113 protein-coding genes, 2 tRNA genes, 2 pseudogenes and 1 riboswitch (2 of these 118 only partly in view) are annotated in these 108,435 nt (G+C 67.7%); of the genes and pseudogenes, 55 read left to right on the forward strand and 62 right to left on the reverse strand.

What is annotated here, in order from left to right; all coding sequences use genetic code 11:
• The 3 genes from ESD82_RS21000 to clpB all read right to left on the reverse strand — a co-directional run.
• A protein-coding gene (locus tag ESD82_RS21000) for a protein-methionine-sulfoxide reductase heme-binding subunit MsrQ (protein ID WP_036747096.1) crosses the window boundary here: on the reverse strand, positions 1 to 594 show its 5' portion. 33 nt of this gene lie to the left of the window's left edge; the window shows 594 of its 627 coding nt (coding positions 1-594); it begins with the start codon at positions 592 to 594; its stop codon lies beyond the left edge, outside the window.
• Positions 594 to 1,490 (reverse strand): protein-methionine-sulfoxide reductase catalytic subunit MsrP, encoded by an 897-nt coding sequence (gene msrP / locus ESD82_RS21005; RefSeq protein WP_024842884.1) that lies wholly within the window; start codon positions 1,488 to 1,490, stop codon positions 594 to 596. The genes ESD82_RS21000 and msrP overlap by 1 nt, the downstream gene beginning before the upstream one ends.
• Positions 1,491 to 1,622: 132 nt before the next feature.
• Positions 1,623 to 4,250, reverse strand: coding sequence for an ATP-dependent chaperone ClpB (clpB, locus tag ESD82_RS21010; protein WP_024842883.1), 2,628 nt, complete (start codon positions 4,248 to 4,250; stop codon positions 1,623 to 1,625).
• Positions 4,251 to 4,403: 153 nt separating this feature from the next.
• Between clpB and pyrF the strand changes: the two genes are divergently transcribed.
• Positions 4,404 to 5,096: an orotidine-5'-phosphate decarboxylase gene (gene pyrF / locus ESD82_RS21015; RefSeq protein ID WP_024842882.1), complete on the forward strand. Its 693-nt coding sequence runs from the start codon at positions 4,404 to 4,406 to the stop codon at positions 5,094 to 5,096.
• Here pyrF and ESD82_RS21020 read toward each other — a convergent pair whose 3' ends face one another.
• The 5 genes from ESD82_RS21020 to ESD82_RS21040 are packed head-to-tail and all read right to left on the reverse strand — an operon-like array spanning position 5,097 to position 8,233.
• Positions 5,097 to 5,726 (reverse strand): glutathione S-transferase family protein, encoded by a 630-nt coding sequence (locus ESD82_RS21020; RefSeq protein ID WP_024842881.1) that lies wholly within the window; start codon positions 5,724 to 5,726, stop codon positions 5,097 to 5,099.
• A gap of 52 nt (positions 5,727 to 5,778) precedes the next feature.
• Positions 5,779 to 6,174, reverse strand: coding sequence for an NUDIX hydrolase (locus ESD82_RS21025; protein WP_024842880.1), 396 nt, complete (start codon positions 6,172 to 6,174; stop codon positions 5,779 to 5,781).
• 20 nt (positions 6,175 to 6,194) lie between these two features.
• A complete protein-coding gene (locus ESD82_RS22380) occupies positions 6,195 to 6,467 on the reverse strand; it encodes an NfeD family protein (RefSeq protein ID WP_024842879.1) in 273 nt (90 codons plus the stop codon).
• Positions 6,464 to 7,351, reverse strand: coding sequence for an SPFH domain-containing protein (locus tag ESD82_RS21035; RefSeq protein ID WP_024842878.1), 888 nt, complete (start codon positions 7,349 to 7,351; stop codon positions 6,464 to 6,466). Before ESD82_RS21035 ends, ESD82_RS22380 begins: the two co-directional genes overlap by 4 nt.
• 18 nt (positions 7,352 to 7,369) lie before the next feature.
• Positions 7,370 to 8,233, reverse strand: coding sequence for an N-formylglutamate amidohydrolase (locus ESD82_RS21040; RefSeq protein WP_024842877.1), 864 nt, complete (start codon positions 8,231 to 8,233; stop codon positions 7,370 to 7,372).
• 183 nt (positions 8,234 to 8,416) lie between these two features.
• On the opposite strand from ESD82_RS21040, the gene ESD82_RS21045 reads away from it, so the two are divergent.
• Positions 8,417 to 8,491 (forward strand) — tRNA-Val (locus ESD82_RS21045).
• Positions 8,492 to 8,575: 84 nt separating this feature from the next.
• On the forward strand, positions 8,576 to 8,701 hold the full coding sequence (gene ykgO, locus ESD82_RS21050; protein ID WP_024842876.1) for a type B 50S ribosomal protein L36: 126 nt from the start codon (positions 8,576 to 8,578) through the stop codon (positions 8,699 to 8,701).
• Between the two features lie 485 nt (positions 8,702 to 9,186).
• On the opposite strand, the gene ESD82_RS21055 is transcribed toward ykgO, so the two are convergent.
• From ESD82_RS21055 to ESD82_RS21090, 8 genes are all read right to left on the reverse strand, one after another.
• Entirely contained in the window at positions 9,187 to 10,908 is a 1,722-nt protein-coding gene (locus ESD82_RS21055; protein WP_024842875.1) for a peptidoglycan-binding protein, read from the reverse strand.
• A gap of 28 nt (positions 10,909 to 10,936) precedes the next feature.
• On the reverse strand, positions 10,937 to 12,154 hold the full coding sequence (locus ESD82_RS21060; protein WP_024842874.1) for a phenylacetate--CoA ligase family protein: 1,218 nt from the start codon (positions 12,152 to 12,154) through the stop codon (positions 10,937 to 10,939).
• Between the two features lie 18 nt (positions 12,155 to 12,172).
• On the reverse strand, positions 12,173 to 12,997 hold the full coding sequence (locus ESD82_RS21065; protein ID WP_024842873.1) for an ABC transporter ATP-binding protein: 825 nt from the start codon (positions 12,995 to 12,997) through the stop codon (positions 12,173 to 12,175).
• A 58-nt stretch (positions 12,998 to 13,055) separates the two neighbouring features.
• Complete coding sequence (locus ESD82_RS21070; protein ID WP_024842872.1) at positions 13,056 to 14,336, reverse strand: ABC transporter substrate-binding protein; 1,281 nt, start codon at positions 14,334 to 14,336, stop codon at positions 13,056 to 13,058.
• Positions 14,337 to 14,383: 47 nt separating this feature from the next.
• Positions 14,384 to 15,460: a branched-chain amino acid ABC transporter permease gene (locus tag ESD82_RS21075; RefSeq protein WP_024842871.1), complete on the reverse strand. Its 1,077-nt coding sequence runs from the start codon at positions 15,458 to 15,460 to the stop codon at positions 14,384 to 14,386.
• Between the two features lie 142 nt (positions 15,461 to 15,602).
• Entirely contained in the window at positions 15,603 to 16,583 is a 981-nt protein-coding gene (locus tag ESD82_RS21080) for a branched-chain amino acid ABC transporter permease (protein ID WP_024842870.1), read from the reverse strand.
• A 10-nt stretch (positions 16,584 to 16,593) separates the two neighbouring features.
• Positions 16,594 to 17,403: an ABC transporter ATP-binding protein gene (locus tag ESD82_RS21085; RefSeq protein WP_177209323.1), complete on the reverse strand. Its 810-nt coding sequence runs from the start codon at positions 17,401 to 17,403 to the stop codon at positions 16,594 to 16,596.
• A 2-nt stretch (positions 17,404 to 17,405) separates the two neighbouring features.
• Complete coding sequence (locus ESD82_RS21090) at positions 17,406 to 19,382, reverse strand: AMP-binding protein (protein WP_024842868.1); 1,977 nt, start codon at positions 19,380 to 19,382, stop codon at positions 17,406 to 17,408.
• 112 nt (positions 19,383 to 19,494) lie between these two features.
• On the opposite strand from ESD82_RS21090, the gene ESD82_RS21095 reads away from it, so the two are divergent.
• Genes ESD82_RS21095 through aroQ form a run of 3 tightly spaced genes read left to right on the forward strand, consistent with a single transcriptional unit; the run spans position 19,495 to position 22,531 of the window.
• Entirely contained in the window at positions 19,495 to 21,375 is a 1,881-nt protein-coding gene (locus tag ESD82_RS21095) for a PAS-domain containing protein (RefSeq protein WP_081750440.1), read from the forward strand.
• Complete coding sequence (locus ESD82_RS21100) at positions 21,368 to 22,069, forward strand: response regulator transcription factor (protein WP_024842866.1); 702 nt, start codon at positions 21,368 to 21,370, stop codon at positions 22,067 to 22,069. Before ESD82_RS21095 ends, ESD82_RS21100 begins: the two co-directional genes overlap by 8 nt.
• Positions 22,070 to 22,096: 27 nt before the next feature.
• A complete protein-coding gene (aroQ, locus tag ESD82_RS21105; protein ID WP_024842865.1) occupies positions 22,097 to 22,531 on the forward strand; it encodes a type II 3-dehydroquinate dehydratase in 435 nt (144 codons plus the stop codon).
• 31 nt (positions 22,532 to 22,562) lie between these two features.
• Here the strand turns inward: aroQ and ESD82_RS21110 are convergent, their stop codons facing one another.
• Positions 22,563 to 23,435, reverse strand: a complete 873-nt coding sequence (locus ESD82_RS21110) for a DMT family transporter (RefSeq protein WP_024842864.1) — start codon at positions 23,433 to 23,435, stop codon at positions 22,563 to 22,565.
• 242 nt (positions 23,436 to 23,677) lie between these two features.
• Positions 23,678 to 24,280: an HAD family hydrolase gene (locus tag ESD82_RS21115; RefSeq protein WP_024842863.1), complete on the reverse strand. Its 603-nt coding sequence runs from the start codon at positions 24,278 to 24,280 to the stop codon at positions 23,678 to 23,680.
• Between the two features lie 186 nt (positions 24,281 to 24,466).
• A riboswitch (TPP riboswitch) is annotated at positions 24,467 to 24,570 on the forward strand.
• A 67-nt stretch (positions 24,571 to 24,637) separates the two neighbouring features.
• On the opposite strand from ESD82_RS21115, the gene thiD reads away from it, so the two are divergent.
• From thiD to ESD82_RS21165, 10 genes and pseudogenes are all read left to right on the forward strand, one after another.
• Positions 24,638 to 25,465, forward strand: a complete 828-nt coding sequence (gene thiD / locus ESD82_RS21120; RefSeq protein ID WP_024842862.1) for a bifunctional hydroxymethylpyrimidine kinase/phosphomethylpyrimidine kinase — start codon at positions 24,638 to 24,640, stop codon at positions 25,463 to 25,465.
• Positions 25,462 to 26,439, forward strand: coding sequence for an FAD-dependent oxidoreductase (locus ESD82_RS21125; protein WP_147427454.1), 978 nt, complete (start codon positions 25,462 to 25,464; stop codon positions 26,437 to 26,439). Before thiD ends, ESD82_RS21125 begins: the two co-directional genes overlap by 4 nt.
• Complete coding sequence (gene thiS, locus ESD82_RS21130) at positions 26,423 to 26,620, forward strand: sulfur carrier protein ThiS (protein ID WP_024842860.1); 198 nt, start codon at positions 26,423 to 26,425, stop codon at positions 26,618 to 26,620. Before ESD82_RS21125 ends, thiS begins: the two co-directional genes overlap by 17 nt.
• A 1-nt stretch (position 26,621) precedes the next feature.
• Positions 26,622 to 27,386: a thiazole synthase gene (locus ESD82_RS21135; protein ID WP_024842859.1), complete on the forward strand. Its 765-nt coding sequence runs from the start codon at positions 26,622 to 26,624 to the stop codon at positions 27,384 to 27,386.
• Positions 27,383 to 27,979: a thiamine phosphate synthase gene (locus ESD82_RS21140; protein ID WP_024842858.1), complete on the forward strand. Its 597-nt coding sequence runs from the start codon at positions 27,383 to 27,385 to the stop codon at positions 27,977 to 27,979. Before ESD82_RS21135 ends, ESD82_RS21140 begins: the two co-directional genes overlap by 4 nt.
• The gene (locus tag ESD82_RS21145) at positions 27,976 to 28,953 is read left to right on the forward strand and encodes a HesA/MoeB/ThiF family protein (RefSeq protein ID WP_024842857.1); all 978 of its coding nucleotides are present in this window, start codon (positions 27,976 to 27,978) and stop codon (positions 28,951 to 28,953) included. Before ESD82_RS21140 ends, ESD82_RS21145 begins: the two co-directional genes overlap by 4 nt.
• Positions 28,950 to 29,906: an ABC transporter substrate-binding protein gene (locus ESD82_RS21150; protein ID WP_024842856.1), complete on the forward strand. Its 957-nt coding sequence runs from the start codon at positions 28,950 to 28,952 to the stop codon at positions 29,904 to 29,906. The genes ESD82_RS21145 and ESD82_RS21150 overlap by 4 nt, the downstream gene beginning before the upstream one ends.
• A complete protein-coding gene (tenA, locus tag ESD82_RS21155; protein WP_024842855.1) occupies positions 29,903 to 30,577 on the forward strand; it encodes a thiaminase II in 675 nt (224 codons plus the stop codon). The genes ESD82_RS21150 and tenA overlap by 4 nt, the downstream gene beginning before the upstream one ends.
• A pseudogene (locus ESD82_RS21160) lies at positions 30,574 to 31,367 on the forward strand (ABC transporter ATP-binding protein). Before tenA ends, ESD82_RS21160 begins: the two are co-directional and overlap by 4 nt.
• Entirely contained in the window at positions 31,364 to 32,095 is a 732-nt protein-coding gene (locus ESD82_RS21165; protein ID WP_147427453.1) for an ABC transporter permease, read from the forward strand. The pseudogene ESD82_RS21160 and the gene ESD82_RS21165 overlap by 4 nt, the downstream one beginning before the upstream one ends.
• Here the strand turns inward: ESD82_RS21165 and mobA are convergent.
• Genes mobA through ESD82_RS21200 form a run of 7 tightly spaced genes read right to left on the reverse strand, consistent with a single transcriptional unit; the run spans position 32,092 to position 37,607 of the window.
• A complete protein-coding gene (gene mobA, locus ESD82_RS21170; protein ID WP_024842852.1) occupies positions 32,092 to 32,694 on the reverse strand; it encodes a molybdenum cofactor guanylyltransferase MobA in 603 nt (200 codons plus the stop codon). The genes ESD82_RS21165 and mobA overlap by 4 nt on opposite strands.
• Entirely contained in the window at positions 32,691 to 33,287 is a 597-nt protein-coding gene (locus ESD82_RS21175; protein WP_024842851.1) for a hypothetical protein, read from the reverse strand. Before ESD82_RS21175 ends, mobA begins: the two co-directional genes overlap by 4 nt.
• A complete protein-coding gene (locus ESD82_RS21180; RefSeq protein WP_147427452.1) occupies positions 33,284 to 34,120 on the reverse strand; it encodes an ABC transporter permease in 837 nt (278 codons plus the stop codon). Before ESD82_RS21180 ends, ESD82_RS21175 begins: the two co-directional genes overlap by 4 nt.
• On the reverse strand, positions 34,117 to 34,836 hold the full coding sequence (locus ESD82_RS21185; RefSeq protein WP_147427451.1) for an ABC transporter ATP-binding protein: 720 nt from the start codon (positions 34,834 to 34,836) through the stop codon (positions 34,117 to 34,119). Before ESD82_RS21185 ends, ESD82_RS21180 begins: the two co-directional genes overlap by 4 nt.
• Positions 34,837 to 34,873: 37 nt before the next feature.
• A complete protein-coding gene (locus ESD82_RS21190; protein WP_147427450.1) occupies positions 34,874 to 35,452 on the reverse strand; it encodes a cupredoxin domain-containing protein in 579 nt (192 codons plus the stop codon).
• A 26-nt stretch (positions 35,453 to 35,478) separates the two neighbouring features.
• Positions 35,479 to 36,450, reverse strand: a complete 972-nt coding sequence (locus tag ESD82_RS21195) for a YVTN family beta-propeller repeat protein (protein ID WP_147427449.1) — start codon at positions 36,448 to 36,450, stop codon at positions 35,479 to 35,481.
• Positions 36,451 to 36,458: 8 nt separating this feature from the next.
• Entirely contained in the window at positions 36,459 to 37,607 is a 1,149-nt protein-coding gene (locus ESD82_RS21200; protein WP_244314562.1) for an ABC transporter substrate-binding protein, read from the reverse strand.
• 190 nt (positions 37,608 to 37,797) lie between these two features.
• On the opposite strand from ESD82_RS21200, the gene ESD82_RS21205 reads away from it, so the two are divergent.
• Positions 37,798 to 38,313: a DUF3280 domain-containing protein gene (locus ESD82_RS21205; protein ID WP_024842845.1), complete on the forward strand. Its 516-nt coding sequence runs from the start codon at positions 37,798 to 37,800 to the stop codon at positions 38,311 to 38,313.
• Positions 38,314 to 38,316: 3 nt separating this feature from the next.
• Complete coding sequence (locus ESD82_RS21210; RefSeq protein ID WP_147427447.1) at positions 38,317 to 38,868, forward strand: SRPBCC family protein; 552 nt, start codon at positions 38,317 to 38,319, stop codon at positions 38,866 to 38,868.
• Positions 38,869 to 38,877: 9 nt separating this feature from the next.
• On the opposite strand, the gene ESD82_RS21215 is transcribed toward ESD82_RS21210, so the two are convergent.
• The 14 genes from ESD82_RS21215 to rph form a co-directional block, all read right to left on the reverse strand.
• The gene (locus ESD82_RS21215) at positions 38,878 to 39,408 is read right to left on the reverse strand and encodes a PQQ-dependent catabolism-associated CXXCW motif protein (protein WP_147427446.1); all 531 of its coding nucleotides are present in this window, start codon (positions 39,406 to 39,408) and stop codon (positions 38,878 to 38,880) included.
• Entirely contained in the window at positions 39,405 to 40,217 is an 813-nt protein-coding gene (locus tag ESD82_RS21220) for a substrate-binding domain-containing protein (protein ID WP_024842842.1), read from the reverse strand. The genes ESD82_RS21215 and ESD82_RS21220 overlap by 4 nt, the downstream gene beginning before the upstream one ends.
• A complete protein-coding gene (locus ESD82_RS21225; protein WP_024842841.1) occupies positions 40,214 to 40,894 on the reverse strand; it encodes a c-type cytochrome, methanol metabolism-related in 681 nt (226 codons plus the stop codon). Before ESD82_RS21225 ends, ESD82_RS21220 begins: the two co-directional genes overlap by 4 nt.
• Before the next feature lie 101 nt (positions 40,895 to 40,995).
• Entirely contained in the window at positions 40,996 to 42,798 is a 1,803-nt protein-coding gene (locus ESD82_RS21230) for a methanol/ethanol family PQQ-dependent dehydrogenase (protein ID WP_024842840.1), read from the reverse strand.
• Between the two features lie 187 nt (positions 42,799 to 42,985).
• Positions 42,986 to 43,825, reverse strand: coding sequence for an S-formylglutathione hydrolase (fghA, locus tag ESD82_RS21235; RefSeq protein WP_147427445.1), 840 nt, complete (start codon positions 43,823 to 43,825; stop codon positions 42,986 to 42,988).
• Complete coding sequence (locus ESD82_RS21240) at positions 43,809 to 44,342, reverse strand: GNAT family N-acetyltransferase (protein WP_028709796.1); 534 nt, start codon at positions 44,340 to 44,342, stop codon at positions 43,809 to 43,811. Before ESD82_RS21240 ends, fghA begins: the two co-directional genes overlap by 17 nt.
• A 10-nt stretch (positions 44,343 to 44,352) precedes the next feature.
• Positions 44,353 to 44,988, reverse strand: coding sequence for an ATP-dependent Clp protease proteolytic subunit (locus ESD82_RS21245; protein WP_024842837.1), 636 nt, complete (start codon positions 44,986 to 44,988; stop codon positions 44,353 to 44,355).
• Between the two features lie 75 nt (positions 44,989 to 45,063).
• Positions 45,064 to 46,191 (reverse strand): S-(hydroxymethyl)glutathione dehydrogenase/class III alcohol dehydrogenase, encoded by a 1,128-nt coding sequence (locus tag ESD82_RS21250; RefSeq protein WP_024842836.1) that lies wholly within the window; start codon positions 46,189 to 46,191, stop codon positions 45,064 to 45,066.
• Positions 46,192 to 46,289: 98 nt separating this feature from the next.
• Positions 46,290 to 46,874, reverse strand: a complete 585-nt coding sequence (gene gfa, locus ESD82_RS21255; protein ID WP_036747088.1) for an S-(hydroxymethyl)glutathione synthase — start codon at positions 46,872 to 46,874, stop codon at positions 46,290 to 46,292.
• Positions 46,875 to 46,964: 90 nt separating this feature from the next.
• On the reverse strand, positions 46,965 to 47,318 hold the full coding sequence (locus ESD82_RS21260) for a YbaN family protein (RefSeq protein ID WP_024842834.1): 354 nt from the start codon (positions 47,316 to 47,318) through the stop codon (positions 46,965 to 46,967).
• A 1-nt stretch (position 47,319) separates the two neighbouring features.
• Positions 47,320 to 48,513 (reverse strand): radical SAM family heme chaperone HemW, encoded by a 1,194-nt coding sequence (gene hemW / locus ESD82_RS21265; RefSeq protein WP_024842833.1) that lies wholly within the window; start codon positions 48,511 to 48,513, stop codon positions 47,320 to 47,322.
• Positions 48,514 to 48,521: 8 nt separating this feature from the next.
• A complete protein-coding gene (locus tag ESD82_RS21270; protein ID WP_024842832.1) occupies positions 48,522 to 48,896 on the reverse strand; it encodes a RidA family protein in 375 nt (124 codons plus the stop codon).
• Positions 48,889 to 49,494, reverse strand: coding sequence for an RdgB/HAM1 family non-canonical purine NTP pyrophosphatase (rdgB, locus tag ESD82_RS21275; protein WP_028709794.1), 606 nt, complete (start codon positions 49,492 to 49,494; stop codon positions 48,889 to 48,891). Before rdgB ends, ESD82_RS21270 begins: the two co-directional genes overlap by 8 nt.
• Positions 49,482 to 50,204: a ribonuclease PH gene (gene rph / locus ESD82_RS21280; protein ID WP_024842830.1), complete on the reverse strand. Its 723-nt coding sequence runs from the start codon at positions 50,202 to 50,204 to the stop codon at positions 49,482 to 49,484. The genes rdgB and rph overlap by 13 nt, the downstream gene beginning before the upstream one ends.
• Positions 50,205 to 50,289: 85 nt before the next feature.
• Here rph and hrcA point away from each other — a divergent pair, with 85 nt between their 5' ends.
• Both hrcA and ESD82_RS21290 read left to right on the forward strand, forming a co-directional pair.
• On the forward strand, positions 50,290 to 51,345 hold the full coding sequence (gene hrcA, locus ESD82_RS21285; RefSeq protein WP_024842829.1) for a heat-inducible transcriptional repressor HrcA: 1,056 nt from the start codon (positions 50,290 to 50,292) through the stop codon (positions 51,343 to 51,345).
• Between the two features lie 7 nt (positions 51,346 to 51,352).
• Positions 51,353 to 51,895 (forward strand): nucleotide exchange factor GrpE, encoded by a 543-nt coding sequence (locus tag ESD82_RS21290; protein ID WP_024842828.1) that lies wholly within the window; start codon positions 51,353 to 51,355, stop codon positions 51,893 to 51,895.
• 111 nt (positions 51,896 to 52,006) lie between these two features.
• On the opposite strand, the gene ESD82_RS21295 is transcribed toward ESD82_RS21290, so the two are convergent.
• The 7 genes from ESD82_RS21295 to ESD82_RS21325 form a co-directional block, all read right to left on the reverse strand.
• Positions 52,007 to 52,885, reverse strand: a complete 879-nt coding sequence (locus ESD82_RS21295; RefSeq protein WP_147427444.1) for a ParB/RepB/Spo0J family partition protein — start codon at positions 52,883 to 52,885, stop codon at positions 52,007 to 52,009.
• A 9-nt stretch (positions 52,886 to 52,894) separates the two neighbouring features.
• Entirely contained in the window at positions 52,895 to 53,671 is a 777-nt protein-coding gene (locus ESD82_RS21300) for a ParA family protein (protein WP_024842826.1), read from the reverse strand.
• Positions 53,664 to 54,245, reverse strand: coding sequence for a 16S rRNA (guanine(527)-N(7))-methyltransferase RsmG (gene rsmG, locus ESD82_RS21305; protein ID WP_024842825.1), 582 nt, complete (start codon positions 54,243 to 54,245; stop codon positions 53,664 to 53,666). Before rsmG ends, ESD82_RS21300 begins: the two co-directional genes overlap by 8 nt.
• Positions 54,245 to 56,104 (reverse strand): tRNA uridine-5-carboxymethylaminomethyl(34) synthesis enzyme MnmG, encoded by a 1,860-nt coding sequence (gene mnmG, locus ESD82_RS21310; RefSeq protein ID WP_024842824.1) that lies wholly within the window; start codon positions 56,102 to 56,104, stop codon positions 54,245 to 54,247. Before mnmG ends, rsmG begins: the two co-directional genes overlap by 1 nt.
• An 8-nt stretch (positions 56,105 to 56,112) precedes the next feature.
• The gene (gene mnmE, locus ESD82_RS21315; protein ID WP_147427443.1) at positions 56,113 to 57,372 is read right to left on the reverse strand and encodes a tRNA uridine-5-carboxymethylaminomethyl(34) synthesis GTPase MnmE; all 1,260 of its coding nucleotides are present in this window, start codon (positions 57,370 to 57,372) and stop codon (positions 56,113 to 56,115) included.
• A 16-nt stretch (positions 57,373 to 57,388) separates the two neighbouring features.
• Positions 57,389 to 58,660, reverse strand: a complete 1,272-nt coding sequence (gene rho / locus ESD82_RS21320; protein ID WP_024842822.1) for a transcription termination factor Rho — start codon at positions 58,658 to 58,660, stop codon at positions 57,389 to 57,391.
• Between the two features lie 125 nt (positions 58,661 to 58,785).
• The gene (locus ESD82_RS21325; protein WP_024842821.1) at positions 58,786 to 59,232 is read right to left on the reverse strand and encodes a CopD family protein; all 447 of its coding nucleotides are present in this window, start codon (positions 59,230 to 59,232) and stop codon (positions 58,786 to 58,788) included.
• Positions 59,233 to 59,819: 587 nt separating this feature from the next.
• On the opposite strand from ESD82_RS21325, the gene ESD82_RS21330 reads away from it, so the two are divergent.
• From ESD82_RS21330 to ESD82_RS21375, 10 genes and pseudogenes are all read left to right on the forward strand, one after another.
• Positions 59,820 to 61,058, forward strand: a complete 1,239-nt coding sequence (locus ESD82_RS21330; protein ID WP_147427442.1) for an aromatic ring-hydroxylating oxygenase subunit alpha — start codon at positions 59,820 to 59,822, stop codon at positions 61,056 to 61,058.
• Positions 61,058 to 62,134, forward strand: a complete 1,077-nt coding sequence (locus ESD82_RS21335; RefSeq protein WP_147427441.1) for a hybrid-cluster NAD(P)-dependent oxidoreductase — start codon at positions 61,058 to 61,060, stop codon at positions 62,132 to 62,134. Before ESD82_RS21330 ends, ESD82_RS21335 begins: the two co-directional genes overlap by 1 nt.
• Before the next feature lie 159 nt (positions 62,135 to 62,293).
• Positions 62,294 to 65,377: a formate dehydrogenase-N subunit alpha gene (gene fdnG / locus ESD82_RS21340; RefSeq protein ID WP_147427440.1), complete on the forward strand. Its 3,084-nt coding sequence runs from the start codon at positions 62,294 to 62,296 to the stop codon at positions 65,375 to 65,377.
• On the forward strand, positions 65,374 to 66,372 hold the full coding sequence (gene fdxH, locus ESD82_RS21345) for a formate dehydrogenase subunit beta (protein WP_024842816.1): 999 nt from the start codon (positions 65,374 to 65,376) through the stop codon (positions 66,370 to 66,372). The genes fdnG and fdxH overlap by 4 nt, the downstream gene beginning before the upstream one ends.
• Complete coding sequence (locus ESD82_RS21350) at positions 66,372 to 67,058, forward strand: formate dehydrogenase subunit gamma (RefSeq protein WP_024842815.1); 687 nt, start codon at positions 66,372 to 66,374, stop codon at positions 67,056 to 67,058. Before fdxH ends, ESD82_RS21350 begins: the two co-directional genes overlap by 1 nt.
• 24 nt (positions 67,059 to 67,082) lie before the next feature.
• Positions 67,083 to 67,991 carry a formate dehydrogenase accessory protein FdhE gene (fdhE, locus tag ESD82_RS21355; protein WP_024842814.1) on the forward strand — a complete coding sequence of 303 codons (909 nt, stop codon included), beginning with the start codon at positions 67,083 to 67,085 and terminating at the stop codon, positions 67,989 to 67,991.
• 19 nt (positions 67,992 to 68,010) lie between these two features.
• A pseudogene (gene selB, locus ESD82_RS21360) lies at positions 68,011 to 69,828 on the forward strand (selenocysteine-specific translation elongation factor); the annotation flags it as partial.
• A gap of 114 nt (positions 69,829 to 69,942) precedes the next feature.
• A tRNA-Sec gene (locus ESD82_RS21365) sits at positions 69,943 to 70,038 on the forward strand.
• A gap of 20 nt (positions 70,039 to 70,058) precedes the next feature.
• Positions 70,059 to 71,114, forward strand: a complete 1,056-nt coding sequence (locus ESD82_RS21370) for an aldo/keto reductase (protein ID WP_024842811.1) — start codon at positions 70,059 to 70,061, stop codon at positions 71,112 to 71,114.
• Between the two features lie 84 nt (positions 71,115 to 71,198).
• Positions 71,199 to 72,164 carry an NAD(P)H-dependent flavin oxidoreductase gene (locus ESD82_RS21375; RefSeq protein WP_147427439.1) on the forward strand — a complete coding sequence of 322 codons (966 nt, stop codon included), beginning with the start codon at positions 71,199 to 71,201 and terminating at the stop codon, positions 72,162 to 72,164.
• Positions 72,165 to 72,285: 121 nt separating this feature from the next.
• On the opposite strand, the gene ESD82_RS21380 is transcribed toward ESD82_RS21375, so the two are convergent.
• Positions 72,286 to 73,089, reverse strand: coding sequence for a response regulator (locus ESD82_RS21380; RefSeq protein WP_024842809.1), 804 nt, complete (start codon positions 73,087 to 73,089; stop codon positions 72,286 to 72,288).
• A gap of 93 nt (positions 73,090 to 73,182) precedes the next feature.
• Between ESD82_RS21380 and ESD82_RS21385 the strand changes: the two genes are divergently transcribed.
• The 3 genes from ESD82_RS21385 to ESD82_RS21395 are packed head-to-tail and all read left to right on the forward strand — an operon-like array spanning position 73,183 to position 75,719.
• Positions 73,183 to 73,329: a NepR family anti-sigma factor gene (locus ESD82_RS21385; protein WP_019352327.1), complete on the forward strand. Its 147-nt coding sequence runs from the start codon at positions 73,183 to 73,185 to the stop codon at positions 73,327 to 73,329.
• 5 nt (positions 73,330 to 73,334) lie between these two features.
• The gene (locus ESD82_RS21390) at positions 73,335 to 73,928 is read left to right on the forward strand and encodes an RNA polymerase sigma factor (protein ID WP_024842808.1); all 594 of its coding nucleotides are present in this window, start codon (positions 73,335 to 73,337) and stop codon (positions 73,926 to 73,928) included.
• 9 nt (positions 73,929 to 73,937) lie between these two features.
• Entirely contained in the window at positions 73,938 to 75,719 is a 1,782-nt protein-coding gene (locus ESD82_RS21395) for a sensor histidine kinase (RefSeq protein ID WP_147427438.1), read from the forward strand.
• Positions 75,720 to 75,876: 157 nt separating this feature from the next.
• Here the strand turns inward: ESD82_RS21395 and ESD82_RS21405 are convergent, their stop codons facing one another.
• From ESD82_RS21405 to ESD82_RS21430, 6 genes are all read right to left on the reverse strand, one after another.
• The gene (locus ESD82_RS21405) at positions 75,877 to 76,269 is read right to left on the reverse strand and encodes a GFA family protein (protein WP_147427437.1); all 393 of its coding nucleotides are present in this window, start codon (positions 76,267 to 76,269) and stop codon (positions 75,877 to 75,879) included.
• A gap of 35 nt (positions 76,270 to 76,304) precedes the next feature.
• A complete protein-coding gene (locus tag ESD82_RS21410; RefSeq protein WP_147427436.1) occupies positions 76,305 to 77,183 on the reverse strand; it encodes a YihY/virulence factor BrkB family protein in 879 nt (292 codons plus the stop codon).
• Between the two features lie 79 nt (positions 77,184 to 77,262).
• A complete protein-coding gene (dnaQ, locus tag ESD82_RS21415; protein ID WP_147427435.1) occupies positions 77,263 to 77,982 on the reverse strand; it encodes a DNA polymerase III subunit epsilon in 720 nt (239 codons plus the stop codon).
• A complete protein-coding gene (coaE, locus tag ESD82_RS21420; protein WP_024842803.1) occupies positions 77,975 to 78,571 on the reverse strand; it encodes a dephospho-CoA kinase in 597 nt (198 codons plus the stop codon). Before coaE ends, dnaQ begins: the two co-directional genes overlap by 8 nt.
• On the reverse strand, positions 78,568 to 79,416 hold the full coding sequence (locus tag ESD82_RS21425) for a shikimate dehydrogenase (RefSeq protein WP_024842802.1): 849 nt from the start codon (positions 79,414 to 79,416) through the stop codon (positions 78,568 to 78,570). Before ESD82_RS21425 ends, coaE begins: the two co-directional genes overlap by 4 nt.
• A gap of 152 nt (positions 79,417 to 79,568) precedes the next feature.
• Positions 79,569 to 80,015, reverse strand: a complete 447-nt coding sequence (locus ESD82_RS21430) for an RrF2 family transcriptional regulator (RefSeq protein ID WP_024842801.1) — start codon at positions 80,013 to 80,015, stop codon at positions 79,569 to 79,571.
• Between the two features lie 154 nt (positions 80,016 to 80,169).
• Between ESD82_RS21430 and ESD82_RS21435 the strand changes: the two genes are divergently transcribed.
• The 9 genes from ESD82_RS21435 to ESD82_RS21475 all read left to right on the forward strand — a co-directional run bounded on the left by ESD82_RS21435 (position 80,170) and on the right by ESD82_RS21475 (position 87,374).
• Positions 80,170 to 81,387 (forward strand): NAD-dependent epimerase/dehydratase family protein, encoded by a 1,218-nt coding sequence (locus ESD82_RS21435; protein ID WP_024842800.1) that lies wholly within the window; start codon positions 80,170 to 80,172, stop codon positions 81,385 to 81,387.
• A complete protein-coding gene (locus ESD82_RS21440; RefSeq protein WP_147427434.1) occupies positions 81,384 to 82,238 on the forward strand; it encodes a glycosyltransferase in 855 nt (284 codons plus the stop codon). The genes ESD82_RS21435 and ESD82_RS21440 overlap by 4 nt, the downstream gene beginning before the upstream one ends.
• Positions 82,235 to 83,056 carry an NAD-dependent epimerase/dehydratase family protein gene (locus ESD82_RS21445; RefSeq protein WP_147427433.1) on the forward strand — a complete coding sequence of 274 codons (822 nt, stop codon included), beginning with the start codon at positions 82,235 to 82,237 and terminating at the stop codon, positions 83,054 to 83,056. Before ESD82_RS21440 ends, ESD82_RS21445 begins: the two co-directional genes overlap by 4 nt.
• A gap of 242 nt (positions 83,057 to 83,298) precedes the next feature.
• The gene (locus ESD82_RS21450) at positions 83,299 to 83,751 is read left to right on the forward strand and encodes a GAF domain-containing protein (RefSeq protein ID WP_024842797.1); all 453 of its coding nucleotides are present in this window, start codon (positions 83,299 to 83,301) and stop codon (positions 83,749 to 83,751) included.
• Entirely contained in the window at positions 83,729 to 84,124 is a 396-nt protein-coding gene (locus tag ESD82_RS21455) for a GFA family protein (RefSeq protein ID WP_024842796.1), read from the forward strand. Before ESD82_RS21450 ends, ESD82_RS21455 begins: the two co-directional genes overlap by 23 nt.
• A 49-nt stretch (positions 84,125 to 84,173) precedes the next feature.
• Positions 84,174 to 84,800, forward strand: coding sequence for a LysE family translocator (locus ESD82_RS21460; RefSeq protein ID WP_024842795.1), 627 nt, complete (start codon positions 84,174 to 84,176; stop codon positions 84,798 to 84,800).
• Positions 84,797 to 85,444, forward strand: a complete 648-nt coding sequence (locus ESD82_RS21465; RefSeq protein ID WP_147427432.1) for an RluA family pseudouridine synthase — start codon at positions 84,797 to 84,799, stop codon at positions 85,442 to 85,444. Before ESD82_RS21460 ends, ESD82_RS21465 begins: the two co-directional genes overlap by 4 nt.
• Positions 85,445 to 85,518: 74 nt before the next feature.
• Positions 85,519 to 86,451, forward strand: a complete 933-nt coding sequence (locus ESD82_RS21470; RefSeq protein WP_147427431.1) for an MBL fold metallo-hydrolase — start codon at positions 85,519 to 85,521, stop codon at positions 86,449 to 86,451.
• Positions 86,452 to 86,537: 86 nt separating this feature from the next.
• Positions 86,538 to 87,374 carry an isocitrate lyase/PEP mutase family protein gene (locus ESD82_RS21475; RefSeq protein WP_024842792.1) on the forward strand — a complete coding sequence of 279 codons (837 nt, stop codon included), beginning with the start codon at positions 86,538 to 86,540 and terminating at the stop codon, positions 87,372 to 87,374.
• Here ESD82_RS21475 and truB read toward each other — a convergent pair.
• The 3 genes from truB to rbfA are packed head-to-tail and all read right to left on the reverse strand — an operon-like array spanning position 87,371 to position 89,430.
• Positions 87,371 to 88,267 carry a tRNA pseudouridine(55) synthase TruB gene (gene truB / locus ESD82_RS21480; RefSeq protein ID WP_147427430.1) on the reverse strand — a complete coding sequence of 299 codons (897 nt, stop codon included), beginning with the start codon at positions 88,265 to 88,267 and terminating at the stop codon, positions 87,371 to 87,373. The genes ESD82_RS21475 and truB overlap by 4 nt on opposite strands.
• A gap of 1 nt (position 88,268) precedes the next feature.
• Complete coding sequence (locus ESD82_RS21485) at positions 88,269 to 89,024, reverse strand: phosphodiester glycosidase family protein (RefSeq protein ID WP_147427429.1); 756 nt, start codon at positions 89,022 to 89,024, stop codon at positions 88,269 to 88,271.
• Positions 89,014 to 89,430, reverse strand: a complete 417-nt coding sequence (gene rbfA / locus ESD82_RS21490) for a 30S ribosome-binding factor RbfA (protein WP_024842789.1) — start codon at positions 89,428 to 89,430, stop codon at positions 89,014 to 89,016. The genes ESD82_RS21485 and rbfA overlap by 11 nt, the downstream gene beginning before the upstream one ends.
• Before the next feature lie 69 nt (positions 89,431 to 89,499).
• Between rbfA and dapB the strand changes: the two genes are divergently transcribed.
• From dapB to trxA, 6 genes are read left to right on the forward strand one after another with little or no spacing between them, the layout of a single operon-like run.
• On the forward strand, positions 89,500 to 90,306 hold the full coding sequence (gene dapB, locus ESD82_RS21495; protein ID WP_147427428.1) for a 4-hydroxy-tetrahydrodipicolinate reductase: 807 nt from the start codon (positions 89,500 to 89,502) through the stop codon (positions 90,304 to 90,306).
• Positions 90,307 to 90,330: 24 nt separating this feature from the next.
• Entirely contained in the window at positions 90,331 to 91,749 is a 1,419-nt protein-coding gene (gene tsaE / locus ESD82_RS21500; protein WP_147427427.1) for a tRNA (adenosine(37)-N6)-threonylcarbamoyltransferase complex ATPase subunit type 1 TsaE, read from the forward strand.
• A complete protein-coding gene (locus tag ESD82_RS21505; RefSeq protein WP_147427426.1) occupies positions 91,746 to 92,417 on the forward strand; it encodes a nucleotidyltransferase family protein in 672 nt (223 codons plus the stop codon). The genes tsaE and ESD82_RS21505 overlap by 4 nt, the downstream gene beginning before the upstream one ends.
• Positions 92,410 to 95,352: a double-strand break repair protein AddB gene (gene addB, locus ESD82_RS21510; RefSeq protein ID WP_147427425.1), complete on the forward strand. Its 2,943-nt coding sequence runs from the start codon at positions 92,410 to 92,412 to the stop codon at positions 95,350 to 95,352. Before ESD82_RS21505 ends, addB begins: the two co-directional genes overlap by 8 nt.
• Positions 95,342 to 98,716 carry a double-strand break repair helicase AddA gene (gene addA / locus ESD82_RS21515; RefSeq protein WP_147427424.1) on the forward strand — a complete coding sequence of 1,125 codons (3,375 nt, stop codon included), beginning with the start codon at positions 95,342 to 95,344 and terminating at the stop codon, positions 98,714 to 98,716. The genes addB and addA overlap by 11 nt, the downstream gene beginning before the upstream one ends.
• A 52-nt stretch (positions 98,717 to 98,768) precedes the next feature.
• Positions 98,769 to 99,092 (forward strand): thioredoxin, encoded by a 324-nt coding sequence (gene trxA, locus ESD82_RS21520; protein ID WP_011749068.1) that lies wholly within the window; start codon positions 98,769 to 98,771, stop codon positions 99,090 to 99,092.
• A gap of 3 nt (positions 99,093 to 99,095) precedes the next feature.
• Here trxA and ESD82_RS21525 read toward each other — a convergent pair whose 3' ends face one another.
• Entirely contained in the window at positions 99,096 to 100,016 is a 921-nt protein-coding gene (locus tag ESD82_RS21525; RefSeq protein WP_147427423.1) for a hypothetical protein, read from the reverse strand.
• A gap of 102 nt (positions 100,017 to 100,118) precedes the next feature.
• Between ESD82_RS21525 and hslV the strand changes: the two genes are divergently transcribed.
• The 4 genes from hslV (at position 100,119) to ESD82_RS21545 (ending at position 103,511) form a co-directional block, all read left to right on the forward strand.
• The gene (hslV, locus tag ESD82_RS21530) at positions 100,119 to 100,673 is read left to right on the forward strand and encodes an ATP-dependent protease subunit HslV (protein ID WP_024842782.1); all 555 of its coding nucleotides are present in this window, start codon (positions 100,119 to 100,121) and stop codon (positions 100,671 to 100,673) included.
• A 168-nt stretch (positions 100,674 to 100,841) separates the two neighbouring features.
• Entirely contained in the window at positions 100,842 to 102,146 is a 1,305-nt protein-coding gene (gene hslU / locus ESD82_RS21535; RefSeq protein ID WP_147427422.1) for an ATP-dependent protease ATPase subunit HslU, read from the forward strand.
• Positions 102,147 to 102,200: 54 nt separating this feature from the next.
• Positions 102,201 to 102,377: a PLD nuclease N-terminal domain-containing protein gene (locus ESD82_RS21540; protein WP_074990552.1), complete on the forward strand. Its 177-nt coding sequence runs from the start codon at positions 102,201 to 102,203 to the stop codon at positions 102,375 to 102,377.
• 60 nt (positions 102,378 to 102,437) lie between these two features.
• On the forward strand, positions 102,438 to 103,511 hold the full coding sequence (locus tag ESD82_RS21545; RefSeq protein WP_147427421.1) for an alpha/beta hydrolase: 1,074 nt from the start codon (positions 102,438 to 102,440) through the stop codon (positions 103,509 to 103,511).
• On the opposite strand, the gene ESD82_RS21550 is transcribed toward ESD82_RS21545, so the two are convergent.
• Together ESD82_RS21550 and ESD82_RS21555 are read right to left on the reverse strand one after the other, a co-directional pair.
• Complete coding sequence (locus tag ESD82_RS21550; protein ID WP_024842779.1) at positions 103,508 to 104,104, reverse strand: Smr/MutS family protein; 597 nt, start codon at positions 104,102 to 104,104, stop codon at positions 103,508 to 103,510. The genes ESD82_RS21545 and ESD82_RS21550 overlap by 4 nt on opposite strands.
• Positions 104,105 to 104,107: 3 nt before the next feature.
• Positions 104,108 to 104,764, reverse strand: a complete 657-nt coding sequence (locus ESD82_RS21555) for a Tim44/TimA family putative adaptor protein (protein ID WP_024842778.1) — start codon at positions 104,762 to 104,764, stop codon at positions 104,108 to 104,110.
• Between the two features lie 112 nt (positions 104,765 to 104,876).
• On the opposite strand from ESD82_RS21555, the gene ESD82_RS21560 reads away from it, so the two are divergent.
• The 3 genes from ESD82_RS21560 to ESD82_RS21570 all read left to right on the forward strand — a co-directional run bounded on the left by ESD82_RS21560 (position 104,877) and on the right by ESD82_RS21570 (position 106,779).
• On the forward strand, positions 104,877 to 105,452 hold the full coding sequence (locus ESD82_RS21560; protein WP_024842777.1) for an FxsA family protein: 576 nt from the start codon (positions 104,877 to 104,879) through the stop codon (positions 105,450 to 105,452).
• Positions 105,453 to 105,501: 49 nt separating this feature from the next.
• The gene (gene secB, locus ESD82_RS21565; protein ID WP_024842776.1) at positions 105,502 to 106,023 is read left to right on the forward strand and encodes a protein-export chaperone SecB; all 522 of its coding nucleotides are present in this window, start codon (positions 105,502 to 105,504) and stop codon (positions 106,021 to 106,023) included.
• A 147-nt stretch (positions 106,024 to 106,170) separates the two neighbouring features.
• A complete protein-coding gene (locus ESD82_RS21570; protein WP_024842775.1) occupies positions 106,171 to 106,779 on the forward strand; it encodes an HD domain-containing protein in 609 nt (202 codons plus the stop codon).
• 44 nt (positions 106,780 to 106,823) lie between these two features.
• On the opposite strand, the gene ESD82_RS21575 is transcribed toward ESD82_RS21570, so the two are convergent.
• From ESD82_RS21575 to ESD82_RS21585, 3 genes are all read right to left on the reverse strand, one after another.
• Entirely contained in the window at positions 106,824 to 107,132 is a 309-nt protein-coding gene (locus tag ESD82_RS21575) for an H-NS histone family protein (protein ID WP_024842774.1), read from the reverse strand.
• 83 nt (positions 107,133 to 107,215) lie between these two features.
• Positions 107,216 to 107,764 carry an ActR/PrrA/RegA family redox response regulator transcription factor gene (locus ESD82_RS21580; protein WP_024842773.1) on the reverse strand — a complete coding sequence of 183 codons (549 nt, stop codon included), beginning with the start codon at positions 107,762 to 107,764 and terminating at the stop codon, positions 107,216 to 107,218.
• Positions 107,765 to 107,816: 52 nt separating this feature from the next.
• Positions 107,817 to 108,435, reverse strand: partial view of an SCO family protein gene (locus ESD82_RS21585; protein WP_147427420.1) — the 3' portion only. Its footprint extends 23 nt past the window's final position; the window shows 619 of its 642 coding nt (coding positions 24-642); its start codon lies off the right edge, out of view; its stop codon occupies positions 107,817 to 107,819.

Consider the following 108,435-nt stretch of genomic DNA (forward strand, 5'->3'; position numbering starts at 1 on the left):
CCGCCGCCGCGCTTTTCCCAGCAAACGCAGGCCAAGAAGCAAAAGAATCGCCCCAAAAATCGCCAGCGGCCACGATCCCCAAACCTTCAGCGCCCACAGCCAGTGAAAAGCAGCCAGAAGCGCCGCCGGATAGACCAGCCGATGCAGTTGCCGCCAGCGCACGCCCAGGCGGCGGATCGAGAACCGGTTCGAGGTCAGCGCCAGCGCCAGCAGCATGACGAAGGCCAGCATGCCGAAAACCAGATAGGGCCGCTTCACCACGTCCCCGAGCATCTGCGCCCAGAGAAAAGCCATGTCGAAGACCACCCAGGCCGCAAGATGGCAGGCGACATAGGCAAAGCAGATCAGCCCAAGCGCCTGGCGAAAGCGCATCAGGTTCAGCCGCGTCAGCCGCAGCAGCGGCGTCACCGCCAGGGTCGCCAGCAGGAAATAGATCGCGGTGCGGCCCAGGCGATGTTCGATGTCGCGCACCGGATCGACGCCCAGGTTGCCCTGCAGCGTGTCCCAGACCAGCAGCCCCAGCGGGATCAGCCCCGCCAGCCAGACCGCCCAGACCGGAACGTGCCGCAGCCAGCGATTGAGGTGCTGCGGCATCAGTAATGCTTCGCCAGGTCCATGCCCGCATAGAGCCCGGCCACCTGATCGCCATAGCCGTTGAACATCAGCGTCTCCTGCCGGCCACCGAAAAGGCCGCGGCCGATCCGCCTTTCGGTCGCCTGCGACCAGCGCGGATGGTCCACCTGCGGGTTCACATTGGCATAGAAGCCGTATTCGCCGGGCTGCATCATCTGCCAGCTGCAGGGCGGCTGCCTGTCGGTCAGGGTGATCGACACCACCGACTTGATCGACTTGAAGCCGTATTTCCACGGCACCACCAGCCGGATCGGCGCGCCGTTCTGGTTGGGCAGAATGCGCCCGTAAAGCCCGGTCGCCAGGATGGTCAGCGGATGCATGGCCTCGTCCAGCCGCAGCCCCTCGCGATAGGGCCAGTCGAGGATGCGGGTGCGCTGGCCCGGCATCTGCTCGGGGTCGTGCAGCGTGCGGAAGGCGACGAATTTCGCGCCGGGCTGCACGCCGACCCTGTCCAGCACCGCCGCCAGCGGCACGCCCAGCCAAGGGATGACCATCGACCAGGCCTCGACGCAGCGCAGGCGATAGATGCGCTCCTCCAGCGCCGATTCAGGGGCCAGATCCTCGACGCCGTAGCTGCCGGGCCGGTCCACCATGCCGTCGATCGTCACCGACCAGGGCGAGGTCTTCAGGCTGCCGGAATATTGCGCCGGATCGCTCTTGCCGGTGCCGAACTCGTAGAAATTGTTGTAGTGCGTGATGTCCTCAAGGCTGTTCGGCGTCTCGTCGGTCGAAAAGGCCGAGGGCCTGCCCTGCAGCCCCAGGGCAGGCGTCGCCAGCGCCGCCATGCCCGCCGCCAGGAAGGCGCGGCGGTTCAGGTAATCCGCCTCGGGCGTCACATCGGACCATTTCAGCTTCATGGCGCTTCCCCCCCTGTCGCCCGCATATCATGCCACCCGGCGCGCAGAATGCCGATGAAACTCGGCGTGACTTCCGCGCGAGCGCCGGGCCGGAAAAAGGGGCGGATACCGTGCATCCGCCCCTCTCGCGTCTCAGTGCAGCGGCACCCGCGGCCCGCTGTCATCCGCCGAACCCAGATGGGCCGAGGAGACGCGGTTGCCGACGATCAGCCCCTCGGGCCCGGCGCTGACATGCACGGTCTGCCCGTCCAGCACCTCGCCGGCCAGGATCATCTCGGCCAGGGGGTTCTGCAGGCTGCGCTGCATCACCCGCTTCAGCGGCCGGGCGCCGAAAACCGGGTCATAGCCCTCGTCCGCCAGCCATTTCAGCGCCGCCTCGTCCAGCTCCAGCCCGATCTTGTGCTGCGCCAGCCGGCTTTCCAGCTGCCAGAGCTGGATCCTGACGATGCCGTCCATGTTCTCGCGCGTGAGGCGATGGAAGATGATGATCTCGTCCAGCCGGTTCAGGAACTCGGGCCGGAAATGCGCCCGGACCGCATCCATCACCTGCGCGCGCGCCTGGCCGGAATCGGCACCCTCCGGCAGCGCCGACAGCGCCTGCGCACCGAGGTTCGAGGTCAGCACGATCAGCGTCTGCTTGAAGTCCACCGTCCGGCCCTGGCCGTCGGTCAGCTGGCCGTCGTCCAGAACCTGCAGCAGCACGTTGAACACGTCCGGATGCGCCTTTTCGACCTCGTCGAACAGGATCACCTGATAGGGACGCCGCCGCACCGCCTCGGTCAGCACGCCGCCCTCGTCATAGCCGACATAGCCCGGAGGCGCGCCGATCAGCCGCGCGACCGAATGCTTCTCCATGAACTCGGACATGTCGATGCGGACCATGGCGCTGTCGTCGTCGAACAGGTATTCGGCGATCGCCTTGGTCAGCTCGGTCTTGCCGACGCCGGTCGGGCCCAGGAACAGGAAGCTGCCCAGCGGCCGCTTGGGATCGTTCAGCCCGGCCCGCGCCCGGCGCACGGCGTTCGACACCGCCGTCACCGCCTCGGACTGGCCGATGACGCGCTTGCTCAGCACGTCCTCCATCTTCAACAACTTCTCGCGCTCGCCCTCCAGCATCTTGCTGGTGGGAATGCCGGTCCAGCGTTCCACCACCTCGGCGACCTGCTCGGGGCGGACGGTCTCCTCGACCAGCAGGCCGTCGTTATGGCCCTCGGCCTCGGCCAGCTGCCGCTCGAGTCCGGGGATGATGCCATAGCTCAACTCACCCGCACGGGCCAGGTTGCCCTCGCGCTTGGCCTGGTCCAGTTCGGCGCGGGCGCGGTCGAGCTGCTCCTTCAGCGTGCGCGAGCCTTCCAGCTTGTCGCGCTCGGCCTGCCAGCGGGCGGTCAGCGAGGCGGATTTCTCCTGCAGTTCCGACAGCTGCTTCTCCAGCTTCTCCAGCCGGTCCTTGGAGGCGGCGTCGTCCTCTTTCTTCAGCGCCTCGGCCTCGATCTGCATCTGCAGGATCTGCCGATCGAGCTGGTCCAGCTCCTCGGGCTTGCTGTCCACCTCCATGCGCAGCCGGCTCGCGGCCTCGTCCACCAGGTCGATGGCCTTGTCGGGCAGGAAGCGGTCGGTGATGTAGCGATGCGACAGGGTCGCCGCCGCCACCAGCGCAGCGTCGCTGATGCGCACGCCGTGATGCAGCTCATACTTCTCCTTGATGCCGCGCAGGATGCTGATCGTGTCCTCGACCGTCGGCTCCTCGACCATGACCGGCTGGAAGCGCCGGGCCAGCGCCGCGTCCTTTTCGATATACTTGCGGTATTCGTCCAGCGTGGTGGCGCCGACGCAATGCAACTCGCCCCGCGCCAGCGCCGGCTTGATCAGGTTCGCGGCATCCATGGCGCCGTCGGTCTTGCCGGCGCCGACCAGCACATGCAGCTCGTCGATGAACAGCACGATCTCGCCGGCGGCATCCTCGATCTCCTTCAGCACCGCCTTCAGCCGCTCCTCGAACTCGCCGCGATATTTCGCGCCGGCGATCAGCGCCCCCATGTCCAGCGCCCAGAGCTGCTTGTTGCGCAGGCTTTCCGGCACGTCGCCGTCGATGATGCGCAACGCCAGCCCTTCGGCGATGGCGGTCTTGCCGACGCCGGGCTCGCCGATCAGCACCGGGTTGTTCTTGGTGCGGCGCGACAGCACCTGCATGGCGCGGCGGATTTCCTCGTCCCGGCCGATGATCGGGTCGATCTTGCCCTCGGCCGCGGCCTCGGTCAGGTTTCGGGCGTATTTCGACAGCGCCTCATAGCTGTCCTCGGCGCTGGCGGTGTCGGCCGTGCGCCCCTTGCGGATGTCGTTGATGGCGCCGTTCAGCGCCTGCGCCGTCACCTTGCCGGCCGCCAGCGCATCGCGGGCATTGGTGTTGACGATGGCCAGCGCGGTCAGCACCCGCTCGGCGGGCACGAAACTGTCGCCGGCCTTCTTGGCCAGCTTCTCGGCCTCGTCCAGCACCCGCACCATCGAGGGATCGACATAGACCTGCCCCTGCCCGCCGCTGACCTTGGGCTGCTTCGCCACCGCCTGGTCGACGGCCTGGCGCACGGCCTGGGCATCGCCGCCGGCCCGCGCGATCAGGTTGCTGGCAAAGCCCTGGTCGTCATCCATCAGCGCCTTGAGCAGATGCTCGGGCATCACGCGCTGGTTTTCCTCGCGGATGGCGATGGTCTGCGCCGCCTGCAAAAAGCCCCGCGACCGTTCCGTGAACTTTTCCATATCCATATGAAAATCCTTTCCTCAGCCCCCGCTTTGGATCGCCCGCATTGGCACGATCCGGCTCGGGTCTTGCCAGTCACATGGGCAGGAACAAACGGGGTTTCAAGACAGAGGGTTCCCGCCTATAAGCGGCCCGTTTGTCGCAGGCTGAGGTGGAACATGGACGACCGTCTGATCGTGGCGCTGGACGTGCCGAACGCGCTGGCCGGGCTGGAACTGGCCGAAAGGATCGGCGACGCCGCCAGCTTCTACAAGATCGGCCTGGGCATGCTGACCGGCGGCGGCCTGGCGCTGGCCAACGAGCTGAAACAGGAACATGGCAAGCGCATCTTCCTGGACATGAAGTTCTTCGACATCGGCGCCACGGTCGAGGCGGCGGTGAAAGGCATCGCGCAATACGACCTGGATTTCCTGACCGTGCATGGCGACCCGCATGTGGTCCGGGCGGCGAAACAGGGGGCAAGCGGCTCGGGGCTGAAGATCCTGGCGGTGACCATCCTGACCTCGCTGGACCGCGCCGACCTGGATGCCGGGCTGATCGTGCCGGGCGACGTGGCCGAGATCGTGGCGACCCGCGCCGCCCGCGCCTTCGAGGCCGGGGCGGACGGCGTCATCGCCAGCCCGCGCGAAGCAGCCCTGATCCGCGCCCTGCCCGAGGCGGCGGGCCGGCTGATCGTGACCCCCGGCGTGCGCCCGGCGGGCAGCGATGCCGGCGACCAGAAGCGGATCGAGACCCCGGCCACGGCCATCGCCAGCGGCGCCGACCATATCGTCGTCGGACGGCCGATCTGGCAGGCCGCGGACCCGCGCGCCGCGGCTCAGGCGATCCAGGCCGAACTGGCCGGGGCATAATCAGCCGAAATTGCGCTGCATGACCGGCGCCAGATCCTCCCGCGCCGCCGTAGCGCGGGCGATGGACCAGACCTTGGGCGCATGGCCCTCGAACCATTCCGGGCCGGGCTTCCAGTTGGTCATCGCCGCCAGGTAGATATCCAGCGCCGAGAACCGCTCGCCCAGGAACCAGGGCGCGCCCACCACGCCTTCAACGGCGGCCCAAAGCTGCTGCAACCGCGCCGTGGTGGCCTCGCCCAACTCCTTTTGCGCCGCCGGGTCGCTCAGGAACCGCGCCGGATCGTCGCCAAAGGTAAAGCAGGGATAGACCTGCGCCACCAGGAAGATCAGCCAGCGCAGGAAACGCGGCCGCTCGGCGGCCCCGGCCTCGGGCACCAGGTCGTCCCTGCCCGTCATGTCGGCCAGGTACAGCGTGATCGCCGCGCTTTCCGACATGACCCGGCCATCGGGCAGGATCAGCACCGGGATTTGCCCGGCCGGGCTGATCCGCATCAATTCGCGTCTGGCGGCCGGGTCCAGGAACAGATCCGCGACCTCGACCCCCTCGGCATCGAGCCCGTAATGCGCCAGTTGCGCCTCGACGATGGCCGAGCCCCAGCCGTTGCGACGATAAAGCTGCATGCGGGACATGGCTGCCCTCCTTGCTGCGGGTGGCCCGATCATGCACGCCGCGGGGCGATTCTCAAATCCCGCAGCCGGCACCGGCAAGGACAAGCCGCACTCGGTCGCGGAAATGCGGCACGGCGCGCGGATGGGCGACGAATTCCGCAACCGGCATCATCCGCCATTCCTGCCCCTCGCCGCCAAAGCGGATCACCGCGATCTCGGTCGCGGTGATCGTGCCGGAAAACAGCCAGGACAGCCGACCGGGCTCCGAGACCGAGGGAAAGGCCCGCCCCGCCAGCCGCCCGGCCGCAAGGCGCAGCCCGAATTCCTCGTCCAGTTCGCGCAGGGCGCATTCGACCGGCGACTCGTCCGGCTCGGCCCCGCCGCCGGGCAGATCCCAATGCGCCGGAAAGGGGATCCAGCCGTAATCGTCGCGCAGGCAGGTCAGCAGGCACGCGCCATGGGTCAGCACCAGCTTGGCGCCGGCAAAGCCTAGTTGTCGTTGATGTCGCGGGTCCAGCGCCGCACCTCGCCGCGGTTCTTGCCGAAGATGCGCCGCAACGCCAGCCAGATCACCCCGGTCAGGACCGCCGTGACCACCAGCGCCATCGGCAGCCCGCCGGGCCACAGGCCCAGAAGCAGCGCCAGCCCCATCAGCAGCACCGCGCCGGCCAGGCCCAGGAAGAACCAGCCCGGCAGCGCCAGTTCCACCGCCGCCAGGATCAGCGCCGCGATGATCCAGATCCAGCCGTTCGCCCAGCTCATTTGCCACCCCGCAGCATGCGGAAGGCGTCGCCCAGCGCCTCGACGGCCGAGGCGGGGACGATCACCGTCTGCTTGCCCTGCCCCTTGCCGACCTCGGCCAGCACATCGACCTGGCGCATGGCGACCTGGTATTGCGCCGCCTCGATCCCGCCCTCGCGGATCGCGGTGGCGATGGCCGCGGTGGCATAGGCCTCGGCATCGGCCAGCAGGCGCTTCGCCTTGGCCTGCTGCTCGGCGGCGTAAAGATCGCCGTCGGCGGCCAGTTCCACGGCGCGGCGGCGGCCCTCGGCCTCGGTCACCTGGGCGCGGCGGGCGCGTTCGGCATTCAGCTGTTGCAGCATGGCGGCCCGCGTCGCCTCGTCCAGGTTGACGTCCAGAATCTCGGCCCGCGTCACCTCGATGCCCCAGTCATCGACGATATTGGCCAGCGCGTCGCGGATGCGCTCGATCAGCTGGGCGCGGTTCGACTGCACCTGGTCCAGCTCCATCGCGCCGATTTCCGAGCGCACGATCCCCGCCACCGTGGTGGTGATCGCCGCATCCACGTCGCGGATGCGATAGACGGTCTTTTCCGGCTCGATGATGCGATAGAAGACGCTGGTTTCCACCTGCACCAGCACGTTGTCGGCGGTGATCGCGTCCTGGCGCGAAGTCGGCAGCTGGCGTTCCAGCACCGAGATCCGATGCGCCACCCGGTCAAGGAAGGGAACGATGAAATTGATCCCCGGCCCCAGCACCGCATGCAGCCGGCCGAAACGCTCGACGACGTATTTTTCCGATTGCGGGACGATGCGGACGGCGCGGCTGACGGCGAACAGGATCACCACCGCCAGCACGATCAGGGCGATGTTCTGGCCGATCATCTCGGCGATTTCGGGCGGCATCGCATTTCCTTTCCTTGGTCACTCGGCGGCGAAGGCCGCGTCGCTGGCATCCGGGCGCAGCCGCGCCAGCCGGGCGACGACGCGGCCAAAACGGGTCCGGAACAGCTCGAAATCCGGGCGCGGCTCGATCCGCCCCTCGTCCATGTAGAGCGAGCGGTCCAGTTCCAGTTGCACGACATGGACATTGTTGCGCGGCCGGCCATAGGTCTGGGTGATATAGGCGCCGGAAAAGGGCGAGTTGCGCCGCAGCCGGAAGCCCTCGGCCGCCACCGCCTCGGCCACGCCGGCGCTGATCCGCGGCGCGGCCGAGACGCCGTTGCGGTCGCCCAGCACCATGTCGGGACGCGGGCGCGGCAGATGGGTCAGCGCATCGCGCGGCATGGAATGCATGTCGATCAGGATGGCGCCGCCGAACTGCGCCACCGCCTCGTCGATCAGCGCCGAAAGCGCCCGGTGATAGGGATGCCACAGCCGGGCGATGCGGCTTTCGGCCTCGGCCCGCGGGATCGGCCGGTCGTGGATGACGCGCCCCTGCGAGACGACGCGGGGAATCACCCCCAGCCCCGCCATGATCCGCGGATTGCTGATCCCCGGCGCGGCGCCCGACACCACCAGGGGGTCGATCTCCTCGGGGCCGCGGTTCAGGTCCACCACGCAGCGCGGCACCCGCGCGGTCAGCATCATGGCGCCATGCTCCAGCGCCGGAGCGATCAGCCGGTCCACGAAGGCATCCTCGGACGAGCGCAGCTGCTGCGCATCCAGCCGCGATTCGGCCAGGAACCAGTCGGGATAGGCCCGGCCGGAATGCGGCGAGGCAAAGATCACCCCGCCCAGCCACGATTGCGGCCGCATCAGATCGAAGGTCGGCTCTTCCCTGGTCATCCTGGCTTTCCCCGGCGGCGCAGACGGCGCCATTCTGGACGGTCGAGACAGGAAGATTTATAAACCATGATCGAGGAAGGCCAATAGCCGTCGATTGAGGGCTTGAAACCCCTGGGCGAGGTGGCTATAGACACGCCGATCCAGGCGATCTGGCGGCGCAGGCTGGCAGAATCACCTGACGGGGGGCGGTTAGCTCAGCGGTAGAGCACTACGTTGACATCGTAGTGGCCACTGGTTCGATCCCAGTACCGCCCACCATTCATTTCGCGCCCCCGAGGCTTTTTCGGGGGTATTTCGTTTTCAAGGCGCGACCTAGCGATGCGCCGCGATAGGAGAAGACCGATGAAGGTTCGCAATTCGCTCCGCTCGCTCAAGAGCCGCCACCGTGACTGCCAAGTCGTGCGCCGCAAGGGCCGCATCTACATCATCAACAAGACCAACCCGCGCTTCAAGGCCCGCCAGGGCTGAGAACGGCCGGTCGGCTGAATCCCGGAACGCCCGCAGGCCCTGTGCCGCGGGCGTTTTCGCATTTCGGCCCTGGTGCGCAGCAAGTGGGGGCTGACTGCCCCCACACCCCCGTGGATATTTCCACAAGGAAGAAGATGGGAAGCGCGACAGGGCCGACCCGCCGTCAACGCGGCAGGGATCCGGGCGAGATCCTTGGGCCACCGCAGCGGTCCGGCAGGATCGCCGCGGCGGCGCGGCAGGGGGCGGCGCGCAAACCGCGGACAGATGCCGGCGAGTGGCTGGCTGGCGGCAAGCGTTCACTCCCCCAGTCGGAGCAAGGCGGCACGGCGCATGCCCTGGCCCAGGGCGGCCATCGGTGCAAGCAGCACGAACCCCGCGAAGGAAATCAGCGCCGCCAGCTCGCCTTGCAGGCGTTGCAGGGCACCTGCGCCGCGATGCAGCCCCTGCCGGCATGACGAAAGCGCGATGCTTCCCGTTGTCAGCGACTAGCGCAGGACATCCGCCAGCAGGCCCGAGATCGTCTGCCGGGTCACATAGCCGGTGACGCGCAGGTTGCGCGCCGCCTGGTAGCGGCGCAGCGCCGCGCGGGTTTCCTCGGTGAACTCGCCCTCGGCCGGACCCGGCTGCATGCCGGCGGCGCGCAGCCGCTCCTCGATCAGGCGGCGGGTCGCGGGGGTGAGGTCAAGCCCCGCCTCTTCACGCCGCGCCGCCTCGACGCCGGCGCGCAGGGTGGCAAGGCGTTCCCGCGCGGCCGGCGCATGGATGCCCGAGGGGAAGCGTTCCAGATAGGTCTCATAGGCCGCGGCCGAGCCCTGGCGGCGGGCCCAGCGCCATGTCGCCTCGTCGCCATGGGGGGCGTCCTGACCGGTGCCGGCCCCGGCCAGCTGGCGTCGCGCCGCCTCGGCATGGATGCCCTGGGGATAGCGGTCGAGATAGGCGCGCAGCCCCCCGGCATCGCCGCTTGCGCCGCTTTGCCGCCAGAAGGCGCGATCCTGGGCGGCGGCCTCGGTGGCGCGGCCTTCGGCCTGCTCGGCGATCATCCGCACCTGCGGCCCGGTCAGGTGGCCGGTGACGGCCAGCCCGTTGGCGCGCTGCCAGCCCGAAATCGCCAGGCGCGTGCGCGGGCCGAAGACGCCGTCGGCCGCGCCCGGCTGCAGGCCAAGCCGGGACAGGTGGCGCTGGACGGCCGCCCGGCCGGCCGGGCCGAGGGAAAGCGCCTGTTCGGCCGCCACCGCCGACGCGGGCTGCGAGGCGGGCCTTGCGGGTGGGACGGGGCGCAATTCGGCCAGCCGCTTGCGGGCGGCGCCGGCATGGGGCCCGGCGGGAAACTGCTTCAGATAGGTCGCATAGGCGGCGGCCGTATCGGTCGCGGCAGCCAGGCTCCAGGCGGCGCGGTCGGCATGGCGCACCCCCGGCGCACGGCCGATCTGCGCCAGCCTGTCGCGCGCATCCGCGGCGTAGATCCCCTGCGGAAAGCGCGCCAGATAATCCCGATAGGCCAGGGCGGTATCTGCCACCGCGGCCTCGGCCCAGGCGTCGCGGTCATCGGCCAGGGCGTCGGCAGCCTTGCGCGGCGGCACCGGGCGCAGGTCGCCTGCAGCCTCGGGCAGCAGGGAAAGCGCCCGGCCGGCGCTGGCCTGGGCCAGCGTCGCCCCGTCCAGCAGCCGGGCCAGGGCGCGGGCGCCGGCCTCGGGCGGGCCGGTGACGACCGAGACCCCGGCCGGCGGCCGAAGCGCGCCGATGCCGTTTTCCAGCCCCGGCCGGTGCGGCATCTGCTGCGCATCGGTGCCCAGGATCAGCACCGCGCCCGGATCGCCCCCCGCCATCAGCCGCATGACCAGCGACAGCGGCACGCCCTGCCCCCCGGCCGCCGCCGGGCCGGGCGTATCGGCATCGGTGCCCATGAACCAGGTTTCCTCGGCATCATGCAGGAAGCGGCCGTTCAGCGCCACGATGCGCGCGCCGGGATCGGCATCGGCGCGGGCCAGCGATTCAAGCAGCCGGCGCAGCGGCCGGGCCTCGAGATCGAGGCCCTGCTGGGTGGTGAAGCCCGCCTCGCGCAGCGCCTTTGCCAGCGCCATGGTATCCGAGCCGGCCAGGTCGGGGGCGCTGCGATAATCGGCATTGCCGATGATGACGGCGCGATTCTCGGCCCAGGCGGGCGCGGCCCCGACCAGGGCGGCAAGCAGGACGGCAGCGATGCGCATCGGGCAACCTCATTCCGGGGGGCCGGAATCAGTCGTAGCTGCGCCGATCCTCGATCACCTTGCCGTCGTTCGGCAGCGAGCCCGGCGCAACCAGTTCCACCCGGCCGCGAAGTTTCAGTGTATCCAACACCGTTCCTTCGTATCTTGCCGCATCATCGGCCCCGGTTTCCAGCAGCACCGTCATCACATCCATGTCCCCGGCGCGGTCTGCGACCACACGAGCGCGTGAGATTTCCGGGTGGCGGGCCACCAGCGCCGCCACCTGCTCGGGGCGCACGAACATGCCCTTGATCTTGGTGGTCTGGTCGGCGCGGCCCATCCAACCCTTGATGCGCATGTTGGTGCGCCCGCAGGGGCTGGCCCCCGGCAGCACCGCCGACAGGTCGCCGGTGGCAAAACGCAGCAGCGGATAATCCGGGTTCAGCGTGGTGACGACGACCTCGCCCACCTCGCCATCCGGGACCGGGGTGCCGGTGCCGGGGCGGACGATCTCGACGATCACCCGCTCATCCACGATCATCCCCTCCATGGCCGGCGATTCATAGGCGATCAGGCCCAAGTCGGCGGTGGCATAGCATTGCGTCGTGGCGATGCCGCGATCCGCGTAACCCTGCCGCAGGCTGGGAAACAACGCCCCGCCCGAGACCACGGCGCGGGTCAGGCGCAGCCGCTCGCCCAGTTCATCGGCCTTGTCGAGCATGATCTTCAGGTAATCCGGCGTTCCGGCATAGACGGTGGTGCCGATGTCCGCCGCGGCGCGGACCTGCAATTCGGTCTGGCCGGTGCCGGCCGGCAGGGTCGCGGCCCCGACGGCGCGGGCGGCGCTTTCGAACATCATCCCCGCCGGCGTCAGGTGATAGCCGAAGCAGTTGTGGACGATATCGCCCCGGCCCACGCCCGCCGCATGCAGGAAACGCCCCAGCCGCCACCAGTCCTCGCCGCGCCGGCCGGGCTCGTAGATCGGGCCAGGGCTCTGGAAGACGTTCTCGAAATCCGGGGCCGGCCGGGTGGTGAAGCCGCCAAAGGGCGGCATGGCCTTTTGCGCGGCCGAGAGTTCGGATTTGCGGATCACCGGCAGCCGGGCCAGCGCCTCGCGCGTGGTGATCCGGCCGGGCTCGACATCGCCCAGAAGGCGCGCCAGCCCCGGCGCCGTGCCGGCGCGGGCGACGGCGGCGGGCAGTTCGGCCGCCAGCCATGATGCCCGCTCGTCGGCGCTGCGGGTTTCAAGCTTGTCATAGAATGCCATGGGGGTGCCTTTCTGCGCTCAGGCCAGCCAGCGCTTGCGCCGGCGATAGGACCGCACGTCGCGAAAGCTCTTGCGGCCCTGGTCGGACATGCCGAGATAGAATTCCTTGACGTCCGGGTTCTCGCGCAGCGCATCCGCCGGCCCGTCCATCACCACCCGGCCGCTTTCCAGGATATAGCCGTAATGGGCATAGCGCAGCGCGACATTGGTGTTCTGCTCGGCCAGAAGGAAGGTCACGCCCTCGCCCTCGTTCACCGCCTTCACGATCTCGAAGATCTGCTCGACCAGCTGCGGCGCCAGGCCCATCGAGGGCTCGTCCAGCAGGATCGTCTCGGGGCGCGACATCAGCGCCCGGCCCATGGCGCACATCTGCTGCTCGCCGCCCGAGGTATAGCCGGCCTGGCTTTTCCGGCGCTCCTTGAGGCGGGGGAAATAGGAATAGACCATCTCGAGATCGCGGGCGATGGCGGCGCGCCCGTCGCCGCGGGTATAGGCACCGGTCAGCAGGTTCTCCTCGATGGTCAGGTGCTCGAAGCAATGGCGCCCCTCCATCACCTGGATCACGCCCTTTCTGACCAGGCTGGCCGGGTCCAGCTCCTGCACCCGTTCGCCGCGATAGCTGATCGTGCCCTTGGTGACCTCGCCGCGCTCGGAATGCAGCAGGTTCGAGATCGCCTTCAGCGTCGTGGTCTTGCCCGCGCCATTGCCGCCCAGAAGCGCGGTGATGCCGCCCTTGGGCACCGACAGGCTGACGCCCTTCAGCACCAGGATGACGTGATTGTAGATCACCTCGATATTGTTGACCTCAAGCAGGGTCTCGCGTTGCGGCGCGGCGTCGAACATGGACTTTCCCTCCAGGCGCGGGTGAAAGGCCCCGGCGGCGGACCGCCGGGGCAAGGGATCAGCAGCGCGGCGAGATGCCGGCTTCCTTGGCATAGGCCTCGCTGTCTTCCAGGATCAGCGGGTCCAGCACCTCCTGGTCCGGCTCGGTGAACTCGGTGATCAGGCTCCACTTGCCGGCCGAGGCGTCCCATTGCTGCAGCCGCGCCATGCCGCTGCCGCCGTGGTTGTCGCAGGTCATCTTGATCTCGGGACCGAAGTCCGGCAGGCCCAGCTCGGCCAGGCGCTCGGGCGTGATGTCCAGCGCCTCGAACCCGTCGCGCAGCTGCGCCGGCGTGATCTGCGGCGTGCCGGCCAGTTCCTGCGCCTTCTTGATCGCCTCGGCAATCACCACCGCCGCATACATGCCGCGCGAATACAGCACCGAGCCGACGAACTGCCCGCCCTGCGAGGCCTTGCCCGGCTCGATGACATGTTTCTTCATGTCCTCATAGATCGGGTAATCCATGCCGACGCCGTGGAACGTCAGCGCCTTGTAGCCATTGGCGCCGGCGCCCACCGGCTTCACGTCCACTTCCGAGCCCGACCAGTAGGTGCCGATGAAATTCTCCATCGGGAAACGGATGTTGGCGGCCTCCTGGATGGCGGTCTGGTTCATCACGCCCCAGCCCCACATCAGCACGTAATCCGGCTTGTCGCGGCGGATTTGCAGCCATTGGCTCTTCTGCTCCTGGCCGGGCGGATCGACCGGCAGCTCGGTCAGGGTGAAGCCGTGCTTCTTGCCAAGCTCCTGCAGGGTGCGGATCGGCTCCTTGCCATAGGCCGAGTTGTGATAGACCAGCGCGATCTTCTTGCCGTTCAGGTCGCCGCCGTTCTGGTCCAGCAGATACTTGATCGCCACGCTGGCACCGTCCCAGTAGTTCGCCGGGGCGTTGAACACCCATTCGAAGACCTTGCCGTTCTTGGCCGAGGTCCGGCCATAGCCCGGCGTGTAAAGCGGGATCTTGTCCGCCGCGACCTTGGGGATCAGCTGATAGGTGATGCCGGTGGACAGCGGGTTATAGACCAGCGCGCCCGAGCCCTTGGTCGCCTCGTAGCACTCGACGCCCTTTTCGGTGTTATAGGCGGTCTCGCATTCCGGGGTCCGGACCCTCTCGCCGCCGATGCCGCCGTCGCGTTCGTTCAGCAGGGTGAAGTAGTCGTTGAACCCATCGGCATATTGCGTGCCGTTCGCGCCATAGGGCCCGGTGCGATAGCTGAGATTGGGCACCACCAGGTCGGCCATGGCCGGGGCCGCCGCCATGACGGCGCCCAATGCGACAGTTGCGAGTTTCAGTTTCATCTTGGTCTCCTCCCCAAGGGTTTTCTGGTCCGCCGGTTGTCCGGTCGTTAATGCGGGAACGGCCAGAGCCGCAGCTTTTCCTTCGTCAGCGCCCAGAGACGCGCCAGCCCGTGCGGCTCGACGATCAGGAAGAACACGATCAGCGCGCCGACGATCATCAGCTCGATATGGGCGGCCAGGTCGGTCGGCCAGCCGAACTGCGCCACCAGCACGTTCTTGAGAAAGACCGGCAGCAGCACCAGGAAGGCGGCGCCGGCAAAGCTGCCGAAGATGCTGCCCAGCCCGCCGATGATGATCATGAACAGCACCAGGAAGCTCTTGTTGATGCCGAAGGCCTCGCTGGCCTCGGCCGCGCCTAGGTAGACCGAGAACAGCAGCGCCCCGGCGATGCCGACGAAGAAGCTGGAGACGGCAAAGGCCGACAGCTTGGCGGTCAGCGGGTTCACCCCGATGATCTCGGCGGCGATGTCCATGTCGCGGATCGCCATCCATTTGCGCCCCACGCTGCCGCGGGTCAGGTTGCGCGCCACCCAGGCCAGCACGACGGCAAAGACAAGGCAGATCAGGTATTTCGCCGAAGCGGTGGTGGCGGGCCCGGTCACCGCCCAGCCCAGGATGGTGCGCTCGGGCGCGTTGATCTGGCCCGAGGCCGAATAGTTGTAAAACCACGGCACCTTGTTGAAGAGCCACACCAGGAAGAACTGCGCGGCCAGCGTCGCCACCGCCAGGTAGAAACCCTTGATCCGCAGGCTGGGCAGGCCGAAGAGCATGCCGACGACCGCCGTGATCGCGCCGGCCAGCACGATATGGATGACGATCGGCACGCCCGGAAAGGCGACCATCAGCTTGTAGACGGCATAGGCCCCCACCGCCATGAAGCCGCCGGTGCCCAGGCTGACCTGCCCGGCATAGCCGGTCAGGATGTTCAGCCCGATGGCGGCGATGGCATAGATCAGGAAGGGCACCAGCACCGCATTGGCCCAGTAGCTGTCGATGACGAAGGGCACGACCAGGAAGGCCACCGCCAGGATCGCGTAATAGCCCCAGCGATCCAGCCGGATCGGAAAGGTCTGGCCATCGTCGCGATAGCTCGTCTTGAAATCACCCGCCTCGCGGTAAAGCATCCGTTCCTCCCAGCGTCACGCCTTGCCCGTGGGGCTTCGCGCCCCCACACCCCCGCGGGATATTTCTCCAAGGAAGAACGCGAGATTCCGCCCTTCTTTCTTGCCCAAATATCCCCGCCGGAGGCATAGAATCTTTTCATCGTCAGACCCGCTCGATGATGCGCTCGCCGAACAGCCCCTGCGGCCGGAAGACGAGGAAGATCAGCGCCAGCACATAGGCGAACCAGTTCTCGGTCGCGCCACCGACCATGGGGCCGACGAAATATTCGAACAGCTTTTCGCCCATGCCGATGATGAGACCGCCGACGATGGCGCCGGGGATCGACGTGAATCCGCCGAGCATCAGCACCGGCAGCGCCTTGAGGGCGATCAACGAGAGGCTGAACTGCACGCCCGATTTCGTGCCCCACATGATGCCCGCGACCAATGCGACGAAACCGGCGATCGACCAGACCATGATCCAGATGAATTGCAGGCTGATGCCCACCGACAGCGCCGCCTGGTGGTCGTCGGCCACCGCGCGCATCGCCCGGCCCTGCTTGGTATATTGCGAGAAGCCGACCAGCGCCGCCACCAGCGCCGCCGCGATGACCGCCGCCCAGATGTCCAGCCGGTCGATGAAGAAGCCGTAGCCCAGCCAGTCATCGGTCATCGCCTCGACCGTCTCGGAAATGCCCTGCGGCAGGCCGACGTCCAGCACCTTCACGTCGGCGCCCCACATCACGTCGCCGAGCCCTTCCAGGAGCCAGGCCAGGCCGATGGTGGCCATGAACAGGATGATCGGCTCCTGCCCGACCAGGTGCTTCAGTACCAGCTTCTCGATGGCGATGGCGAGGCCGACCATGATCAGCGCCGTGAGCAGGATCGCCAGCAATCCCGGCACGGTCCAGCCGAAGCTGGATACATGCACGCCGAAGGCGGCGCCGATCAGATGCGCGAAGGGCACCCGGCCCTCCATGATGCCCACCAGCGTCATGGCGGCGAACAGCGCCATCACCCCCTGGGCGTAGTTGAAGACCCCCGAGGCCTTGTAGATCAGCACGAAACCCAGCGCGACCAGCGAATACATCACCCCGGCCATCAGGCCGTTCAGCAGGACTTCGCTTGCATACAGAAATTCCATCGCCGTCCCCTTATTCGTGCGCCACGCCAAGATAGGCGCTGATGACCTCGGGATTGCTGCGCACCTCGTCGGGGGTGCCGTCGCCGATCTTGCGGCCGTAATCCATCACCACCACCCGGTCGCTGAGGTCCATGACCACGCCCATGTCATGCTCGATCAGGGCGATGGTGGTGCCGAACTCGTCGTTCACGTCCAGGATGAAGCGGCACATGTCCTCCTTCTCCTCGACGTTCATGCCGGCCATCGGCTCGTCGAGCAGCAGGATCTTGGGCTCGGCCGCCAGCGCCCGCGCCAGTTCGACGCGCTTCTTCAACCCGTAAGGCAGCCGGCCGACCGGGGTCTTGCGGATGTTCTGGATCTCCAGGAAGTCGATGATCTTCTCGACCTGCTCGCGGTTTTCCACTTCCTCGCGCTCAGCCCGGCCCCACCACAGCGCCTGGCTCCAGATCGGCGCCTTCATCATGTTCAGGCGGCCGGTCATGATGTTGTCCAGGACCGACATGCCGTCGAACAGCGCGATGTTCTGGAAGGTGCGGGCAATGCCCAGCCGCGCCACCTCATAGGGTTTCATCGGGCCGCGGCGATGGCCCTTGAACCAGATCTCGCCCTCTTGCGGGACATAGAAGCCCGAGATCACGTTCAGCATCGAGGACTTGCCGGCGCCGTTCGGGCCGATGATGGCGCGGATCTCGCCCTCGCGGATGTCGAAGCTGATGTCCTTGATCGCCGTGACGCCGCCGAAGCGCAGGGTGATGTTCTTCAGGTCCATCAGCACGCCGCCGATCTGGCGGCCGTCGGCGGTGGTATAGCCTTCTTGCATGGTCATTCCGCAGCCACCTTCTGCATGGTCCGGGTCGGGAAGGTCCGGGCCTCCTCGATTTTCAGCACCGCGCGGATCTCGCCCTTGCGGCCGTCCTCGTAGGTCACTTCCGTCCGGGTGCTGACCGTATCGCGGCCGTCATAGAGCGCCGCGATCAGGTCGGCATATTTCTCGGCGATGATGTTGCGGCGCACCTTGCGGGTGCGGGTCATCTCGCCGTCGTCGGGGTCCAGCTCCTTGTGCAGCACCAGGAAGCGGCTGATCTGGCAGCCCGACAGCATCGGATCCTGCGCCACGGATTCGTTCACCGCCTCGACATGCTCCTTGATGGTGGCATAGACCTGCGGATGGCCGGCCAGCTCCTGATAGCTGGCATAGGCGATGTTGTTGCGCTCGGCCCAGTTGCCGACCGCGGTCAGGTCGATGTTGATGAAGGCCGTGCACATGTCGCGGCCGGCGCCGAACACCACCGCCTCCAGGATGTTGGGATAGAACTTCAGCTTGTTCTCGACATATTTCGGCGCGAACATCCGGCCATCGGCCATGCGGCCCACGTCCTTGGCGCGGTCGATGATGCGCAGATGCCCGGTCGCCTCCTCGAAGAATCCGGCATCGCCCGTCGCCACCCAGCCCTCGGCATCCTTGGTCGAGGCGGTGCTGTCGGGATTGTTGTAATATTCCACGAAAGTGCCGGGCGAGCGGTAGAACACCTCGCCATTCTCGGCGATCTTCAGCTCGACGCCGGGCGAGGGCACGCCGACCGTGTCCGAACGCACCTGCCCGTCCGGCTGCTGGGTGATAAAGACCGAGGCCTCGGTCTGGCCGTAGAGCTGCTTCAGGTTGATGCCGAGGCTGCGGTAGAAATCGAAGATCTCGGGACCGATCGCCTCGCCCGCCGTATAGCCGACGCGGATGCGCGAATAGCCCAGGGTGTTCTTCAGCGGGCCATAGACCAGCAGGTTGCCCAGGGCATAGCGCAGCCGGTCCAGCGCGCCCACCGGCCTGCCGTCCAGGAGCGCCGGGCCGACGCGGCGGGCGATCTCCATGTAGTGCCGGAACAGCCAGCGCTTGAAGCGGCCGGCATCCTCCATGCGGATCATCACCGAGGTCAGCTGCCCTTCGAAGACGCGGGGCGGGGCGAAGAAATAGGTCGGTCCGATCTCGCGCAGGTCGGTCATCATCGTATGCGCGCCCTCGGGGCAGTTCACGGTGAATCCGGCCCAATAGGCCTGTCCGACCGAAAAGATGAAGTCGCCGACCCAGGCCATCGGCAGATAGGCCAGCACCTCCTCGCGCTCGGTCAGGCGATCGAAGGCGGCACTGTTCCTGGCGGTCTCGATGATGTTGCGGTTCGACAGCACCACGCCCTTGGGCTTGCCGGTGGTGCCCGATGTATACAGCATCACGCAGGTATCGCCGTAGCCCAGCGCGGCGATGCGCGCGTCCAGTTCGTGGCCCAGCCGCTGCTGGGCGGCGCGGCCCTCGGCCTGCACATCCGCCAGCGCGTTCATGTGGGAGTGGTCGTATTTCCGCATGCCGCGCTTGTCGGTATAGACGATATGCTCGACCGAGGGGGCGCGGTCGCCGACTTCAAGCACCTTGTCCACCTGCTCCTGGTCGCCGCAGACCACGAAGCGCGCACCGCAATGGTTCAGCACATAGGCCATCTCGTCGGCCACCGCGTCCTGATACAGCGGCACCGGCACCGCGCCGCACATCTGCGCCGCGACCATGGCCCAGTAATGCGCCGGGCGGTTGCGGCCGATGATGGCGACATGGTCGCCCCGGTTCAGGCCCAGCACCAGAAGGCCCAGCGCCAGATCGCGGATCTCGGCCGCGGCCTCGGCCCAGGTCCAGCTTTGCCAGATCCCGAATTCCTTTTCCCGATAGGCGGGCCGATTGCCGAAGCGTTCGGCATTGCGCGCCAGCAACGCTGGAATCGACTGCAAACCGGCCTGGGCCGCCTCAGCGTTCTGCATGTATCCTCCCCTTGCCGTCAGGGCTCCTCTTCCCTCTGGCAATCGCAGCTTACTGCGGCAATTCTTGCGTCAGTTTTTCCTGAATCCTACAAATTGTTACAGGGACCGCGCAATGCCAGGAATGGGCACGCCTTCGAACGACCGGCACGCCGAACTGACCCGCTCGGGGCTGAACCTGATCCAGCAGGCGATCTCGATCTTCGACGCCGAGCTGCGGCTGGCGGTCTGCAACCGCCCCTATCAGGCCATGTTCGGCCTGCCGGACGAGCTGACCCGCACCGGCGCCACCTTCGAGGATACGATCCGCTACCTGGTGCATCGCGGCGAATACGGCCCCCAGGACGACCCCGAGGCCGCCATCCGCGAGCGCGTGGACCAGGCCCGCACCTTCCAGCCGCATTACATGGAAAGAAAGCGCGCCGACGGCCGCTGGATCTCGGTCGAGGGGGCGCCGCTCAGCCAGGGCGGCTGGATCGCGGTCTATACTGACATCACCCATATCAAGCGGCAGGAGGCGCTGCTGCGCGCCCGCTCCGAGGAACTCTCCGAACTGGTGCTGGAAAATGCCGAGCGGCTGTCGGCCGCGAACCGGGCGCTGGCCGCGACCAATGCCGCGCTGGAGGAGGCCAAGCGCATCCTGACCGAATCCGAGGCGCGCACCCGCCATGTCACCGCCATGGTCCCGGCCCATATCGCGCATATGGACCGCGACTATCGCTATACCTTCTCGAACAACCAGATCTCGATGGTGTTTCCCGGCGCGAATCGCGCGATCATCGGCTGCCAATGCGAAACGGTGCTGGGCGCCGAGACCTTCGCCCGCATCCGCCCGCATCTGGACCGCGCCATCGCCGGCCAGCCGCAGGTGTTCGAGATCACGCACCCGCCCTCGGGACGGCGCATCCGCATCGCGCTGACCCCGGACCAGAACGGGCGCGGCGTCTATATCCTGTCCACCGACGTCACCGCCGAGGTGCAGGCGCGCGAGGCGCTGACCCATGCGGCGAAGCGCGCGGTGGCAGCGCAGATGACATCCGGGCTGGCGCATGATTTCGGCAACCTCTTGACCATCATCCTGGGCCTTCAGGGACGGCTGGCGCGCGCCGGGCTGGCGCCGGAACAGGCCGAGGACGTGCAGGCCACGCTGGCCGCCGCCCGGCGCGGGGTGCGGTTGCTCGACGGCATCTCGGCGCTGACCGGCAGGCGCGAGCACCAGCCGCAGCCGGTCGATCTGCGCGCCATGCTGGACGACCTGGCGGCGATGACCCGGCCGACGCTGGGCGCGGGCGTCACGCTCGACACCCGATTGGGCGATCTGCCGGCGCGGGTGATGCTGGACCCCGGCGTGCTTCAGGACGTGCTGCTCAACCTGATCCTGAACGCGCGCGACGCCATGCGGGGCCAGGGCCGCATCACGGTCGAGGCCCACCCCGCCGGCAGGTGGCTGGAGATCGCGGTGACCGATACCGGTCCCGGCTTCTCGGCCGAGGCGCTGGCGCGCGCGACCGAGCCCTTCTTCACCACCAAGGGCAGCCAGGGCACCGGGCTTGGCCTGTCCATGGTCTATGACCAGATCAAGCTGGCGGGCGGCACCCTCCGGCTGGGCAATGCCAAGGGCGGCGGCGCGCAGGTGACCATCCGCCTGCCGCTGCGCGCCGCCCGCCCGCAGCTGGTGCTGCTGGTCGAGGATGACGACGCCATCCGCGCCCATATCCGCGAGATGCTGACCGCCCAGGGCCATTCGGTGATCGAAGCCGGCTCGCTCTCCGAGGCACGCGGGTTGACCGACCTGTCCGGACTGACCATGATCCTGTCCGACCTGCAACTGGGCGACGGCTCGGGCGCCGATCTGCTGGGCCGCGGCCTGCCCTTGGTGCTGATGACGGCGCTGCCGCCGGGCGATCCGCGCAGATCGGGGCTTGACTGCCCGGTCCTGACCAAGCCCTTTGGCGACACCGAACTGGCCGTGGCCATGGCAGAGACAGATGACTGACGCCCCCCTGATCGCCATTCTCGACGACGAACCCGAAATCCGCCGCCTGCTGTCCGCGGCGCTGGAGGAGGCGGGCTTTCGCACCATAGGCTTCGCCCGCGCCACCGAATTCGAGGCGGCGCTGCGCCGCATCCAGCCCGATGCCTGCCTGATCGACCTGGGCCTGCCCGACCGCGACGGGCTGGCGCTGGTGCACCGGCTGGCCAGCGAATCCGGCGCGGCGATCATCATCATCTCGGGCCGGGCGCAGGTGCAGGACCGCGTGACGGGCCTTGAGCTGGGCGCCGACGACTACATCATCAAGCCCTTCGAGCCGGCCGAGGTCGTGGCCCGCATCCGCGCCCGGCTGCGCAAGCCCCAGCGCGATGCCGGCCCCGGCCGCCAGCAGGTCCGCTTTGCCGGCTGGTCCGCGGATTTCGACCGCTATACCCTGACTTCGCCCGAGGGCGCAGAGACCCCGATCTCCCATGCCGAGGCCGAGGTCTTGCGGCTGTTTCTCGACAATCCGCGCCGGCTGATCTCGCGCGCGCAGATGCTTGAGACGCTGGGCGGCACGGCGGGCGAAAGCTTCGACCGGGCGATGGACGTGCGCATCTCGCGCCTGCGCACCAAGCTGGGCGAGGATCCCAAGAACCCGCGGCTGATCAAGACGATCTACGGCGCGGGCTATATCTTTCTGGCCGAACTGGGCTAGATTGCCCCCATCGTCGCGGAGATTGCCATGCCCACCGTCTATGTCCTGAACGGCCCGAACCTGAACCTGCTGGGCCAGCGCCAGCCCGAGATCTATGGCAGCACCACGCTGGCCGACGTCGAGCGCGACTGCAAGGCGTTGGGGTCCGAGCTGGGGCTGGACATCGCCTTCCACCAGTCGAACCACGAGGGCGCGATCATCGACCTGATCCACGAGGCGCGGCTGAAGGCGCAAGCCATCGTCATCAACCCCGCCGCCTTCACCCATACCTCGGTGGCGATTCTGGATGCGCTGAACGCCTTCGACGGGCCGGTGATCGAGGTGCATATCTCCAACGTCCACAAGCGCGAGAGCTTCCGCCACCATTCCTATGTCAGCCTGCGCGCCGAGGGCGTGATCGCCGGTTTCGGGGTCAATGGCTACCTGCTGGCGCTGCGCCATGTGGCGAAGCTGGTGGGATAAGGGGTAAGCCCAAAGCTGGCCGTCGTGGTCATCACGATGCCGACAACAGGATCACGCCCACGATCAGCACGCCGCACCCAGCCAGCCGCCACGGGCCGACCGCCTCTCGCAGGATCAACATCCCCATCAGCGCACCGACCATCATCGACATTTCACGCATCGGTGCGACAAGGCTGAGCGGTGCGCCACCCGTCAGTGCGGCAAGCACGAGAATATAGGACAGCGGCGACAGCAGCCCCACGCCGAAGGCGGTCCACCAATGGCCCCGCATCGCCTCCATGAAGCGGTAAGGGTTGGCGAGGACCAGCGGCAGCAGCAGGAAGAACCGCAAAAGGTTCGAGAACCAGTCCAACACCACCGGCGCGATGCCAAGGGCTTTTACCGCATAGGCATCCACCACCGTGTAGCTGGCGATCAGCCCGCCCGTCGCGGCGCCCCACCGAACACCCGCCTGCCCGCCAGGGCGGGTGAGTGCGGCAAGCTTTCCCTGCGTGGCGATCAGCATGATGCCGAGAACGACAAGGACCAGCCCGACCAGGCCCGTGCCGGTCGGGCTTTCCCCCAGGATCAGGAATGCGCCGATCGAGGACAGCATCGGCCCGGTCCCCCGCGCCACCGGATAGACCACCGACAAGTCCGCCACCCTGTAGCCGCGTTGCAGGCAGAGGCTGTAGGCCAGATGAATCAGCCCGCTGAACAGAACAAAGCCGATGCCTTCCCTGGTCCAGTTGATGCCTCCCTGAACCAGCAGCCAAGCCACCCATGGCGCATAAGCGACGCAGGCGACCAGATTATAGGCAAAGACGAACACCGGCCCGACCGAGGCGGCACGTTTGGCCAGCAGGTTCCAGCTGGCATGGATGAAGGATGCGAGAACGACAAGAAACAGCGAGGCAAGCGTCATTGAGACCCCCTTTGCGCCATCGGCGCGGTTGATCTCGACGTCTCCTCCCCTGGGCTTTTGTCCCTTGGGTGCAGCCAGGGAACTCCCCCGGTCTCTGCAACGCTCGGTCCTGCGGCGGCCCATATGGGTCGGCCCGGAACCCTAGTTGCCACTCGGTCGATGCCGGGATTCTAACCGTTGTGGGACAGGAACATCAAGAGCCGACCGACCGCTTCGCCCCGCAAAGCGGACTAGCCTCCCCCTTAAATCACCCCGCGCCGCGCCAGTTCCCGGCCCAGCGCCTCGGCGCCGGTAAAGTGAATCCCGTCCATGCCCAGCGCGCGGGCGCCCTCGACATTGGCCGGGCTGTCGTCGATGAAGATGCAGTCCCCGGGCCGCAGCCCGTTGCGGTCCATCAGCAGCCGAAAGATCGCCGGATCGGGCTTCAGCGCGCCGACCTGGCCCGAGACCAGGATGTCGGCGAACAGCCCGCCCAGCCGGGGATGCAGCTCCAGCGCATGCGGCCAGGTCTCGGCCGACCAGTTGGTCAGCGCATAAAGCGGCACGCCGCGCGCCAGCAGCGCCTCGGCCACCGCCCAGCTGCCGGGCACGGTCTTTTCTATGGTGACGGGAAAGGCCGCCAGATAGCCCGCCAGATGCCGCGCCTCGTCGCCATGCTCGGCGCGGGCGGCGGCCAGCCCCTCGGCAAAACTGCGCCCGCCGTCCTGCATCCGGTTCCAGCCGGGAAAGTCGATGCGGGCCATCCAGGTCTCGGCCTCGGCCCGGCTGGTGAAGACATCCGCAAAGGCCAACGCCGGATCCCAGTCGATCAGCACCCCGCCCAGGTCGAAAATCACGCTTTTCATCGCATCCTTCCGCATTTCGCCGCGCCCAGATCGGCCGGAATTCCGGGCGGTGTAAAGCCCGAAACCGCCGCCGCCCGCCGGCCATCTTGGCTGGCAAGGCGGACGGATGCATGACAGCGCCGCGACGGGCCGGCCGCGCGCAGCCCTTGCAATAAGGGGCGCCGGGGCCTAGTGTCACGCGGAAGACTCATACACTTGGGGAGCCCCGCACGGGGCTGAGAGGTGCCCGGCACCGACCCATCGAACCTGATCCGGGTCATGCCGGCGTAGGGAAGGGTAGAGTGACGCGGCCCGCAATCCCAGGCCGCCACCCATCCGCCCCGCGTCCCCATGCCCGGCCGAAACGAAAGGCGGGCCATGTCGGGATTGCAGCCCCATCCCATCGCGCTGACCATCGCCGGCTCGGACAGCGGCGGCGGCGCCGGAATCCAGGCCGACCTGAAGGCCTTCTCGGCGCTGGGCGTCTATGGCGCCTCTGTGATCACGGCGATCACCGCGCAGAACACCCGCACCGTCGCCGCGGTCGAGGCGGTCAGCCCGGCCATGGTCGCGGCGCAGATCGACGCGGTCTTCGGCGATCTCGAGGTGCGCGCGGTCAAGATCGGCATGGTCGGCGGCGCCGATGTGATCACGGTCGTCGCCGACCGGCTGGCGGCGCTGCTGGCGGACAATCCGGTGCCGGTGGTGCTGGACCCGGTGATGGTGGCGAAATCCGGCGACGCGCTTTTGCCGGACGATGCCGTCTCGGCGCTGCGCGAGCAGCTGATCCCGCTGGCGACCGTGCTGACCCCGAACCTGCCCGAGGCGGCGCGGCTTCTGGGTCGCCCCCCCGCCGCGACGCCCGAGGAGATGCGCGAGCAGGGCGAGGCGCTGCGCGCCCTGGGCGCCGACCATGTGCTGATGAAGGGCGGTCATGCGACCGAAGACAGCTGCACCGACCTTCTGGTCGGGCCCCAGCCGCTGACCCTGACGGCCCCGCGCCAGCAGACGCCCAACACCCACGGCACTGGCTGCTCGCTGTCCTCGGCCATCGCGGCAGGGCTGGCGCAGGGGCTGACGGTGGCGCAGGCCGTGACCCGCGCCCATGGCTGGCTGCAGGCCGCCATCGCCCACGCCGACGAATTGTCGGTCGGACTGGGGCACGGCCCGGTGCATCATTTCCACGAGTTCTGGAGGCAGGCATGAACCAGATCACCATCCTGGGCGCCGGGGTCATGGGCCTGTGCATCGCCACCGAACTGGCGGCGCGCGGCATCCTGCCGCGCATCATCGACCCGGCCGGCAAGCCCGGATCCCAGGCCTGCAGCTGGCGCGCCGGCGGGATGCTGGCGCCCTATTGCGAGGCCGAAAGCGCCGAGCCGGCGGTGCTGCGCCTGGGCCTCGATGCCGCCGACTGGTGGCAGGCGAATGGCGCCGAGGTCATCCGCCGCGGCACGCTGGTCCTGGCGCCCTCGCGCGACCGGGCGGAACTCGACCGCTTTGCCCGGCTGACCGAGGCGCATCAGCCGGTGAACGGCGAGGAAGTCGCGGCGCTGGAGCCGGAGCTGGCCGGCCGCTTCCCGCGCGGCCTGCATTTCGCCACCGAGGCGCACCTGAACCCGCGCGCCGCCCTGCTGGCCCTGCGCGACCGGCTGGAGGCGCAGGGCGTCGCCATCGAAACCGAGGGCACGCCCACCGGCCTTGTCGTCGATGCCCGCGGCCTGGCCGCCAGGGACGAACTTTCCGACCTGCGCGGCGTGCGCGGCGAGATGCTGGTGATCCGCTGCCCGGAAGTGGCGCTGACCCGCACCATCCGCCTGCTGCATCCGCGCATCCCCCTGTATCTCGTGCCGCGCGGCGATGGCGTCTACATGATCGGCGCCACGATGCTGGAGACCGGCGGCAAGTATCGCGTCACCGCGCGCTCGGCGGTCGAGATGCTGTCGGCCGCCTATGCGCTGCATCCCGGCTTTGCCGAGGCCGAGATCCTCGAGCTTGGCTCGGATGCCCGCCCCGCCTTCCCGGACAACCTGCCCCGCCTGCGCCGGCGCGGCGGCACGCTTTACGCAAACGGCCTTTACCGCCACGGCTATCTTCTGGCCCCCGCCGTGGCCCGCATGGCCGCCGATTACCTTGTCGAGGGCCGGAAACCGGAGTTCATGGATGAAGATCACCCTTAACGGAGCGGCGCGCGATCTGACCGGCCCGACCGTGCAGGACGCGCTGGCCGAGATCGGATTGGGCGCGGCCAAGGTGGCGACGGCGCTGAACGGCGCCTTCCTGCCCGCCGCCGCCCGGCCCGCGACCACGCTGAAGGATGGCGACGCGCTGGAAGTCGTGGCGCCGATGCAGGGGGGCTGAGATGCCGGTCTTTTACGGAACCGAAGTCGCAAGCCCGCTGATGCTGGGCACGGCGCAATACCCCTCGCCCGCCATCATGGCCGAGGCGTTCCGCGCCTCGCGCGCCGGCATCGCCACCGTCAGCCTGCGGCGCGAAGGCGGCGAAGGCCAGGACTTCCATCGCCTGATCAAGGAGCTGGGCATCCCCGTCCTGCCCAATACCGCCGGCTGCCATTCGGTGCGCGAGGCGGTGACGACCGCGCAGATGGCGCGCGAGCTGTTCGAGACGCCCTGGATCAAGCTGGAAGTGATCCGGGACGACGACACGCTTTGCCCCGACGTGATCGCGCTGGTCGAAGCGGCGCGGCTGCTGTCCGAGGACGGCTTCCAGGTCTTTCCCTATTGCACCGAGGACCTTTCGGTCTGCGGCCGGCTGCTCGATGCGGGCTGCCAGGTGCTGATGCCTTGGGGCGCGCCCATCGGCTCGGGCCGGGGGCTGAACAACCCTTACGGGCTGCGCAGCCTGAGGGCGCATTTCCCCGATGTGCCGCTGGTCGTGGATGCCGGCATCGGCCTGCCCAGCCACGCGGCGCAGGCGATGGAGCTGGGCTATGACGCCGTGCTGCTGAACACCGCCGTCGCCAAGGCCGGCGATCCGGTGGCCATGGCCCGCGCCATGGCGCTGGCGATCGAGGCCGGGCAGCTGGCGCATGGCGCCAACCCGATCGAGGCCCGCGACATGGCCGCCCCTTCCACCCCCCTCTTCGGCATGGCGGTGCTGGGATGAGATTGCCGCGCTTTTACCCGATCTTCGACAGCAGCGACTGGCTGCGCCGCGCCCTGCCGCTGGGCGTGAAACTGGTGCAGATCCGCATCAAGGACCAGCCCCCCGCCCGGCTCTTGGGCGAGCTGGCGCTGTGCCAGGAGCTGTGCCGCGAACATCGCGCCACGCTGGTCGTCAACGACCACTGGCAGGCCGCCATCGACCTGGGCTGCGACTTCATCCACCTGGGGCAGGAGGATCTGGATACCGCCGACATTCCGGCGATCCGCAAGGCCGGGCTGCGGCTGGGCGTCTCGACCCACGACCATGCCGAACTGGACCGGGCGCTGGCGCTCAGGCCCGATTACGTCGCGCTGGGACCGGTCTGGCCGACGATCCTGAAGAAGATGAAATGGGAACAGCAGGGGCTGGACCGGGTGCGGGAATGGCGCAAGCTGGTCGGCGCGACGCCGCTGGTCGCCATCGGCGGCGTCACCCCGGAGCGCGCGCTGGAAGCCTTCGCCGCCGGCGCCGACCTGGCCTCGGCCGTGACCGACATCACGCTCAACCCCGACCCCGAGGGCCGCATCCGCGAATGGCTGCGGGTGGCGGCATGAACCGCTATGTTCGCCAGATGGTCCTGCCCGAGATCGGCGCCGAGGGGCAGGAGCGCATCGGCGCCGCCCATGCGCTGGTCGTCGGCGCCGGGGGCTTGGGCGTGCCGGTGCTGCAATACCTGGCCGGCAGCGGTATCGGCCGCATCACCCTGATCGACCCCGACACGGTCGAGGAGACCAACCTGCACCGCCAGCCGCTTTACCGCATGAAGGATATCGGCCAGCCCAAGGTCCGCGCCGCCGCACAGGCCGTGGCCCGGCTGAACCCCGCGGTGGAGATCGAGGCGCTGGCGGACCGGCTGACCCCCCTGAACGCCCCGGCGCTGGTTGCGGCGGCTGATGTGGTGCTGGATTGCGCCGACAGCTATGCCGCCAGCTACACGCTCTCGGACGCCTGCCTGGCGGCGGGCAAGCCGCTGATCTCGGCCTCGGCGCTGGGGCTTGCGGGCTATGTCGGCGGCTTCTGCGGCGACAAGCGGCAGGGGGGCGCCCCCAGCCTGCGCGCCCTGTTCCCCGACCCGCCCGACAGCGGCCAGACCTGCGCCACCGCCGGCGTGCTGGGCCCGGTGGTCGGCATGCTCGGCTGCATCCAGGCGCAGATGGCGCTGCGGCTGCTTCTGGGCACCACGCCCTCGCCGCTGGGCGAATTCATCCGCTTCGACAACGGCCGCTTCAGCCAGTTCCGCTTCGACACCGCCCCCGAGGCGACCGGTCCACGCTTCATCGCCCGCGACGAGATCCGCGCGACCGACCTGGTCATCGACCTGCGCCCCGAGGACGAGGCGCCGCGCAAGGCCACGCCGGACGCGCTGCGCATCCCCGATTACGGCGCGGCGGGCCCCCTGCCCGATCCCGGCGGCCGCGTGGTGCTGGCCTGCCGTTCCGGCCTGCGCTCGTGGCGCGCCGCCGACGCCCTTGCCCGCCGCTGGAGCGGCGAGATCACCCTTCTGGCCCTTGGAGACGACGACCGATGAAACACCTTACCCTTGCCGCCGCCTTCGCCATGCTGGCCCTGCCCGCCCATGCCCAGGACAAGGTGACGCTGATCCTGGACTGGTTCGTGAACCCCGACCACGGCCCGATCATCGTGGCCCAGGAAAAGGGCTTCTTCGCCGAGGAAGGGCTGGAGGTCGAAGTCATCGCCCCCGCCGATCCCTCGGATCCGCCGAAACTGGTCGCCGCCGGCAAGGCCGATTACGCCATCAGCTACCAGCCGCAACTGCACCTGCAAGTGCATGAGGGCCTGCCGCTGAAACGCGTCGGCACCCTGGTCGCGACGCCCTTGAACTGCCTGATGGTCAAGGCCGACGGCCCGGTGCAGGAGATCGCCGACCTCAAGGGCAGGAAGATCGGCTATTCCGTCTCGGGCGTCGAGGAGGCGCTGGTCGGCCAGATCCTCAAGACCGCCGGCCTGACCATGCAGGATGTCGAGATGGTGAACGTGAACTGGTCGCTGTCGCCGGCGCTGATCGCCGGCCAGGTCGACGCCACCATCGGCGCCTATCGCAATTTCGAGCTGACGCAGATGCGGCTGGAGGGCACTCAGGGCAAATGCTTCTTCGTCGAGGAACAGGGCGTGCCGACCTATGACGAGCTGATCTTCGTCGCCAACCCGGCCGATCTGGACCTGGACCGCACCCGCCGCCTGCTGCACGCGGTCGAACGCGGCGCGCAATACATGGTCAACCACCCGGACGAGGCCTGGGAGCTGTTCTCGGCCACCGCGCCCGATCTCAAGGACGAGCTGAACGCCGAAGCCTGGAAGGACACGCTGCCGCGCTTCTCGCAATCGCCGGCGGCGCTGGACCAGGGCCGCTATGCCCGGTTCGAAGCCTTCCTGCACGAGGCCGGGCTGGTCGACAGCGTGCTGCCGGTCTCGGACCTGGCCCTGGACGTGGCGGCGCAGGACATGGGGGCGGCGCAATGAGCCGCTACGGAGACGCCTTCGCCGCCTGGCGGGCCGCGGCGCAGCCCGACTGGGACGCCTATACCCGCCACCCCTTCGTCGAAGGGCTGCGCGACGGCACGCTGCCGCAATCGCGCTTCCTGACCTATCTGGTACAGGATTACCTGTTCCTGCAAAACTTCTCGCGCGCCTGGGCGCTGGCGGTGGTCAAGGCCGGAGACCTCGACGAGATGCGGGCCTGTTCGGCCACGGTCCACACGCTTCTGGATCACGAGATGGGCCTGCATGTGCAGACCTGCGCCCGCGCCGGCATGGGCCCCGAGGTGCTGGCCAATGCGCAAGAGGCCGTCACCAATATCGCATATACCCGCTATGTTCTGGAATCCGGCTATTCGGGCGATTTCCTTGACCTCTTGGCGGCGCTGATGCCCTGCGTGCTGGGCTATGGCGAAATCGGACTGCGGCTCCAGGCCGAGGCGGCACCCGACACGCCCTATCGCGAATGGATCGACACCTATGCCGGCGCCGAATACCAGGCCGCCTGCATCTCGGCCGGCGAGCTGCTGGACAATGCCCTCCGCAAGCGGCTGGGCGATACGCCCCGGCAAAGCCCGCGCTGGGCCGCGCTGTCGGATCGCTTCGCCACCGCCACGCGGCTCGAAGTCGCCTTCTGGGAGCTGGGCCGCGCATGACCGCCGCGGCGGCCTCGGTTCGCGGCCGCGCCTGGGTCGGCGAGGCGCCGCTGTTCGCGCCGGTAGACCTGGTGCTGGAACCCGGCGGTTGGACCTGCCTGCTCGGCCCCTCGGGCGTCGGCAAATCGACCATCCTGCGGCTGATCGCCGGACTGGAAACCGGCGCGCGCTTCGAGGGCGAGGTGACGCGCAACCAGCCCGTTGCCCTGATGGCGCAGGATCCGGGCCTGATCCCCTGGCTGGACGTGACCGGCAATGTCACGCTGGGCGCGCGCCTGCGCGGCACGCTGCGGGCTTCTTTCTTGTCCAAATATCCCGGGGGACGCCCATCCGGCCCCATCGAGGGGCCGGATGGGCGGGGGCAGAGCCCCCGGCCGACCCCGCCACCCGCGCGGCCCGTCTGATCAAGGCCGTGGGCCTGGCCGACCGCGCCCATCACCTGCCCGCCAACCTGTCGGGCGGCCAGCGCCAGCGCACAGCCCTGGCCCGGACGCTGTTCGAGGACCGGCCGCTGGTGCTGCTGGACGAGCCCTTTTCGGCGCTGGACGCGCGCACGCGGGCGCAGATGCAGGATCTCGCGGCGCGGCTGCTCGACGACCGCACGGTGCTCCTGGTCACGCATGACCCCGCCGAGGCCGCGCGGCTCGGCGACCGCATCCTGCTCTTGCGCGGGACGGGGCTGACCGAATGGCCCCGGCCCGCCCCGCGCCCGAAAGGCGCCGCCCGGCCCTATGACGCGCCCGAGGTGCTGGCGCTGCAAGCCGAGCTGATGCGGGGGATGATGGCATGAGAACCGTCGTGACCCTGGCCGTCACCATCCTGGCCCTGTGGCAGGGGGTGATCTGGCTGGCCGGCATGCCGCCCTTCCTGCTGCCCTCGCCGCTGGCCGTGACCGAGGCGCTGTGGCTGAACCGGGCCGAGATCGCCCGCCATGCCGGCTTCACCCTGACCGAGGTGATGCTGGGCTTCATCCTCGGCTCCACGCTCGGCGCCGCTCTCGCGGTGGCGATGGGGTTCTCGCAGAGGCTGGCCGACGTGCTGCGGCCGATCCTGACCTTTAGCCAGACCATCCCGGTCTTTGCGCTCGCGCCGATCCTGACGCTGTGGCTGGGTTTCGGCATGGCGCCCAAGATCGCCATGACCGTGCTGATCGTGTTCTTCCCGGTGGCCAGCGCCTTCCTGGACGGGCTGATGCGCACGCCGCAGGCGGCGCTGGACCTGGCGCAGGTCATGGGCGCCGGCCGCATCCGCATCATGCGCCACCTGCGCATCCCGGCGGCGCTGCCCAGCCTGGCCACCGGGCTGCGGCTGGCGGCGGTCTATGCGCCCATCGGCGCGGTGATCGGCGAATGGGTCGGCGGCGCGCGCGGCCTGGGCGCGCTGATGATCCATGCCAACGGCCGGATGAAGACCGACCTGGTCTTTGCCGCGCTGCTGGTCTTGTCGGTGATGACGGTGATCTTCGCCAGGGCGGTGGCCATCGCGCTGCACCGGCTGCTCAGCCGCTACGGCGTCTAGAGCAGGCGCGCGGCGCGGGCCAGATCCTCGGGAGTGTTGAGGTTCAGGAACGGGTCCAGGGGGCGGCTGTCGAACACCGCCCGCCCCGGATCATGCGCGGCCGCGAACTGGCCGATCCGGTGCAGCCCCGATTCCAGCGCCTCGCGCAACTCCCCGCGCAGCGCGACCGGCCAGAGCGCGCAGGTCGGATGGTCGCGCAACTGCCCGCTGTCATCCGGGCTTGCGGCGATGGCCATGCCCGAGCGGCCGGCCGCCTCGCGCAGCCGATGCACCAGATCCTCGGGCAGAAAGGGCGTGTCGACGCTGACGCTGACCACGCTCTGGGCGCCCTCGCCCGCCGCCCATTCCATGCCGGCCAGGACCCCGGCCAAGGGCCCGGCGAAGCCGCCGATGCCGTCGGCGATCACCGGCAGCCCATAGGCCGCGAATTGCTCCGCCTCGCCATTGGCGTTGAGCGCCAGCATCCCGCATTGCGGCGCAAGCCGCGCGATCACCCGCGACAGCAGGGTCTCTCCCGCCAGCATCCGCAGCGCCTTGTTGCCGCCGCCCATGCGGCGCGACAGGCCCCCGGCCAGGATGACGGCGGGAACCGGGTTCATCGCAGCCCCGCCGCGATGGCGCGGGCCAGCGCGAACACCCGCTGCTCCAGGATCACCGGCGTCTCGCAGACATAGGTCAGGGCCTGCTGGCGGTCCTGGAAGATGCGCATGTCCCAGTCGAGCCGCTCTTCCTCGGCGTCGATGGCGTCGAAATCGGGCGTTTCTGCCTTTTGCATCTGTTCCATCTTGGCACGGTGATCCTCGATCCTTTGTGCCAGATCGACCTGCTTGTGGCCATAGCGCGCGATACCGGCGATCAGCGCCGCGCGATGCGGCTCGATCCGGTCGAAGATCGCCACCATCAGCGCCGTCAGCTTCTGGTTGTCGGCATCCCTGGCAAATTCGGCGATCTCGGCCTCGGCCTCGGCCAGCGGCAGGCGGCGCTGCTCCAGCCGGTCGGCCAGGGCGGCGATCTCGGGCGTGCGGGCCAGCTCGCGCGCGGCCTCGTCCGGCTCGGGCCCGCTCCACATCTGGCCCAGCGACAGGTGCGGCTGCTTGCGCTGCACGCAGGGCCAGTCGGGATCGGTGCCGTTTTCCGCCCGCGCCGCGCCGGCACCGGCGGCCAGGCAAAGCGCCAGAACCAGGTATCTCATGCTCCCCCCTTTCGCCGGGCCCAGAGCCCCTTGGCCGGATCATACATGATGACGGCCCCTGCAAAGAACAGGATCAGGCAACCCGACACCACCAAGAAGGACAGAAGATCGAAGCGCGCGTAAAGGGCAAAGCGGATCAACTCCACCGCATGGGTGAAGGGATTGGCCGCGCAGATGTCGTGCAGCAGCGGCGAGCTTTCGTTCATCCGCCACAGCGGGTAAAGCGCGCTGGAGGCGAAAAACATCGGGAAGATGACGAAATTCATCACGCCCGCGAAGTTTTCCAGCTGGCGGATGGCCGAGGACAGGAACAGCCCCATCGCCCCCAGCATCAGCCCCGACAGGAACAGCGCCGGCAGCACCGCCAGATAGCCGACGGGCGGCGGCTCGACCCGCCAGAACCAGGCGATGACCAGGAAGGCATAGACCTGGATGATCGACACGATCACCCCGGCGACCAGCTTGCTGGCCAGCAGGAACCAGCGCGGAAACGGGCTGACCAGCAGGGTGCGCATCGCCCCCGTCTCGCGGTCATGCACCATCGAGAGCGAGCTTTGCATGCCGTTGAACAGCTGGATCATCGCGCAAAGGCCGGGGGTCACATAGACCTCGTAAAGCACATAGGTCTGGTAGGGCGGCGTGATCGACAGGCCCAGCACGGCGCGAAACCCGGCGGCAAAGATGAACAGCCAGACCAGCGGCCGCACCAGCGCCGCCAGGAAACGGCCGCGCTGGTTGACGAAGCGCAGGGTCTCGCGCCGGGCAATGCCCAGGAAAGCGGTCAGCCACATGCGCGGGGTCAGGCGCGGTCCGGCCGGGTGGCGCGCGCTCATACCTGTTCCCCCGTCAGGCGCAGGAAGGTCGCGGTCAGGTCGTCGCCGCCGATGGCGCCGGCATTGCCGCGGGCCAGCACCTCGCCCTTGTGCAGGATGACCAGCCCGTCCTCGGGGCGGATCTCGTCCAGGATATGCGTGGCCCAGAGCGCCGAGACCCCGCCGCGGGTCAGCCCACGGGTCAGCGCCACCACCTCGGCGCGGGATTTCACGTCAAGCCCGACGGTCGGCTCGTCCAGCAGCAGGATCTCGGGGCGGTGGATCAGGGCGCGGGCGATCTCGGCCCGGCGTTGCTGGCCGCCCGACAGCGCCGAGACCCTGGCATGCAGCCGGTCCGACAGATCGACCTGCGCCAGCACCTCGATGCTGCGCGCCCGCGCCTCGCGCCGCGGGATGCCGTGCAGCGCGGCGTGATAGTCCAGGTTCTGCGCCACGGTCAGGTCGGCGTCCAGCGCGCGGGACTGGAACACCACCCCCAGCCGCGCCAGCGCCGCACCGGGCTGGCGGCGCAGGTCGTGGCCCGCCACCTCGATCCGGCCCGAGCGGTTGTCGTAAAGCCGGGTGATCAGCGAGAACAGCGTGGTCTTGCCGGCGCCGTTCACCCCCAGCAGCGCGGTGAAGCCGCCGCGCGGCACGGTCAGCGACACATCCTTCAGCGCGGGGAAGCGGCCGAAACTGTGGCTGACATGCTGGATGGAAAGCGCGTCCTGCGGCATCTGGCAAAGGGCGGGGCCGGGGCTCCGCCCCTCCTGCTTACTGGATATTGAACACCGCCTGCTGGGTTTCGCCCTGCGAGCCGGGGATCGACAGCGTATAGCGGCCCGGAACGATGGCGATGAAGCTGATCGTCGCGGTGCCGGCATCGTCGAATTCCAGCGAATGCACGCCCATCGGCCGGATCTCGATGTCGTTGATCACCACCTCGTTGATCCAGATCGCGCGGAAGAAGTCGCCGCCCGACAGCGCCAGTTCCTGGCTGCCATCCGCATTGATGTCGAGACGATAGAAGCCGCCCGATTTCAGCTTGTATTCCGCGGTTGCCACCGGCTTGCCCGAGGCCAGCGTCAACGGCGCCAGGTCGGTGCGGTTGTCGCGCGCCATGATCCCCGAGAAGCCGTAATCGAACTTGGCCCCCGCCTCGTGCACGCCCCCGGCGGCATCGGCTGCTTCGCCGCCATCATCATCGTCGTCGTCATCGTCATCCTGCTCGGCCGCGGCCGCGCCGTCGGTTGCGGCGCCGGCCTCGGGGCTGGCTTCGGGCGCGGTTTCCTGCGCCGCGGCAGGGGCGGCCAGCCCGGCCATGATTAGCAGGATGGTCAGCAAACGGGTCATGGTTCTTCCTCCCTCTTGAACGCTCATCAGTTGGGCGCGACGACCACGCCCCAGGGCTGCTGGCCCACGGGCACGGATTTGACGACCTTCAGCGCCGCCACGTCGATCACCGAGACATCGTTGGAATTGCCGTTGGTGGTGAACAGGTATTTCTCGTCCGGGGTAAAGGCCATCTGCCAGACCCGCTGGCCGACCAGCAGGTAATCCTGGACCTCGTCCGTTTCGCCGTCGATCACGGCGACGCGGTTGGCCGGGCCCAGGGCGACGAAGACCTTGCTGCCGTCGGCGGTGACGCGCACGCCGACCGGCTGGATCGCCTCGGGCAGCACGCCGGGGATCTCGAAGCTGATCTTCTTGGTGATCTGCTGCGTCGCCGGGTCGATCACGCTGACCGTGCCGCCGATTTCAGAACTGACGTAAAGCTTGGTCCCGGCATCGTTGAACTGCGCGAAGCGCGGGCGCGAATCCACCAGCACATTGGCAAAGATCTCGAAGCTTTCGCTGTCGATGAAATGCGCCATGTTGGTGGTTTCCGAGGTGTTGATGACCACCTTGCCATCGGGGCTGACGCCCATGCCCTCGGGTTCGACCCCGACCGGGATCTCGGCCAGCACCTTGTGGGTCTGGGTATCGACCACGGTCACGAGGTTGTCGTCCTCGTTCGCGATGTAGAGCGGGTTGCCCGAGGGGTGCAGCACGAACAGCTCGGGGTCGGGGCCCGAGGGCAAGGTATGCATCTCCTCCATCGTCTCGGGATTGAAGACCCGCACCAGGTCGTCATCCGAGGCGCAGACGTAAAGTTCCTTCCCGTCCGGGCTGATGGTGATGCCGCGCGGGCGGGCGCCGACCGGATAGGTGCCGATCACCTCCAGCGTCTCGCTGTCCAGCACGGTGACGTCATTGCCCTTTTCGTTGCTGACGAAGACCCGGTTGGCAGCGGCGGGCAGGGCGAAACCCAGGCACAGGGCCGAGGTCAGGATGGCGGTTGCAGCTTTCATCTTTCACCTCAGAACTTGCATTCGGTTTCGGGCCGGTCGAAGCCCAGCGTGTCCAGTGCCGAGCTTTGGTGCAGATACTGGTCTTGCGGGCTGACCGAGGCGGTAACGGAATCGGTGGCCAAGAGGATCGGCTGGCGCAGCTGGTGGTCCCAGTCGCGGATCGTCAGCTTCTGGCCCTTGAAGCCCGCCACCTCGAAATTCTCGGACAGCATGAATTCTTTCAGCGTGGCCGGATCGGTGCTTTGCGTGCGCGTCGCCGCCTCGCCGATCATGCGCAGCGCGATCCAGGTCTGGTAATCCTCCTCGCGGATCGGGCGGCCGGCGAGCTTTTCGAAACGGTTCTGGAACTGCGTCGCCCCCCAGGCCTCCAGCGAGGGCGCCCAGCTGCGCGGCACCAGCCCGGCCGAGCCGGCGACCGGACGCGGATCCCAGGTCGCATAGGGCAGCCAGTCGGCAAAGACGCCGTTCTCATCCGCCGCGATCAGCACGTCATGGGCCGGCGCGCGCTGGGTGAAGACCGGCATCTGCTGCTGGACCTGCACATGGCCGCTGTCGCTGCGCCGGCTGCCGCCGGTATCCTCATAGGTCCGCGTCTCGACAATCCTGGCGCCGAACTTGGTCGCGGCGCGGCGATAGGCATCGGCCAGAGCCACGTCCTCGGGATGGCTGCCGGCGATCAGAAACCAGTTGGACCACTTCTTCCACATCAGGAATTGCGCCAGCGCATCGGCCAGCATGGCATGGCTGGGCGCGGCATGGATCACGTTGAAGCGGCAATCCTGGCCGCGCAGGTGGTCGCCGCGTGCCCGCGCATTCAGCACCAGCGCACCGTCGCCAGCCTGGTCGGCGAGGGCCAGCGTCTGCGCATCATCGGCCAGCGTGACGATGAAGGGGATGCCCGCGGTCAGCAGCTTGTCCATCTCGGCCGCCGCGGTCTCGGGCGTGGCCGTGACCTCCAGCGCCTCGAAATCCTGGTTCATGAAGCGGCCGGTGGTGTCGTTGTCCTCGATGGCGAGCCGCGCGCCGGCAAAGCCCAGATCCTCGGGCGGGGCATCCAGCCGCGAGATCGGCGGCAGGCTGGGCACATCCACCCGCAGCACGGCGGCATGCACGGTCTGCGGGGCCGCGGCATCTTGCGCAAGGGCCGGATTTGCCATGGACAAACCAGCCAAAAGTATGATGATTCTGCCTGTCATGGCTGTCCTCCCACCCGCATCATGCCGGGTCAATCCGCCTGCGCCAACCCGGCAGATACCCCGGATCCGGCTGGGTAAAATCACCTGATACCTAAGTCTTAGGGACTTTCGTCCTATGGACGGATGCGGGGGTCGGGGGCATGGTTTGCGCATGGGATTTCCGCGGCTCATCCTGATTGCCTGTGCCGTCGCCCTGGCCGGATCCGGCGCCGGGGCGGACCAGCGGCTTGGCCCCCCGCCGCCCGACAGCGCCGCCTGGTTCGGCCTGCATTTCATCGACACCTCGATCGAGGGCGCAATCGACGGCGTGCGCGAGGACGAGACCCGCCGCGTCGAGATGGCCGAGCAGGTCATCGCCGAGGATCTGCGCAGCCGCGGCTTCACCCTGCTGGACCCTCCCGCCGAGCAGGTCGCGCCGATCAAGAACCCCACGCAATCGAATGGCAGCGACAGCCGCATCGCGCGCGAGATGGGCGCGCATTACGCGATCTCGGGCGAGGTGCAGAAGGTTTCGAACCTGATCCTGTCGCTGAACCTTTACATTCGCGACGCAGCCAGCGGCGACACGGTCCGCGCCGGCGTGGTCGACATTCGCGGCAATACTGACGAAAGCTTTCGCCGCGGCTATCTTTATCTGTTGAAAAACATCATCTTTCGGGAGGAGTGACGGATGATCCGACTGTTGGCCCTGACGGTGGGGGCAACCATGGCAATGGCCCCGGCGGCCGAGGCGCATGGCCCGCCGCGGCTGAAGCTGGAGATGCAGCAAAAGCTGGATGCCACCCCGGATGAGGTCTGGGCCGCGATCGGCAGGTTCGACGACATGAGCTGGCATCCCGCCATCGCCAGCCTGGAACTGGCCGGCGATGGCTCGGCCGACCAGCCCGAGACCTCTACCCGCGTGCTGCATCTGAAAGCCGATGCGGGCGATCCGACCATCACCGAGGTGCTGTCGAGATGGCAGCCCGAGAAGCGCTGCTATGCCTATCGCATCGAAGCGGTCGAGGTGACGGTGCTGCCGGTGACGAACTACGCCGCGACGCTTTGCGTCACGGACGAGGGCGGCAAGGCGCTGGTCAACTGGAAGGGCGGCTTCTATCGCGGCTATCCCAACAACGAGCCCCCGCCCGAGCTGAATGACGAGGCCGCGATCCAGGCGATCACCGGCGTCTATCAGGCCGGGCTCGACGCACTGGCCGAGCGGTTCGGCAAGGCGGAGTAAGCGAAGGAATCAGGGGCCGGCCGGGCCGATGGGCTCCAGCCGGCCGCCTTGTTCCTGCCAGCCCTCGACCCCGTCGGGAAACCAGATCACGCCGCGATAGCCCAGCGCCACGGCGCGCTTGGCGGCATTCCAGCTCATCCAGCAGTCGCGCTTGCAAAGGATCACCAGGGGCGCGGCCTTGTCGCCGCCCGACAGGCGCGCCAGCCCCTCGGCCAGCCGCGCCTGTTCTGCCGGGGCAAGCCGGTCATAGCCGGTATCGTAAAGCCAGATCGCGCCCGGAATGGAGAGATGCGGCGGCGCGTTCCACAGCGTGCCTTCGGGCAGGCCCTCGGGGCGGGCCTGGCGCGGCAGCACGTCGATGAAGGGCACGCCCTGCCCGTGCAGCCGCATCGCCTCGGCCGCGTCGATCACCTGCGCGCCGGCCAGGGTCGCCGGGGTTTCCGAGCGATAGGGCTCGCCATGGAAACCCTGCGGCTCGGGCACCTGGGCCTGGACCGCGCCGGCCATCAGGATCGCCAGCGCCGCCCAGGAAGGTTTCATGGTTTCAGCCCCTTGCCGTAATCGTCCAGCAGCGGCACGCCGGCATCGCGCAGGATGGCGTCGATCTCGTCCTGGTGGCGGCGAATCAGGCTGTTCAGCTGCCGCTTCCATTCCTGTTCGTCCAGCCGCACCCCCATGGTGATGCGATAGAACATGCGCGGACCGCCGGTTTCCTTGAGCAGCGGGGTGAATTGCAGCTCGGGATCCTGCTTGACCAGCGGACCGGCCAGCGGGCCCCAGATCACCGCGGCGGCCAGCTCGCCGGATTTCACCTGGGCCAGCATCTCGCCCGCCGGATCCTCGACCCGGCGATCCACGAACAGATCCCAGCCGCGCATGTCCTTGGCCAGCCCCGCCCGCGCCAGGTTGGTCGCCGGCGGCGTGCCCGCCACCACGCCGATCGGATGGCCGCGAAGCGCCGGATCCTCCAGCATCTCGACCGAGGCCAGCGGGCTGTCCAGCCGCGTCACGATGCCATAGGCCGAGGTATAGTAATGGTTGGTGTTCTGCACCATCTCGTCGCCCTGGGCATAGCCGATGACGACATCGCAAAGCCCGGCGCGCAGGGTCTTGCGGATGAAGCCGGGGCCCTGCGGGAACCAGGTATAGGCCACCGGCAGGCCCAGCTTTTCGGCGAAAAGCCGGGCGATTCGATTCTCGAAACCCTGTTCGTCCTGCGAGGACATCGGCACCGCGGCCGGATCGGCGCAGACCCGGAACTCGGTCTTGGAGCGCAGGTCGGCAACCTGCGCCGCCGCGGGCAGCGCGGCGCAGGCCAGAAGCGCGGCCAAGGCAAGCGCGCGCCTCATCCGCTCATGCAGGAATCTTCCTGCGCCACGAATTCGTCGGACTTGTCCTCTCTTTTCGCGGGGCGGCCGCGCGGCAGTTCCTCCAGGCCGCGTGCCAGCAGATAGGCGTAGATGTCGTCGATATAGCACCAGACGTTCTTGTTGGTACCAAAGGCCGGCATGACCAGGTTGGCAGCCACATTGACCTCTTGCTTGCCCGAGGCGGCGATTTCCAGGAAATCGTAATAGCCCAGCGTCAGCACCGATTTCTTCAGCGCCGGCGCATAGGTCGAGCCCTCGCCATCCGGACCGTGGCAGACATGGCATTCCGCCGAATAGCGGCGATAGCCCGAGAAGGTCGCCCAATCCACCGTGCCGTCCTCGGCGATCTTGAAGGTGGGGATGTCCTCGGCCGTATACCAGCGGCCGTTCTCCATGTGGTCGGGGGTGATGTCCTGGCCGTTCGGCAGCACAAGCTTGCCATCCGCCTCGGCGACCGCGGGCGCCTCCTCCGCCTCGGCCGGGGCCCCTGCGGCCGGCTGCTGTTGCTGCGCATCGCCCGATACGGCGGCGGCAGCGCCGGCCCCGGCCTGCGCCGGGGGCGTGTCGGCGGTCTGTGCAAGGGCCGTTCCGGTGATGGCAAAGGCCGCGCATGCGACACGGATCGCCATCAGGCTGGCGGTCGTCTTGCTGGTCATGAATTTCCTCCCTGGCTGTCACCCGAAGATGATGGCTCGCCCCAAGGTTACCCCTGGGGCGGCCAGTTTCGAGTCACAGTTTGCTTTCCGGCACCAAAGTATTAGCCCGGCAGTTCGAACACGGTCAGCTGGCCGCCCAGCTCGGTATATTGCGACAGCGCGGCATAGCCGCCCACCGCACCAAGCCCGTCGTTGGGATTGGTCAGCCCCGCGGCAAGGCCGATGCCGGCCCAGCCGCCGACGCCCGACAGCACGCCGATATACTGCTTGCCGCCATGTTCGTAGGTCATAACGTTGCCGATGATCCCCGAGGGGGTCTTGAACTTGTAAAGCTCTTCGCCCGTCTGGGCGTCGACGGCCTTCAGATAGCCTTCCAGCGTGCCGTAGAAGACCACGTCGCCCGCCGTCGCCAGCGCGCCCGACCAGACCGAGAACTGTTCGGGGATGGACCACTTGATCTCGCCCGTGGTGTTGTCCCAGGCGATGAAATTGCCCATGCCGCCATGGCTGTTCGGCGCGGGATACATGGACAGCGTGGCGCCGACATAGGGCTGGCCGGCGGTATAGGCCACCCGGAAGGGCTCGTAATCCATGCAGACATGGTTGGTCGGCACATAGAACAGGTTGGTCTTGGGCGAGAAGGCCGCCGGCTGCTGGTCCTTGGTGCCCAGCGCCGCCGGGCAGACGCCGGTGGTGTTCACGTCCTCGCCGTTCTGGGCGGTCGAATATTCGGGCACCACGGCCGGGCGGCCATAGGTTTCCGAATTGGGGTCCATGTCCACGCCGGTGGTCCAGTTCACCACCGGGTCGTATTTCTCGGCCACCAGCAGCTCTCCGGTCTCGCGGTCCAGCGTATAGGCCAGGCCGTTGCGGTCGAAATGCGTCAGCAGCTTGCGTTCCTGGCCGTCGATGGTCTGGTTGGTCAGGATCATCTCGTTGACGCCGTCATAGTCCCATTCGTCGTGGGGCGTCATCTGGTAGAACCACTTGGCCATGCCGGTATCGGCATCCCGCGCCATGATGGTCATCGACCACTTGTTGTCGCCCGGCCGCTGCGAGGGGTTCCAGGTCGAGGGGTTGCCGGTGCCGTAATAGACCAGATTCAGATCCGGGTCATACGAGAACCAGCCCCAGATCGTGCCGCCGCCGATCTGCCACTGATCGCCCTCCCAGCTGCTCAGCGAGCTGTCGGCGCCGATGGGCTTGCCCAGATGCGTGGTGTTCTCGGGATCGACCAGCAGTTCCTCGTCGGGGCCGGTGGACCAGGCTTTCCACGCCTCGGAGCCGTCGGCCAAGTTCAGCGCGGTCATCCGGCCGCGCACGCCGTATTCGCCGCCCGATATGCCGACCAGAACCTTGTCCTTGACCGGCACGACGGTCGCGGTCAGCGTCTCGCCGATGGCGGGATCGCCGATCTTGGTCGACCATTTCGGCTCGCCGGTATTGGCATCCAGCGCGACCACCGTGGTATCGGCCTGTCCCAGCAGGATCATGCCGTCGGCATAGGACAGGCCGCGATAGACCGTGTCGCAGCACATCACCGCGATGACGTTCGGATCCTGCTGCGGCTCATAGCGCCACAGGATCTTGCCGCCGTCGTTCAGGTCCAGCGCAAAGACCTTGTTCGGGAAGGGGGTGTGGACATACATCACGTCGCCGATCACCAGCGGCGAACCTTCGTGCCCGCGCAGCACCCCGGTCGAGAAGGTCCAGGCAACGCGCAGATCCTTGACGTTGTCCTTGTTGATCTGATCCAGGGTCGAATAGCGCGTGTTCGCGTAATCGCCCATCTGGATCGCCCATTGCTGGGGCTTGGCGATCTCGGCCAGCACGCTGTCATTGGCCAGCACCGACGTGCCGGACATGAGCAGCGCAAGGCAGGCGCCGTTCATCAGGGTTTTCATGAATTTTCCTCCGCATGCCGGTGGTCGCGCTTCTCCTCATGCGCAAGCACCTACTGCTGGAAGGTTCGGGTCCGGCCGCATTTGCGTCAACGCGGCCGGCAGGCTCCTTGGACCAAAGTATTAGGGAAATTCGGCAATAGGTATGGGGCAATCGCCCCGCCCCAGGCCGGCGGGCGGTCCCGGCCGCCTAGGCCAGCCGCTCGGCATGCCAGCGGATATGGTCCTCCATGAAGGTCTGCACGAAGAAATAGCTGTGATCATAACCCTGTTGCATGCGGAAGCTGCCGGGCTGGCGGCGCTCGGCCATGGCATGGGCCAGTGCCTCGGGCTTGAGCAGGTCCAGGAACTGATCGCTGGCGCCCTGATCGACCAGCACCTCGCCGGGATAGCCGCGCTGCCGCATCAGCAGGGTCGAATCGTGGCGTTCCCAGGCATCGCGATCCTCGCCCAGATAGGCGGCGAACTGCTTGCGCCCCCAGTCGGATTCGCTGGGATGCGCGATCGGCGAAAAGGCCGAGACGGATCTGTAGCGTTCGGGCAGGGTCATGGCGATGGTCAGCGCGCCATGGCCGCCCATGGAATGACCGGTGATGCCCTGCGCCTCGCGCTCCAGGGGAAAATTGCCGAAGACCAGTTCGGGCAGTTCATGGGTGATATAGTGCCACATGCGGAAATGCGGCGCCCAGGGCGCCTGGGTCGCATCGACATAGAAGCCGGCGCCCTGGCCCAGGTCATAGGCCTGATCATCGGCCACGCCCTCGCCGCGCGGCGACGTGTCGGGAAAGATCACCGCGATGCCGTATTCCGCCGCCCATTGCTGCGCGCCGGCCTTGGTCATGGCGTTCTCATGCGTGCAGGTCAGGCCGGACAGATACCACAGCACCGGCACCTTGCCGTGCCGGGCGTCGGGCGGCAGGTAGAGGGCAAAGGTCATCGGCGTGCCGGTCGCCTGCGACTGGTGGCGATAGACGCCCTGGATGCCGCCGAAGCTGCGGTTTTCCGATACGGTCTCATAGGCCAGCGTCATGGGTTTTCCCTTCTGTCAGGTCGTGAAACATGACCAGCGCGTCCACATAGCCATGCCGGGGATGAAGAAACGCACCCGGCAGGCGGCCGACAATATCGAAACCGGCTTTCTGCCACGAATGAACGGCATCGGCATTGGTCGAGACGACGAAGTTGAACTGCATCGCCCGGAAGCCCTGCGCCCGCGCCCAGTCCTTGGCATGGGCGACCAGCCGCCCGGCGATGCCGCGGCCCCGCGCATCCGGGTGGGTGGCAAAGCTGGCATTGGCGACATGGCCGGCCGGGCCGGGCCGGTTGCGGCCGACATGGCTGGTGCCCAGCACCCGGCCGTCCCGCTCGGCCACGAAAGCGGTGAAGGGCGCGGCGAACCAGTCGGCCAGCGCCTCCTCGCGCGAGATGTCGGGCGGGATGCAATAGGTCTCGCCCGCGCGATAGACCGGTTCAAGGATCGTCCAGATCGCCTCGTGGTCGGAAGGCGTGGCGGGACGGATCAGGATGTCAGCCCCGCCCGCCATCATTGCAGGCCCGTCATTTCAGCTCGTCCACGGTGCGGATGACCCTGCCCAGAAGGCCGTAATCCAGCGCCTCTTGCGTGTTCAGCCAGAAGTCGCGCTGGGTGTCCTTTTCGATCCGCTCGACGGTCTGGCCGGTCGCCTCGGCAAAGATCTGGTTCAGCCGGTCGCGCATCAGCCGCACCTGCTCGGCCTGGATCATCATGTCCGTGGAGGTGCCGCCGATCCCGCCCGAGGGCTGGTGGATCAGGAACCGGGTATTGGGCAGGCAATAGCGGTTTTCCTTGTCCGCGCCGACGAAGATCAGCGCCCCGGCCGAGGCCACCCAGCCCGAGCCGATGGTGCGCACGGTCGGACGGATGAACTTGATCACGTCATGGATCATGTCGCCGGATTCGACATGGCCGCCGGGCGAGGAGATCAGCATGTTGATCGGTTCCTCGCTGTCCTCGGCCAGGGCCAGCAGATGCGCCACGGTGCGCTGCGCCAGCTTGTCGGTGATCGGCCCGGCGACGATCACCGTGCGCGACTTGAAATAGAGCTTGCCGATCCTGTCGCCCTCGGGCAGGCCGAGACCCTCGTCCTTCTGGCCCTCCTGGCGGCGCTCGTCTTCGTCGTCGTCATCGTCGTCCAGGTGGAAATGCTTTGCCATGATCGGTCCTTTCATGTTGACGGCGGGGCCGGTCGCCCGCCCCCGCCGTCCTTTTAACTAAGCAGCCCTTGACGATCAGTAAAGCACGACCGAGCGGATGGACTTGCCCGCATGCATCAGGTCGAAGCCCTTGTTGATCTCGTCCAGCGTCAGGGTGTGGGTGATCATCGGGTCGATCTCGATCTTGCCGTTCATGTACCAGTCGACGATCTGCGGCACGTCGGTGCGGCCGCGGGCGCCACCAAAGGCCGTGCCCTTCCAGACCCGGCCGGTGACCAGCTGGAACGGCCGGGTGCTGATTTCCGCCCCCGCGGGCGCGACGCCGATGATGATCGACTGGCCCCAGCCCCGATGAGTGCATTCCAGCGCGTCGCGCATCACCTTGACGTTGCCGGTGCAGTCGAAGCTGTAATCGGCGCCGCCGATCTGGTCGAAGGGGGTCTTGGTCAGGTTCACGATCTCCTGGACCACGTTCTCGCAATTCTTCGGGTTGATGAAATGCGTCATGCCGAAATGCTCGGCCATCGGCTTCTTGTCGTCGTTCAGGTCGACGCCGATGATCATGTCCGCGCCGGCCAGGCGCAGGCCCTGGAGCACATTGAGCCCGATGCCGCCCAGGCCGAAGACCACCGCCTTGGCGCCGATTTCCACCTTGGCGGTGTTGATCACCGCGCCGATGCCGGTGGTGACGCCGCAGCCGATATAGCAGATCTTGTCGAAGGGCGCGTCCTCGCGCACCTTGGCCACCGCGATTTCCGGCAGCACGGTGTAGTTCGAGAAGGTCGAGCAGCCCATGTAGTGATGGATCGGCGTGCCGTCGAGCATGCTGAACCGGGTGGTGCCGTCCGGCATCAGGCCCTGGCCCTGGGTGGCGCGGATCGCGGTGCAAAGGTTGGTCTTGCCCGACAGGCAGGACGCGCATTGCCGGCATTCGGGCGTGTAGAGCGGGATGACATGGTCGCCCGGCTTGACCGAGGTGACGCCCGGCCCGACCTCGACCACCACGCCCGCGCCCTCATGGCCCAGGATCGAGGGGAAGATGCCTTCCGGGTCGGCGCCCGAGAGCGTGAATTCGTCGGTGTGGCAGATGCCGGTGGCCTTGATCTCGACCATCACCTCGCCGGCCTTGGGGCCTTCCAGGTTGACCTCCATGACCTCCAGCGGCTTGCCGGCTTCCAGCGCGACGGCGGCACGGGTTCTCATGACTTCTTCTCCTTCGGTGACGGCCCTTGGCCTGCGTTTTCTCATGGTTTCGGGGGCCGGTAAACCGACCCCCGCAATTGTCGCGACCGATCCGGTGCTTAGGCCGCAAGCGCGCCGGACCGCTTGGCGATATGGGTGGCGATCGCATCCATCAGCGGCGGCGACAGCGCGTCATAGGGCTCCAGCCCCAATTCGCGCAGCCGGGCGCGGATCGCCTCCATACGGCCGGGATCGACCCCCGATTCGATGATCGAGCTGACGAAGGCGGCAAATTCCGGCGCCGACCAGCCGTCCTCGTCCGAAAGCTCGGTATGGACGAAATCCAGACCGTAAAAGGGATGGTCCCGATTCTCGATCCGGCCGTACATATGCACGCCGCATTCCCTGCAGCGATGGCGCTGGATCGGCGCGTCGGGATTGACGATCTCCAGCTTCTCGGCGCCCTCCAGCACCTCGAGCGCATCGCGGCCGACCACGGCCACCTGCGAGAAGATCGCGCCCTCGGGTTTCCAGCATTTGGTGCAGCCGCAGACATGGTTATGCGCGGTCTGCGCCCGGACCGCGACGCGGACCGGGTTGGTGCTGCACTTGCAATGCAGCGTGCCACCCGCAAATCCGGGCTGCGCGGGCTTGATGCCGTTATCGACTGCGGGGTGGATCTTCACCCCCGATGTGTCCGCCATGTTGCCGTTCCTCCCCTCAGAGCCATGCGCCGAGGTTCGCGCCATGGCGGGGCCGGGACAAGTGGGCAAAAGGTTGTAATCCCTGCCGGCTCAGGCTTCCGGCCGGGATACCAGCCAGGCGGCGATGGCGGTGCAGGCCAGAACCTGAAGGGCGATGAAGCGCATGTCCAGCCCCAGCCAGATCGCCCAGGCGATGCCGGCCGTCATGCCGGCCACCGCCCAGATCTTGGCGTTGCGCCCGATGACGCCGCGCTTGCGCCAGGCGCGGATCGGCGGGCCGAAGCGGGGATGGCGCATGATCCGGGCACCCAGCCGCGGCGAGGAACGCGCAAAGGCCCAGACCGAAAGCAGCAGGAAGGGCACCGTGGGCAGGACCGGCAGGAAGATCCCGATCGTTCCCAGCGTCAGGGTCAGCCAGCCCATCGAGAGCCACAGGTATCGCATCTTACTCCGCCAGTTCACGCAGGATCGCATTCAGCACCGGCCGACCCGCCGCCGTCGCCGCCAGACGGTCGCCCCGCAGCGAGATAAGTCCCAGTTCGGCCAGATTCATCAACCGGCCCTGCGGCAATTCGGCGCCATGGGCAAGATAGCGGGGAATCTCCAGCCCCTCGACCAGCCGCATGGCCATCAGCAGATATTCCAGCGCCCGGTCGGACAGGCCCAACAGGTCGCGCTGGCTGTCGCCGTTGCCGCGCGCCTCGACCGCCTCCAGCCATGCGCCCGGCGCCCGGTGCGCCTCGGTCGCCCAGCGGCCCGAGGGCAGCGTCAGGCGGCCATGCGCGCCCGGCCCCACCGCGGCCCAGTCGCCCTGCCGCCAATAGATCAGGTTGTGCCGGCTTTCCGCGCCCGGCCGGGCATGGTTCGAGATCTCATAGGCCGGCATCCCGGCCGCCGCGCAGATTTCCTGCGTGTCCAGATACATGTCGGCGGACAGATCGTCGTCGGGCAGGCCCGTGAGCCCGCCTTTGGCATGGCGGGCGCCGAAGGCGGTGCCGGGCTCGATGGTCAGCTGATAGGCCGAAAGGTGATCGACGGCCATGCCGAGCGCCTGGGTCAGCTCGCGCCGCCAATGCGCGCGGTCCTGGTCCTGGCGGGCATAGATCAGGTCGAAGCTGACCCGCGTGAAACAATCGCGGGCGATATCGAAGGCGGCACGGGCCTCGGCCGCCGAATGCATCCGTCCCAGCCGGCGCAGGTCGTCGTCGTTCAGCGCCTGCACCCCCATCGAGACGCGGTTGACGCCGGCATCGGCATAGGCGCGGAAGCGGCCGGTCTCGACGCTGGTCGGGTTGGCTTCCAGCGTGATCTCGATGTCATTGGCAAAAGGCCAGGCGGCGCGCGCGGCCTCGATCACCCCGGCCACGGTTTCGGGCGCCATCAGGCTGGGGGTGCCACCGCCGAAGAAGATGCTGTTCAGCACCCGGCCGGGCATCTCCTGCCCCAGCCGGGCAATCTCGGCACGATAGGCGGCCATCCAGCGGCCCTGGTCGATCGCGGAAGCGACATGGCTGTTGAAATCGCAATAGGGGCATTTCGCGGCGCAAAAAGGCCAGTGGACGTAAAGCCCGAAGCCGCCCGCCCGCCAATCCTCGGCAAGATCCTGGGCGGGCGCGGCGCTGGCGGCGAGGGCTGGCATGGGCTGGGTCACTCCCGAAAGGCGGTCACTTCGATCTCGACCTTCATTTCGGGCCTGATGAGCCCGGCGACAACCATGGTCGCGGCGGGTAACGCATCCTTCATCGCCTCGCCCAGGACCGGCGTGATCTCGTCGAGGACCGCCGGGTCGGCGATGGTGTATTGCACGCGCACGATATCGGCAGGTGCGAAACCGGCCTCGGCCAGGGTTGCGAAGATGGTGGCAAAGGCGTTCTGCGCCTGTTCGGCGGCGCTGTCGGGCATGGCCATGGCCGCGTAATCGTAACCGGTGGTGCCCGAGACGAAGCACCACGGCCCCTTCACGACCGCCCGGCTGTAGCCGAGCGCCGATTCGAAGGGCGATCCGGTCGAGATCCTATGCAAAGAGCGCCTCCAGCTTGCGGAAGGCGCGGGCGCGGTGGCTGATGGCATTCTTCTGCTCGGGCGGCATCTCGGCATAGGTCAGGTCATGGCCGTCGGGCACGAAGATCGGGTCGTAGCCGTGGCCCTGCTGGCCGCGCGGCGGCCAGACCAGCCGGCCGGGCGCGACGCCCTCAAAGATCTCCTCGTGCCCGTCGGGCCAGAGCAGGATCAGCGTGGCGCGGAACTGCGCGCTGCGCGGCTCGGCCACGCCACGCTCGTCCAGCTCGCGCCAGGTGCGGGTCATGGCCTGCATGAAATCGCGGCCCTGCGGGGTCTCGGCCCAGTCGGCGGTATAGACGCCGGGCGCGCCGTCCAGCCCGTCGACGGTGATGCCGCTGTCATCGGCCAGCACCGGCAGGCCGGTCGCCTGCATGGCGGCGCGGGCCTTGATACGGGCATTGCCGATGAAGCTCGACTCGGTCTCGGCCGGTTCGGGCAGGCCCATCTCGCCGGCCGAGGTCACCTCGATGCCATGCGGGGCCATCATGGCGCGGATCTCGTCCAGCTTGCCCCTGTTGTGGGTCGCGACCAGCAGCTTCTTCTCGGTCAGCTTGCGCATGCGACAGCCTCGTTCTGGGCACGGACCAGCTCGGCGATGCCGGATTCGGCCAGGTCGAGCAACTGGTTCATCTCGGGGCGCGAGAAGGTGGCGCCCTCGGCCGACATCTGCACCTCGATCAGCCGCCCGGCCCCGGTCATGATGAAATTGCCGTCGGTGCCGGCCTCGCTGTCCTCGGCATAGTCCAGGTCCAGGATCGCCTGCCCGGCATAGATGCCGCATGACACCGCGGCGACATGGTCCATGATCGGGTCGGCGGTGACGATGCCGGCCTTCAGGAGCCTGTTCACCGCCATCCGCAACGCCACCCAGCCGCCGGTGATCGCAGCGCAGCGGGTGCCGCCATCGGCCTGGATCACGTCGCAATCGATGACGATCTGCCGTTCCCCCAGCGCGCGGCGGTCCACCCCGGCGCGCAGGGCGCGGCCGATCAGGCGCTGGATCTCCTGCGTGCGGCCGGATTGCTTGCCGGCTGCCGCCTCGCGCCGGTTGCGGCTGTTCGTGGCCCGCGGCAGCATGCCGTATTCCGCCGTCACCCAGCCCTGGCCCGAACCCTTGAGAAAGGGCGGCGCCTTCTCCTCGATCGTGGCCGAGCAGAGCACGCGGGTGTCGCCGCAAGAGATCAGGCAGGAACCCTCGGCATGGCGCATGATGCCCGTTTCGATTGAAATCGGACGCATATCACTTAAATTCCGGCCAGAGGGGCGCATCTTTCATTCCTTTCGGGGGTTTTGCCGTTCAGATACAGGTCGGAGGCCCCCGACCGCAACCCGAGAACGTCCTGACAGAATGCCGATGCCAGAAACCGCGCTGCTTTCCGATCTCAACGACCGCTCGCGCGAAGTCTTTCGCCGCGTGGTCGAAGCCTATCTTGCCACCGGCGAGCCGGTCGGCTCGCGCACCTTGACCCGCGAAATGTCCGAAAAGGTCAGCGCCGCGACGATCCGCAACGTGATGCAGGATCTGGAACTGCTGGGGCTGCTGGACCACCCGCATATCTCGGCCGGACGCATGCCCACGCAGCTGGGGCTGCGGCTGTTCGTGGACGGGCTGATGGAGGCCGGCCCGGTCGCCGACAGCGACCGGGAGATGATCGACGAGACGCTGGGCGACGACAGCGGCAATACCGGCGTCATGCTGGACCGGATCAGCACCGCGCTGTCGGCGCTGACCCAGGGCGCCTCGCTGGTGCTGATGCCCAAGCAGGAGGCACCGGTCCGGCACATCGAATTCGTCAGCCTGGCCCCCGACCGGGCGCTGGTGGTGCTGGTCTTTGCCGACGGCCGGGTCGAGAACCGGGTCTTTACCCCCCCGCCCGGCCATACCGCCAGTTCGATGCGCGAGGCAGCGAATTTCCTGAATGCCGTGGCGGAAGGTCGCACCCTGGCGGAATTGCGGCGCAGCGTCGCGCAGGAAATCGAGGCGAGCCGGCAAAAGCTGGACAGCATCGCCGCGGCGCTGGTGTCCTCGGGCCTGGCGCTGTGGGAGGGGGAAAGCAGCGATCCGCGGCTGATCGTGCGCGGCCGCGCCAATCTTCTGGCGCATGAACTGGCCGATCTGGACCGAATCCGCAGCCTGTTCGACGACCTGGAGCGCAAGCGCGACATCGCCGAATTCCTGGAACTGGCCGAGCAGGGCGAGGGCGTGCGCATTTTCATCGGCTCCGAGAACAAGCTTTTTTCACTTTCCGGTTCCTCTCTCGTCGTTTCGCCCTATATGAATGCCGACCGAAAGATTGTTGGCGCGGTCGGCGTCATCGGTCCGACGCGGCTGAACTATGGCCGCATCGTGCCGATCGTGGACTATACTGCGCAGCTTGTCGGCCGGTTGATTTCGGGCCGGAAAGGATGATGAGGACATGACGAAGGAAAACCCGAACGGCAGCCCGCTGGATGAGGAGATCATCGACCCGCCGGCCGATGAGACCCCCTCGCCCGATGTCGAGGCGCTGATCGCCGAGCGGGATGAATACCGCGACCGCTTCATGCGGGCACTGGCCGATGCCGAGAATGCCCGCAAGCGGGCCGAGAAGGATCGCCGAGATGCCGAGCAATACGGCGGCTCGCGCCTGGCGCGCGACCTGCTGCCGGTGCATGACGCCCTGACCCGCGCGCTGGATGCCGCGGGCGACGAGCAGCGCACCGCGGCGGCGGCCCTGATCGAGGGTGTCGAGCTGACCCTGCGCGAACTGAACAACGTCTTTGCCAAGCACGGCATCAAGGTCATCACCCCGACCCTGGGCGAGAAATTCGATCCCCAGCAGCACGAGGCCATGTTCGAAGCGCCGGTTCCCGGCACCATGGCGGGAAACATCATCCAGGTCATGGATAACGGCTTCATGCTGCATGACCGGCTGTTGCGCCCAGCCAAGGTGGGCGTCAGCTCCACCCCCGCAAGCTGAGCCGATTACGTCGTCGGAAAGCGCCGAACCCCGGAGGAGACTCCGGGGTTTTTTCTGGCCAAGTATAGCAAGTCTAGGCGTGCTGACGCTGTGATATACCAGATATTGTGGTCAGTTGCCGGCAAGAATCTGGCACAGCCGATCAAGCTGATCCAGGTCGCGATAGGTGATGACGACCTGGCCGCCATCGACCCCGGCATGGTTGATCGCCACCTTCATTTTCAGATGTGCGGTCAAATCGCCTTCGAGCGCACGGGTGTCGGCATCCTTTTCGTGCCTGGGATTGCGGGGCTTTTGCGTCCGGGCGCCTTCGGCCTGGCGGCGCACCAGATCCTCGGTCTCGCGCACCGAGAGGTTCTTTTCGATCACCTTCCGCGCCAGTTCGACCGGATTGGCCGCGGTGATCAGGGCGCGGGCATGTCCGGCGGTCAGCTTGCCTTCCTTGAGCCAAGCCTGGACCTGTTCCGGCAGGTTCAGCAAGCGCAACAGGTTGGCGATATGGCTGCGGCTCTTGTTCAGCGCCTCCGCCAGCTTTTCCTGGGTATGGCCGAAACGGTCCATAAGCTGGCGATAGGATGCCGCCTCCTCGATGGCATTCAGGTCGGCGCGCTGGATATTCTCGACGATGGCGACCTCCAGCACCTCGGTATCGTCGAGGTCGCGGACGATGACCGGCACCTCGTGAAGCTGGGCAATCTGCGCAGCGCGCCAGCGCCGTTCACCGGCAACGATCTGGTAAAGGCCGCGATCCGACGGGTGCGGGCGGACGATCAGCGGCTGCAACATGCCGCGCGTCCTCAGCGAATCGGCCAGTTCCTGCAAGGCCTCGGGGGCGAAGCTGCGGCGCGGCTGGTCGGGGTTGGGGGTCAGCTGCTCGACCGGAAGGATCTGCCGCGGGGCCGGACGTTCGGATGGAATCAGGTCGACATCGGCCATCAGGGCCGAAAGGCCACGACCCAGACCGCGCTTTTCAAGCTTGTTCTCTGCCATAATTCCTCCTCAGGCGGTCGCGAATTGACGGGACAGGAACTCGGCAGCCAATTCGCGATAGGCGTGGCTTCCCTTGGAGTTCGGATCGTATTGCAGCACCGGCATGGCATGGGACGGCGCCTCGGACAGCCGGACATTGCGCGGAATCACCGTGCGATAGACCAGCCCGGAAAGGGTGTTGCGCGCATCTGCCTCGACCTGCTGCGACAGGTTGTTGCGATTATCCGCCATGGTCAGCAACACGCCCTCGATCCGCAGGTCGGGATTGGCGGTCTGGCGAACCTCGCGCACGGTCATCAGCAGTTGCGAAAGCCCCTCCAGCGCATAGAATTCGGCTTGCAGCGGCACCAGGACGCTGTCCGAAGCTACCATGGCATTGACGGTCAGAAGGCCAAGCGCCGGCGGGCAATCGATCAGGATATAGTCCAGCTCCGCAGGAACCGTCAGCTTTCGCCGCAGGAGCTGGGTCCGGCCGGAACGATTGGACAGTTCGAAATCTGCCGAGGCCAGATCCCGATTGGATGGGACAAGACGAAGGTTGGCGATCGCCGTGTCGCGCAGGGTCTCGGATAACGCCTGCTCGCCGGTCAGCAGATCGTAAGAGGTCAGAACCCGATCCTCCAGCGCCACCCCAAGTCCTGTCGAAGCGTTGCCTTGCGGATCAAGATCTATGATCGCGACCCGCTGGCCTTGCTCGGCCAGGGCAGCGCCAAGATTGATCGCCGTGGTGGTCTTTCCCACGCCGCCCTTCTGGTTTGCAACGGCAATGATGCGTGTCTCATGCATGGCGAACTTCCGTAATTTCCAGAATGGCCGCGTCAGGGTCAGTCGTGCTTTGATGGGGCTTTAGTTCGAATTTCCAATCGGTTCGCGCCTGAGCGACCTCGTCCTGCCAGTTTCGGCCCTTCATGAGCCATGCCGTTCCAGATGCGCTCAGGTGCCGGTCCACATATGCCATGAGCTGAGGAAGCGGGGCAAGGGCCCTTGCGCTGATATTGGCAGCATCAAGCCTATCCACGGCCTCGATGCGCTTGCACAGCACTCGCGCATGCGGCAGCGCCAGCTCACGCAGCACATTGCGCAAGAAGGCAGCCTTGCGTTGGTCGCTTTCCACCATGGTCAATTGCAGCTCAGGCCGCATGATCGCCATCACGACACCGGGAAATCCGCCACCGCTGCCCAGATCGACCCAATTTCCCGGAGAATTTTCAGCAATCTCGGCCAATTGCAAGCTGTCCGCGATATGCCGGGTCTCGATCTGCTCTACCGTGGACGGTGCGATCAGGTTGATCGCCGGGTTCCATTTCCGCAGCAACCCCACATAGGCAGCAAGACGCTCTGTTTCACGTGAAACACCCATCACGCGGTTTTCCGGGCACCAATGCGGATCACGGCGAGAATCAGCGTCAAGGCCGCGGGAGTCATGCCCTCGATCCCCGCGGCCGCGGCGAGGGTTCCGGGCCGATATCTGTTCAGCTTGGATTTGAGTTCATTTGACAGGCCCGAAAGCGCATCATAGTCGAACTCGGCCGGAATGACCACGGACTCTTCCTTGCGCAACAGTTCGGCATCTTTGCCCTGGCGGTCCATGTATTGATGATAGAGCGCATCCGCTGCCAGTTGCGCAATAGTGGCCGGGTCGTACGAAGAAAGCTCGTCGTCCAGTGCAAGAACTTGATCTTGCGGTATTTCCTGCTGAGCAAGCAGCGCGAACAGGCTGCGCCTAACACCATCTTGCCGCACCTCGATCCCGGCTCGGGAAAGTTCCGTAGGGGTAAGGCTTACGGATTCGGCCCGAATCCGCGCCGCGGAATAGCGCCGCATCTTTTCGGAGAACGCCTGCTGGCGCGCTTGCCCCACGCAGCCGATCTCAATCCCCAGCGGGGTCAGGCGCTGGTCTGCATTATCCGCCCGCAGAGAAAGGCGAAATTCTGCGCGGGAAGTAAACATCCGGTAAGGTTCACTGACGCCTCGGGTGGTAAGATCGTCGATCATCACTCCGATGTAGCTTTGAGAACGGGAGAAATGCAGCATCTCTCGGCCTTGCGCTTTCAGCGCGGCATTGAGGCCCGCCACCAAGCCTTGCGCTGCGGCCTCCTCATAGCCGGTCGTGCCGTTGATTTGTCCGGCAAGGAACAGCCCCGACAGGGCCTTGGTTTCCAGCGTCGGCGTCAGCGCCCGCGGATCGACATAGTCATATTCCACCGCATAGCCGGGCTGCACGATTTCAGCCGCTTCCAGGCCGCGGATCGACCGGACATAGGCCAGCTGGACATCTTCGGGCAAGGATGTCGAAATGCCATTGGGATAGACCAGATCACTGTCCAAACCTTCCGGCTCCAGGAAAATCTGGTGCGAATCCTTCTGGGCAAAGCGGACGATCTTGTCTTCGATCGATGGGCAGTAGCGAGGCCCCACCCCATCAATGCGGCCGCCATACATCGCCGAACGGGCCAGGTTGTCGCGGATGATCCCGTGGGTTTCTGGATTCGTATGGGTAATCGCGCAGCTGATCTGCCGTATCTTCGGGCCCGAGGACAGATAGGAGAACATTGTCGGCTCATCGTCGCCCGGTTGCTGATCCAGGCTTTCCCAGTCGATGCTGCTGCGAAGAATGCGCGGGGGAGTGCCCGTTTTCAGTCGACCCAGCGGTAGGTTGAGCGGGCGAAGCGATGCAGCAAGCTGCACCGATGCCGGCCCGCCCCAACGGCCGGCGGGACGGGTCACATCGCCTATGTGAATCAACCCGTTAAGAAAGGTTCCCGTGGTCAGGATGATCTGCCGGGCCTGCAATTCTGTGCCATCGGCCAGCCGCAAACCGCGCAACTCGGCCTGTTCATGCAGCAATTCGGCTGCTTCGCCAAGCACCAGGGACAAGCCGGCCTGCCCGGCCATGACCCGCGCCGCAGCGGCTCGATAGATCTTGCGGTCAGCTTGTGCGCGCGGTCCCTGCACAGCAGGCCCCTTGCGGCGATTCAGCAGCCGGAACTGGATGCCGGCGGCATCGGCCAGTCTTCCCATGACACCGTCAAGCGCATCGATTTCACGCACCAGGTGGCCTTTTCCCAACCCGCCAATCGCGGGATTGCAGGACATCGTACCCAGATCATCGCGATTCAGCGTTATCAGCGCGGTTTCCGCGCCCATGCGCGCAGCAGCCATGGCGGCTTCCAAACCGGCATGGCCTCCACCAATCACGATTACGTCGAATTGTTTCACGTGAAACCCTATTTTCCGATACAGAAGGAACTGAAGATCTCGTCCAGATAATCCTCGGCCCCCACCCGCCCAACCATCATCGCCAAAGCTTGTGCCGCTTGCCGCAAGGCTTCGGCAAGAAACTCCGGTGCGGTGCTATACTCGACTTCAAGGGCTGCCAGGGCGCGCTGCAAGGCTTCCGCCTGCCTCTTGTGTCCCACCAGCCCGGACGCTGCCGCCCTGACTCGCAGGCGATCATAGACCAGATCCAGCAATTCCGCGACCCCTTCCCCGGTCAGGCCCGAGATCGATATTCCTGCGCCTCGCCCAAGATCTGCCTTGGCACGAACGATGATATCGTCCTCCTTCGCGGCTTCGCCGGCAAGCCCATCAACCGAAAGGTGGATGCGCAAGTCGGCCTCGGCCGCTTTCTGCACCCCCCGCGCAACCCCCATGGCCTCCACGGGATCACTGCTTTCGCGCAACCCGGCCGTATCCAGGAAGGTCACCGGCAAGCCGCGCAGATCGGTATGAAGTTCCAGAATATCCCGCGTCGTCCCCGCGATCTCGGAAACCAGGGCGATGTCGCGCTGGCCGATGCGATTCAGAAGCGTCGATTTCCCGGCGTTCGGCGGCCCGATTATCGCCACGACATAACCTTGCCGCAACCGTTCGGTCGCCGGATAGCCTGCCAGCATCAGCCGGATATCGCTACGAACCGCCTCGATCAAATCCAGCGCCTCTGCCGGAACCTCCTCGGGCACCTCCTCATCGGCGAAATCGATGCTGGCTTCGATCAGGGCCCCGGCACGAACCAACTTGGCGCGCAGTTCATCGGCCTTTCGACCCAGTTCCCCTTCTGTTGCCCGCATTGCCAGCTTTCGCTGTGCTTCCGTCTCAGCGGAAAGCAGATCGGCCAACCCTTCGGCTTCAGCCAGGTCCATGCGGCCATTGAGAAAGGCCCGCTTGCTGAACTCTCCTGCCTCGGCCCTTCGCAATCCCCGGGCCAGAAGCGCCTGCGCCAGCCTGTTGGCAATGACCGGCGCACCGTGCAGATGCATTTCGGCCACTTCCTCACCCGTAAAGCTGTGGCCTTCCTCGAACCAGATGACCAACGCGCGGTCAATCAGATCCTCTCCGTCCCGCAGCGCCCGCAGCGCCGCCATGCGCGGCGTCGCCACTGGTCCGGCCAAGGATTCCAAGACCGCACGCGCCTTCGGTCCGCTCAGGCGGACGACGGAAACCCCCCCTCGGCCGGGCGGGGTGGCCTCGGCAAAGATCGTATCCACCGCATCCTCCGCGCCGTCAGGCGTTCATCGAATCGAAGAATTCGCTGTTGGTCTTGGTCTGCTTCAGCTTCGAGATCAGGAATTCGATCGCATCCGTGGTTCCCATCGGGTTCAGGATGCGCCGCAGCAGATAGGTCTTTTGCAGATCCTTGGCATCCACCAGCAGTTCTTCCTTGCGGGTGCCGGACTTGAGGATGTCCATCGCCGGGAACACGCGCTTGTCGGCCACCTTGCGGTCCAGAACGATCTCGCTGTTGCCGGTGCCCTTGAATTCCTCGAAGATCACCTCGTCCATGCGCGAGCCGGTATCGATCAGCGCCGTGGCGATGATGGTCAGCGAACCGCCTTCCTCGATGTTGCGCGCCGCGCCAAAGAACCGCTTCGGACGCTGCAAGGCATTCGCATCGACGCCGCCGGTCAGCACCTTGCCCGAACTGGGCACCACGGTGTTGAAGGCCCTACCAAGTCTTGTGATAGAATCCAGAAGGATAACAACATCTCGTTTATGCTCGACCAGGCGCTTGGCCTTTTCGATCACCATTTCCGAAACGGCGACATGGCGGCTGGCGGGTTCGTCGAAGGTCGAGGAAATGACCTCGCCCTTCACCGAACGCTGCATGTCCGTCACCTCTTCCGGCCGCTCGTCGATCAGCAGCACGATCAGATAGCACTCTGGATGGTTCTTCTCGATCGAATGGGCGATGTTTTGCAGCAGCACGGTCTTGCCGGTGCGTGGCGGCGCCACGATCAGCGAACGCTGGCCCTTGCCGATCGGCGCCACCAGGTCGATGATCCGGGCGGAACGGTCCTTGATGGTCGGATCCTCGATCTCCATCTTCAGCCGCTCATTGGGGTAAAGCGGCGTCAGGTTGTCGAAGGCGACCTTGTGGCGGGCCTTTTCGGGATTCTCGAAATTGATCTTCTCGACCTTGGTCAGGGCGAAATAACGCTCATTCTCGCCCGGCGCGCGGATCACGCCCTCGACCGTGTCGCCGGTGCGCAGGCTGTGCTGGCGGATCATGTCGGGGCTGACATAGATGTCGTCAGGACCCGGCAGGTAGTTCGCCTCGGGCGAGCGCAGGAAACCGAAACCGTCCTGGACCACCTCCAGCACGCCGTCGCCGCCGATCTCGAAGCCCTCCTCGGCATGTTCCTTGAGGATCGAGAACATCATCTCGCCCTTGCGCATGGTCGAGGCGTTCTCGATCTCCCATTCCTCGGCCATGGCCAGCAGATCGGCCGGGCTCTTGGCCTTGAGATCGGACAGGTTGAGACGTTCTTCGGTCATATCTAGCCTATGGGCGCGCGCTGCCCGACGCATGATCGGCCCGCGCAGGAAACTGTGTCAGGAAAAATCCGCCGGACGGCGGATGCCGCGTCACATAGGCATAATCCGCGCGCGAGTCAATTCTTCTAGAATTTCACGATCACCGACAGCACGATCAGGACCATCAGCAACGTCGGCACCTCGTTCATCATCCGATAGCGCCGCCCGCTCAGGCCCCGGCCCTGCAGCAGCGCCTTGCGCTGGCCGGCCAGCCACATGTGAAACCAGGTCATGCCCAGCACGCCGGCTGCCTTGGTCCAGGGCCAGATCATCGTCCAGTCCACGATTCCCGGCGTCAGCACCAGCGCAAGGCCGGCGATCCAGGTCACGATCATCGCCGGATTCATGATCAGCCGCAGCAGCTTGTCCTCCATGATCTGGAAGGATTGCGCTGGCTCTTGCCCGATATGGCCGCGTTCCGCGTGATAGACGAACAGCCGCGGCAGGTAAAACAGCCCCGCCATCCAGGAAAGCACCGCCATGACATGCAACGCTTTGATCCAGGGGTAAGCAAGGGGCAGGAAATCGTTCATGGTACACCTCCGCCGTCCTCTCTCTATCAAAAAGAAATGAAGATAAAGATAAGGATGATGATGTTGTTGGGCCTGTGGATGACTGGAAATCCCGGCTCCGCCTTGACCTTCCCCAGACCGCGGCGCTTGGGGAAAAAAACACCGTTAACGATTTGTTAACGAAAAATTCCATCACAAACAGCATGATAAGCAAAAACCACCTGTGGATAAGTTTGTGAAAATTTTTCTTTTCCACAGCTTGTGGGTGGTTTGCAGCCGGTTATGGACATGTGGAGAAGCCGGCTCCGTTCCTGCTCTGTCCCAAGCGGCGATCCGTAGACATGGAAAAGGCCGCGCGATCTCCACAGATTCGACCTCCCGAGTCGCGGCCGTTTATCCCCAGGCTTATACCCGCGCTTGCTGGCGGCGTGGCAGCCGCTTCCGAATGACCCCTTTCGGGGCCTGCCTGTCTCTGGAGGCGGGGCTCGGGGCTACGCAAAAGCGCCCGAGGTGCGTTTGCGTCATCCGGGCGTCGCATTTGGCGAATTGCGACCCGCCAAAGCGGTGCAATGCTTTGCCAAGGACGCCCCTTGTGACGGAATCAAGCCATGCTGAACACAGCCGAAATCCTGGACCAGCTCGCCAACCGGCGAAAGAACTTCTCGCTCAGCCGCGACCTCTATTGCGACCAGGGCGTCTACCAGGCCGATCTGGAGAATCTCTGGTATCGCGAATGGGTGTTCGCCATCCCTTCCTGCGACATTCCCAAGACCGGCAACCACGCCACCTTGCAGATCGGGCAGTATCCGGTGGTGATCGTGTGCGGCGCCGACGGCCAGATCCGTGCCTTCCACAACGTCTGCCGCCATCGCGGCCAGCGGCTGTGCCCCAAGCAGAACGGCAGCTCGCCCAAGCTGGTCTGTCCCTATCACCAATGGACCTACGACCTCGACGGCAAACTGCTGTTCGCCCGCGACATGGGGCCGGATTTCGATGCCTCGAAATACAGCCTCAAGCCGGTCCATTGCCGGACCGAGGGCGGCATGGTGTTCATCTGCCTGGCCGACAACCCGCCGGATTTCGAGCCGCTGGGCGGTTATCTGCGTGATTACGTCGGCGCCAGCGACCTCGCAAACGCCAAGGTCGCCTTCACCTCGACCATCGTCGAGAAGGGCAACTGGAAGCTGGTGATCGAGAACAACCGCGAATGCTACCATTGCGGCGGCAGCCATCCCTCGCTGTGCCGGACCTATTCCGACAACCCGCTGATGACGGTGATGGAGGGGCCCAACGCCGCCTCGCCCGAGATCCTGGCGCATTGGAACCGCTGCGACCAGGCCGGCCTGCCCGCGCGCTTCGTGAACGAGCCGGGGATGCAATGGCGCTTCGCCCGCGTGCCGCTGCTGAACAATGCCGAAAGCTTCACCATGTCCACCAAGGCGGCGGTGAACCGGCGCATGGGCACGATCCCGTGGAACGACGCCGGCAGCCTGATGTTCTATCACTTCCCGTCCAGCTGGAACCACTTCCTGCCCGACCATGCCATCGTCTTCCGCCTGCTGCCGATCTCGCCCACCGAGACCGAGGTGACCTCGAAATGGCTGGTCCACAAGGATGCGGTCGAGGGTGTCGACTACGACCTGCAGAAGCTGACCGAGGTCTGGCTGGCCACCAATGACGAGGACCGCCGCGTGGTCGAGGAGAACCAGAAGGGCATCCTGTCCCCGGCCTATGAGCCCGGCCCCTATTCGCCCCACCAGGAAGAGGGCGTGATCCATTTCGTCGACTGGTATGTGCGGCAGATGCTGGATCGCCTGTCGCCGCGTCCGGCCATGGCGGCGGAATAATGGCGGTCTTGGTCAAGGCATTCGGCGACAAGCCGTGGAAGGACGACGAGCCGCTGGAATGCGTGATGGTGGTGCCCGAGACCTCGGACACCGCCACCTTTACCTTCCGCGCGCCTTCGGGGGCCTGGTTCGATTATCAGCCCGGCCAGTTCGTCACCCTGGACCTGCCGGTTCCGGGCGGCAACGTGCAGCGCACCTATACGATCAGCTCCAGCCCGTCGCGGCCGCTGTCCATCTCGGTCACGGTCAAGGCGCAGCCGGGCAGCGTCGGCGGGCGCTGGATGATCGACCACCTGCGGCCGGGCATGCGGCTCAAGGCCTTCGGGCCGGCGGGGATTTTTTCCTTCGTCCGGCACGAGGCGCCGAAATACCTGTTCATCTCGGCCGGTTCGGGCATCACCCCGGTAATGTCGATGACCACCTGGGCCTGGGATTCGGGAGAGATGCCGGACATCGTCTTCGTCCATGCCGCGTGCAGCCCTAGCGAGATCATCTTCCGCCAGCGGCTGGAAGGCATGGCCGACCGGGTGCCGGGGCTGCAATTGCGCTTCACGGTCGAGGACTCCGACCCGTTCCGCACCTGGCACGGCTATCGCGGCCGGCTGAACCAGATCATGCTGGGCCTGATGGCCCCGGACTACCTTGAGCGCGAGGTGTTCTGCTGCGGGCCCGAGCCCTTCATGCAGGCGGTGCGCGACATGCTGATCGCGCTGGGCTTCGACATGGACCATTATCACCAGGAAAGCTTCGGCGCCCCGATCCGCACCGAGGCCGAGGCCCCGGTGCTGGACGACGTGGTCCCGGACGAGGACAGCGCCGCCCAGATCACCTTCGAAAGTTCGGGCGTGGTGGCGAAATGCAACGAGACCGACACGGTGCTGGCGGTGGCCAAGGCCAATGGGCTGAACATCCCTTCGGGCTGCACCTTCGGCCTGTGCGGCACCTGCAAGATTCGCAAGACCGCCGGCGAAGTGCATATGGTCCATAACGGCGGCATCACCGACGAGGATATCGAGGAGGGCTATATCCTGGCCTGCTGCTCGCATCCGATCGGGGCGGTCTCGGTCGAGGTCTGACCGGCACCACGGTCACAGCATGGCAAAAACCCCCGGTTTTTCTGGGAAAAGGGGCGGGCCGAAAGGTTCCGCCCCTTGTCCTGCCGCGCTTGACAGAACTACCATACCGGGTGATCCTGACCCGGTACCTATCTCTACGACAGGCAAAAGGAGGGCACGATGAATATCGACCTCTCGCGGCGCGGTTTCCTGAAACTGGCGGGTGCGGGTGTCGCGGCGACATCGCTGGGGGCCATGGGCTTCGGCGGGGCGGAGGCGGCGGAACAGGCGCATGTGCGTGCCTTCAAGCTGGCCTCGACGACCGAGACGCGCAATACCTGCCCCTATTGCTCGGTCGCCTGCGGCGTCATCATCTATTCCGACGGCGACCTGAAGGCCGGCGAAGAGGCCAGGGTCGTCCATATCGAGGGCGATGCCGACCATCCGACCAATCGCGGCACGCTTTGCCCGAAAGGCGCGGCGCTCAAGGACTTCGTCAATGCCGAGACGCGCCTGACCACGCCGCGCATCCGCCGGCCCGGCGCGGCCAGCTTCGAGGAGATCTCCTGGGAAGAGGCGCTGGACAAGATCGCCCGCGCGCTCAAGGATGACCGCGATGCCAACATGGTGCTGACCAACGACGACGGCGTGCCCGTCAACCGCTGGACCACCACCGGCTACCTGGCGGCCTCGGCCACCACCAATGAAACCGCATGGCTGACCTACAAGGTGGTCAGATCCATGGGGATCGTCGGATTCGACAACCAGGCGCGCGTCTGACACGGCCCCACGGTGTCCAGTTTGGGCCCGACATTTGGCCGTGGAGCGATGACCAACTCCTGGACCGACATCAAGAATACCGACCTCGTGGTCGTCATGGGCGGCAATGCCGCCGAAGCCCATCCCTGCGGATTCAAATGGGTGACCGAAGCCAAGGCCACGCGCGGCGCCCGGCTGATCGTGGTGGACCCGCGCTTTACCCGCACCGCCTCGGTGGCCGATTACTATGCGCCGATCCGGCCCGGCTCGGACATTGCCTTCCTGATGGGCCTGATCAACTGGTTGATCCAGAACGACAAGGTGCAATGGGATTACGTCCGCAACTTCACCAATGCCGCCTGGCTGGTGAAGGACGAGTTCGGCTGGAGCAACGGGCTGTTCACCGGCTACGACCCGGAAAAGCGCGACTATGACAAGTCGGGCTGGGACTATGTCATCGGCGAGGACGGCTTTGCCACCGTGGACATGACGCTGGAGCATCCGCGCTGCGTCTGGAACCTGCTCAAGGAACATGTCTCGCGCTATACGCCGGAACTGGTCGAACAGGTCTGCGGCACGCCCAGGGACCGCTTCCTCAAGATCGCCGAGATGATCGGCGAGTGCTCGGCGCCCGACAAGACCATGACCTCGATGTATGCGCTGGGCTGGACCCAGCACGCCAAGGGTTCGCAGAACATCCGCGGCATGGCGATGCTGCAGCTGATCCTGGGCAATATCGGCGTCCGGGGCGGCGGGATGAACGCGCTGCGCGGCCATTCCAACATCCAGGGCCTGACCGATATCGGGCTGATGTCGAACCTGATTCCCGGCTACCTGAACATCCCGACCGAGAAAGAGCCGGACTGGCAGACCTACATGTCCAGCCGCAGCTTCACGCCGCTGCGGCCGGGCCAGACCAGCTATTGGCAGAACTATCCCAAGTTCATGGTCAGCTTCATGAAGGCGATGTGGGGCGACGCCGCCACGGCCGAGAACGACTGGGCCTATCACTACCTGCCCAAGCTGGACGTGCCGACCTATGACATCCTGCGCATGTTCGAGCTGATGGATGCCGGCCGGGTCAACATCTATTTCTGCCAGGGCTTCAACCCGCTGCTGTCCTTCCCGAACCGGGGCAAGGTCACGGCGGCGCTCAGCAAGCTGAAGCTCCTGGTGGTCATGGACCCGCTGGCGACCGAGACGGCGCATTTCTGGGAAAACCACGGCGAACATAACGACGTGGACACCGCCTCGATCCAGACCGAGGTGCTGGAACTGCCCTCGTCCTGCTTTGCCGAGGATGATGGCGCGCTGGTCAATTCCGGCCGCTGGCTGCAATGGCACTGGTCGGCGGCGACGCCGCCCGGCCAGGCCAGGCATGACACCTGGATCATGGCGCAGATCTTCCTGCGCGTGAAAAAGCTCTACCAGGAGGAAGGCGGCGTCTTCCCCGACCCGATCCTGAACCTGACCTGGGACTATGCCGACCCCGACGAGCCCTCGCCCGAGGAACTGGCCAAGGAGCTGAACGGCCGGGCGCTGGAGGATGTCTACGACACCGCCGACCCGACGAAACTGCTGACCGCCAAGGGCAAGCAATTGCTGAATTTCAGCCAGTATCGTGACGACGGCACGACCATGGGCGCCTGCTGGATCTATTCCGGCTGCTGGAACGAGGACGGCAACAACATGGCGCGACGGGACAATATCGACCCCGATGAGACCGGCGCCTATCCGAACTGGGCCTTTTCCTGGCCGCTGAACCGGCGGATCCTTTACAATCGCGCCTCTGCCGACATGCAGGGCCGGCCCTGGGATCCCTCGCGCAAGCTGCTGGAATGGGACGGCGAGAAATGGACCGGCTACGACGTGCCCGACATCGCGCCCACGGCCAGGCCCGGCGATGTCGGTCCCTTCATCATGAACCCCGAAGGCGTTTCGCGCCTGTTCACGCGGGGCTTGATGCGCGACGGTCCCTTCCCGACGCATATGGAGCCGTTCGAGTCGCCCCTGGCCAACGTGTTCAACCCGCAGATGCGCGGCAACCCGGTGGCACGGGTCTTTGCCAGCGATGCCGAGCAATTCGCCACCAGCGAGGAGTTCCCGATCGCGGCGACCTCGTATCGCCTGACCGAGCATTTCCACTACTGGACCAAGCACAACCGCATCAACGCTGCCCTGCAGCCCGAGTTCTTCGTCGAGATCAGCGAAGAGCTGGCCGCCGAAAAGGGCATCCGGCGCGGCGGCTGGGTGCGGGTCTGGTCCAAGCGGGGCGAGGTCAGGGCCAAGGCCCTGGTGACGGGACGGCTGAAGCCGATGCAATGCGGCGACAAGCTGGTGCATGTCATCGGCATCCCGCTGCACTGGGGCTTCATGGGCGCGGCGCGCAAGGGGTTCGGGCCGAACAGCCTGACGCCCTTTGTCGGCGATGCCAATGTGGAAACGCCTGAATTCAAGGCGTTCCTGGTCAATATCGAACCCGCGACAGGGGAGGCGGTGTCATGACGACCGATCCGAACCTCGACAGCCCGCGCACCGCGGTCTCGAACCCGCCGGTGCAGCCGATGCAGGCCAACCTGGGGCCGGGCGATGTCGTCCGCGCCTCGGCCATGCCCGACCTGCCGCCGCCGACGCGCGAACTGACGCCGGTGGCCAAGCTGATCGACGTATCGAAATGCATCGGCTGCAAGGCCTGCCAGTCGGCCTGCGCCGAATGGAACGACACCTATCCCGAGATCGAGGAAAATGTCGGCCTTTACGAAAATCCGCACGACCTGACGCCCGACATGTTCACCCTGATGCGGTTCTCGGAATACGAGAACCCGCAGACCGGCGATTTCGAATGGCTGATCCGCAAGGACGGCTGCATGCATTGCGCCGATCCGGGCTGCCTCAAGGCCTGCCCGGCCCCCGGCGCCATCGTGCAATATTCGAACGGCATCGTGGATTTCATCCACGAGAATTGCATCGGCTGCGGCTATTGCGTGACCGGCTGTCCCTTCGACATCCCGCGCATCAGCCAGAAAACCCATGTCAGCTACAAATGCACGCTGTGTTCGGACCGGGTGGCGGTGGGCCAGGGGCCGGCCTGCGCCAAGGCCTGCCCGACCCAGGCCATCGTCTTCGGCACCAAGGAGGACATGCTGGCCCATGCCGAGGCCCGCGTCGACGACTTGAAGTCGCGCGGCTACGACAATGCCGGCATCTACGACCCGCAAGGGGTGGGCGGCACGCATGTCTTCTATGTGTTGCACCATGCCGACCAGCCCTCGCTTTATTCCGACCTGCCAGAGCAGCCACGCATCTCGCCCGTGGTCGAGGGCTGGAAGGGCGTGACCAAGACGCTGGGCCTGGCCGCCATCGGCGCGGCGGCCGTCGGCTCGGTCCTGCACGGGCTGATGACGCGCGCCAACAAGGTCTCGGCCGAGGATGAGGTCCATGCCGAGGAACTGGTCTCGGGGCGCGAGCCCCCGATCCCGCCGGAAAGAGAGGTGCTGTGATGGCCAAGCGCATGTTCTCGGCCCCGGGCGACCATATCGAAAGCCGCCGTCCGGTTACGGTCAGCCGCTATCGCGGCATCACGCGGCTGAACCACTGGGTGACGGCGGCCAGCCTGATCGTGCTGCTGCTTTCGGGGCTGGCGCTGTTTCACCCCTCGCTCTACTTCCTGACCGGGCTGTTCGGCGGCGGGCAGATGACGCGCTGGCTGCATCCTTTCGTGGGCATCCTGCTGTTCTTCAGCTTCCTTTTGCTGTTTTTGCAGATGTGGCGGCTGAACCTGCCCCGGCCCGAGGACCGCACCTGGGTCAGCCATATCGGCGAGGTCGTCCGCGGCGAAGAGGAAAAGCTGCCCGAGCTGGGCAAATACAATGCCGGGCAGAAATTCGTCTTCTGGGCCATGTCGGTGCTGATCGTGGTGCTGATCGTATCGGGGGTGATGATCTGGCAGGAATATTTCCCGCATCTGGTCTCGATCCCGGTGCGGCGCTGGGCAGTGCTGATCCATGCGGTGGCGGCGGTGGCGATCATCCTGACCTTCATCCTGCATGTCTATGCGGCGATCTGGACCCGCGGCACCATCCGCGCCATGACCCGCGGCACCGTGACCGGCGGCTGGGCCTGGCGGCACCATCGCAAATGGTTGCGCGAACTGGCTGGACGCGAGGGCGGCGGCCCGGCAGAGTAGGCGCAAGCGACCCGAAAGGAAGCCATGTCCACCGCCCTGAAGCCTGATCCCTCGATGATCGGCGGCGTCGCCAAGGTTCCCCTGGCGCGCCTGCCCGAACCCGCGGCGCTGTTCTCGACCCGCGCCGAGCGGTTCGATTTCCTGGCCGGGCACAGCCCGAACCTTGCGCCCTACCTGCGCTTCCTGGCCGGGATCTGCCGGGCGCAGGCCGATCTGGCCCGCGAACTGCCCCAGCCCGAGCCGCTGTCGCCCGAGCGGATCGACCTGGCCCGCGCCAGCCGCATGCCGCCGCTTGATCGCAACGCCATGCGCGACGGGCTGGCACAGGCGCTGCCGCTGCTGCTCGGGCGGCTGGCGGCGCTGGACATGCCCGAGCCGGCGCGGCTGGCGCTGGCGGCCTTGCAGGCGGCCGAGCCTGCGGATCTGGACTGGGTCATGGGCAATGTGCTGGCCGACACCATCCCCGAGGCCAGCGTGGCCCCGCATCTGTTCGCCGCCGCCGCCTTGCAGGTCCATGCCGCGATGCGGGCGGCGATACTGGACGCGGCGCAACTGGTGCCGATCCGCACCGGCATCTGCCCGGCCTGCGGCGGCCGCCCGGCGACCAGCATCGTGACCGAAAGCATCGGCGCCGAGGGCGCGCGCTATTGTTCCTGCGCCACCTGCCAGACGCTGTGGAACGAGGTGCGGGTGAAATGCCTCTGCTGCGGCTCGACCAAGGGCATTTCCTATCGCTCGGTCGAGACTGGCGAGGCCACGGTCAAGGCCGAGGTCTGCCGCGAATGCGACCGCTGGGTCAAGATCCTGTATCAGAACCGCAATCCCTCGCTTGAGCCCATCGCCGACGATGTGGCGAGCCTCGGCCTGGACCTGATGATGCGGGACACCGAATGGAAGCGGGGCGGCTTCAACCCCTTCCTGGCCGGCTATTGACGGCGGCTCGGCGCGGGCGATGATTGTCGGCACGGCGGGGCATATCGACCATGGCAAGACCGCGCTGGTCCGGGCGCTGACCGGCATCGAGACTGACCGGCTGGCCGAGGAACAGGCCCGCGGCATCACCATCGAGTTGGGCTTCGCCTATGCCGACCTGGGCGGCGGTGCCGTCACCGGCTTTGTCGATGTACCGGGGCACGAGAAATTCGTCCACACCATGCTGGCCGGGGCCGGCGGCATCGACCTGGCGCTGCTGGTCGTCGCCGCCGATGACGGCATCATGCCGCAGACGCGCGAGCATCTGGCGATCCTCGACCTGCTGGGCATCGCCGACGGCATGGTCGCGCTGACCAAATCCGACCTTGCGCCCCCCGACCGCATCGCCGCCCTGACTGCCCAGATCGCGGACCTGCTGGCCCCGACCGGGCTGGCCGGGGCGCCGGTCTTTCCTGTCTCGTCCCTGACCGGGGCGGGCATCGACGCCCTGCGCGCCGCGCTGGTGCAGGCCGAGGCGCAGACCGCCGCCCGCGCCGCCGAGGCGCGCTTTCGCATGGCCATCGACCGCAGCTTCACCCTGGCCGGAACGGGCACCGTCGTCACCGGCACGGTGCTGTCGGGCCGGGTCGCGCCGGGCGACCAGATCCTTCTCAGCCCCTCGGGGCTGCCGGCCCGCGTGCGGGGCATTCACGCCCAGAACCGCAAGGCCGAAACCGGCCTTGCCGGCCAGCGTTGCGCCCTGAACCTAGCCGGCGAGGGGGTGACGCGCGAGGCGATCCATCGCGGCGACGTGGCGCTGGACCCCGTGCTGCACGCACCGACCCGGCGCATCGACGTGATGCTGCGCGTGCTGGGGACCGAGCCCAAGCCGCTGGCCACCTGGTTTCCCGCCCGCCTGCATCTGGGCGCGGCGGAAACCGGCGCCCGCATCGTGCCGCTGCAAGGGCCGCTGGCTCCGGGCGAGGAAGGGCTGGCGCAGCTCGTCCTCGACCGCCCCCTGGCCGCGACCCTGGGCGAGCACTTCATCCTGCGCGACGTCTCGGCCCGGCGCACCATCGGCGGAGGCCGGCTGATCGACCTGCGCGCCCCCGCCCGCCACCGCAGCCGGCCCGAGCGGCTGGCCGTGCTGCGCGCCATGGCCCTGCCCGACCCGACCGAGGCGCTGTCGGCGCTGGCCGGGCTGGCGCTGGTCGATCTCGGTGCCTTTGCCCGCGACCGCGCGCTGGCCCCGGCCCAGCTTGACCGCGCCATCGCGGCTTCGGACATCGCCATCGTCCCCGGCACGCGGCAGGCGCTCAGCCCCGCCCGGCTTCAGGCGCTGCGCCAGCAGATGCAGGCGGAACTCGCCGCCTTTCACGCCGAGAATGCCGATCTTCAGGGGCTGGGCCGGGAAAAGCTGCGGCTGATGCTGGACCCGCGCCTGCCCAAGCCCGATTTCGCCACCTTCCTGCGCACCGAGGCGGCGGCAGGGCGCATCGCGCTGGACGGCGCCTTCATCCGCCTGCCCGGCCACCTGCCCCGGCTTGCGCCCGAGGACGAGGCGCTGCTGGAGCGCATCCTGCCCCGGCTTTCGGGCGAGGAACGCTTTCGTCCGCCCCGCGTGCGCGACTTCGCCCATGCCTTCGACGCCGAGGAACCCGAGGTCCGCCGCATCCTGCGTATGGCTGCCCGCCAGGGCCGCATCGACCAGATCGCGCATGACCATTTCTTTGCCCGCGCCACCACCATCGAGATGGTCGGCATCATCCGCGACCTTGGCGCCGCCAGCCCAGACGGCTGGTTCACCGCCCCGGATTTCCGCGACCGGGTGCAGAACGGCCGCAAGGTGGCGATCCAGATCCTTGACTTCTTCGACCGGCTCGGTCTGACCTTGCGTCGGAGCGATCTTCGTCGCATCAACCCGCACCGGATCGACCTGTTCACGCCGGACAGGCCGGACGAGCGGGAACAGGGAAGAGAAGCGTCCCCGGTGGGGCGGCCGGACTTCAAATCCGGTTGGGGCAGTGAGCCTGTCTCGGGTGGGTTCGACTCCCACTCTCTTCCGCCAGATGCGACGAAAGGACGGTAATGGACAGCACGACGCTTGGCAGCAGCGGGGTTCGGGTCAGCGCGGTCTGCCTGGGCACCATGACCTTCGGCAACCAGACCGGCGCGGCCGATGCCCATGCGCAGATGGACCGCGCCTTGGCCGCCGGCATCACCTTCATCGACACGGCCGAGCTTTACCCGGTGAACCCGGTGCGGCGCGAGACCGTGGGCCGGACCGAGGAAATCGTCGGCGACTGGCTGTCCGCGCGCGGCACCCGCGACCGGGTGCAGATCGCCACCAAGGCCGCCGGCCCCGGCGACAAGGTGCGGGCCGAGGGCTTCGACGGCGCCATCCTGCGCCGCACCATCGACGCTTCGCTCCGGCGGCTGAAAACCGACTATATCGACCTCTACCAGCTGCATTGGCCGGTGCGCGGCAGCTATGCCTTCCGCCAGAACTGGCGCTACGACCCTTCGAAACAGGACCGTGCGGCGACGCTCGCGCATATGCAGGACGTGCTGGGCGCCCTGGATGAGGCGGTGCGCGCCGGCAAGGTCCGCGCCATCGGCCTGTCGAACGAATCGGCCTGGGGCACGGCGCGCTGGATCGACACGGCCGAACGCATGGGCGCGCCGCGCATGGCCAGCATCCAGAACGAATATTCCCTGCTCTACCGCGCCTTCGACACCGACCTGGCGGAACTGGCGGTGAACGAAGGGGTGACGCTCTTGGCCTATTCGCCGCTGGCGGCGGGGCTGCTGACCGGGAAATACCGCAACGGGGCCGAGCCCGCCGGCAGCCGCGCGGCAGCCGACCGGGCCAGCGGCGGGCCGGGCAACCTGGGCGGGCGGCGCACCGCCCGCGCCGATGCCGCGGTCGCCGCCTGGCATGGGCTCGCGGCCGAGCTGGGGCTGGACCCGATCCACATGGCCATCGCCTTCACCCGCCAGCGGCCGTTCCATGCGATCCCGATCATCGGCGCCACCGATCTTGCGCAGCTCGACCACCTGCTGCCCGGGCTGGACCTGCGGCTGTCCGACGAGGCGCTCAAGCGCATCGACCAGCTGCACTGCAGCCACCCGCTGCCCTACTGAGACGCCCTCGCGACGCCACGGCAGGGTTGGCAGCATGGTGCGGCGCGGGCAATCTGCCCGCGTCACCCGAGCCCGAGGAACCCCATGCTGCCCCCGATCCTGTCGCATCTGCGCATCCCCGTCGTCGCCTCGCCCATGTTCATCGTCTCGGGGCCCGAACTGGTGATCGCGCAATGCAAGGCCGGGATCGTCGGCAGCTTCCCGGCGCTCAACGCCCGCGAAAAGGACGGCGAGGCCCCGCTGCTCGACGCCTGGCTGACCCGGATCCAAGAGGAACTGGACCGCCACAACCAGGCCAATCCCGACCATCCCGCGGCGCCCTTCGCGGTGAACCAGATCGTGCATCGCTCGAATGCACGCCTCCAGCGCGATATCGAGATCTGCCACAAGCATCGCGTGCCGATCTGGATCACCAGCCTGGGCGCCCGCCCCGAGGTGAACGCGGCCGCGCATGATTGCGGCGGCATCGCGCTGCATGACGTCATCAACAACCGCTTCGCCCGCAAGGCCATCGAAAAGGGCGCCGACGGGCTCATCGCCGTGGCGGCGGGTGCCGGCGGCCATGCCGGGCCGCAATCGCCCTTTGCGCTGGTGCAGGAGATCCGCGAATGGTTCGACGGCCCGCTGCTGCTGTCGGGCGCCATCGCCACCGGCCGCGCGGTGCTGGCGGCGCAGGCCATGGGTGCGGACCTGGCCTATGTCGGCAGCCCCTTCATCGCCACCGAGGAAGCCAATGCCCAGCCCGAATACAAGCGCATGATCGTGGATTGCGGGGCCGAGGACGTCGTCACCTCCTCGCTCTTTACCGGGGTGTCGGGGAATTACCTCGCGCCCTCGATCCGCGCCGCCGGGCTCGACCCGGCCAGGCTGGAGCGTGGCGATGTGTCGGACATGAACTTCGCCGAGGCCTCGTCGCGGCCCAAGGCCTGGAGCCAGGTCTGGGGCTCGGGCCAGGGCATCGGCGCGGTGCGTGAAATCCTCCCCGCCGCCCGGCTGATCGACCGCCTGGCCCGCGAACATGCCGAGGCCCGCGCCGCCCTCTGCGCCTGACCCCCGGCTTCTTCGTTCCCCAAATACCCATGCAACGGCGCGGCGGGGCGCCAGGGTCCGCGCCTTTCACCGTTTCCCAAACACTCCTTTCCAGCGCGCCACCCGGCGCGGCGGCGGTGCGTCAGGACACCGCCAGCCCCTCGGTCGAGGCAAAGAACATCGCCTGGCTGACCGCCGAGCGCACCTGCTCCTCGGAATAGGGCTTGGAAATCAGGAAGGCCGGTTCCGGCCGGTCGCCGGTCAGCAGCCGCTCGGGGAAGGCGGTGATGAAGATCACCGGGATGTCGCCCATGCTGGCAAGAAGCTCGTTCACCGCCTCGATCCCGGACGAGCCGTCGGCCAGCTGGATGTCGGCCAGGATCAGGTCCGGACGGCTTTGATGCGCCAGGTCGACGGCGGCGGCATGGGTGCGGGCGATGCCGGTGACCTCGTGGCCCATGGCCTGCACGATGCCCTTCAGGTCCATGGCGATGATGGTCTCGTCCTCGATCACCATGACCTTGCCGGTCAGCGCCTGCCCCATCTCGTTCAGCGCGATCTGCACCAGCTCCTCGGCCTCGGCCTGCGGGCATTGCATGACCTGCGCGATCTGGTCGTAGCGCAATTCCTCGATGGTGCGCAAAAGCAGCGCCTCGCGCGAATTGGGCGTCAGGCCGCGCATATGCGCCTGGGCACGGGCCTCGCGCGGGCTCTGCGCCCCCAGCTCGACCGGCTGGCCCGAGCTTTGCCAGATGGCGTGGAAGGTGCGGAACAGCCCGAGGCGGGTGTCCTCGCCATCCATCAGGCTGCGATCGGTCAGGATCGCCTCCAGCGTGGCGGCGGCGTAATTGTCGCCGGCGGTCTGGCTGCCGGTCAGCGCGCGCGCATAGCGACGCAGATAGGGCAGTTCCCGGCTGATGGACTGGGCAAGATCCGCTGCGGTCATGGCTACCTCGAAAAATGCGTCGTGTGTCGGAACCTGATCGGATAGGTAACGGTTGGGCAAGGTGCGCACAAGATTACCGGGAATAACTAAAAAATGAATACCAGGCGTGAGGAACGCAGGCGAGCAGCCATAGAAAAGCAGATCGACGAGAATCTGCGCCGCGTCTATGAGCAGGATGCGACCCAGCAGATCCCCGACAGGTTCCTGCAGTTGCTCGACAAATTGCGCGAGCAGGAGTGAACCGGATGACCGATCGGAAACCGGCGCGGACGGCCCGCCCCCAGGACCACGGCGATCCGCGGGACGAACTGGTCGATCACCTGCCGGCGCTGCGCGCCTTCGCTTTGTCGCTCACGCGCGAGGGGGCCTCGGCCGACGATCTGGTGCAGGACACCATCGTCAAGGCCTGGACCCATATCGACAAGTTCCAGCCCGGCACCAACCTGCGCGCCTGGCTGTTCACCATCCTGCGCAACACCTTCTATTCCGCCCGCCGCAAGACCCGGCGCGAGATCAGCGATACCGACGGTCTCCACGCCGCCCGCCAGGCCGCGCGGCCGGAACATGACGGCCGGCTGGCGCTGAACGATTTCCGCACCGCCTTCGAGCAATTGCCCGACGAGCAGCGCGAGGCGCTGATCCTTGTCGGCGCTTCGGGCTTTTCCTATGAGGAAGCGGCGGCGATGACCGGTGTTGCCGTGGGCACCGTCAAGTCGCGTGCCAATCGCGGCCGGCGCAAGCTGGCCGAGCTTCTGCACCTGGAAGAGGGCGAGGAACTGGAGATGACCGACCGTGCCACGCTGGCGGTGATGGCGCAGAACACCCCGATCCTGCGCTGAGATGGCGTCGTGCTGCGGCGCATCCTGGACAGGCTGGAATTCACCAAGGGCCTCGGCTTTCGGCTGGGTGGCCTGTTGTCGGTGGCGATCCTGCCCATCGGGCTGATCTCGGTCATCCAGACGCTGCACCTGTCGCGCGAATACCAGCGATCCTCGGAAATCGCGCTGCTGGGCCGCACCGCCACCGCCGCTGCCGGGGAAAGGGCGCTGTTGCAAAGTGCGCTCGGCACCGCCGATGCGCTGGGCCCGGCGGTGCTGGAGACCATGGACCGGCCGCAGGCCTGTTCCGACATCATGCGCGGGCTGGTGCAGCGCACGGTGAACTTCGTCTATGCCGGCTTCACCCGGCTGGACGGGGTGACGGAATGCTCCTCGGTGCGCGGCGTGCACGACCTTTCCGGCGAATCCGCCTTTCGCCAGTTCAGCGAAAGCCCCGGCACGCTGGTCACGACCAGCGAGGACGGGCCGGTCACCGGCAAGTCGGTGGTGGTGGTGATCCAGCCGCTTTACCGCGGGGTCGAGTTGCTGGGCTTCATCGCCGTCTCGATGTCGCATGACCTGCTGCGCTCGACCCATGTCTCGGGCCTGGGGACCGAGGGCGCGCGCATCCTGACCTTCAACAACCAGGGCGAGGTGATCTCCTCGGACCGCGAGGGCGCCGGCGACATCACCGAGGTGCTGCCGCGCGGCAAGTCGCTGCCCTCGCTCCTGTCGCGCAGCGAGACCACCTTCCGCGACATTTCCAACTCGGGCGAGCGGCGGGTGTTCAGCGTCGTGCCGGTGGTGCCGGGCCTGGTCTATGCGCTGGGGTCGTGGAACCGCGCCGAATCCGGCATCACCGGCATCGACATCACCCGGCGCACGGCGCTGATCCTGCCGCTGATCCTGTGGGCCGCCTCGCTGGCCGTGGCCTATTTCGCCGTCTATCGCCTGGTGCTGCGCCATATCCGCGAATTGCGCAGCCAGATGCGTCGCTTTGCCATCGGCGACCGTTCCGCGCCCCCGCCGGTGCTGGCCGACGCGCCGGCCGAGATTGAGGACATGAGCCAGACCTTCCACAACATGGCCCGCATCCTGATCCGCGACGAAGAGGCGATGGAGGCCGCGGTCAACGAAAAGACCGTGCTGTTGAAAGAGGTGCATCACCGGGTCAAGAACAACCTGCAATTGATCGCCTCGATCATCAACATGCAGATCCGGGTGATCGAGCATGACGATGCGCGCCGCGTGCTGCGCTCGGTCCAGGACCGGGTGGCGTCGCTGGCGACGATCTATCGCAACCTCTACCAGGCCGAGCATCTGGATTCGGTCCAGGCCGATCGGCTGATCCGCGACATCATCAACCAGATGACCAATGCCTCGGTCGGCCCCGGCACCGGGCTGCGCATCGACACCCGGCTGGAGCCGCTGGTGCTGATGCCCGACCAGGCGGTACCGCTGAGCCTGCTGGCGACCGAGGCCTTCACCAATGCGCTGAAATATTCCGGCGTTTCCAACCCCGAGGCCGAGCCCTGGGTGCGGGTCTCGCTGCGGGCGGACGGGCCGGGCCATGCGGTGCTGGAGGTCGAGAACTCGATCGGCGCCAGCAGCCTGGCCGAGGGCACCGGCCTTGGCAGCCAGCTGATCGAGGCCTTCGCCACCCAGCTGGAAGGCGAGGCCGAGCAGGAGACGGGCGACGGCCGGTTCCTGCTGCGGCTGCGCTTCCGGGTCGAGAACCTGCACAAGCGCGATGGCGCCGAGATGCCGCAGGTGGTGCTGACCTCGGCCGCCCGGCCGGGGTCGCGGCACTAGCTAGGCAAGGGGTCTGTGGCGATTCCTGCCCGGCCAGGGCAGCATCGCGGTCTTCCTGACCGGGCGCCGCTTTGGATGGTCGTCCGGCGCTGGCTGATGGGAACGGTTCTGGCGGGGCTTGCGCTGCGGATGATGGGCGAAACCTGCCGCTGCCCCCTTATTCCTCGAAGCGGCCCGTGGCGACCCGGTCCCGCTCGTATCGCCTTGCAAGCGGAAACGGCGGCAACCAGGATTCGCGGCGGATGGTCCATAGCTCATAGGTCGGCGCCAGCTGATTCGGGGCATCGAGCGAGCCCAGATTCACCTCGATCTCATCCGCGCTGCGCGCAAGGACGGACGAGCCGCAGCGGGGGCAGAAGAGCCGCCCGGCGTAATCGCGGGTTTCGCCCTCGATCGTCACCGCGTCGCGGGGAAACACTGCCGAGGCGTGAAACAGCGCCCCGTGATGCTTGCGGCAGTCGAGACAATGGCACAGGCCGACCCGCCAGGGGCGCCCGGATGCAACGATTCGAACCTTGCCGCACAGGCAACCACCGGTGAATCGCTCCATGCTGCGTCTCCTTCAAGTTCGAGCGGGCAAGCCGTTCACGATGCCTTGCCCGCGTCCTTCCGCGCCGCCTGCCGCAGCTTCTTGGCGGCGATGAAGCGGCGACGGCGGGACAGTTCCACGTTGATCAGCGCCCCCAGCATCACCGTAAACCCGCCCAGGTAGAACCACATCAGCAGCGCGATCACCGCGCCGATCGAGCCATAGATGCGGTTGTAGCTGTTGAAGCTGGCCAGATAGGCCGAGAACCCATAGGAGGCCGCCGCCCAGGCCAGTGCCGCGAAGACCGAGCCCCAGGTGAAGATCGCCGTGCGCGGCGTCTTCACGTTCGGCCCATAGCGATACAGGATGCCGATCACCACCAGCACGATGAAAAAGATCGCCATCCAGGGCAGCGCGCCGATCAGCCAGTTGCGCAAGGGCACGTCGGGCAGGAAGTTGAAGGCGATGGGTACCACGATGATCGTGGCCAGCCCCAGGGCGATCACCAGCACGATGACCAGCGTCAGCACATAGGCCAGCAGGAAGCCCATCACCGTGGAATGCGAGCGCACGCCATAGGCCGCGTTCAGGCCGCGGATCAGCCCGTCCACCCCGGCCCGCGCCGAGACGGTGGCGATGATGAAGGAAATCGCCGTGGTCCAGCCCAGCTGCGTGCGCCCGGCCGCCACCAGCGCGCTGATCTGGCCATAGATGATGTCGGCGGCGCTTTGCGGGATGAAGCCGTCGGTGGTGTGGATGTATTGCTCGATCACCTCGGGGTCGTTCCACAGCCCCCACAGCGCAAACAGCGCCGCCATTCCGGGAAACACCGCGAACATGGCATAGAAGGCCACGCCGGCGGCGATCAGGCTCATGTGGATCTTGTCCATCCGCTCAAAGATCGCCAGGACGAACTGCCACCAATCCCTGATCAAGGTTCCCGTCCTTTTTTCCGTTTCGGTTGCCGGCCCTGCGGAGGAAACCCGCTTCCCCGCGGGCAAGGTTCCGGCCCTTCTAGTGCTTCCCGTCCCCATAGCGCAGCCAGACCGCCTTTTCGCCCAGTTTCGCGACGAAGGCGGCATGGGCCTCGGCCTCGGCCTCGGTGATGCGGGGGGCAAGCGGGCGCGGCCTTTGCCCCCGTGGGGCGGCGCCACCCTCCATCCGCGCCCCGGCGCCCGAGCCGCCGTGCAGAGGCCCGGTCTCCAGCACCAGCCCCGGCTGACGGCCGCCGCGCAGCGCCAGATAGACCTCGGCCAAAAGCTCGCTGTCCAGCAGTGCGCCATGCAGCGTGCGGTCCGAATTGTCGATGCGGAAGCGCCGGCACAGCGCATCAAGCGAGTTCTGCGCGCCGGGAAACTGGCTGCGCGCCAGTTCCAGCGTATCGACCGCCCGGCTGAAGGGCATGACCGGATAGCCGCAAAGCCGCAGCTCGGCGTTCAGGAATTTCATGTCGAAGCCGGCATTGTGGATCACCAGCCGGGTGTCCTCGCCGATGAAGGCAACGAAATCCGCCGCGATCTCGGCGAATTTCGGCTTGTCGCGCAGGAAATCGTCGCCCAGTCCGTGCACCTCGAAGGCCTCCTGCGGCATCGGGCGCTCGGGGTTGATATAGACGTGGAAGGTGCGTCCGGTGGGCAGGTGGTTCATCAGCTCGACCGCGCCGATCTCGACGATGCGGTCGCCGGTATCGGGGTCGAAGCCCGTGGTTTCGGTATCGAGAACGATCTCACGCATGGGGCCGTTCTGCCATGATCCGGGCGCAGATGTCCACGATGGCCGCGCGCGCGCCGTCCAGCGTGTCCGAGGGGATCAGGAAATCCGCCCGCCTGCGCTTTTCCGCATCCGGCATCTGCCGCGACAGGATCATCTGGAAATCCGCCTCGGTCATGCCGGGGCGGGCCAGCACCCGCGCCCGCTGCACCTCGGGCGGGGCCGAGACCACCGCCACCCCGTCCATCTGGCGCTCGGACCCGCCCTCGAACAGCAGCGGGATGTCCAGCACCACGATGGGCGCGTCCTGGTGCGCGGCGATGAAGCCGGCGCGGTCCTCGGCCACCAGCGGATGCACGATGGCCTCCAGCCGGGCAAAGCCCGAGGGGTCGGTGGCCAGCGCCTCGCGCAGCGCGGCGCGGTCGATGCCGCCATCCCGCAGCACGCCGGGAAAGGCGGCGGCCACCGGCGCGACGGCCGCGCCGCCGGGCGCGTAAAGCCGATGCACGGCCGCATCCGCGTCCCAGACCGGATGGCCCAGGTCGCGGAACATCTGCGCGGCGGTGGATTTCCCCATGCCGATGCCGCCGGTCAGGCCCAGCCGGTAGGTCATGCCAGCACGATCCGGCGCAATTCGTCATCGACCTCGGGGCGCTGGCCGAACCAGCGCTCGAAGCCGGGCGTGGCCTGGTGCAAGAGCATGCCCAGCCCGTCCACGATTTCGCAGCCGCGCGCCTGGGCCTCGGTCAGGAAGGGGGTCATCAGCGGCGTATAGACCAGGTCCGTGACCAGCGTGCCCGGCGCCAGCGCGTCCAGCGGCACCCGCAGCGGCGGCTTGCCCTGCATGCCCATCGAGGTGGCGTTGACCACGGTCATCGCGCCTTCCAGCATGTTGCCGGCCTGCGCCCAGTCATAGACCACGACCTTGGCGCCGAACTCGGACCGGATCTGTTCGGCCCGGATGCGGGTGCGGTTGGCGATACGCAGCTCGGGCACCCCGCTTTCCAAGAGCGAGGCGACCACGGCCCGCGCCGCGCCGCCCGCGCCGATCACTGCGGCGGGGCCCAGGCCGGGGATCCAGTCCGGCGCGTGCTGGCGGATATTGGCGATGAAGCCGTAGCCGTCGGTATTGTCGGCATGGATCTTGCCGTCGGCGCGGAAGATCAGCGTGTTCGCCGCCCCGATCAGCGCGGCGCGGTCGGTGACGACATCGGCCAAGGCCAGCACGCTTTCCTTGTGCGGGATGGTGACATTGGCGCCGACGAAACCCATGTGTGGCATGGCGCGCAGCACCTCGGCCAGATGTTCGGGCATCACCGGCAGCGGCACGTAATGCCCGGCGATGCCATAGCGTTTCAGCCAGTGCCCGTGCAGCCGGGGCGAGCGGGAATGGGCAATGGGCCAGCCGATGACCGCGGCAAGGGGCGCGTGCTTGGGGGCGGGCGTACTGTCAACCATGGCAGACCTGCGGTGCTTTCTCAGGGGCATCGCCCCGGCATCGGGATGGATCGAATGTCGCGTCACAACTGCTATCGGGCTGCCCTGGGGTCAAGCCGTATCGCCCTTCGCGACCTGGGCCATGGCAAGAATGCAACCCCCGTGGGCCGGGTTCAGACCACGCTCATCTCGGGCAGGCCGCCCTCGGCCACCAGATCCTCCAGCGTCAGCGACTCGATCAGCAGCAGATAGGACCAGAACACCTGGCCGAACATGCGGCGCAGCCGGCAGGTGGCCTCGTCCGTGCAATCCTCGCAGCGTTGATAGGAGCGGCGCGACAGGCAGGGCAGCGGCGCGATGGGCCCGTCCACCTGGCGCAGCAATTCGCCGATGGAAATCTCGTTGGGCCGCTTGATCAGCACATAGCCGCCCGCCCGGCCGCGGCGCGAGCCGACATAGCCGGCGTTGCGCAGCTCCAGCATGATATGCTCCAGAAAACGCTTGGGCGCGCCGGACCGCTGCGCGATCTCCTCGATCGTCAGGGCATTGCCGCCGGCGGCGACCTCGTCTGCCAGGGCCATCAGCGCCTTGATGGCATATTTCGTCTTCTGCGAGATCATAAAGGGAATCCTTAGTGTTCGCCGTGCCGTCATGCAACGATTTCGGCAAGAAATCGCAGGGCACCGCGCCTTCTGTTCAGGAACCATCGCCAAAACGCCATCGTTTTGTCACATTGACCGCGCATTTCTGCGGGGCAACATCAAGGAGTAGCTCATGCGCATCGCAGTTCTTGGCGGCGACGGGTTCGTCGGCTGGCCGACCGCCCTGCACCTGTCCAACCTGGGCCATGACATTCATATCCTGGACAACCTGTCGCGGCGCTGGATCGACACCGAACTGGGCGTGCAGTCGCTGACGCCGATGGATTCGATCCAGGAACGCTGCCGGATCTGGCACCAGCAGACCGGGCGGCGGATCCATTTCCACCTGCTGAACCTGGCCACGGAATACGAGCGGCTGAAGGCCTGGCTGGCCGAGCATCGCCCCGACGCAGTGATCCATTTCGCCGAGCAGCGTGCCGCGCCCTATTCGATGAAGACCGACCGCCACAAGGTCTATACGGTCAACAACAACATCAACGCGACGCATAACCTGCTGGCGGCGCTGGTGGAAACCGGCATCGACGCGCATCTGGTGCATCTGGGCACCATGGGGGTCTATGGCTATTCCACCATCGGTGCCCCGATCCCCGAGGGCTATCTGGACGTGTCCATCGACACGCCCGCCGGCCCGCGCGCGCAGCAGATCCTGTATCCGACCCGACCCGGCTCGGTCTATCACATGACCAAGAGCCTCGATCAGATCCTGTTCCAGTTCTATGCCCAGAACGACGGGCTGCGCATCACCGACCTGCACCAGGGCATCGTCTGGGGCACCCATACCGACCAGACCCGGCGGCACGAGCAGCTCATCAACCGCTTCGACTACGACGGCGACTATGGCACGGTGCTGAACCGTTTCCTGATCCAGGCCGCCATCGGCTATCCGCTGACCGTGCATGGCACCGGCGGCCAGACCCGCGCCTTCATCCACATCCAGGATTCGGTGCGCTGCATCGCGCTGGCGCTGCAAGACGCGCCGCAATCGGGCGAGCGGGTGCGCATCTTCAACCAGATGACCGAGACGCATCGCGTCCGCGACCTGGCCGAGCTGGTCGCGCGCATGACCGGGGCCGAGGTCGCCTATCTGCCCAATCCGCGGAAAGAGGCCGACGAGAACGAGCTGGTGGTCAGGAACGACCAGTTCCTCGCCCTGGGCCTCAAGCCGATCACCCTGGCCGAGGGGCTTCTGTCCGAGGTGGTGGACGTGGCGCGCAGATATGCCCATCGCATCGACCGCTCGCGCGTGCCCGCCGTTTCGGCCTGGACCCGCGACATCGCCCAGCGGATCGAGCATGATCCCGAAGGCAAGAGGCTGCGTTCGGTATCGTGACCGCGGAAGGCATCCACCCGACAGGCAAGGCGCGGTCCGACCGCGCCTTTGTCACCTTGGCGACCAATCGCGACTATGCGACCGGGGCGGCGGCGCTGTTCCGGTCGCTGCGCCGGACCGGCACGACTGCCGACCTGGTCCTGCTTTACACCGACCTGCCCCCCGACGCGGTCGAGGGGCTGCGGGCGCTGGGCGTGCGCCCGGTGCGGGTGGACCTGCTGCCCACATCGGACGGGTTCAACGCCCTGCACGCCCGCGACCGGCTGCACGGCGCCGCGCCCTTCACCAAGGGCGAAAAGCCGCCCTTCCACACGCCCTTGGACAATTTCGCCAAGCTGCGGCTGTGGCAGCTGGATTACGACCGCGTGGTGTTCATCGACGCCGATGCCATCGTGCTGCAGAATATCGACCGGCTGTTCGACTACCCGGAATTTTCCGCCGCACCGAACGTCTATGAAAGCCTGGCCGATTTCCACCGGCTGAACTCGGGCGTCTTTACCGCCCGGCCCTCGGCGGCGACATTCGAGGTCATGCTGGCCCGGCTGGACCAGCCCGGCCGGTTCTGGCGCCGCACCGACCAGACCTTTCTGGAAAGCCATTTCCCGAACTGGCACGGGCTGCCGGTCTTTGACAACATGCTGCAATATGTCTGGCTGAACCTGCCCCAGCTGTGGCGCTGGCAGGACATCCGCGTGCTGCATTACCAATATGAAAAGCCCTGGCAGGATCACGCCAAGGCCGAGGCCCTGCGCCCGCTGGTCGAACTGTGGCGCGCCCATGCCGGCGACGGGCCGGTGCCCGATCCGCGCGACCTGCCGCCCCCGCCCGGCAGCGCATCCGGTGCGGCATGAGGATCGCGCTGACCGGCGCCTCGGGGCTCGTCGGGCGCTGGATCCACCGCGTCGCGGTGCAGGCGGGACATGAGGTCGCCACCCTGCCCGGCTGGCGCCTGGGCGATATCCCGGACCTGGGCGGCTGCGACGCGCTGGTCCACGCCGCCTTCCAGCACGTCCCCGGCCGCTATCGCGGCGGCGAGGGCGAGGATGCGCAGGGCTTCATCCGCGCCAACCTGGACGGCTCGCTGCTGCTGTTCCGGGCGGCGCGGGACCGGGGCGTCGGGCGGGTGGTCTTCCTGTCCTCGCGCGCTGTCCATGACGGCCATCCCCAGGGCATGGCGCTGCCCGACGGGCTTTCCCCGGCCCCGACCAGCCTTTACGGCCAGGTCAAGGCCGAGGCCGAGGCGGCGCTGGCCGCCATGGCCGCGCCGGATTTCCGGGCCGCCAGCCTGCGCCCGACCGGGGTCTATGGGCCGGGCCTGCCGCAGAAATGGGCCGGGCTGATCGGGGATTTCCTGCGCGGCACCACGCCGCCGCCGCGCGTCGCGACCGAGCTGCATGGCGCCGACCTGGCCCGCGCCGTGTTGCTGGTGCTGGAGGATGCGGCCATGGCCGGCAGCTACAATGCCAGCGACCTGGTGCTGGACCGTCGCGTGTTGCTGGCCGAGGTTTCCCGCCTGACCGGCTGCACGACGCCCCTGCCCGCCCGCGCCGATGCCGCCGCGCTGCGCCGCCCGATCTGCGCGCGGTTGCAGGCGCTGGGCTGGCAGCCGGGCGGCATGGCGCTGCTGCGCCGGGATCTGCCGGCGATCCTGGATGACTTGCAGCCATAGGCAGACCTTCCCCGATCCGGTTCCGCCGGTTGCGGCAGGACGCGCCCTTGCGCAAAAGCGCGGCCTGTCATGGGCGTCCTGTGGTTCCGGTCGGTCTTTGCGGTGATGGCCGGCATCATCCTGGCCTGCCAGGGCGCCATGCCGGCGGGGCTGGGCGGCCCGGCGATACCGGGGCGGCTGGTGCATATGCCCAACCACTATGGGCCCGTGACAGGCCCGTCGCGCCCGGCTAGTCTGGCGCCATGCCCGATTACGACGACCTTGCCGCCCGCATCCGCGCCCTGACCCATGGCGAGACCGACGAGGTCGCGCTGATGGCGACGCTGGCCTGCGAAATCCACCACTCGGACGCGCGTTTCGACTGGACCGGATTCTATCGCGTCACCGCGCCCGAACTGCTGAAGATCGGCCCCTACCAGGGTGGCCACGGCTGCCTGGTGATTCCCTTCTCGCGCGGGGTCTGCGGCGCGGCGGCGCGGACGCGGCAGACCCAGCTGGTGCCGGATGTCGAGGCTTTCCCGGGCCATATCGCCTGTGCCAGCTCGACCCGCTCGGAACTGGTGATCCCGGTGATCGGCAAGGGCGGGCGGCTGATCGGCGTGCTCGACATCGACAGCGACCGGCCCGACGCCTTCACGCAAGAGGATGCAGACCGCTTGCAGGAGATCCTGGATGACACATTCGGACGCGACTGAATTCACCGGCCATTGCCTGTGCGGCGCCATCCGCTTCCGCGGCACCTATGACGCCGGCAACGACCTGAAGGCCTGCCATTGCAGCCAGTGCCGGCGCTGGTCGGGGCATTACTGGGCGGCGATCCTGCCGAAATCGCTGGAAATCCAGGGGCAGCCGAGATGGTATCGCGCCTCGGAGATCGCCCGGCGTGGCTTCTGCCCGGACTGCGGCAGCTCGCTGTTCTGGCAGCGCGACGGGTCCGAGATCATCGACGTGGCGGCCGGCGCCATCGACAGCCCGACCGGGTTGCGCCTGCTGGGCCATATCTTCGTCGCCGACAAGGGCGACTATTACGATATTGCCGACGGGCTGCCGCAGGATCCGCGCGAATAGTTGACGCCGCGTGCCGCCCGGCCTAGGCGGCAGGAAAAGGGGGCGCGCGATGATCTGGGACACGCTGGCGAATTTTCCGTTGCAACAGCTTCTGGCCTTCATGGCCGGAGCCCTGGTGCTGAACCTGGCGCCGGGGCAGGACGTGTTCTTCGCCAGCGCCTGCGGCATCCAGAACGGGCCGCGTGCGGGTGCGCTGGCCGGCTTCGGCGTCGGGCTGGGCGTGATCTGCCATGTGACGATGGCGACGGTCGGCCTGGGCGCGCTGGTCGCCGCCCATCCCGGCGCGCTGGTCGCGATCAAATATGCCGGCGCCGCCTATCTGCTGTTCCTGGCCTGGAAAAGCTGGAACGCGGGCGAGGTCGATCCCCGCGCCCGCGCCGCCAGCCGGCCCTGGAACATCATCCGGCGCGGCGCGCTGTCCAACCTGCTCAATCCCAAGCCGGTGCTGTTTCTGCTGGCCTTCCTGCCGCAATTCACCAAGCCGGAATACGGCCCGGTCTGGCAGCAGATCCTGGGGCTGGGGCTGATGTTCACCCTGTCGGGCACGCTGGTCACCATGGGCTATGGCGTGGTCGGCGGCCTGGCCGGCCAGGTGATCGGCAAGCGGCTGGGCATCGTGAACCGCATCGCGGCGGTGATGTTCGCGGGCCTGGCGCTGCGGCTGGTCTGGAAATGAGCTTTCTCTACCAGCCCACCGACGAACAGCCGCGGGTGATCCATGCCGATCACGAGATCCTGGTGGTCGAGAAGCCGGCCGGCCTGCTTTCGGTCCCCGGCCGGGGCGAGGACCGCGCCGATTGCCTGATCGAGCGGCTGCGGGGCGCCTTTCCGACGATCCTGCTGGTGCATCGGCTGGACATGGATACCTCGGGCGTCATGGTCTTTGCCCTGACGCCGCATGCGCAGCGCCACCTGTCCCGGCAATTCGAGGACCGGCGCACGAAAAAGACCTATGTCGCGCGGCTCTGGGGTCGGCTTGAGCCCAAGACCGGCACGGTGGACCTGCCGCTGATCGTCGACTGGCCGAACCGGCCGCGGCAAAAGGTCGATCACGAACAGGGCCGGCCGGCGCAGACCGATTGGCGGGTGGTCAAGGCCAACGATGCCGAGACGCGGGTGCGGCTGATGCCCGTCACCGGCCGCAGCCATCAGCTGCGCGTGCATATGGCCGAGCTGGGCCACCCGATCCTGGGCGATCCGCTTTATGCGACCGGGGCGGCGGCGGATTTTCCCCGGCTGATGCTGCATGCCGAAAGCCTGCGCTTCAAGCATCCCGAAACCGGGGTCATGCAGGGCTTTACCGCCCCGGCGCCGTTCTGAGCGGTCACGCAGGTTTCATGCCGGAACCCGCCCTCCTCGCGTAAGGTTGCAAAAGAACCAAGCAGGAGGGAGAGATGTTCAGGACCGATATCAGCCGCCGCCAAGCCATGCTCATCGGCGGCGCATTGCCCATGACGCTGGTGCTGCCGGCGCATGCGCAGACCGCCGCCCAGCCCGCGGGCGAGGCGCCCGCCTTTCCGGGCCGTGCCCATACCATCCAGCTGGGCGGTTTCGAGGTGACGACGCTGCTGGGCGGCGGCGGCATGAGCGACAATCCGATCGAGACCTTCGGCCTCAATGCCGACCCGGCCGAGTTCGAAAGCCTCAGCGCCGAGAATTTCATCCCCGCCGACCGCAGCGCCGGTTCGTTCACCCTGACCTTGGTGCGCACGCCCGATGCGCTGGTGCTGTTCGATACCGGCATGGTTCCGGCCAACAACGCCGCCTCGATGGTGCAGGCCGGGCTGACGCCCGAGGATGTGACCCATGTCGTGCTGACCCATATGCACGGCGACCATATCGGCGGGCTGATGGACGGCGAGACCCCGGCCTTTCCCAACGCCCAGCTGATCCTGCCCCGGCCCGAGAACGATTACTGGGCCGCCAATCCCAGCGAGGCCTATACTGCCAAGGTGGTGCCGCTGCTGGAGCAGGCGCAGCAGATCGAGGGGACCGAGGAAATCCTGCCCGGCATCCAGGCCGAGCAGGCGCATGGCCACACGCCCGGCCACACCACCTATCTGCTGGAAAGCGAGGGGCAGCGGCTGCTGATCACCGGCGACAGCTTCAACCACTATGTCTATTCGGTGCAGCGCCCGGCCTGGCATGTGCGCTTCGACGTGGACAAGGAGCAGGGCGCGGCGACCCGGCAGGCGGTGCTGGCCCGGCTGGCCGAAGAGAAGATCCCCTTCATCGGCTATCACATGCCCTTCCCGGCGCTCGGCTTCATCGCCCCGAACGGCGAAGGGTCGTATCGCTTCGTGCCGGCGACCTATCAGTTCGGCTGAGGGCCGAAGCCTGGGGCCGAGAAAATCGTTCACAATTTGTTCCGGCCTGCTAGAGTCGCGCGGGAGTTCCTTGCAGGAGAGGCGCGATGCCGGACCAACAGGCGAAGTTCGAGGCGCTGAAGGCGCTGCACGAGGCGGAGGGCGCCTTCGTCATGCCCAATCCCTGGGATGCGGGCTCGGCCCGGCTGCTGGCCAGCCTGGGGTTCCAGGCGCTGGCGACCACCAGCGCCGGCTATGCCTTTTCCAAGGGCAAGCCGGATTCCATCGCCGGGCTCGGGCGCGAGGAGATCCTGGACAATGCCGCCGAGATCGTCGGCGCGACCGAGCTGCCGGTCTCGGCCGATCTGCAGGATGGTTTCGGCGCAGCGCCGGAAAGCTGCGCCGAAACCATCCGGCTGGCCTGTCGGGTGGGGCTGGTCGGCGGCTCGATTGAGGATGCGACGGGGGATGCCGCCGATCCGATCCACGACCTGTCCCTGGCGGTCGAGCGCATCCGGGCCGCGGCAGGGGCGGCGCAGGGCCTGCCCTTCCTGCTGACCGCGCGGGCCGAGAACTTCCTTTGGGGCCGGCCGGATCTGGATGACACGATCCGGCGGCTGCAAGCCTTTTCCGAAGCCGGGGCGGATGTGCTTTATGCGCCGGGCCTGCCGGACCTGCAGGCGATCCGCACGGTCTGCGCCGCGCTGGACAAGCCCGTCAACGTGGTCATGGGGCTGTCGGGTCCGACCTGGTCGGTGGCCGAGCTGGTGCAGGCCGGGGTGCGGCGGATCAGCGTCGGCGGCTCTTTCGCGCGGGCGGCGCTCGGCGCGCTGATGCGCGCCGCCGAGGAGGTCCGATCCGCCGGCACCTTCACCTATGCCGCCGAGGCCCTGCCCGGCGCAACCGTCGCCCGGATCATGGCGCCCGGCGGCGAGGAGGTTTAGCCCAGGTTGAACACCCGCGAGGGCTGCACCTCTCCGCCCATGTAGCGGCCGATGCACAGCGCCCGGCCGTTGCGGCTGACCCAGACCTCCTCGCCGAATTCGGCATGGCCCAGCACCTGGCCGGGATTGCCGTTCAGGATGCGGGTGGCGCCCATCTCGGTCGCCTGCATCTCGGGCAGGTCGGCCAGCGCCGCCTGCAGGGGCAGCAGCGCCGCCTCGATCTCGGCCTGGTTGGCGCGGTCGATGCGGTCGAAGGCAAAGCCGTCCCCGGCCTCGAACGGCCCCGACCAGATGCGGCGCAGCTGCGCGACATGGCCAAGGCAGCCCAGCTTGCGGCCCAGGTCGCGGGCGATGGCGCGGACATAGCCGCCCTTGCCGCAGACCATGCGCAGCTCGGCGCTGTCCTGCGTCCTGCCCAGCAGTTCCAGCGAGTCCACCCAGAGCGGCCGGGCGGCAAGCTCGACCACCTCGCCCTCGCGCGCGAGGTCATAGGCCCGCGCGCCATCGACGCGCACGGCCGAGACGGCGGGGGGAACCTGCATGATCTCGCCGGTGAACTCCGGCAGCGCGGCGCGGATCGCCGCCTTGTCCGGGCGCGCGTCGCTGGTCTTCACCACCGCGCCCGAAGCGTCGTCGGTGGTGGTTTCGGCGCCCCAGTTCACCGTGAAGTCATAGGCTTTCAGCGCCTCGGCCAGGATCGGCACGGTCTTGGTCGCCTCTCCCAGCGCCACGGCCAGCACGCCGGTCGCGTCCGGGTCCAGCGTCCCGGCATGGCCGGCCTTCTTCGCGTCCAGCGCCCAGCGGACCTTGCTGACCACATCGGTCGAGCCGATGCCCGCCGGCTTGTCCACGATCAGCCAACCGTGGATCTCGCGTCCCTTTTTTCGCGCCATTCTAGTTCTGTCCTACATATCCGATGATCGGCCCCAGCCGCCGCCCGAAATCGGCGCGGCCCAGGCTTGGGGCGTATAGCCGCGAAATCGAGCCGTCGAAATACAGCGCATCCCGCGCCCCCAGCCCGTCGCGGAACAGCCGGCCGAATTCGTGGAACGTCACCGCCCGGTCCGAGATGGCGAACCATGCCGTCTGCCCGTCCGGAGAGACGCCGACGCCGTTCCTGATATAGCGGCTGTCGCTGTCCACCAGGAAACGCGGATGCAGCGCGCCGTCGATCACCAGCATCGGCCCCGATTGCGTGGCGATCCGGCATTCCGGCGCGGCCCTGGCAAAGGCCCGGCTTTCGATCACCTGATAGGGCCGGGCGCCGCCGGTGCAGAACACGCCGTTCGGCAGCATGCCGAAATTGCCGCCGCCGCCGGCCGTCACCAGCTCGTGCTGGCTGACGCCGTCGCTGACGTAAAGCCCGACCGGGGTGAAATCCGGGTGATACATGCCGGCATTCATGGCAAAGCCCAGGACCTCGCCCTCGGCCAGCATGCGGCGCACGGCGGTGAAATCGCCCAAGACCCGGCCGTCCGGGCCGTTCAGCCACAGCCGCAGCCCCGGCTCCTGCCCGGCATCCAGCGTGCAGATCACATAGCCCTGCCCGTCGAAGTCGCGCTTTTCGCAGATCCCGGCCATGGCGGGCAGGGTCATGGCGACCAATGCGCCGATGGCCAGCCCCAGCCGGCGCCTAAGGTCAATCTTCATCGTCTTCCGGATGCGATTCGACGTCGCGGCGCACCCGGTCCTCGGACAAGAGGCGGCGGGTGTCGTCCATGCGGTCGAAGGTCTCGTCGAGGACAAAGCGCAGTTGCGGCGCGTATTTCAGCGTCATCGCCTTGGCGACCAGGTGGCGCAGCTCGCCCGCGTTGCGGCGCAACGCGGCCAGCGCCTCTTCTGCACCCTGCCCGCCCAAGGGCAGCACATAGGCGGTCGCGACCTTGAGGTCGGGCGAGGTCCGCACCTCTCCGACCGTGATCGAATGCCGGTTCAGGTCGGGATCGTGGACATCCCCCCGCAGGAGGACGTCGGAAAGCGTGCGGCGGATCAACTCGCCCACGCGAAGCTGGCGCTGCGAGGGGCCGGTGCCGGAATGAAAGCGGTTCTGTGCCATGCGCGCAGATGTAGGGGGTCGCGGCCCGCGCCGCAACGGGATAGACATGCCGGAAACGGGGGATCGAGCATGGAAAAACCGGGAATCGTCATCACGGGCGCGTCGGGCCGCATGGGGCAGATGCTGGTGCGCACCGTTCTGGGGTCGGATCAGGCCCGCCTTGTCGGCGCCATCGAGCGCGAGGGCAACCCCTGGGTCGGCCGCGACCTGGGCGAGGCGATGGGCGGCGCGGCGCTGGGAATCACCGTCACCGACGATCCGGTCGAGGCCATCGCCAAGGCGCAGGCAGTGATCGACTTTACCGCCCCGGCGGCGACGGTGGCCTTCGCGGAACTGACCGCGCAGGCCCGCGCCGTGCATGTGATCGGCACCACCGGCTTCGAGCCCGCCCATCTGGACAAGCTGAAGGCCGCCGCCCGCCACGCGCCGATCATCCGCGCCGGCAACATGAGCCTGGGCGTCAACCTGCTGGTCGGGCTGACCCGCAAGGTCGCCGCCGCCCTGGGCGAGGACTGGGACATCGAGGTGGTCGAGGCGCATCACAACCGCAAGGTCGATGCGCCCTCGGGCACCGCCCTGATGCTGGGCGAGGCCGCCGCCGCGGGGCGCGGCCACAGCCTGGACGAGTTGCGCACCCCGGCGCGCGAGGGCATCACCGGCGCCCGCGCCCCCGGCTCGATCGGGTTCAGCGCCATCCGCGGCGGCGATATCGTGGGCGAGCATGACGTGATCTTTGCCACGGCGGGCGAGCGGGTGGTGCTGCGCCATGTCGCCACCGACCGGGCGATCTTCGCCCGCGGCGCTCTGCGGGCGGCGCTGTGGGGCCAGGACAAGGGGCCGGGCGAATATGACATGGCGGATGTGCTTGGTCTTTGAGCCTCCAGCGTCTAGGTTCACGCCATGACCCTGCTTGCGACGCTTGACGATGCCGATGCCGACCTGACCGCCTGCCTGGCGCGGGTGATGGCGGCCGTGCTGAAGCCTGGCGACGTGGTGGCGCTTCAGGGGCCGGTCGGCGCCGGCAAGACCCATTTCGCCCGCGCCTTCATCCGCGCCCGCCAGGGCGAGGCGGCCGAAGAGGTGCCCAGCCCCACCTATACCCTGGTCCAGACCTATGCCGACCCCCTGGGGACCGAGATCTGGCACGCCGACCTATACCGTCTGACCCATCCCGAGGAACTGGCCGAGCTTGGCCTCGACGAGGCCATGCGCGAGGCGATCGTGCTGGTCGAATGGCCCGAGCATGGCAATCCGCTGGAGGGGGCGCTGACCGTGGGGCTGGAGCCGCTGGCCGATGCGCCCGAGCTGCGCCGCATCACCCTGGCAGGGTCCGAGCCGCATTGGGGCCTGATGACCCGCCTGCCCGCCATCGCCCGGCTGATCCACCGCGCCGGCTGGGCCGGGGCGCGGCTGGTCCCGCTGGCCGGCGACGCCTCGTCGCGGCGCTATTTCCGGCTGGTCGAGGATGACGGGCGCAGCGCGGTGCTGATGGATGCCTCGCCCGGCGTGACCGCGCCCTATGTCGCCATGACGCAATGGCTGCGGGCGCTGGACCTGCACGCGCCCGAGATCCTGGCCACCGACCAGGCCCAGGGCCTGCTGCTGATCGAGGATCTGGGCGACGACCTGGTGGCCCGCGTGCTGGAACAGCAGCCCGAACTGGCGCCGCGCATCTATGACCGCATGACCGACCTCTTGGTGCGGCTGCACGGCCACGAGCCGCCGGATTTTGTCTTGCGCCTCGACGGGCCGGAACTGGCGCATCAGGTCGGGCTTTTCGCCGAATACTATCCCGCTGCCGCCGGTGCGCCCGGCAAGGGCGCCGAGGTCGCCGCGGTGATCGAGCGGCTGCATGCCGAACTGGCCGCCGACATGCCCCCGGTTCTGGGCCTGCGCGATTTCCATGCCGAGAATGTCGTCTGGCGGGACGAGGCGCCGCTGGGCCTTCTGGATTTCCAGGACGCGGTGGCGGTGCATCCGGCCTATGACCTGGTCTCGGCGTTGCAGGACGCGCGCCGCGACGTCGCGCCCGAGATCGAAGAGGCGCAGATCGCCCGCTACATCGCCGCGACCGGGGTGGACGAGGCGCGGTTTCGCGCCGCCTACGCGCTCTTGGGCGCGCAGCGCAACCTGCGCATCATGGGCATCTTTACCCGGCTGGCGCAGCGCGAGGGCAAGCGGCGCTATCTGGCGATGATGCCGCGCGTCTGGGCGGCGATCCGGCGCGACCTGGCGCATCCGGCGCTGGCGCCGCTGGCCAAGGCGCTGGAAGGCGTCCCCGCTCCCACGCCCGAGGTGATCGAGGGCATCGCCGGATGAGCCTGCCGCTGATGATCTTTGCCGCGGGCAAGGGCACCCGCATGGCGCCGCTGACCGATACGCTGCCGAAACCGCTGATCGCGGTCGGAGGCCGGACGCTGCTGGACCGGGCGCTGGCCCTGGGCCGGCAGGCGGGCGCCGGGCCGGTGGTGCTGAACATCCACCATCTGGGCGGCCAGATCCGCGATCACCTCGCCGGGCAGGGCATTGCCATTTCCGATGAAACCGACCTGCTGCTGGAAACCGGCGGCGGCCTGCGCAAGGCGCTGCCGCTGCTTGGCCCCGGCCCTGTGATCACGATGAACCCGGATGTGGTCTGGACCGGCCCGAACCCGGTCCGCGCCCTGCTGGAAGGCTGGCGCGACGATATGGACGCGCTGCTGATGCTGGTGCCGCTGGAGCGGACCCATGGCCGGCAGGGCGGCGGCGATTTCAGCCTCGGCCCGGCGGGCCGGCTGATCCGCAAGGGCGACCTGGTCTATGGCGGCGTGCAGATCATCCGCCCCGAGCGTCTGGCCGAGATCCCCGAACAGGTGTTCTCGCTCAACCGGCTCTGGGATCTGATGATCGCCGGGGGCCGTGCCTATGGTCTGATCCATCCCGGCGCATGGTGCGATGTCGGCCGCCCCGACTGCATCCCGCTGGCCGAGGCGCTGCTCGATGCCTGACTGGCAGAGCGGTGTCTTCGCCCTGCCCTGCGGCGCCGACTTTCCCGGCGCCTTCGCCGACGGGCTGATCCGGCGCATGGCCCACCGCCCGCCGCAGGACATGGCGCGGGTCACGGTCTATGCCAATTCCGGCCAGTCGCTGATGGCGCTGCGCCAGGCCTTTGTCCGGCGCGGGCCGCTGCTTTTGCCGCAATTGCGGCTGATCGCCGACCTGGGCGGCGGCGCGGCCACGGCGCCGCTGGCGCGCCGGCTGGAGCTGGGCCGGCTGATCGACGCCGCGCTGCGCGCCGATCCCGACCTGGCGCAGGGGCAATCGGTGCCGGAACTCGCAGCCTCGCTGGCGGCGCTGATGGCCGAGATGCAGCTGGAGGGGCTGGACGCGCAGGCGCTGGACCGCATCGACGCCAGCGAACATGCCCAGCATTGGGGCCGTGCGCTGGCCTTCCTGAAGATCGCCGCCGGCTATTACCTGTCCGACCCGCCGCAGGACCGCGAATCGCGCCAGCGCGCCGCGGCCGAGGCGTTGGCCGCGGCCTGGGCACGGGGCGAGGATCTGCCGCAAGGCCCGGTGGTCGTCGCCGGCTCGACCGGCTCGCATGGCGCGACGCGGGACTTCATGCGCGCCGTCGCCCGGCTGCCGATGGGCGCGGTGGTGCTGCCCGGCTTCGATGCCGACCTGCCGCAAGCCGTCTGGGACGGGCTCGACGCGCTGTCCGAAGATCACCCGCAGGCGCGCTATGCGCCGCTGCTGGCCGAGTTCGGCGCGCCGGCGGAATGGCTGCCCGGAACGGCGCCCGACCCGGCGCGCAACCGGCTGATCTCGCTGGCGCTGCGTCCGGCACCCGTCACCGACCAATGGATCGAGGAAGGCCCGCGCCTTGGCCCGCTGGTCCCCGCGACCGAACGCCTGACCCTGATCGAGGCCGAGCAGCCGGGGCAGGAGGCCGAGGCCGTGGCGCTGGTCATCCGCGAGGCGCTGGAGCGCGGCCAGCCGGTGACGCTGATCGCCGCCGACCGGATGCTGACCCGCCGCGTGCAATCGGCGCTGGACCGCTGGGGCATCATCCCCGACGATTCCGCCGGCCAGCCCTTGCCGCTGACCGCGCCCGGCCTGTTTTTGCGCCATGTCGCCGACCTTTTCGGGGCCGAGATGATGCTGGACGCGCTCTTGGTGCTGCTCAAGCATCCGGTTACCGCCACCGGCCTTGGCCCCGATTACCGGCGCGAACACAACCGCCATAGCCGCGACCTGGAGCTGCACCTGCGCCGCAACGGACCGGCCTTTCCCGACGGCGCGGCGCTGCGGGAATGGGCGGATCGTGGCGACGCCTCCAGCAAGCCCTGGGCGCTGTGGCTGGCCGGGCTGCTCGACCGCATCGTGCCGCTGGCGCAGGACCGCGCGCCGCGGCCCTTGGCGGATCGGCTGCGCGAGTTGCGCGCCCTGGCCGAGGATCTGGCCGCCGGTCCGGGCGGCGATGCCGATGCCTCGGAGCTTTGGGCCAAGAGCTCGGGCGGGCTGGCGCGGTTGGTGCTGGACCACTTGGCCACCCATGCGCATCTGGGCCACGACCTGCGGCCGGGCGAGTTCTGCGACCTGCTTTACGACGAATTGCAGGGCCAGGCCGTGCGTCAGGACGTGGCTGCGCATCCGCTGGTCCGCTTCCGCGGCCCGCGCGAGGCGCGCACCGAGGCGGTGGGCGAGGATGCCGGGCTGGTGATCCTGTCGGGCCTGAACGAGGGCGGCTGGCCGCAGGCGCTGCCGCCCGATCCGTGGCTGTCGCGGCCGATGCGGCTGGCCGCCGGGCTGACCCTGCCCGAGCGCCGGGTGGGCCTGGCCGCGCATGACTTCCAGCAGGCCGTGGCGGCGGCGCAGGTGGTGCTGACCCGCGCCCGCCGCGATGCCGAGGCCGAGACCATCCCCTCGCGCTGGCTGAACCGGCTGGTGAACCTGCTGGGCGGATTGCCCGATCAGCAGGGGCCGCAGGCGCTGGCGGCGATGCGGGATCGCGGCCGGCGCTGGCTGGACCTGGCCGAATTGCAGGCCCGGCCGCGCATGCGGCTGGCGCCGGCGCCGCGGCCCTCGCCCCTCCCGCCGCCGCCCGCCCTGCGCGAGTTGTCGGTGACCGAGGTCAGGACGCTGATCCGCGACCCCTATGCCGTCTATGCCCGCCGGGTGCTGGGCCTGCGGGCGCTGGACCCCTTGCGCCCCGAACCCGACGCGGCCGAGCGCGGCAATGTCCTGCATCACATCATGGACCGCTTCCTGCGCGGCCTGCCCGATCTGGCCGAGACGCCGCCGGTCATGAAGGCGCGGCTGCTGGCGATTACCGACGCGGTGCTGGAAGCCGAGGTGCCCTGGCCTTCGGCCCGGCTGTTCTGGCGGGCGCGGATCGCCGGCATCGCCGACCGGCTGATGGCGGACGAGGCCGAAAGGCTGGCGCACGGCCGGCCCGTCCTGGTCGAGGAATATGGCGAGCAGGCCGTCCCCGGCCTGGATTTCCGCCTGATCGCCCGGCCCGACCGGCTGGACCTGCTGCATGATGGCCGGGTGCATGTCTATGACTACAAGTCCGGCAAGCCGCCGACCGACAAGCAGATCGCGCATTTCGACAAGCAATTGCCGCTGGAGGCCGCGATGGTCCGGCACGGCGCCTTCAAGGCGCTGGGACCGGCCGAGGTCGAGGGCATCAGCTATATCCAGCTGGGCGGCGAGGGGAAAACCGAAAGCCGCGAGTTCAGCCCCGGCTTCGCCGAGGAAAGCTGGGCCGGCTTCGTCACCCTGATCCGCCGCTATCTGGACGGCGAGCGCGGCTTTACCGCCCGGCTGGCCATGGAACGCAGCGACCATGCCAGCGATTACGACCACCTGTCGCGGCATGGCGAATGGGACACGACCGAGGTCGCGGCCCCGCAGAGGTTCGGCGATGATGGATGAGGCGACGCTGGCGCAGGTGCGGGCGGCGGACCCGCATCGCTCGACCTGGCTGACGGCCAATGCCGGTTCGGGCAAGACGCGGGTGCTGACCGACCGGGTGGCGCGGCTGCTCTTGGCCGGGACCGCGCCCGAGCGCATCCTGTGCCTGACCTATACCAAGGCCGCGGCGACCGAGATGCAGAACCGCCTGCTGGCGCGGCTGGGCCAATGGGCCATGCTGCCCGAGGCGGAACTGCGCGCCGAACTGGCGCGGCTGGGCGAGGCGGGCGCCCCCGACCTGCCCGCCGCGCGCCGGCTGTTTGCCCGCGCCATCGAGACGCCGGGCGGCCTCAAGGTCCAGACCATCCACAGCTTCTGCGCCGGCGTCCTGCGCCGCTTCCCGATCGAGGCCGGGGTGCCGCATGGCTTCACCGAGCTCGACGACCGCAGCGCGGCGCTGATCCGGGCCGAGATCATCGAGGACATGGCCCGCGAGCGCGCGCCCGAGCTGGAGGATCTGCTGGCGCTGCATTCCGGCGAAAGACTCGACGCTTTCCTCGCCGGTCTGCGCGGGTTCGAGGCCCCCGCCGACCGGGATGCGCTCTGGACCGCCTGCGGGCTGGCGCCGGGCGAGGACATGCAGGCGCTGCTGGCGGAATGCTTTGCCGACGGGGCCACGGTCATTGCCGCGCTGATCCCGCATCTGCTGAAAAGCGGCGCGAACGACCAGAAGGCGGCGGCGAAGCTGGCGCCCGGCAACTGGGCGCAGCCGGGCATGGCGGAACTGGCGATCCTGGAATCCGTGCTGCTGACCGGGGCAGGCGCCAAGGCGCCGTTCACCGCGAAATACGACAGCTTCCCGACCAGGGCGCTGCGCAGCGGCCCCTGCGCGGAACTGATCGATGACCTGGCGATCCTGATGGAGCGGGTCGAATCCGCCCGCCCGCGCCGCATCGCGCTGGCCCATGCCGAGCGCACGCTGGCGCTGCATCGTTTCGGCCATGCCTTCCTGACCCGCTACCGGGCGCAGAAGGCCGCGCATGGCCATCTGGATTTCGACGACCTGATCGACCGCACCGCGCGGCTCTTGTCGGAAAGCAGCATGGCGCAATGGGTGCTGTTCCGGCTGGACGGCGGCATCGACCATATCCTGGTCGATGAGGCGCAGGACACCAGCCCGGCGCAATGGCAGGTGATCGAGCGGCTGACCGACGAGTTCACCTCGGGGCAAGGGGCGCGCGACCAGACGCGCAGCCTGTTCGTGGTGGGCGACCCGAAACAGTCGATCTATTCCTTCCAGGGTGCCGATATCGCGGTGTTCGAGGCCCGCCGCACCGGCTTTGCCCAGGCCTTCGAGGCGGTGCAGAATCCCATGCAGGTGCTGGAGCTGCGGCATTCCTTCCGCAGCTCGACCGCGATCCTGTCGCTGGTCGATCAGGTCTTTGCCGGCGATGCGGCGCGCGGCCTGGGCGATCCGCCGCAGCACCGCGCCTTTCGCACCGCGATGCCGGGCCGGGTGGACCTGTGGCCGGCGATCCCGAAGCCCGAAAAGCCCGAGCCGGGCGACTGGACCGATCCGGTGGACCAGCCGGCCGAAAATTCGGAAACCGTGCAACTGGCCCGCGCCGTCGCCGACGCCATCGGCAAGATGCTGGGCCAGCCGATCCATGACCCCAAGACCGGCGCGGTGCGCCGCATCCGCGCCGGCGACGTGCTGATCCTGGTGCAGCGCCGCTCGGACCTGTTCGCCGAGATCATCGCGGCGCTGAAATCGGCGAACCTGCCCGTCGCCGGCGCCGACCGGCTGAAGCTGGCCGGAGAGATGGCGGTGCAGGATATCCGCGCCCTCTTGTCGGTGCTGGCCACGCCCGAGGACGACCTGTCGCTGGCCGCCTGCCTGCGCTCGCCGCTGTTCGGCCTGACCGAGGAGGAGCTTTACCGCCTCGCCGCCGGGCGCAAACGCGGCGAATACCTGTGGCGGCGGCTGCGTGAATCGCCGCATCGCCAGGCGGTCGAGCTGCTGGCCGACCTGATGGGCCAGACCGGCTTCATGCGCCCCTATGACCTGATCCAGCGCCTGCTGATCCGCCACGGCGGGCGCGAGCGGCTGATCGCCCGGCTGGGCCCCGAGGCGCAGGACGGCATCGACGAACTCTTGTCGCAGGCGCTGGCCTATGAAAGCTCGGAGACGCCCTCGCTGACCGGCTTCCTGGTCTGGCTGACCGGCGACGATGTCGAGGTGCGCCGCCAGCCCGGCTCGGCCGGCGATGGCGAGGGGCTGATCCGGGTGATGACCGTGCACGGCTCGAAGGGCCTGGAAAGTCCCATCGTGATCATGCCCGACGCGGCCAAGCGCAAACCCCCGCGCGAGGCGCCCGTGCTGCCCGGCCCGGACGGGCTGTCCCTGTGGCGCGGCCGCAAGGGCGAACGGCCTGATCCGGTCGAGGAACTGGCCGCGCTCCAGACCGAGCGGCAGCTGCAGGAACGCAAGCGGCTGCTCTATGTCGGGCTGACCCGCGCCGAAAGCTGGCTGATCGTCGCCGCGGCGGGCGAGACCGGCGCGGCCGAGGACAGCTGGCACGCCATGGTCGAGGCCGGCATGGGCCGTGCCGACCTGGCCGAGACACGCCTGCCCGCGCCCTGGGGCGGCGAGATCCGGCGGCTGTCCTTTGGCGACTGGCCCGAGGACGCGCCGCGGCCGGTGCTGTCGCAAAGGCCCGCGCTGGCCGAGCCGGACTGGCTGCGCGCCCCGCCGCCGCCCGCCCCCGCAAAGGTCCGGCCCGTTGCCGCGACGGCGCTGGGCGGGGCCAAGGTGATCGGTGCGCCCGGCGAGGGCGATGCGGCGGCGGCGATGCTGTTCGGCACCCGCCTGCATCTGCTGCTGGAGCATCTGCCGGGCCGCGATCCGGCCGGTTGGCCCGCCCTGGCCCGCGACGTTCTGGCCGATGCCGAGGGCGGCCTGCCCGGCCCCGAGGATCTGGCGGCGCTGCTGGCCGAGGCGCGCGCGGTGATCGAGGCGCCGGACCTGGCGCAGGTCTTCGCGCTGTCCGACGCGGCCGAGCTGCTGTCCGAGGTGGCGCTGGCCGCGCCGCTGCCGGGCATCGGCACCCTGACCGGCGCGGTGGACCGGCTGGTGGTGGAACCGGGCCGCATCCTGGCGGTGGACTACAAGTCGAACCGCGAAGTGCCGGATGCGCCCGAGGCGGTGCCGCTGGGCATCCTGCGCCAGATGGCCGCCTATCGCACGGCGCTGCGGCTGATCTGGCCGGGGCGGCGGGTCGAGGTCGCGGTGCTCTGGACCGCCTCGCGCAGCCTGATGGCGCTGCCCGACGCCTTGCTGGATCGGGTGATGGCGGGCCTTGACCACAACCGCCCCGGTGCCTAGCTGTTGACGGATACGCCCTGCCGGCCCGGCCGGCACATTGCAGGAGAGCCCGATGGCCAATACCCAAGCCGTTTCCGACGCCGAGTTCGACAGCGAAGTCCGCCAGTCCCCGACCCCGGTCGTGGTCGACTTCTGGGCCGAATGGTGCGGTCCCTGCCGCCAGATCGGCCCCTCGCTGGAGGAACTCGCCGCCGAATACGAGGGCCGCGTCAAGATCGTGAAGGTCAATGTGGACGAGAACCCGGAAAGCCCCGCCGCGCTTGGCGTCCGCGGCATCCCGGCGCTGTTCCTGTTCAAGGACGGCCAGGTCGTGTCGAACAAGATCGGCGCCGCCCCCAAGGCCGCGCTGAAGGCCTGGATCGACGAATCCATCTGATCCCTAAGTGCCGGGGGCGGCGCCGATCGGCCAGCCGCCCCGGCGCATCGCCGCCAGGATCCGCGCCTCGGCATCGGGCAGCGTGGCGTTGATGGCGTTCTGCTGAAGAAACCAGAACAGGTAGCGGTCGAAATCCGGCGCATGGCTTTCGGCGCGCGCCAGGGCTTGTGCTGCGCCCAGCTCGGCGACGTTCAGGCCGATATGGTGAAAGTCGATCTGCCCGAACAGCACCGCCGGCTTGCCCAGCAGGTAGCCGTCGAAGGCCACCGCGCTGTTCTGCGTGGCGACGAAGGCGCAGTCGCGCAGCAGCTGCGCGGTGTCGCCGCCGATCCGCAGGTTCGGGTGGCGCGCCGCCAGTTCGGCCAGCGCCGCGCGGTCGGCCTCGTCATAGCTTTCCCTGGGATGCAGCGTGGCGACAGTGGGCCGGCCGGTGGCGGCGATGGCCTTCAGCATCTCGACCGGGCTCATGGTCTGGAACGAGCGGCAGCGGCGGATATGGCCTTGCAGCGGCACCAGGATCGTGTCGCCGCGCCGGGGCGGCGGACCGGGCAGGACGCGGGCGCGCAGCCGCTCGGCAAAGGCGCGGGCCGGTTCGGGATCGACCGCCGCGGGGTCGTAGCGTCTCTGTGCCACGGCAAAGCGCCAGCGCTGCGGCACCGGCTCGATCTGCCAGAACGGATAGTGATAGGCGCGGCGAAAGGTCAGGGCGCGCGCATGCGTCGGCGCCTCCATGTGAAACAGCGCATAGCCGTCCCGCAGGGGCGCGGCCATGCGGGCCAAGGTGCCGGTCTGGTGCCATTCGACGCGCCAGCCCCTGGCCTCGACCGCCCGGCGCAGCACGGTCAGGAAATTGAAGCTGCCCGCGCGCGCGGTTTCCAGCATCGAGCCTTCCAGGTAGACGCGCAGGACGGGGGCATGGGTCATGGCCGGCACGCTAGCGGCTGGGACGGCGCGGCGGAAGGGGCGGGTTGCGAAAGCCGCACCCGGCCCATATCTGACGCGACAGGCGAGAGATCGGAGAGAGGCATGTCCGAAGACAAATTTCCCGGCTGGCACGGCACCACCATCCTGGCGGTTCGGCGCGGCGGCCGCGTGGTCGTCGCCGGGGACGGCCAGGTCAGCGTCGGCCAGACGGTGATGAAGGGCACGGCGCGCAAGGTGCGCCGGCTGAGCCCCGGCGGGCATGACGTGGTGGTGGGCTTTGCCGGCTCGACCGCCGATGCCTTCACCCTGCTGGAACGACTGGAGAAGAAGCTGGAGGCGGCGCCCGGCCAGTTGGCGCGGGCCTGCGTCGATCTGGCCAAGGACTGGCGCATGGACAAGTATCTGCGCAACCTGGAGGCCATGCTGATCGTGACCGACGGGCGCGAGATCTTCGTCGTCACCGGCGCCGGCGACGTGCTGGAGCCCGAGCATGACGTGGCCGCCATCGGCTCGGGCGGCAATTTCGCCCTGGCCGCCGCGCGCGGGCTGATGGAGAGCGACCTGGACGCCGAGGCGGTGGCGCGCAAGGCCATGGCGATCGCGGCGGATATCTGCGTCTACACCAACGGCAATCTGACCGTCGAGATTCTGGGGTAAAGGGGGCTCTGCCCCCCGCCCTTGCAGGGCGTCCCCCGGGAGTATTTGGAAAACGGAGAAAGCCGGGATGGCGTGCGTTCCGTCGCGGTTTGCGGTCCTTGCCGGCGGCTTGGTTGAAACACCGGCGAGCCGGCTTTAAGTGATGCCGGAATGAGACAGGAGCCCCGAATGTCCGACCTGACCCCGCGCGAAATCGTGTCCGAACTGGATCGCTTCATCATCGGGCAAAGGGATGCCAAGCGCGCCGTGGCCGTGGCCTTGCGCAACCGCTGGCGGCGCCGGCAGCTGGGCGACGACCTGCGCGACGAGGTCTATCCCAAGAACATCCTGATGATCGGCCCCACCGGCGTCGGCAAGACCGAGATCAGCCGGCGCCTGGCCAGGCTGGCCCGCGCGCCCTTCCTGAAGGTCGAGGCCACCAAGTTCACCGAGGTCGGCTATGTCGGCCGCGACGTCGAGCAGATCATCCGCGACCTGGCCGATGCCGCCGTCATCGAGACCCGCGAGCGCATGCGCGAGGAGGTCAAGGCGCGGGCGCATAAATCGGCCGAGGACCGCGTGGTCGCCGCCCTGGCCGGCGAGGGCGCGCGCGAGCAGACCCGCGAGATGTTCCGCGACAAGCTCAAGCGCGGCGAGCTGGACGACACGGTGATCGAGCTGGAGGTGCAGGACAATTCCAACCCCTTCGGCATGATGGAGATCCCCGGCCAGCCGGGGGCCATGGGCGGCATGATGGACCTGTCGGGGCTGATGAAGGCCTTTGGCGGCCGCCGGGTGCGGCGCAAGGTGACGGTGGCGGAAAGCTATGAGCTGCTGATCGCCGAGGAGGCCGACAAGCTTCTGGACGACGAGGCCGTCAAGGCTGCCGCGCTGGAGGCGGTGCAGGAAAACGGCATCGTCTTCATCGACGAGATCGACAAGGTGGCCGCGCGGACCGACGCCCGCGGCGGCGATGTCTCGCGCGAGGGGGTGCAGCGCGACCTCTTGCCGCTGATCGAGGGCACCACGGTTTCCACGAAATACGGGCCGGTCAGGACCGATCATATCCTGTTCATCGCCTCGGGCGCGTTCCACATCGCCAAGCCATCGGACCTCTTGCCGGAATTGCAGGGCCGGCTGCCGATCCGGGTCGAACTGCGCGCGCTGACCGAAGAGGACTTCGTCCGCATCCTGACCGAGACAGACAACGCCCTGACCCGGCAATATACCGCGCTGATGGCGACCGAGGGGGTGATGGTCCAGTTCACCGAGGACGGCATCCGGGCCTTGGCGCGCATCGCGGCCGAGGTGAACGGCTCGGTCGAGAATATCGGCGCGCGGCGGCTTTACACGGTGATGGAACGGGTGTTCGAGGAGCTGTCCTTCAGCGCGCCGGACCGTTCTGGCGAGACGGTGGTGGTGGACGGGGCCTTTGTCGAGAAGCACCTGGGCGACCTGGCGCGCTCGACCGACCTGTCGCGCTATGTGCTGTAGGGAACCCCGCCGCCTTCCCGCCGTTGTGGAATGACGCAACGGCGGGGGACGCGCATGAACTATCTTTTCGGCATCATCATCTTCGTGCTGGATGTCTGGGCCATCGCCTCGATCATCAACACCAACGAGACCATGACCACCAAGCTGATCTGGATCGCGCTGGTGGCGATCCTGCCGATCCTGGGCTTCATCATCTGGTGGTTCGCGGGGCCCAAGGCGAATTACGGCTGAGGGCTTTTCCCGCGCCTGCCGCGGTGGCATTGTCGCCCGCAAGACGAAGGGGCGGGGGACATGCCGGGGCGGATCCTTGTTTCGCTGTTGCTGCTGCTGGCGGCCTGCGCGCCGCGGGGCGAGATCACCATCGCCCGCGAGGCGGCGCGGCTTGGCCATGTCGAGCGCATCTATATCGCCACCAACCGCACCCCCGCGGGCAGCCGGCAGGAGGGGGTGAGCTTCGGCCGCGTCGATGTCTCGGTCCCGCCCGAGCGGCGGCCCGGCACCATCACCTATCCCCGCCAGGGCGCGGCACCCGATCCGCAGCGGGATTTCCTGGTCTCGGACTATGCCCGCTTCGCCCGGCCCGAGGATTTCCAGGCCGAGCTGCGCCGCGCCATTGCCGCCCGCCCGCCGGGCGACCGTGACGTGGTGCTGTTCGTGCATGGCTATAACAACACCTTCGCCGAGGGCTTGTATCGCTTTGCCCAGATCGAGCGCGACCTGCGCCTGCCCGGCGTGCCGCTGCATTTCTCGTGGCCGTCGCGCGGGCAGCCGCTGGCCTATGCCGCGGATCGCGACAGCGTGCTCTATTCCCGCGACGGGCTGGCGCGCAGCATCGAGATCGCCGCGCAGGCGGGGGGCGGCAGGGCGATCCTGGTCGCGCATTCCATGGGCGCGCTGCTGCTGATGGAAAGCCTGCGCCAGATGGCCATCGCCGGCGAGCGCCGCACCCTGGACCGGATCGGCGCGGTGGTGCTGCTGTCGCCCGACATCGACGTGGGCGTGTTTCGCACCCAGGTCCGGGCCATCGGCAGGCTGCCGCAGCCCTTCGTCATCTTCACATCGGGGCGGGACCGGGCGCTGAACCTGTCGGCGCTGATCTCGGCCGAGCCGGTGCGGCTGGGCAGCCTGACCGATGCCGGGCCGGTGGCGGACCTGCCGGTGATGCTGGTCGATGTCGGCGCCTTCTCGACCGGGGACGGGCATTTCAACGTGGCGACCTCGCCGGCGCTCTTGCGCATCCTGTCGCAGGCGCAGGAGCTGAACAGCGTGTTTTCCTCGGATGTGGGCGGCGGGGTCGGGCCGCTAACCCGCGCGGCCCTGCATGCCGAGCGGGCGGCGCAGATCGTGATCTCGCCGGCCTTCTAGCGGCGCAGGTAGACGTAATAGGCGCCCTCGCCGCCATGGCGGCGATGTGCGGGGCGGACCTGCAGCACCACGGCGTTCAGGGGCGGCATGTGCAGCCAATGCGGCACGTTGTGGCGCAGCGCGCCGGACCGCACCGGCAGCGGCGCGTCGGGCCCGCCCTCGCGTCCCTTGCCGGTGATGACCAGCACCAGCCGCCGCCCCTCGGCCTTGGCTTGCAGGATGAAGCGGGTCAGCACCGGCTGGGCCACGGCCAGGGTCATGCCGTGCAGGTCGATGCGCGCCTCGGGCGCCAGCTTGCCGCGCGTCATCTGGCGATGCGTCTTGTGGTCCATGCGCAGGGGCTGGGCATGCAGCGCCTCGCGCGGGGGCGGAGACAGGTCCAGGCGGGTCGAGCCCGAGCCGGGCTGCCCGCCGATGCGCAGCCCGGCCAAGGGCAGGGGCGCGGCCTGCGGCATGGCGGGCGGCTTTTTCAGCGGCTGGGGCGCAGGCGCGGGCTCGGCCTGCTTGCGGGCCGGGTGCATCGGCACCGCGGTCGCGGCGACGCGGGACCACAGGGCCTTGTCCTCGGCCGAGAGTCCCCGCCGCCGTGCCATGGTTCAGGCCGTGGCGACCAGCTGCCAGTTCGGGTCGTCCTGACCCATGCGGCGGGCGAAGGTCCAGGTGTCGCGCTGCTTGCGGGCGGCCTTGGGATCGCCCTCGACCACGTTGCCGTCAGCGTCGCGGGTGGCGATGATCATCTCGCCGACGAAGCGCACCGAAAGTTCGGCCATGCCGGTCGCCGGGGTGAACTCGGCGCCGGCCAGCGCGGTCTCGCGCGTGCCCAGGAACTGCGCCTCGGTGGTCAGGTTGCGGGCCTTGCGATCCTCGATCACCGATTCGAAGGCCTCGGCCACCGGCGGCGCCAGGAAGCCGCGCACCTCGGACAGGTCGCCGCGCTCGAAGGCCATCAGGATCATCTCATAGGCGGATTTCGCGCCGGACAGGAACGGGCCCACGGCGAAATCCGGCTCGACCCGCTTCATCTCGGCCAGGGCCTTGGCGGCGGGGCTGCCCGGTTCGGCATGGTCGGCGATGTCGCTGTCGCCCGCCTCGGCGGTGCCGTCGATCACGTCGAAGCGGCGGCGCTGCACCGGCTCCTCGGGGAGGCGCGGCGATTCGAAGCCGTCGCGGGTGCCAAGAACCCCGCGCAGGCGCAGGATCAGGAACACGGCGATCGCAGCGAGGACGAGCAGTTGCAGCAGGGGGTTGGACATCAACGGACCTAACGAGCTTTGTAACGGCGCTTTCGCATGCTTATGTAGGGTGGGGACCGGCCCAAGTCCAGTTTGGGTGCCGGAAATAGAAGTGCCGGAGGAAAAAGGCGTTATGTGGCTGTTGTTGCCCTTCGTGATCCTGCCGATCGTCGAGATCGCGCTGTTCATCCAGGTGGGGGGCGCGATCGGCGTTTTGCCCACCATCGCGCTGGTCCTGGCCTCGGCCGTGGCCGGCGTTGCGGTGATGCGCCACCAGGGTGCGCGGGCGGCGCTGGACGTGCAGCGCGCCATGCAGGATTTTCGCGATCCCGGCCGGCCGATGGCGCATGGCGCGCTGGTGATGATCGCCGGGCTGCTGATGGTGGTGCCGGGCCTGTTCACCAGCACGCTGGGGCTGTTGCTGCTGATCCCGGCGGTGCGCGGCCTGATCCTGCGGCAGATGGCCTCGCGCATGCGGGTGACGGGTACCGGCTTCAGCTATCGCCAAAGCTATGGCGCCGAGGGCGATTTCGGCGCCGATCCGGCGGGCTTTCGCCGCGGTCCGGGCTGGCGCCAAGGCGAGGACGGGGTGATCGACGGCGAATATTCGGTGCAGGACGACCCGCCCGGCCCGGTGCGCGAAGGGCTGACGGACCAGGGCGACACGACGCCTCCTCGGCGCGGCAATTCCGGCTGGACCCGGCATTGAGCGCCGGGCGGCGGGGTGCTAGAACCCCCTCAGATCCGAGGAGATTTCCATGAGCGACGAGAATAACAGCGACGCAGCCGCGCCCGAGGCCCAGAACGCCGCGCAGCCGGCCGTGCGGATGCAGATCCTGACGCAATATATCCGCGACCTGTCCTTTGAGAACGCGGTGGCGCAAAAGGGCCTGCCCTCGGGCGAGGTGCAGCCGGAAATCAGCGTGCAGGTCAGCCTGGATGCCCGCAAGCGCCCGACCGAGCACCAATACGAGGTGATCAGCAAGTTCCGCGTGCAATCCGCGAACGCCGCCGACAAGGCCCCCCTGTTCCTGTGCGAGCTGGATTACGGCGGCATCTTCCATGTCGAGGGCGTGCCCGAGGACCAGCTGCACCCCTTCCTGATGATCGAATGCCCGCGCATGATGTTCCCCTTCGTGCGGCGCATCGTGTCGGACATGACCCGCGACGGCGGCTTTCCGCCCTTCAACATGGACCCGGTGGATTTCGTGGCGCTGTACCGCCAGGAAATCGCGCGCCGGGCGCAGGCCCAGCGGCCGGCCGACCAGCCGCTGTCCTGAGCCGATCACTTCTGCGTGAGGCAGGCCGGTTTCGGCCCGCGGTCCCCCGGCCGCGGGCCTTTCGCTTGCCCGGCGCTGTCGCCCGTGCGGTGCTGGCGCGGCCGCCGGGATGGCGCTAGTTTCGCGCGGCACAAGACGGAGAGCGGCATGGCGAAAGGCGCGAAACGGGCCTGGCAGAGGATGCTGTCGGGGCGCAGGCTGGATCTTCTGGACCCGACGCCGATGGATGTCGAGATCGGCGACATCGCCCATGGGCTGGCCTTCGTCGCGCGCTGGAACGGCCAGACCCGCGGCGACTGGGCCTATAGCGTGGCCGAGCATTCACTGCTGGTCGAGGAGATCCACGCCCGCAGCAACCCCGATTGCGCGCCGCGCTGGCGGCTGGCGGCGCTGCTGCACGACGCGCCGGAATATGTCATTGGCGACATGATCTCGCCGGTGAAGGCGGCGCTTGGGCGGGAATACGGGGAAATGGATGCGCGGCTGGCGGCGGCGATCCACCGCCGCTTCGGCCTGCCCGCGCAATTGCCGGCGGCGGTCAAGCGCGCGATCAAGCGGGCCGACCGGATCTCGGCCTGGCTGGAGGCCGTGCAGATCGCCGGGTTTTCCAGGGCCGAGGCGGATCGCCTGTTTCCTGCGCCGCGGCCCGAATTGCTGCAGGGGCTGGAAATACGCCTGCGCCCGCCCCTGGAAACGCGCAATGCGTTTTTATCGCGCTTTTCCGAACTTATTGCGGAAATCGACCGCAAGCCGTGATCGCGATGGAAAAAGCCCCGCATCCGGGATACGGGGCTTTGGGTTCAGATTTCCATGGCGTCCAGTTTCTTGCCGGCATCCAGTGCCTCTTGCACCCAGCGCGGCTTGCGGCCGCGGCCGGTCCAGGTCTGCGAGGGATCGGCAGGATTGGCGTATTTCGGCGCCACCTTGCCGCGCGCCTGCTTGGCGACGGTCAGATCGGCAAGGTTGAAGCCATATTCGCGCGCCGCACTTTCGGCAGCCGCCAGCGCCTCGCGCTTGCGACGATCCTCGAAGGTGGAAATGGCGCGGTCGAGCTTGTTGCGCAGATCCCGAAGTTCCCGCAAGGACATTGCGTCCAGATCAATGCTCATATCGTTATCCCTGGTTTTGGCAGTATGTATTCTCACTATTTGCATTCCAATATGGATTGCAATCTTTTTTGAGAACCGGATTATTAACGCGGGCTGCGTTTGGCCAAAATCCGCTGGAGAGTCCGCCTGTGCATATGCAGGCGGCGCGCCGTTTCACTGACATTGCGGTCGCATTGCTCATAGACGCGCTGGATATGTTCCCAGCGTACCCGGTCGGCCGACATCGGCGTTTCGGGCGGAGGGGGCAAGGTCTCGCCCCGCGCCAGGAGCGCGTGGGTCACGTCGTCGGCATCCGCGGGTTTCGACAGGTAATCCGTCGCCCCCATCTTGACCGCAGCCACCGCCGTCGCGATGGCGCCATAGCCGGTCAGCACGACGATCCGGGCATCCGCGCGCGCCTCGCGCAGGGCATCCACCACATCAAGCCCGTTGCCATCCTCAAGCCGCAGATCGACCACCGCATAGGCCGGCGGGTGTTCGGCCACCGCCGTCCGCGCCTCGGCGACCGAGACGGCGCGGGCGACCGAGAAACCGCGTTTTTCCATCGCACGGGCCAAACGGTTCAGAAAGATCTCGTCGTCGTCGACCAGAAGCAGGCTGGGGTCGGGACCGATTTGGTAATCCTCTGCCATATTCACTTGCCCTTGAAAGTTCACTGTTGATTAGAGTGTTTTGTCCAGTCGGTCAAACCCCGTTGCCTGACGCTGCGTCAATGAAACAGGCGGTGCGTTCCGCCAGTTTCTGCGCGGAAAGCTCGCGGCCGAAGAGTTCGACAGTGCCGATACCGGGAATCACAAGATAGGTATTGGTCATGTGATCCACCAGATAGTTCTGCGGATCCTCCTGGTCATTCACCTTGTAATAGTTGCGCCAGGCTTTCGCGACCGCATCGATCTCGGCCGGGGTTCCGGTCAATCCGATCATGCGTTCATGCATGGTTTCGGCAAAATCGCCCAGAACCTCGGGGGTGTCGCGTTTGGGATCCACGGAAATGAAGACCGGCGTGACCATTATGCCCCGTTCCTCCAGCATCGCCACGGCCTCGGCATTGCGGGCGCTGTCCAGGGGGCAGACATCCGGGCAATAGGTATAGCCGAAATAAACCAGCGCCGGCTGCGCCAGCACCTGCCGGTCGCTGACCCGCCGCCCGTCCTGATCGGTCAACTCGAAAGGCGCGCCCAGGCTGTCCAGCCCGCCCTGGACGCCGCTCTGGCGGCAGGGGGCAAAGGGATCGGCCCCGCCGCGCGACAGCCACAGTCCGCCCGTCACCAGCATCAGGACTGCGGCCAGGCTGCCGAGGATC

The sequence above is a fragment of the Paracoccus pantotrophus genome, from assembly GCF_008824185.1.
Classification (GTDB): Bacteria; Pseudomonadota; Alphaproteobacteria; order Rhodobacterales; family Rhodobacteraceae; genus Paracoccus; species Paracoccus pantotrophus.

Excerpts from the sequence above, each read along its gene's own strand:
- msrP (WP_024842884.1), bottom strand. The coding sequence starts at position 1,490 with ATGAAGCTGAAATGGTCCGATGTGACGCCCGAGGCGGATTACCTGAAC.
- clpB (WP_024842883.1), bottom strand. The coding sequence starts at position 4,250 with ATGGATATGGAAAAGTTCACGGAACGGTCGCGGGGCTTTTTGCAGGCG.
- pyrF (WP_024842882.1), top strand. The coding sequence starts at position 4,404 with ATGGACGACCGTCTGATCGTGGCGCTGGACGTGCCGAACGCGCTGGCC.
- ESD82_RS21020 (WP_024842881.1), bottom strand. The coding sequence starts at position 5,726 with ATGTCCCGCATGCAGCTTTATCGTCGCAACGGCTGGGGCTCGGCCATC.
- ESD82_RS22380 (WP_024842879.1), bottom strand. The coding sequence starts at position 6,467 with ATGAGCTGGGCGAACGGCTGGATCTGGATCATCGCGGCGCTGATCCTG.
- ESD82_RS21035 (WP_024842878.1), bottom strand. The coding sequence starts at position 7,351 with ATGCCGCCCGAAATCGCCGAGATGATCGGCCAGAACATCGCCCTGATC.
- ESD82_RS21040 (WP_024842877.1), bottom strand. The coding sequence starts at position 8,233 with ATGACCAGGGAAGAGCCGACCTTCGATCTGATGCGGCCGCAATCGTGG.
- ykgO (WP_024842876.1), top strand. The coding sequence starts at position 8,576 with ATGAAGGTTCGCAATTCGCTCCGCTCGCTCAAGAGCCGCCACCGTGAC.
- ESD82_RS21055 (WP_024842875.1), bottom strand. The coding sequence starts at position 10,908 with ATGCGCATCGCTGCCGTCCTGCTTGCCGCCCTGGTCGGGGCCGCGCCC.
- ESD82_RS21060 (WP_024842874.1), bottom strand. The coding sequence starts at position 12,154 with ATGGCATTCTATGACAAGCTTGAAACCCGCAGCGCCGACGAGCGGGCA.
- ESD82_RS21065 (WP_024842873.1), bottom strand. The coding sequence starts at position 12,997 with ATGTTCGACGCCGCGCCGCAACGCGAGACCCTGCTTGAGGTCAACAAT.
- ESD82_RS21070 (WP_024842872.1), bottom strand. The coding sequence starts at position 14,336 with ATGAAACTGAAACTCGCAACTGTCGCATTGGGCGCCGTCATGGCGGCG.
- ESD82_RS21075 (WP_024842871.1), bottom strand. The coding sequence starts at position 15,460 with ATGCTTTACCGCGAGGCGGGTGATTTCAAGACGAGCTATCGCGACGAT.
- ESD82_RS21080 (WP_024842870.1), bottom strand. The coding sequence starts at position 16,583 with ATGGAATTTCTGTATGCAAGCGAAGTCCTGCTGAACGGCCTGATGGCC.
- ESD82_RS21085 (WP_177209323.1), bottom strand. The coding sequence starts at position 17,403 with ATGCAAGAAGGCTATACCACCGCCGACGGCCGCCAGATCGGCGGCGTG.
- ESD82_RS21090 (WP_024842868.1), bottom strand. The coding sequence starts at position 19,382 with ATGCAGAACGCTGAGGCGGCCCAGGCCGGTTTGCAGTCGATTCCAGCG.
- ESD82_RS21095 (WP_081750440.1), top strand. The coding sequence starts at position 19,495 with ATGCCAGGAATGGGCACGCCTTCGAACGACCGGCACGCCGAACTGACC.
- ESD82_RS21100 (WP_024842866.1), top strand. The coding sequence starts at position 21,368 with ATGACTGACGCCCCCCTGATCGCCATTCTCGACGACGAACCCGAAATC.
- aroQ (WP_024842865.1), top strand. The coding sequence starts at position 22,097 with ATGCCCACCGTCTATGTCCTGAACGGCCCGAACCTGAACCTGCTGGGC.
- ESD82_RS21110 (WP_024842864.1), bottom strand. The coding sequence starts at position 23,435 with ATGACGCTTGCCTCGCTGTTTCTTGTCGTTCTCGCATCCTTCATCCAT.
- ESD82_RS21115 (WP_024842863.1), bottom strand. The coding sequence starts at position 24,280 with ATGAAAAGCGTGATTTTCGACCTGGGCGGGGTGCTGATCGACTGGGAT.
- thiD (WP_024842862.1), top strand. The coding sequence starts at position 24,638 with ATGTCGGGATTGCAGCCCCATCCCATCGCGCTGACCATCGCCGGCTCG.
- ESD82_RS21125 (WP_147427454.1), top strand. The coding sequence starts at position 25,462 with ATGAACCAGATCACCATCCTGGGCGCCGGGGTCATGGGCCTGTGCATC.
- thiS (WP_024842860.1), top strand. The coding sequence starts at position 26,423 with ATGAAGATCACCCTTAACGGAGCGGCGCGCGATCTGACCGGCCCGACC.
- ESD82_RS21135 (WP_024842859.1), top strand. The coding sequence starts at position 26,622 with ATGCCGGTCTTTTACGGAACCGAAGTCGCAAGCCCGCTGATGCTGGGC.
- ESD82_RS21140 (WP_024842858.1), top strand. The coding sequence starts at position 27,383 with ATGAGATTGCCGCGCTTTTACCCGATCTTCGACAGCAGCGACTGGCTG.
- ESD82_RS21145 (WP_024842857.1), top strand. The coding sequence starts at position 27,976 with ATGAACCGCTATGTTCGCCAGATGGTCCTGCCCGAGATCGGCGCCGAG.
- ESD82_RS21150 (WP_024842856.1), top strand. The coding sequence starts at position 28,950 with ATGAAACACCTTACCCTTGCCGCCGCCTTCGCCATGCTGGCCCTGCCC.
- tenA (WP_024842855.1), top strand. The coding sequence starts at position 29,903 with ATGAGCCGCTACGGAGACGCCTTCGCCGCCTGGCGGGCCGCGGCGCAG.
- ESD82_RS21165 (WP_147427453.1), top strand. The coding sequence starts at position 31,364 with ATGAGAACCGTCGTGACCCTGGCCGTCACCATCCTGGCCCTGTGGCAG.
- mobA (WP_024842852.1), bottom strand. The coding sequence starts at position 32,694 with ATGAACCCGGTTCCCGCCGTCATCCTGGCCGGGGGCCTGTCGCGCCGC.
- ESD82_RS21175 (WP_024842851.1), bottom strand. The coding sequence starts at position 33,287 with ATGAGATACCTGGTTCTGGCGCTTTGCCTGGCCGCCGGTGCCGGCGCG.
- ESD82_RS21180 (WP_147427452.1), bottom strand. The coding sequence starts at position 34,120 with ATGAGCGCGCGCCACCCGGCCGGACCGCGCCTGACCCCGCGCATGTGG.
- ESD82_RS21185 (WP_147427451.1), bottom strand. The coding sequence starts at position 34,836 with ATGCCGCAGGACGCGCTTTCCATCCAGCATGTCAGCCACAGTTTCGGC.
- ESD82_RS21190 (WP_147427450.1), bottom strand. The coding sequence starts at position 35,452 with ATGACCCGTTTGCTGACCATCCTGCTAATCATGGCCGGGCTGGCCGCC.
- ESD82_RS21195 (WP_147427449.1), bottom strand. The coding sequence starts at position 36,450 with ATGAAAGCTGCAACCGCCATCCTGACCTCGGCCCTGTGCCTGGGTTTC.
- ESD82_RS21200 (WP_244314562.1), bottom strand. The coding sequence starts at position 37,607 with ATGGCAAATCCGGCCCTTGCGCAAGATGCCGCGGCCCCGCAGACCGTG.
- ESD82_RS21205 (WP_024842845.1), top strand. The coding sequence starts at position 37,798 with ATGGGATTTCCGCGGCTCATCCTGATTGCCTGTGCCGTCGCCCTGGCC.
- ESD82_RS21210 (WP_147427447.1), top strand. The coding sequence starts at position 38,317 with ATGATCCGACTGTTGGCCCTGACGGTGGGGGCAACCATGGCAATGGCC.
- ESD82_RS21215 (WP_147427446.1), bottom strand. The coding sequence starts at position 39,408 with ATGAAACCTTCCTGGGCGGCGCTGGCGATCCTGATGGCCGGCGCGGTC.
- ESD82_RS21220 (WP_024842842.1), bottom strand. The coding sequence starts at position 40,217 with ATGAGGCGCGCGCTTGCCTTGGCCGCGCTTCTGGCCTGCGCCGCGCTG.
- ESD82_RS21225 (WP_024842841.1), bottom strand. The coding sequence starts at position 40,894 with ATGACCAGCAAGACGACCGCCAGCCTGATGGCGATCCGTGTCGCATGC.
- ESD82_RS21230 (WP_024842840.1), bottom strand. The coding sequence starts at position 42,798 with ATGAAAACCCTGATGAACGGCGCCTGCCTTGCGCTGCTCATGTCCGGC.
- fghA (WP_147427445.1), bottom strand. The coding sequence starts at position 43,825 with ATGACGCTGGCCTATGAGACCGTATCGGAAAACCGCAGCTTCGGCGGC.
- ESD82_RS21240 (WP_028709796.1), bottom strand. The coding sequence starts at position 44,342 with ATGATGGCGGGCGGGGCTGACATCCTGATCCGTCCCGCCACGCCTTCC.
- ESD82_RS21245 (WP_024842837.1), bottom strand. The coding sequence starts at position 44,988 with ATGGCAAAGCATTTCCACCTGGACGACGATGACGACGACGAAGACGAG.
- ESD82_RS21250 (WP_024842836.1), bottom strand. The coding sequence starts at position 46,191 with ATGAGAACCCGTGCCGCCGTCGCGCTGGAAGCCGGCAAGCCGCTGGAG.
- gfa (WP_036747088.1), bottom strand. The coding sequence starts at position 46,874 with ATGGCGGACACATCGGGGGTGAAGATCCACCCCGCAGTCGATAACGGC.
- ESD82_RS21260 (WP_024842834.1), bottom strand. The coding sequence starts at position 47,318 with ATGCGATACCTGTGGCTCTCGATGGGCTGGCTGACCCTGACGCTGGGA.
- hemW (WP_024842833.1), bottom strand. The coding sequence starts at position 48,513 with ATGCCAGCCCTCGCCGCCAGCGCCGCGCCCGCCCAGGATCTTGCCGAG.
- rdgB (WP_028709794.1), bottom strand. The coding sequence starts at position 49,494 with ATGCGCAAGCTGACCGAGAAGAAGCTGCTGGTCGCGACCCACAACAGG.
- rph (WP_024842830.1), bottom strand. The coding sequence starts at position 50,204 with ATGCGCCCCTCTGGCCGGAATTTAAGTGATATGCGTCCGATTTCAATC.
- hrcA (WP_024842829.1), top strand. The coding sequence starts at position 50,290 with ATGCCAGAAACCGCGCTGCTTTCCGATCTCAACGACCGCTCGCGCGAA.
- ESD82_RS21290 (WP_024842828.1), top strand. The coding sequence starts at position 51,353 with ATGACGAAGGAAAACCCGAACGGCAGCCCGCTGGATGAGGAGATCATC.
- ESD82_RS21295 (WP_147427444.1), bottom strand. The coding sequence starts at position 52,885 with ATGGCAGAGAACAAGCTTGAAAAGCGCGGTCTGGGTCGTGGCCTTTCG.
- ESD82_RS21300 (WP_024842826.1), bottom strand. The coding sequence starts at position 53,671 with ATGCATGAGACACGCATCATTGCCGTTGCAAACCAGAAGGGCGGCGTG.
- rsmG (WP_024842825.1), bottom strand. The coding sequence starts at position 54,245 with ATGGGTGTTTCACGTGAAACAGAGCGTCTTGCTGCCTATGTGGGGTTG.
- rho (WP_024842822.1), bottom strand. The coding sequence starts at position 58,660 with ATGACCGAAGAACGTCTCAACCTGTCCGATCTCAAGGCCAAGAGCCCG.
- ESD82_RS21325 (WP_024842821.1), bottom strand. The coding sequence starts at position 59,232 with ATGAACGATTTCCTGCCCCTTGCTTACCCCTGGATCAAAGCGTTGCAT.
- ESD82_RS21330 (WP_147427442.1), top strand. The coding sequence starts at position 59,820 with ATGCTGAACACAGCCGAAATCCTGGACCAGCTCGCCAACCGGCGAAAG.
- ESD82_RS21335 (WP_147427441.1), top strand. The coding sequence starts at position 61,058 with ATGGCGGTCTTGGTCAAGGCATTCGGCGACAAGCCGTGGAAGGACGAC.
- fdxH (WP_024842816.1), top strand. The coding sequence starts at position 65,374 with ATGACGACCGATCCGAACCTCGACAGCCCGCGCACCGCGGTCTCGAAC.
- ESD82_RS21350 (WP_024842815.1), top strand. The coding sequence starts at position 66,372 with ATGGCCAAGCGCATGTTCTCGGCCCCGGGCGACCATATCGAAAGCCGC.
- fdhE (WP_024842814.1), top strand. The coding sequence starts at position 67,083 with ATGTCCACCGCCCTGAAGCCTGATCCCTCGATGATCGGCGGCGTCGCC.
- ESD82_RS21370 (WP_024842811.1), top strand. The coding sequence starts at position 70,059 with ATGGACAGCACGACGCTTGGCAGCAGCGGGGTTCGGGTCAGCGCGGTC.
- ESD82_RS21375 (WP_147427439.1), top strand. The coding sequence starts at position 71,199 with ATGCTGCCCCCGATCCTGTCGCATCTGCGCATCCCCGTCGTCGCCTCG.
- ESD82_RS21380 (WP_024842809.1), bottom strand. The coding sequence starts at position 73,089 with ATGACCGCAGCGGATCTTGCCCAGTCCATCAGCCGGGAACTGCCCTAT.
- ESD82_RS21385 (WP_019352327.1), top strand. The coding sequence starts at position 73,183 with ATGAATACCAGGCGTGAGGAACGCAGGCGAGCAGCCATAGAAAAGCAG.
- ESD82_RS21390 (WP_024842808.1), top strand. The coding sequence starts at position 73,335 with ATGACCGATCGGAAACCGGCGCGGACGGCCCGCCCCCAGGACCACGGC.
- ESD82_RS21405 (WP_147427437.1), bottom strand. The coding sequence starts at position 76,269 with ATGGAGCGATTCACCGGTGGTTGCCTGTGCGGCAAGGTTCGAATCGTT.
- dnaQ (WP_147427435.1), bottom strand. The coding sequence starts at position 77,982 with ATGCGTGAGATCGTTCTCGATACCGAAACCACGGGCTTCGACCCCGAT.
- coaE (WP_024842803.1), bottom strand. The coding sequence starts at position 78,571 with ATGACCTACCGGCTGGGCCTGACCGGCGGCATCGGCATGGGGAAATCC.
- ESD82_RS21425 (WP_024842802.1), bottom strand. The coding sequence starts at position 79,416 with ATGGTTGACAGTACGCCCGCCCCCAAGCACGCGCCCCTTGCCGCGGTC.
- ESD82_RS21430 (WP_024842801.1), bottom strand. The coding sequence starts at position 80,015 with ATGATCTCGCAGAAGACGAAATATGCCATCAAGGCGCTGATGGCCCTG.
- ESD82_RS21435 (WP_024842800.1), top strand. The coding sequence starts at position 80,170 with ATGCGCATCGCAGTTCTTGGCGGCGACGGGTTCGTCGGCTGGCCGACC.
- ESD82_RS21445 (WP_147427433.1), top strand. The coding sequence starts at position 82,235 with ATGAGGATCGCGCTGACCGGCGCCTCGGGGCTCGTCGGGCGCTGGATC.
- ESD82_RS21450 (WP_024842797.1), top strand. The coding sequence starts at position 83,299 with ATGCCCGATTACGACGACCTTGCCGCCCGCATCCGCGCCCTGACCCAT.
- ESD82_RS21455 (WP_024842796.1), top strand. The coding sequence starts at position 83,729 with ATGACACATTCGGACGCGACTGAATTCACCGGCCATTGCCTGTGCGGC.
- ESD82_RS21460 (WP_024842795.1), top strand. The coding sequence starts at position 84,174 with ATGATCTGGGACACGCTGGCGAATTTTCCGTTGCAACAGCTTCTGGCC.
- ESD82_RS21465 (WP_147427432.1), top strand. The coding sequence starts at position 84,797 with ATGAGCTTTCTCTACCAGCCCACCGACGAACAGCCGCGGGTGATCCAT.
- ESD82_RS21470 (WP_147427431.1), top strand. The coding sequence starts at position 85,519 with ATGTTCAGGACCGATATCAGCCGCCGCCAAGCCATGCTCATCGGCGGC.
- ESD82_RS21475 (WP_024842792.1), top strand. The coding sequence starts at position 86,538 with ATGCCGGACCAACAGGCGAAGTTCGAGGCGCTGAAGGCGCTGCACGAG.
- truB (WP_147427430.1), bottom strand. The coding sequence starts at position 88,267 with ATGGCGCGAAAAAAGGGACGCGAGATCCACGGTTGGCTGATCGTGGAC.
- ESD82_RS21485 (WP_147427429.1), bottom strand. The coding sequence starts at position 89,024 with ATGAAGATTGACCTTAGGCGCCGGCTGGGGCTGGCCATCGGCGCATTG.
- rbfA (WP_024842789.1), bottom strand. The coding sequence starts at position 89,430 with ATGGCACAGAACCGCTTTCATTCCGGCACCGGCCCCTCGCAGCGCCAG.
- dapB (WP_147427428.1), top strand. The coding sequence starts at position 89,500 with ATGGAAAAACCGGGAATCGTCATCACGGGCGCGTCGGGCCGCATGGGG.
- tsaE (WP_147427427.1), top strand. The coding sequence starts at position 90,331 with ATGACCCTGCTTGCGACGCTTGACGATGCCGATGCCGACCTGACCGCC.
- ESD82_RS21505 (WP_147427426.1), top strand. The coding sequence starts at position 91,746 with ATGAGCCTGCCGCTGATGATCTTTGCCGCGGGCAAGGGCACCCGCATG.
- addB (WP_147427425.1), top strand. The coding sequence starts at position 92,410 with ATGCCTGACTGGCAGAGCGGTGTCTTCGCCCTGCCCTGCGGCGCCGAC.
- addA (WP_147427424.1), top strand. The coding sequence starts at position 95,342 with ATGATGGATGAGGCGACGCTGGCGCAGGTGCGGGCGGCGGACCCGCAT.
- trxA (WP_011749068.1), top strand. The coding sequence starts at position 98,769 with ATGGCCAATACCCAAGCCGTTTCCGACGCCGAGTTCGACAGCGAAGTC.
- ESD82_RS21525 (WP_147427423.1), bottom strand. The coding sequence starts at position 100,016 with ATGACCCATGCCCCCGTCCTGCGCGTCTACCTGGAAGGCTCGATGCTG.
- hslV (WP_024842782.1), top strand. The coding sequence starts at position 100,119 with ATGTCCGAAGACAAATTTCCCGGCTGGCACGGCACCACCATCCTGGCG.
- hslU (WP_147427422.1), top strand. The coding sequence starts at position 100,842 with ATGTCCGACCTGACCCCGCGCGAAATCGTGTCCGAACTGGATCGCTTC.
- ESD82_RS21540 (WP_074990552.1), top strand. The coding sequence starts at position 102,201 with ATGAACTATCTTTTCGGCATCATCATCTTCGTGCTGGATGTCTGGGCC.
- ESD82_RS21545 (WP_147427421.1), top strand. The coding sequence starts at position 102,438 with ATGCCGGGGCGGATCCTTGTTTCGCTGTTGCTGCTGCTGGCGGCCTGC.
- ESD82_RS21550 (WP_024842779.1), bottom strand. The coding sequence starts at position 104,104 with ATGGCACGGCGGCGGGGACTCTCGGCCGAGGACAAGGCCCTGTGGTCC.
- ESD82_RS21555 (WP_024842778.1), bottom strand. The coding sequence starts at position 104,764 with ATGTCCAACCCCCTGCTGCAACTGCTCGTCCTCGCTGCGATCGCCGTG.
- ESD82_RS21560 (WP_024842777.1), top strand. The coding sequence starts at position 104,877 with ATGTGGCTGTTGTTGCCCTTCGTGATCCTGCCGATCGTCGAGATCGCG.
- secB (WP_024842776.1), top strand. The coding sequence starts at position 105,502 with ATGAGCGACGAGAATAACAGCGACGCAGCCGCGCCCGAGGCCCAGAAC.
- ESD82_RS21570 (WP_024842775.1), top strand. The coding sequence starts at position 106,171 with ATGGCGAAAGGCGCGAAACGGGCCTGGCAGAGGATGCTGTCGGGGCGC.
- ESD82_RS21575 (WP_024842774.1), bottom strand. The coding sequence starts at position 107,132 with ATGAGCATTGATCTGGACGCAATGTCCTTGCGGGAACTTCGGGATCTG.
- ESD82_RS21580 (WP_024842773.1), bottom strand. The coding sequence starts at position 107,764 with ATGGCAGAGGATTACCAAATCGGTCCCGACCCCAGCCTGCTTCTGGTC.